The sequence below is a fragment of the Streptomyces sp. NPDC059452 genome (genome assembly GCF_042750035.1).
Lineage (GTDB): Bacteria > Actinomycetota > Actinomycetes > Streptomycetales > Streptomycetaceae > Streptomyces.
Window position 1 is genome coordinate 56582 of record NZ_JBHYVE010000023.1, and the last position, 83883, is coordinate 140464.

An 83883-nucleotide genomic window follows, 5' to 3' on the forward strand; every position below is an offset into this window, starting at 1 on the left:
TAACCCCTCTTCAAATTTGGTGTGGTGGGCTCGTTTATTTTTATACCACACAGCTGGGGGCCCCGCCCCGCAACGCGGGGGGGGGGCGGTTCCGTCATGACGGAACCGCCCCGCATCACCGGCCCGGCCGGGCGCCACGGCGGGAGGGCCGCTCGGCCTCCGTGGCGCCGCCCCGGTGCGTCCGGGTCAGTTCTCCAGTACGACGCTGAGCACGCTGACGCAGCTGCCCGGCGCCACGACCTTGTCGACGGACGTCTCCTGGAGGTCCAGCACGGAGTGCGCCTCGACCTCGGCGGTCCCGTCCTCGTTGGTGTCGTCGGCCGCGGGCTTCGTGTTCTCGGACATGGTGGTCTCCGTCCACTCGTCACTGCTGGGCCCGGAATCCGGGGGGTGTGTACCTCGGTGCCCGGTGCGGCGGCGGGCCGGTGCCTGCCGTTGCCGAGAAAGTTAGGAGGGCGGGCCTGGGAGACGCTTCGGCAGCGGTATGGCGGCGGTATCGGCCCAGCTCGACGGCCCCGGCACCCGCCTCCGGAGACCGTACGGCGTCCCCCGGCTTCCCCCGGCCCTCCCCTGACCTGCGCCCATACCGCGGCTGAAGCGATACCGGACCGCTGGTGAACCGGTGCGGCCCAGCCTGGGCGGGCGCCCACAGCCCCCGAAGGAGGCGGCCCGTATGGAACTCGCCGAACTCGTCGGACTACGGCCCTTCCCGGCCGCCGGTCTGCTGCTCGGCCTCACCCGCCGCTGCCCCCTGCGCTGCGGGCACTGCTCCACCGGGTCGGACCTGACCGTGCGGGAGGAGCCGGACGCCGCTCAACTGCTGCGGTTCGTCGGCTCGTTCACCCGGGAGAACCGCCCGGACGTCGTCATGCTGACCGGCGGGGAGCCGCTGCTGCTGCCCACGCTCGCCGGTGAGCTGAGCTTCCTGGCCCGCCGCGCCGGATCGCGTACGGCGGTGGTGAGCGGGATGTTCTTCGCCCGCTCGAAGGAGATCCCGCCCCCGGTCCTGCGGGCGATCGCCCAGGTCGACCACTTCTCCGCCAGCCTGGACGTCCACCACGAGCGGGAGGTGGCGCGCGCCGAGGTGTTCCGCGCGCTGCACCGCATCCGGGACACGGGCGTCAGCGTCAGCTTCCACCTCACCGGGACCGGGGCGGCGGACCCGTATCTGGCCGACATCACCCGGGCGATCGAGAAGGAGTTCGGCGGCCGGGTGCCGTCCCTGGTCAACGAGGTGCGGCCGTTCGGCCGGGCCGCCTCCTGGGCCCGGCCCGCCCGCACCGGCCCCGATCCGTCGGTGGCGGCGCCCTGCTCGATGGCCGCCTGGCCGGTGGTCGCCTTCGACGGCACGGTGCTGGCCTGCTGCAACCAGGACACCGTCGACCGGCGGCCCGCCCCCGCCCATCTGAACCTCGGCCACATCGGCTCCGACGACTGGGAGACCGTACGCCGACGGGCCCTGGAATCCCCGGTGTTGCGGATGATCCGTACGGTTGGTCCCGCCCATCTGGCCGCCCGCTCCGGTGCCGCGCCCCGGCCGGGCTCCTACTGCGACGGCTGCCGGGCGCTGGACGGCGACGAGGCGGTGGCGGCCGGGGCCCGCGCGGTGGCGGCCGGCCCGGCGGGGGCGCTGCTCGACCTGGCCGCCGCCCGGCGCGGTGCGCAGGACGGGCCGGAGGGGGTCGTCCGGCGGCACGGCTGCTCGGCGTACGCGTCGCTGGTGAGCGCCCGGGGGTCACGGTGAAGGCCCCGGATGCGAGCGCCGGGGTCTCGGCGCGTCTGCGCACCAAACTCCTGCTCCTGGAACCGGAGTTACGGGGCGTGACCGCCCATATGTGGCGCTCCGAAAGGCTGTTGCCGCGCTACCGGACGTACCTGTGCACCATGCACGCCGTGATCCGCGCCTCCGTGCCGCTGATGGAGCTGGCCCTGCGGTGTACGGCGGCCAGGCGCGGCGATCCGCTGTCGGAGCCGCTGGCCGCGTACCTGACGGAGCACATCGAGGAGGAGGCCGGGCACGACGCCTGGCTGCTGGAGGACCTGCGCGCGGCGGGCGCGGTGCCCGAGGACGCGCTCTCCACGCTGCCGCCGCCGGACGTGGCCGCCCTCGTCGGCCCCCAGTACTACTGGATCGAGCACCACCACCCGGTGACCCTGCTCGGCTACATCGCCGTACTGGAGGGCTATGCGCCCGCCCCCGGCCTCACCGACCGTATCGCCGGGCTGACCGGCCTCCCCGCCGCCGCCCTGCGGACCGTACGGGAGCACGCGGCACTGGACACCGGCCATGTGGACGAGCTGTACGCGCTGCTCGACCGGCTGCCGCTGACCCGGGAGCAGGAGGCGGCCGTCGCGGTCAGCGCGCTGCACTCCCTCGACGCGCTCACTCGGCTGTTCGTCCGGCTCGGGCGCTCCGCACCGGCACCGCCGCTGCGGGGAGCCGGACCCACCCCATCGACAGGACCCATTCCACTGATCGGAGTCACCTGATGACCGGACCACCGTCGGCCTCATCCGAACAGCCCGAAAAGCCTTCCACGGAAGCCGCGTTGTACGAGGCGGGTCTGCCCGTGGACCTCCTCACCGAGGAACAGCGCCTGGTACTGAGCGAGCTGACACCGCAGGAACTCACCCTGCTGCTCGACATCAAGAGCCGCCTGGACGCGGTGGGTCCCGAGGTCCAGGCCCACGGCGAGATCGCGGGCGGCGCGCTGTTCTAGGAGCCAGGAGCCTTCCCGGGTTCCCTGGCCCCCCGGGCTCCCTGGGCTCCCCGGGTTCCCTGGGCCCCCGGGCTCCCCGGGAGCGGGGGCGTCCGCGCCAGGACGGGGGTCCGGCGCGGGCGCCACCCTTCCATTCGCGACAAGTCGGACCAGGAGAGTCGGACCGAGAGAGTTGAGGACCCGCCCATGACCTGCCCCTCGTGCCGACAGGACCTCCCCTCCACGGCCCGGTTCTGCTCGTCCTGCGGGACGCCGTGCGCAGGTCCGGCAGCGGCGGCGGCGAACGCGCCCGTCGCACCGCCACCTCCCCCCGAGGACGAACGCAAGCCGGTGACCGTGCTGTTCTGCGATCTCGTGGGCTCCACGGCCCTGTCGGGCGTGCTGGACCCGGAGACCCTGCGCACGGTGACCCTGCGCTACTTCGAGGCGATGAGCGCGCAGATCGTGGCGCGCGGCGGCACCCCGGAGAAGTTCATCGGGGACGCGGTCATGGCGGTGTTCGGCGTACCGGTGGTCCGTGAGGACGACGCCCGCCGGGCCCTGGCGGCGGCGCTCGGGATGCGCCGGGCGCTGGATGCCCTCAACGAGGAGCTGTACGCCTCGCTCGGCATCCGGCTGACCACCCGCGTCGGGGTCAACACCGGTCAGGTGGTGGCCGGTTCGGACGCGACCGCCCGGCAGGCCCTGGTCTCCGGGGAGGTCGTCAACATCGCCGCCCGGCTGGAGCAGAACGCGGGCCCCGGCGAGATCCTCATCGGCCCGCAGACCCTCCTCGCCGCGGGCCCCACCGTGACGGCCGAGCCCACCGGGCCCCTCCAGCTCAAGGGCAAGCGCGAGAGCGTGGCGGCCTACCGGCTGCTGGCCCTCGGGGCGGACGACCCCGAGCTGCTGCGCCGCTTCGACGCACCCTTTGTCGGCCGTTCCGCCGAACTGCACGCTCTGGGCGGCGCGTTGGAGGATGCCGTACGAGGTGAACGCCCGGTCCTCCTGCGGGTGACCGGTGAGGCGGGCATCGGAAAGACCCGGCTGGTACGGGAGTGGCTGACGCTCCGGAGCCGCTCGGGCTCCCTCACGTACGGGGCGGGCCGCTGCCGCACCTACGGAGACCACGGCACCCTCGCCCCTCTCGCCGACGCCGTACGCTCCCTGCTCCCCCACCACACCCACGCCCCCGTGGATGCGGCGACCGACGACGCCCTGGCCCTGCTCTCCGGGGGCCTCCTGCGGGACGGCACACCCAACGCGCCCTTCGAGGACATGTGCGCCGCGCTGACCGTGGTCCTGAAGCGGGCTGCGGCGTCCGGGGCCCGGCCGGTGGTGCTGGTGCTCGACGACTGGCATGCGGCGGCGCCCCTGCTCGTCCGGACGGTGGACCGGCTCACGGGTGCGACCGGGCCGGGCCGCGTCCTGGTGATCTGCGCGGGCCGCCCGGAAGGACCGGCCACGTACAGGAATGCCGCGCACAGGAATGCCGCGTACCGGAATGCCGCGTACCGGAATCAGGAAGAGCACCTCCAGCTCACCGGCCTCCCCCGCCCGGAGGCCGCCCGACTCGCCGCCGGGCTCGCGCGGCTCGACGGCCGTCCCGCCCCCGCCGACGACGGGCTCCTGGCCCGCTCCGAGGGCAATCCGCTCTATCTGGAGCAGTTACTGGTCGGCGACGGGACCGGCACCGGCACCTCAGGCCCGGAAGGGGAGCTGCCGCCCACGCTCCAGGCCCTGTTGGGCGCCCGCATCGGCGCGCTGGCCCGGGCGGAGCGCGGGGTGGTGGACCTGGCCGCCGTGATCGGGCGGGAGTTCGGCGCGGCGGAGCTGCTGCGGCTGGAGGTCTCCGTACGGACGGCGGAGCAGCCCGGGGCGGAGGCCGCCGGGGCCGACGGCTACGGGTCCCGGGACCGGCGCCGCGTGGACGATGCCCTCGCCGCGCTGGCCCGGCGGCGGCTGGTGGAGCCCGCGCCCTCCGGGGCCGGGGACCCGTCGGCGTACCGGTTCAGCAGTGGGCTGGTGCACGAGGTCGCCTACGCCTCGCTCTCCAAGCGGGCCAAGGCGGAGCGCCACGCGTGGGCGGCCGAGCTGCCGAGCGTGCTGCGGACCGGGGACGGGGCCGTCGGGGGCCACCTGGAACGGGCCTACCGCTACCGCGCCGAGCTGGGGCTGCTGGACGACCGGGCCCGGCTGCTGCGGGACCGCGCCGCCGCCGCGCTGGGCCGGGCCGGGGCGCAGGCCGCCGCCCGCTCCGACCTGCACTGGGCGCACGGGCTCCTGGAGCGGGCGGTGGAGCTGCGGCCGGACGCGGCGGGGGCTGTGCTCGGTCTCGGTGAGGTACGGGTGGCGCTCGGGCGGTTCGAGGAGGGCGCCGAACTGCTCCGTACCGTACGGGACTTGACCACCGCCCCCGTGGAGTCCGCGCACGCCCGGCTGGCGCTGGCGGTGCTGGACCCGACGGCGAGCCCCGGTCCCGCCGCCACCGCCCGCTCGGTGCTGCCGGTCTTCGAGGCGGCCGGGGACTCGGTCGGCCGCGCCCGGGCCCACCTCCGCCTCGCCCAGCAGCTCCAGCGCTCGGGCCGCCACGAGGAGGCGGAGCGCGACCACGCGCGGGCCCTGGAACACGCGGTGGCGGCCGGGGCGGAGCCCGAGCGGGCCGGGGCCCTGGGCGCGATCGGGATCTCCCTCTGGCGCGGGCCCGTCCCCGTACCGGAGGCGGTGGAGCGCTGCCGTGCCCTGCTCGCGGACCACGGGTCCGGGCGGCCGACGGTCCGGGTCACCCTCAACTGCCCGCTGGCCGTGCTGTACGCGCTCCAGGACCGGCCCGGCGAGGCGTACGCGTGCCTGGCCGAGGCGGAACAGCTGGCGGGGAAGCTGGGGTTCGCGGAGGCGGAGGTGTTCCTGCCGGTGTTCCGGGCGACCGTGGAGGCGCTGCTCGGCCGGGAGGCGGCGGCCCTGGCCCTGCTGGAGCGGGCGGACACGGCGGCCCGGCGCACGGGGGCGGCGGGGATGCGGACGGCCGTGGCGCTGGACGCGGCCCGGCTGGAGCTGGACGCGGGGAGCGAGAAAGGACCGACGGACAGCGAGGAGCGGGCGGCGAGGTGGCTGGCGGGCATCGGCGACGCGTCGGGGCTGAGCCGCGCGGACGCCGTGGACCTGGAGGGGCTGCGCGCCCGGCTGGCGGTCCGGGACCGGCCGGAGGAGGCCGTCCACCACGCCGAACGGGCCGTACGCGCCTCCCTGCTCACCGATTCACCGCTGGTGCGGGCCTCCGCCGAGCTGGACCGGGCCCGCACGCTCGCCGCGCTGGGCCACCGGACGGCCGCCGAGGCCGCCGCCCGGAGCGCCGGGGACCACTTCGCGGGGAAGGGGCATCTGCCGGGGGCCCGCCGCGTGGCCGCCTTCCTGTCAGCACGCACCGCAGCCATGGTCACGACCAGGGAAGGGAGCTGACCGATGGGCGCCACGGGAGAAGCCACGGCGGTCGGAACGAGGACCGGGGGGCCGGGGCAGGGTCTGACCTGGAGCCTGCGCGGGCGCGGCCCCGAGGACGTTCCCGTACTGGGTGATCCGGGACCGCCGGGCGGACAGCCGACAGGCCCCGCCACCGGGCGCGGCGTACGCGTCTGCGTGGTGGATTCGGGGGTGGAACGCGACCATCCGCTGGTCGGCGAACCGGCCGGTTCCTGGGTGGTCGTCAAGGACGGCGAGAGCGGGGAGATCACGGTCGAGCCGACGACGACCGGCGACACCTGCGGCCATGGCACCGCGTGCGCGGGCATCATCCGCCGGACCGCGCCGGAGTGCGAGATCCACAGCGTACGGGTGCTGGGCGAGCGGTTCTCCGGCACGGGGGACATCCTGATGGCGGGGCTGCGCTGGGCGGTCGAGCAGCGCTTCGACGTGGTGAACCTGAGCCTGTCGACCACCCGCACCCGCTTCGCGCAGGAGCTGCACTCCCTCGCGGACAGCGCCTACTTCGCCCGTACGGTGATCGTCGCCTCGGCCCACAACACCCCCGTGGAGAGCTTCCCTTGGCGGTTCGCCTCCGTCATCTCGGTCGGCAGCCACCAGGAGGACGACCCCGGCCTCCACCTCTACAACCCAAAGCCGCCCGTCGAGTTCTTCGGGCCGGGCCAGAACGTCTCCGTACCGTGGCTGGGCGGCCGGACGATCCGCACCACCGGGAACAGCTTCGCCACGCCGTACGTCGCCGGGCTCTGCGCGCGCATCCTGTCGGCGCATCCCCGGATGACGGCCTTCCAGCTCAAGAACGCCCTCTATCTGTCGGCGGCCAACGTGCGGCACACCCCGGGCCCTTCAACAGCCCCAGAAGACACAGGAGATGACCGCGATGACTCCGAGAACTGAATCCGCCCCCCGGTCCGCGTCTTCCGACGCGCCCCGCGACGAGCTGCTCCAGTCGGTCGTCGACGTGGCCCGGGCCATCTTCGGGGCGGCGGCCAGCTCGGTCCTCCTGCTCGACGAGGAGGCGGACGAGCTGGTCTTCCAGGCAGTCTCCGGGGAAGGGCAGGAGTTCCTGGTGGGCCGCCGGTTCCCCGCCGGGCGCGGGATCGCCGGGTGGGTGGCGACCTCGGGCGAACCGATGGTCGTGGACGACCTGACCGCCGCCCCCTCCTTCGACCGTTCGCTGGCGGAGTCCACCGCGTACGTCCCGGACTCCCTGATGGCGGCCCCGCTGATCAGCGACTCCCGCGTTCTGGGCGTACTGGAGGTGCTGGACGCCTCGCCGCAGGCCCGCTCCAGCGTGCGGGAACTGGACCTGCTGGCCATGTTCGCCCGGCAGGCGGCCGCCGCCCTGCGGGTGATCACCCCGGAGCCGGTGCCGGAGCCGGAGCCGGTGGCGGTGGCCGCCCCGGAGCTCGCGGCGGGTGGCCCGGCACTGGTGGGGGCACGGCGGGAGGACGCGCTGCGGCTGCTCGGTAGCCTGGAGCAGGTGCTGCGGGGCACCGCATAGCGGGCCGGGCTACGGGCAGGAGCCGGGGAAGGCGCCGGACCTGCTCCCGCGCGGTGACGAAGGGAAGGACACGCACGTGAAGCTCGCTTTCTCCACGCTCGGGGTACCGGGGATGCCGGTGGCCGAGGTCGTCCGGCTCGCGGCGGAGCACGGTTACCGGGGCGTGGAGCTCCGCGCCCACCCCGACGAACCCGTGCACCTGGGGCTCTCGTCGCTCGAACGGGCCGATGTGGTCGAGGAGTTCAAGGCGGCCGGGGTGGAGATCCTGACCGTGGCCGGGTATGTGCAGGTGGCCTCCGAGGGGGACGACGAGGCGGTGTCGGCGGAGCTGGCCGAGCTGGTGAAGCTCGCCCGGGACCTGGGCGCCCGGTACGTCCGCGTCTTCCCCGGCGGCGGCGACCAGGACCCGGCGGACGCCGACGCGACGGCCGCCCGACGGCTGGGGGCCGCCGCCCCGGGCGCCGCCGACATGGGCGTGAGCATCCTGCTGGAGACCCATGACACACACCGCGCGGGCGCCGATGTGGCCCGGATCGTGGGGACGGTCGGCCACCCCCGGATCGGGGCCGTCTGGGACGTCCTGCACACCTGGCTGGCCGGTGAGGAGCCGGTCGCGAGCCATGCGGTGCTCGCCCCGCACCTCGGCTACGTACAGGTGAAGGACGTGGCCTCGGCGGACGACCTCACTCCGCTGCCCCTGGGGGTTGGGGTGCTGCCGCTGGCGGACTGCCTGGACGGGCTGGATCCGGACGCGTGGGTCTGCTGGGAGTACGAGAAGCGCTGGTACCCGGAGGCGGTGGAGCTCCCGGGCCTGCTGAGCGCGGGCCGGGAGCACCTGCTGCGGCTGGGGGCGCCCAAGGGGTAGGGGCGGGGGGCGCGGCGGGCCCGTCCGTCGTCCGAACGGGCCCGCGTGCTCGAGCGTTCACGCGGGCTCGTATGTGCCCAGGCCGGACGGCAGCGGCGTCGAGTGGACCGTACGCAGGATGTGGCCGGTGGGGCCCAGGCCATCCAGAACCCGCGCCACGTCCCGGCCGTCGCTGCACCTGCCGTCCCCGCCCCGGTCGCCGTGTCCGTCCTGCTGCCCGTCCCGCCCGTCCCGCGCACCCGCTGTCGCCGTCGCCGTCGCCGTGTGCAGGACGGTGATCGTCGCCCCGTCGACGTCCTCGGGCCGGAGCCGGTCCAGGCTCGTGACCTCGCGGACCCGGACGCCCGACCGGGCGGCCCCGGCGAGCGCGGTGCGGACCAGCGGGCTGTCGCCGCTGCCGGTGACGAGGAGCGCGTCGGACTGGCCGAGGACCGAGTCGACCGCCGTGGCCAGGTCGTCCGTCGTGTAGCACCACTCCCAGGGGTGCTGCCCGCGCAGGCGGGGGAAGCGGCGGCGGAGCGCCCGGAGGATTCCGGCCGCCTCGGAGACCACGGCCCCGGGCGCGAGCACGAACGCGAAGCGCTCCGGGTCCGCGACGGTGAGCGCTTCGGCCTGGGCGAGGGTCGCCGCCCGCTTCACCGTTCCGGCGGGCACCTTGCGCGGCCAGCCGTCGCCGGTCCCGGCCGCCGGTGCGCCGACCACGACGACCTCGTCCCCCCGGCCCACGGACCGGTGCAGCGAACGCTCGGCGGAGGCGGCGGACGGGCAGGCGGACCCTGCGGGACACCCGCAGGCCAGCCAGGCACCACCACCCGGGCCGCCCGGACGGCCTTGCCCACCCGGCCAGCCAAGCCCGTCCTGCACGCCCGCCCCGCCCGGACCGCCCGGACCGCCCGGACCGCCCGGACCGACCGGACCGACCTGCCCACCCGGCCCGCCTGAGCCTCGTGGCCCTTGTGGTGGCACGGAGGCAGGGGACGCGGAGGGGTGAGGTACGGAGGCGTGGGGTGCCGGGGTCGCGGCCCGAGCCCCCTCCTCCGGTGCCCCGGACGGAGCCGCCTCCTCGCTGACGTACAGCACCCGCCGTGTCCTCAACACCGCCTGCCAGGAAGCGATCTGCCGGTGGGCGAAGGCGACCGCCGCCCCGTCCTCGCTGCGGGCCGCGAGTGCGATGCCCCGGTGTCCGCCCTCCGGCCGCTCGTAGGAGACCGCGACGACGGTCGTCGGCGCCGGACCCCGGTCGTCGCCGTTCACGGCCGCCTCCTCCCACGGCCGGGCGTCGACGGTGTACCCGGCCTGCCGGGCGTGGGCGGAGAGCAACGGGTGGGCCGGACAGTCCATATGGCCGCGTACGGGGTGCCACCACGCCGTGGCAATCGCGAGCACGCCGGGGGCGACGGGGAGCGCGGTGGTGAGGAACACGTCGGAGCGCTTGCTGCGGTTCATTCGTTCCTGCCGGTGGTCGGTGACGCCCGGAACGATCTCCGGGCAGCGACCTACAACCGGTGGGGCCTCCCGGTTCTTCCGGCCACGGCCGGTCCTCACTCCTCCGGCCCAATGCCAACGAGCCGGGAGCCGGTCCGGGCGGCCTGTCCAGGGGTCGGAAGCCGGTCCGGGCGGGCCGTCAGGGGGCCGGGGCCGGTGCAGCGGTCCGTCAGGGGGCCGGGCCGCGCGGTGCGGGCCGTCGGCCGCCGCGCGTCCCGCGCGCGGCGGACACCTCCCGCACCCGGCCGAGCAGCGCGGCCACGGCCGGGGTTCCGCTGTACGGGCGGACCTTGGCCGTCAGCAGGCGCACCCGGTCGTCCGCGCGGGCGCTGCTGATGTGCGGGTAGACGTCAAGGAACGTGTGCCAGGTGCGGCACGCCTGTTCCAGATGGCCCACGGCCAGCTGCATCTCTGCCAGCTCGGCGAGGGACAGGGCCCGGGAACGGCGCTCGTCGGCCGGACGGTGCCGCAGGGAGAGGGCGAGCTCCCGGGCCGCGGTGTGCTGGTCGCCGAGGCTCGTCGCGACGGTCGCGCGCTGGAGGGCGAGGGAGCCGGGGTGGAAGGCGCCCACAGGGGTGTCACCGTGCGGCGACCGGTCCAGGCAGCGGTCGGCCGCCGCGAGGTGGCGGACGTACCGGGAATCGCCGCTGCCGGCCAGGGCGACGGCCAACTGACCGTGCAGGAAAGCCTGTTTGTGCGGGGGCGCGTGGCGCAGAGCGGCTTCGGCCGCTCGTTCGGCGAGTTGCCGGGCCTCGGCGAAGTGGCCCAACGCGTGTGCCTGCACGCTCAGTCCGCGCAGCGCGAGGCCGTATCCGACCCGGTCGCCCGCCTCCCGGGCGAGGTCGGCACTCGTGAGGTAGAGGCGCTGCGCGGCTGCCTGGCGGTTCATGTCGAAGTGGGTGAAAGCGCAGAGGTAGGTGAGCCGGGAGGCCACCGCGAAGAGTTCGCGCCGCACGGCCGGGCTCATGTCGCAGGTGAGCCAGGGGAGGACCGTCTCGAAGAGGTAGAGCCGCAGGGGCTCGTACACCGGCCCGGCCCCGAGGACCGCGTCCCCCCGGGAGAAGAAGGCCAGCAGTTCGTTCGCGGACTCCACATGCCCCCGGTCCACCCGCCCGGGGGGAGCCGGTGACGGCCCTTCGAACCCCGGGGCCCCGGACGGCTCCTGTTCCGGCCCCCTGGGCCGTCGCCCCTCGCCCGCCACGTCCGGTGGCGCTTCCGGGGTGCCCGAGGGGGCGTGCGGCGGCGGTTCCTGGCTGTCCGACGCCCTGTGCGGTGTGCTCCGGGCGCCGGACGGCCGGGGCGCGGCGTCCTGGTCGTCCCGGTGGCCCTGGTCGTCCCGGTGGCCTTGGTCGCCCTGGTCGCCCCTGCCGCCCTGGTGGCCCCGGTCGTCCCTGCCGTCCCTGCCGTCCCTGCCGTCCCCGGCCGGATAGGCCAGTGCGGCCAGCGAGTAGGCGCCGGACAGGGCGGCCCGGTGCCGCCCCGCGGTGCGCAGGGCTTCGTCGAGGCGTTCGACGGCGCTCCCCGCGCCCGGCTCCGCAGGGCCTCGAAGCACCCCTTCGGCTCCCTCCAGTCCGGTGTCCGCGACCCGGACCGTTCGGCCCAGACGGCGGGAGAGCGCTTCGGCGACAAGGGCCGGGACGGGGCGGCGGGGGCGGCTGCCCGCCAGCCAGTGCGCCACCGACGTGCGGTCGTAGGACAGGGGCGTGCCCTGCTCGGCACCGAGCGCGTTGACCTCACGGGCCAGCCTCGCGCCGCTCCATCCCGCCTCGAACAGCAGGAAGCGCAGGGCCTGGTTCGGCGTACGGGGTGCGCGCTCACGGCTCATGTGTCTCCCTCTCCACAACCGGGCTCCGGGTCCCTTCCGGCCACGGGCCCCTCCGGTGCCCCACCGCCTCGCTCCGGCCTCCCCCGCACCGCCGCGGCACCTCCCGGTTCAACATGCTTGCGTGTTCAACATGTCTGGAACCTGCCTGGTGGCGGTATCGGCCCCTCTCTCGCACAGACTTCAAGCAAGAGAGTGAAGGCCCTCCCCGGGCCCGCACAGTGCGCACCACGTAGCGCGTCGCCCTCACCGACTGCGCCCGTGCGCCCCCCTCACGGCAACAACCGCGTTGAGCGCGCCCCTTCCTCCATCCCACCAGCACATCTGCCCCCACCGACCGGAGAAGCACCATGCATGACGGCCCTCCCCCACCACCCCGGACCCCCGGCACCCCCGTCCCCGGCCGCCCCACCCACTGGCGACGGCCCGTCCACCTCTTCCCCGGCCAGGGCGACTTCTCCGTCAGCACCCTGGTCGGCTCGGCCCACACCACACCCGGTCTGCGCACGGCCCTCCGCGAGGTCTTCGAGCAGGTCGACACCGTGGCCGCCGAACGCGGACTGCCGGAGCTCGGCCCGCGCCTGCTGGGGACCGACCCGCCCAGCGGGCGGGCCCTGGCGCACGCGACCACCGGGACCGCCCAACTCGCCCTGTTCGGGGCGTCCGTGGCCATCCATCGGGCCCTCGAAGAGGCGTACGGCATACCGTCGGCGGCCGTCGGGGTGAGCTTCGGCGAGATCGCCGCGCTCACGGCCGCCGGAGTGTTCACCGTGGCGGACGGCGCCCGCGCGGCGCACGATCTCGCCATCGCCCTCACCTTCTGCCCCGGCGGGCTGACCGCGCTCGCCTGCTCGGAGCGGTCCGCGCAGACCCTGCTGGAGGAGGCGGGGGCCGCGGAAGCCGTGGTGGCCGTGGTCAACGACGAGCGGTCGGTGGTGGTCGCCGGTCCGGTGGCCACGCTGGCCCTGGTCGAGAAGGCGGCGGCGGACCGGCGCGTGACCGCGGTACGGCTGCGGCTGCCGTTCTCCTCGCACCATCCGGCGCTGGGCCACGCGGCCTGGGAGTTCGCCGCCGCCGTACGGGTCTATCCACGCGCCGCCGCCCGCTTCCCGGTCCACTCCGCCGTGGCGGGCCGCCGGTACGGGCCCGCCGACGACCTGGCCGCGCGCCTCGCCGACTGCCTGGTACGGCCGGCGGCGGTGCCTCCCGTGCTCCACCAGGTGCTCGGGTACCGGCCCGGGGTCTTCTTCGAAGCGGGTACCGGCAGCGCGCTGGCGTCCAGCGCCCGCAGCGCGCTCGCCGCGAACCTCGATCCGGCGCCGCCCGTGCACGCCCCGCTCGCGGAACCCGACTTCCCGTGGTGAGCCTCCCCCTCCCGGGCCACCCGACACCTTACGGAGAAGCCATGGCACTCCCCCTCTCCCTTCCCGAAAGCGCCCGCGACGAGATACACCGGCTCCTCCACGGCTCCTGCGATCCGTCCGCCCTCTCCGCCCTCGCCACCCTGCGCAAGGCTCTCGCCGACGGCTCCGGACCGGAGGCGGGGCCCGCAGCGGGGCCGCGTGAACCCGTCCACGGTCCCGGCCAGGGTCCGGTCCTGCTGCGCCGCCTGCGCGCGATGGCCGAGGCGCTGCCGCCCGGCGCCGGGCTCCTCGACGACCCGGCCAGGCTCGCCGCCGTCCACGCCTGTGCCGCCGTCGCCGACCCGTCGCTCTGTCTGGCGGGGCTGGTCCACCACCTGCTCTGCCTGGGCTCCCTCACCGAACTCTCCGACGATCCGGAGGGCCTGGAACCCCGGCTGTCGGCGCTGCGGGAAGGGCGGGCCAAGGGGGTCTACCTGATCACCGAGGCGGGCCAGGCCAACAGCCACCTCGCCACCGGGACCCGCGCCGAACTCGACCCGGACAACGGCTCGTTCGTGCTGCACACGCCCGAACCCCGGGCCGCCAAGTTCGGGAGCGCCGGTACGTGGGGCGTGGCGCAGACGGGCGTGGTCCTGGCCCGGCTCTTCGCCGGGGGCGCCGACTGCGGGGTCTTCGCGTTCATGGTGGACCTCACCGACGAGCAAGGCCCTCTCCCCGGCGTCGAGTTGTCCTCACCGGTCGCTCTGGACGCCCTGCCGCTCGACTACGTGCACGTACGGTTCCACCACGTACGGGTGCCGTTCGCGCACTGGCTCTCGGACGGGGCCCGGATCGACCGCGACGGTACGGTTCACGATCCCGCCGGATCGCCGGAACAGCGCCTCCAGCGCACCCTGCGGGTGGGGCAGGGGCTGTGGGCGGCGATGCCCGCGGTCGCCGCCGCCACCTCCCGCCGCTCGGCCGTTCAGGCCGTCAACTACGCCCGGCAGCGCCGCACTCAGAGCCGGATCGCCCCCGGCGTTCCCCTGCTCTCGTACCGGAGCCAGCAGACCGTGGCCCTCGGCGCCCTGGCCGACGCCTTCGCCCTGACCTGCGCCGCCGACGGAGCCCTGGCCGTACGGACGGAGGCCGCGCCGGACGCGCAGGGCAAGGAGGCGATGGGGTTCACCCCGTGGGCCGCTGTCAGCCTGCCGCTCGCCGCCTACAAGGCCGTGACCGTACGGACCGCCGCCCGCCTCACCGCCGAGTGCCAGCACCGGTGCGGCTTCTCCGGCCATCTGACCGTGAACCGCCTCGCCGCCTACCGGGGCTTCCACCACGCCTTCGACACGGCGGGCGGCGACAGCCAGCTGATCTTCTACGACATAGGCCGCTCCCTCGCGGAGCAGGAGGAGCAGGAGGAGAAGCAGGAACAGAAGCAGGAACAGAAGCCGGAGCGGATACCGGACCCCGCCACCTCCCCGCACTGGTGGCCCGCCACCCTCCGTCGCCACCAGCACGATCTCGTACGGGAGTTGAGGCGGCGCGGCGCCACGGACGCGACCCGCGACCCCTTCGAGCGGTGGAACCCGCTGCTGGAGCAGGCCGGTCTCCTGGGCGAGGCTCACGCGACGCTGCTGATGGCCGACGACGTCACCCGGGTACTGGGACGGCTCCGCGACGACGACCTCGTACGGGCCCTGACGCCCCTGGCCGCACTGCACGGCGTCCTCGCCGCCCGCCGCTGGGCCGGTTCGCTGCTCACCCTCGGGACGCTGGACCCGGTGGACATGGCGGCGCTGTCCGGGGTCACCGACCGGCTGTGCGACACGGTGATGGATCAACTGCCGCTTCTGACAGCGGTGTTCGGAGGCCTCGACGAATCGGACTCCGCCCCGCTGGCCGCCCCCGACGTCAACGCCGCCATGGCCGCCACCCTCACCTGGACGCGCGGGGCCACCTCATGACCGCCGATATGACCGCCGATACGGCCGCCGCCACCCGCCGCGTCGGCGTCCTCGGCCTGGGCACCCACCTCCCGCCCGGCACCCGCAGCAACGAAGAGGTGGCCCGGGACGCCGGAGTGACCGCCCAGTGGATCGGGGAACGTACCGGCGTCCTCACCCGCCATGTGGCCGGACCCGACGAGGCGGCCTCCGACCTGGCCGCCCACGCGGTCCGTTCGGCGGTCGAGGCGGCGGGGATCGGCATCGCGGACGTCGGGCTGCTGGTCTGCGCGACCTCCACCCCCGACGAACTCGGCCCCTCCACCGCCTGCCGTGTCCAGGCCCTCGTGGGCGCCCACCGGGCCGTCGCCCTGGACGTCGGCGCGGCCTGCTCCGGCTGGCTGTTCGCGGCCAAGGTGGCGTACGACTGGCTGCGCGGCGCCGGAGCGGACGGCTACGCGGTGGTGGTCGGGGTGGAGGCGTACTCCAAGTTCCTGGACCGCGGCGACCGGGGCACCTCGGTCCTCTTCGCCGACGGGGCGGCCGCCGCCGTGCTGGGACCGGTGGACGAACCGTACGGGTTCGCGGACTTCCGGCTCGGCTCCGACGGGACGCAGGCCGGACTCGTCCTGATCCCCGGCGGCGGCAGCAGGCTGCCCGCCGCCCCGGCCACGCTCGCCGCCGGGAGCCACCACATCCACATGGACGGGCGGAGCGTCAGCCGGTTCATCGTGGACGTGCTGCCCCGGCTGATCACCGAGGCCCTGGACCGCGCCGGGCTCGGCGTACAGGACATCGCCTGCTTCGTCTGCCATCAGCCCAACCCCGTACTGCTGCGACGCCTCGGCGGCGAACTGGGCATCCCGCCGGACCGCCTGGTCGTCGTCGGTGACCAGGTCGGCAACATCGGGGCCGCCAGCGCCGCCTACGCGCTCGCCGCCGCCGCTGCCCGCCATGGCCTGCGCCCCGGGGACCGGGTGCTGATCACCGTGTTCGGCGCCGGAATGACCTGGGGCAGCGCGCTCCTCACCTGGAGCGGGGCCCGCGCGCTGATGCCCGTACCCGCCTCCGTACCGCATCCCCCTGTACCGAACGTGTCAGAAAGGAACCTGCCATGAACGCTGTGGACCTCTTCCGCCTGGACGGTGCCCGCGCCCTGGTGACCGGTGCGTCGCGGGGCATCGGCCGCGCCGTCGCGGAAGGACTCGCCGACGCCGGGTGCGACCTGGCCCTGACCGCCCGGACCCTGCCCGCACTCGACGCCACCGTACGGGCGGTGGAGGAGCGGGGGCGCAAGGCCGTGGCGCTCGACGGGGACCTCGCCGAGCCGGGTGTGGCGGCGGGCCTGGCCGACCGGGCCGCCGCCGCGCTCGGCGGGCTCGACGTCGTCGTGCACAACGCGGGCACCCTGCCCACCGCCGAGGACGGCAGCCCGCTGCTGATACCGCTCCAGCAGGCCGAGCAGCGGGACTGGGAGGCCGTCATCTCCATCAACCTCAACGCCACGGCCGCCGTCTGCCGCGCCTCCCACCCGTACCTGGTGGAGTCCGGGCGGGCCAGTCTCGTCCTGATGTCGTCGATCGCCGGGATCGTCGGCACGCCGATGATGGAGGCGTACGCGGCCACGAAGGCGGCCCAGTTGTCGTTGGCACGGAGTCTCGCGGTCGGCTGGGCCCGGCAGGGCGTCCGGGTCAACGCGCTCTGCCCGGGGTGGACACGTACGGACATGACCGCGTTCGCCCGTGAGGCCGACGCCCTGTCGGACTGGCTCACCAGCCATGTGCCGATGGGGCGTTGGGCCACGACGGACGAGGTGGTCGGCGCGACCCTGTTCCTCGCCTCGCCCGCCTCCTCGTTCGTGACCGGTCATGCGCTGGTCGTCGACGGGGGGTTGGCGGTTCCGGACGGCGGGCTGGCCGGTCACCCGAAACCGCCCTCGCCCTTCGCGGCGGCCTGAGCATGCGGACGGAGAACCCCACCGCCGTCATCGTGGGCATCGGCTCCTGTCTCCCGCCCCGCGTGGTCGACAACGACGCCGTCATCGCGCGCGGCGCCCTGCTGACCGACGCGGGCTGGATCCGGGACCGCACCGGCATCGAGCGCCGCCGCCACGCCTCCCCCGGCACGAGCACCGGGGACCTGGCCGTCGGCGCGGGCCGGGCGGCGCTCGCCTCCGCCGGGGGCGCCCGCCCGGACCTGGTGCTGCTGGCCACCTCCACCCCCGACCACCCGTGCCCGGCGACCGCCCCGGAGGTCGCGTACCGGCTCGGCCTCGGGACGGTCGCCGCGTTCGACGTCTCGGCGGTCTGCTCGGGGTTCCTGTACGCGCTGGCCGTCGCGGCCGGACTGGTGCGCGGCGGTGTCTGCGCCACGCCCTTGGTGATCGCGGCGGAGACCTACACCGCCATCGTCGATCCCACCGACCGGACCACCGCCCCGATCTTCGGTGACGGGGCCGGGGCGGTGCTCCTGCGGCCCGGGGTACGGGACGAGCCCGGGGCCGTCCTCACCACGGACCTCGGCTCGGACGGCAGCGGCCGGGCGGCCATCACCGTGCCCGGCGGCGGGGCCCGCCACCCGCTCCACCTGCCGCCGCCCACCCCGGACGCGCACTACTTCCACATGGAGGGCCGTGCCGTCTACGCCCACGCCGTACGCCGTATGACGCACTCCTCCGAGGCCGTGCTGCGGCGGACCGGCTGGACGGCCGACTCCGTACGGGCGTTCATCGGCCACCAGGCCAACCAGCGCATCCTCGACTCCGTCGGCGACCGGCTGGGCATCGCGCCCGCCCACCGGTACGGCAACATCCGCGAGCTCGGCAACACCGCCGCCGCCTCCGTCCCCCTCGTCCTGGCCGAACCGTCCGTGCACCGGGCGGTGGAGCCGGGCGGGCGCACCCTGCTCACCGCGTTCGGCGGCGGCTTCACCTGGGCGTCCGCCGCCCTGAACTGGCCGAACGTCAGGCCGCTGGCCGAGCCGCCGGACGCCGTCCCCACCTCTCGTACGACGACGACCACCACCCCTTCGCCCTCTGTGAGGAGCCCCCGATGGAACACGTCTACAGCCACCTCGTGACCCTGCTCGGCGACAAGTTCGAGGTCGCCGCCGATCAGATCCGCCCGGACGCCACCCTCGGCGACCTGGACCTGGACTCCCTCGCCGTGGTGGAGCTCTACGTCACCCTCCAGGAGGAGTGGGAGGTCCCGCTCGACGACTCCGAGGCCACCGCCGAACTGACGGTGGCGGAGGTGGCCCGCTCGGTCGCGGCCCTGCTCGCCCCGGAGAAGGCGGGCGGCACACCGTGACCATCGGCATCGCCGTCACCGGCATCGGCCTCGTCACCCCCGGCGGCACCGGCACCGAGCCCACCTGGGACGCGGTGTGCGCCGGGCGGGCGACCGCGCGCACCGACCCCGTACTGGCGGAGGCGGGCGCGCCCGTGCGCCTCGCCTGCCGGGTGCCGCCGCAGGAGCGGGTACGGGGCCGGCTCTGGCGGTTCGACCCCGCCACCCGGTTCCTCCTGACCGCTGCCCGCGAGGCCCTCGCATCGGCCCGGCTGGATCCGGCGCGCTGGGATGCGGGGCGGGTCGCGGTGGTCGTGGGCACGGCGGCGGGCGGGATCTCCACCCTGGAGGCGCAACACCGCAAGCTGCTCGCCTCCGGCCCCGGCGCGCTCTCCCCGCTGACGCTCCCCGCGTTCCTCCCGAACATGGCCGCCGGTCAGCTCGCCCTCGAACTCGGCGCCACGGGGCCCTCGTTGCAGACCTCGACCGCCTGCGCCTCGGGGGCTACGGCGATCATCACGGCCGCGCTGCTGCTGCGGGCGGGGGCGTGCGACATCGCCGTGGCAGGCGGTACGGATGCCATGGTCACGCCCCTGTGCGCCTCGGCGTTCGCCAAGATGGGCGCGCTGTCCCGGCGGGAGGGTGACCCCGGCTCCGCCTCGCGTCCGTTCGACCGGGACCGCGACGGTTTCGTGCTGGGCGAGGGGTGCGGGGTGCTCGTCCTGGAACGTACGGTCCACGCCGCCGCCCGCACGGTCCGGCCCCTGGCGCTGCTCGCCGGGTACGGCGCGACCGGCGACGCCCACCACCCCACCGCCCCGCACCCCGAAGGCGCCGGGCTGCGGGCGGCGACCCGGGAGGCGCTGGCCCTGGCCGGCCACTCCCCGGGCGAGGTCGACCACATCAACGCCCACGGCACGAGCACCGCGCTCAACGACGCGGTGGAGGCCACGGCGATCCGCGAGCTGTACGGGTCCGGGAACCGCCCCTCCGTCACCTCGGCCAAGGGCGTCCTGGGACACACCATGGGCGCGGCCGGGGCGATCGAGGCGGCCCTGACCGTGCTCAGCATCGCCCGCTCGACCGCTCCCCCCACCGCCAACTTCACGGCCCCGGACGCCACCACGGCGGGCATCGACCTCGTCCGTACGGCCGCCCGGCCCCAGCGCATCGGCCTCGCCCTCAGCCATTCGCTCGGCTTCGGCGGGCACAACACGGTCCTGGCGTTCACGGCCGCCTGAGCCTTTTCGGCGCTCCCAGAGGGCGGGAGAGGAGCGGCCACTCCTTCGCGCGCGTGTCGCTCCCGCTCCTCTCCCGCCCCCTTGACCGAAAGTTACTTTCCCTATATCCGTATCATCTTGGAAGTTTCTTTCACCCCCGGGAAGGAGCTCACGTGCCCCACCGCACCTCACGACGCACCCTCCTCACCGCCACCGCAGCCGCCACGGTCGCAGCGGCCACCGGCACCGCATCCGCGCACCCCCTGTCCGGCCACCCCCACGACACCGCCTCCACCGACCGAGGGCTGCGGCGGATCATCGCCGGGATGAGCCTGGAGGAGAAGGTCGGCCAGCTCTTCGTGATGCGGGTGTACGGGCACTCCGCCACCGACCCGGACCAGGCCGACATCGACGCGAACCTCCGCGAGATCGGGGTCCGTACCGCAGCCGAGCTGGTCTCCACGTACCACGTCGGCGGGATCATCTACTTCACCTGGGCGCACAACACCCGCGACCCGCACCAGATCGCCGCCCTCTCCAACGGCATCCAGCACGCCGCGCTCACCGCCCGCTCCGGCGTACCGGTGATCGTCTCCACCGACCAGGAACACGGCATCGTCTGCCGGGTCGGGAAGCCCGCCACGCTGCTGCCGGGCGCGATGGCCCTCGGCGCGGGCGGCTCGCGCTCCGACACCCGGCGGGCGGCCTGGATCGCGGGCACCGAGCTGGCCGCGCTCGGCATCAGCCAGAACTACGCACCCGACGCCGACGTCAACGTCAACCCGGCCAACCCCGTCATCGGCGTCCGCTCCTTCGGCTCCGACCCCGAGGCGGTGGCCGAGCTGGTCGCGGCGCAGGTGAAGGGGTACCAGGGCGCCGGGATCGCGGCCACCGCCAAGCACTTCCCCGGCCACGGCGACACCAGCGTCGACAGCCACACCGGACTGCCCGTCATCGAGCACACCCGGCAGGAGTGGGAGGAGCTGGACGCGCCGCCGTTCCGGGCCGCGATCCGGGCCCGTATCGACTCCATCATGACCGCGCACATCGTCGTCCCGGCGCTCGACCCGTCCGAGGACCCGGCCACGCTCTCCCGGCCGATCCTCACCGGCATCCTCCGCGAGGAGCTGGGGTACGACGGGGTGGTGGTCACGGACTCGCTCGGCATGGAGGGCGTACGGACGAAGTACGGCGACGACCGCGTCCCGGTCCTGGCGCTGCTGGCGGGCGTGGACCAGCTGCTCAACCCGCCGAACCTGTCGGTCGCGTGGAACGCGGTACTGGAGGCGGTCAGGGAGGGCGAGATCAGCGAGGCAAGAGTCGATGAATCGATCCTGCGGATTCTCCGGCTCAAGTCGAAGCTGGGGCTCTTCCGCGACCCGTTCGTCAGCGGCCGGGGCGTCGACCGCACGGTCGGCATCCGCGAGCACCTCGCCGACGCCGACCGGATCGCCGAGCGCACGACGACCCTGCTCGCCGACCCCGGCGCCCTGCTCCCGCTCTCGCGCCGCACCCACCGCCGGCTGCTGGTGGTGGGTGCCGACCCGGCGTCCCCGTCCGGCACGACGGGCCCGCCGACCACCACCCTGACCGGGGCCTTCACCGAACTGGGCTTCTCCGCAACGGCGTTGTCCACCGGTACGGCTCCGAACCAGGCAAAGATCGCCGAAGCCGTCGCCGCCGCACAGGGCAGGGACGCGGTGGTCGTGGCCACGTACAACATCACCGCGAGCAGTACCCAACTCGCCCTTGTCGACGCCCTCGTGGCGACCGGTGTCCCGGTGGTCGCCGTCGCGATCCGCAACCCGTACGACGCCGCCCACCTCGTCGGACGTGGAGTGGCCGCGGTCCTGGCGTCCTACTCCTGGACGGACGTCGAACTCCGCGCCGCCGCCCGGGTGATCGCGGGCCGCGCCGGTCCGGAGGGCAGGCTCCCGGTCCCGGTGCAGCGGGCGGACGACCCGGCACAGGTGCTGTACCCGGTGGGCCACGGACTGTCGTACTAGCCCTACGCACCCCGTACGGCCACGGCACCCCGCCGCCGACGCAAAGAGCTCCCCGCGTACCCCGTACACCCGGCGTGGCCCCGCTCCGGCGGACCGCGCCGGGTGTACGTCTGGACGGACGCATCGGGGGTTGACCATGGACGAATCGGACGCATACGCCGACACCTGCGCGTCCCCGGGGCCGGTACGCCCGGCCCTTCTCCCGGGAACAACCGCGCTGTTCCTGATCCTCCTGCTACTGCCCCTGCTCCTGACCGGCTGCCGGCTTCCGCAGGGCAGCGCCACCGACGACCGGGGCCCGGTCCCTGCCTCCCCGGGCCCCTCCCCGTACGGGGTGGTGTTCCTCGGCCCCGCCGACTGCAGTTCGCGCGGGCCCGAGATCCGGGAGGTCTCCTGCCGCAGCGAGAAGGCCCAGGCCACGGTCCTCGCCCGGCACCTGGGCGCCGCCGCGTCGGGCCCGCTCTGCCCGCCCGCCACCGACTTCGTGCTGCACATCTCCGAGACGGGCGAGGGCGCCCGCTCCCGCCTCACCAGCGGCTACGCCTGCATGCGCAATCTGGAGCCGCCGCATCCGGGCGACCCGGGGCAGGGCGGTGGTCCGCTGACCGTCGTCGGGGACTGCGTCACGGCCTCCCGCGCGGGCGAGGTGAAGGAGACCGCGTGCGACGGCTCGGGTGAGCAGCCCCCGCGGTACCGGGTCGCGTCGGCGGTGCAGCGGCGGGAGGAGTGCCCGGAGACGACGCACCTGTTCGTCTCGCTGCGGGGGGACGCGCCCGTGGGCTGCGCCCGCCGGCTCCCGGTTGCTGCGGAGACGACGGCGGGCGCGGCCCGCCCGTAGAGCCCTCCACGGGAGGGGCTACGGGCGAGGGGCTACGGGCGCAGAACCTCCTCGCCGCGCTCGATCTCCCCGTTGCGCTGGTCGAGGCGCGTGTCGAACTTCGCCAGCGGCTTCGCCTTCGCCGGGTCCGCCTGGACAGCTGCCGGGGCGACACCCGCCCAGCGCTGGATGGCGGCGGTGGCCTTCGCCTTCTCGGCGTCGACGAGACCGGAGACCCGGGCGCCGTGGTTGCCGCCCGGCACGGTGAAGATGTGGCTGTCCCTGGCCCCGCGCCCGAGGCGGAAGGGCTCCGCACCCCACGGGTCGTTCTCCCCGTAGACGTACATCATCTGCCGGGCGTTGTTCTTGACCCAGCTGTCCACGTCCCGCATCGCGCCCCGGTCGAACTTCATGGGGATGGAGCGGGGCACGAAGTTGCGCGGGGGCTGGTAGCCGTAGCGGCTCAGGCTGCCGAGCCAGGGCTGCTTGATGTCCGGCGATCCGAGCTGGGTGCCCGCCTGGTAGTAGTACGGGGTGTACGGCTCCAGGCCCTGGTCCGTGTAGAAGGAGAAGCCGGAGACCCCGTCGACGGAGTTCCAGATCTCCTCGTCGGTGGCGTTCCGGGCGTCGGCCGGGATCTGGCCGCAGTCGCTGAGGTGGGAGTACTGCCAGAACGCCCAGACGTAGTCCATGACGGTGGCCTCGTAGGACCGGTCGAGGGAACCGGTGGTGTTGAAGGTCCAGCCGCCCGCCGTGGCCTCCTCCTTGTACTTCTTCTGGAGCGGGGCCCGGCGGATCAGCGCCTCGCGCTGCACCCCCTGGAGCCGGTCGCGGCACTCCTTGGTTCCGACGTTCCGGAAGAACCGGTCGTAGGCGGAGTCCTCCTTGTCCACGACGTCGTTGGGCGCGACGTACGCGACGATGCCGTCCATGTCCTTCGGGTAGAACCGCTCGAAGTACGTGGCGGTCATGCCGCCCTTGGAGCCGCCGGTGGCCAGCCACTTCTTCGGGTAGATCTTCTTGAGCGCCGTGAACACCCGGTGCTGGTCGCTCGCCGCCTGCCAGATGTCGAGCTTGGACCAGTCGGCGGGCGCCGGGCGGGACGGGGTGAAGAAACGGTACTCCAGGGAGACCTGGTTCCCGTCGACGATCTGCGTCGGCTCGCTGCGGCTCGGGTTGGTGGAGACGTGGTAGCCGCTGGTGGCGAACACCGTCGGCCGGGAGGTGTCCTTGTGCAGCACGGTGATCCGCTGCTGGAACGTTCCCTTGGACGGACGCCGGTGGTCGACCGGCTGGGTGTAGCCGAGGACGAAGTAGCGGTAGCCGGCGTAGGGCTTCTCCTCTATCAGGCTCATCCCCGGGATCGCCAGGATGCGATCCTTGATGTCCTTGCCGCTCGCCTGGCCGCTGATGGCGGCGGCGCTGCCGCTGCTCTTCGCGTCCGGTTCCGCGGCGGTGGCCGCACCGGCCGTGGCTCCCGCCGCCCCCACTGTGCCGATGAGCACCGCGAGCGACAGAGCACCTGTGAGCACCTTGCGCATACACCCTCCCCTTGGTTCACAACAGTCGCCGTGAACTTAGCGAGGGCAACGCACTCCACGCCAGACCCAGTTGGGCGTGTCCTGATTCCTGACGCCTTCCGGCCGCTCCTTACCGGCCGCCGCTCAGCACAGGATCCAGCCGGTGGCGGCCGACTTCCCGGCGACCGATCCGGTGGCCCGGACGCAGCGGTTGAGGGCGTTCACCGTCACCGGACCCGCCATCTTGGTGTACGAGCCGCTGTCGCTGACCACGCGTCCACCGCGCGCCTGGAGCGTGACGCTCATCGCGCGCCGCTTGCCCGGTTTCTTGGCGACGGTGACGGCACAGGCGTGGGTGCGGCTCTTGTAGACCCGCAGCTCCCCCGTGGAGAACGTGACGGTCTTCGCCGGCCGGCCGGAGCAGACGGAGGCGGCACCGGCCGTGGCCGGGGCGCCGAGGACGAGACCGAGACCGGCCACCAGCGGCAGGACGAGCAGACGCGCCACGACGGACCGCACCGCTGCGGTCCCGTCAGCCCTGCCAGGTCTCTTCTGCCCCTGCGGTATCCGGAATCCCGCCGCCCTGTCGAACATCCTTGCCCCCACCTGACGTCTGTACGCACCTGTGCGTCCCTGGCTACGACGCAGCAGACCCCCAGGAGGTTGCATGAGCGGGTCTGGGGGGGGGTGGTTCACACACCCGCTGGTTCGTCCTCCCCTATGCCCTCCCCTATGAACGTGCGCCACAGCCGGGCGTACTTCCCGTCCAGGGCCAGCAACTCGTCGTGCGTACCGTCCTCGACCACCCGCCCCTGGTCCATCACCACGACCCGGTCGGCGCGGGCGGCGGTGGTCAGGCGGTGGGCCACCACCAGCGTGGTGCGCCGCCCGGCGAGCCGGTCGGTGGCCCGGTTGACCAGGGCCTCCGTGGCGAGGTCCAGGGCGGCGGTGGCCTCGTCCAGGAGCAGGATGTCCGGGTCGACGAGCTCGGCGCGGGCGAGCGCGATGAGCTGGCGCTGCCCGGCGGAGAGGTTGCGGCCGCGCTCGGCGACCTCGTGGAGGTAGCCGTCCTCCAGGGTGGCGATCATCTCGTGCGCGCCGACCGCGCGGGCGGCGGCCTCCACCCGGGCGTCGGTGGCGTCGGGCAGCCCGTAGGCGATGGCGTCACGGACCGTACCGGCGAAGAGGTACGCCTCCTGGGGGACGACGCCGAGGCGGTGGCGGTAGGCGGTCATGTCGAGCCGCCGCAGGTCCGTGCCGTCGGCGGTGACGCGCCCGCTGGTGGGGTCGTAGAACCGGGCGACGAGCTTGACCAGGGTGGACTTGCCCGCGCCCGTCTCGCCGACGAAGGCGACGGTCTGCCCGGCCGGGATGCGCAGGTCGACGCCGGTCAGGGCCTCTTCCTCGTCCCCGTAGGCGAAGGCGACGTCCTCGAAGGCGATCTCGCCGCGCAGGGAGAGCACGTCCAGCGGTTCGTCGGGGTCGGCGGTGGAGGTGGGTTCGCGCAGCAGCTCCTGGATGCGGCCGAGGGAGACGGTGGCCTGCTGGTAGCCGTCGAAGACCTGGGAGAGCTGCTGGACGGGGGCGAAGAACAGCTCGATGTAGAGGAGGTAGGCGACCAGGGCGCCGGTGGTCAGCGTGCCGTTGTCGATCCGGCCCGCGCCGACGATGATCACGGCGGCCGCGGCGACGGAGGCCAGGAGCTGGACGAACGGGAAGTAGACCGAGATCAGCCACTGGCCGCGGACCCGGGCCCGGCGGTACTGGTCGCTGCGCTCGGCGTAACGGGCGGCGCCGTCGTGCTCCCGGCCGAAGGCCTGGACGATACGGAGACCGGAGACGGACTCCTGGAGGTCGGCGTTGACCCCGCTGATGCGCTCACGGGCCAGTTCGTACGCCTTGACGCTGCTGCGGCGGAAGAAGAAGGTCCCGACGATCAGCACGGGCAGGGTCGCGAAGACGACCAGGGCGAGCTGGATGTCCAGGACGAGCAGGGCGACCATGATGCCGAAGAAGGTGACGACGGAGACGAAGGCGGTGACCAGGCCGGTCTGGAGGAACGTGGAGAGCGCGTCCACGTCCGTCGTCATCCGGGTCATGATCCGGCCGGTCAGCTCGCGCTCGTAGTAGTCGAGGCCGAGCCGCTGGAGCTGGGCGAAGATCTTGAGGCGGAGCGAGTAGAGGACCCGCTCGCCGGTCCGGCCGGTCATCCGGATCTCGCCGGTCTGGGCCACCCACTGCACGAGCACGACGGCCAGGGCGATCGCGGAGGCCGCCCACACCGCCCCGATCGACACCTGCGTGACGCCCTCGTCGATGCCGTACCGGATCAGGACCGGCAGCAGCAGGCCCATCCCGGCGTCGACGGCGACCAGCCCGAGGGCCAGGAGCAGGGCTCCGCCGAAGCCGCGCAGCAGCCGTCGCAGCCCGTACGACTCCTCGGACCGCACGGCACGCGCCTCGTCGACCCGCGGGGTGTCCGTGGCGGGCGGCAGGGCCTCGACCTGGGCGAGCAGCTCGGGGGTGGCGGGCATCCCGGCGACGGAGGCGTCCCGGTCCTCCTCCTTGCGGATCCACAGCTCGGGCGTGACCCCGCGCTCGGCGTCGAACTCGGCGTCCAGCTCCTTCTGGAGGGCGCGGCCGTCGTCGGGGTCCGCCTCGGCGCGCGGCGGCCGGTGACCCGGGGACGTACCGCCGAGCTCGTCCGGGTCGGTGAGCAGGCGGCGGTAGAGCGGGGAGGTGCGCTCCAGCTCCTCGTGGGTGCCGATCGCGGCGAGCTTCCCGCCCTCCAGGACGGCGATGCGGTCGGCGAGCTGGAGGGTGGAGCGGCGGTGGGCGATGAGGAGGGTGGTCCGGCCCTCCATGACCTGGCGCAGCGCCTCGTGGATCTCGTGCTCGACGCGGGCGTCGACGGCGGAGGTGGCGTCGTCCAGGAGGAGGAGGCGGGGGTCGGTGAGGATGGCGCGGGCGAGGGCGACGCGCTGGCGCTGGCCGCCGGAGAGGGTGAGGCCGTGCTCGCCGACGGTGGTGTCGTACCCGTCGGGCAGCTCGGAGATGAACCCGTGGGCCTGGGCGGCGCGGGCGGCCTGCTCGATCTGCTCCTGGGTGGCGTCGGGGAAGCCGTAGGCGATGTTGGAGCGGACGGTGTCGGAGAAGAGGAAGCTGTCCTCCGGTACGAGCCCGATGGCGGAGCGCAGGGAGGCCTGGGTGAGCTCGCGGACGTCGTGGCCGCCGATCAGGACGGCGCCGTGGGAGACGTCGTAGAAGCGGGGCAGGAGGAGCGAGACGGTGGACTTGCCGCTGCCGGAGGCGCCGACGATCGCGACGGTCTCACCGGGTTCGACGGTGAGCGAGAACCCGTCGAGCACGGGCCGGTCGGAGGCTCCGCTTCCAGGGTCCGTGTCTGTGGCGGAGTCGGAGCGAAGCGGCGCGTAACCGAACCGTACGTCGTCGAACTCGATCCCGGCCGGGGCGTCGGGGGGCAGCTCCTTCGTACCGTCCCGCATCGACGGCTCGGTGTCGATGAGCTCCAGGACGCGTTCCACACCTGCGCGGGCCTGCTGGCCGACGGTGAGGACCATGGCGAGCATCCGGACCGGGCCGACGAGCTGGGCGAGGTAGGTGGAGAAGGCGACGAACGTGCCGAGGGTGATCTCGCCCCGGGTGGCCAGCCAGCCGCCGAGGGCGAGCATGGCGACCTGGCCGAGCGCGGGCACGGCCTGGAGGGCGGGGGTGTAGCGGGAGTTCAGCCGGATGGTGCGCAGCCGCCCGGCGAAGAGCCGTCGGCTGACCTCGCGGAGCTTGCCGGTCTCCTGGTCCTCCTGCCCGAACCCCTTGACGACCCGGACCCCGGAGACGGCCCCGTCGACGACCCCGGCGACGGCGGCGGCCTGGCCCTGGGCGTACCAGGTGGCGGGGAAGAGGCGGGCCTTGGAACGGCGGGCGATGAGCCAGAGCGCGGGGGCGACGGCGAGGGCCACGAGGGTGAGCGGCAGGGAGAGCCACGCCATGATCACCAGGGACATGAGGAAGAGCAGGATGTTCCCGATGGTCATCGGGAGCATGAACAGCAGCCCCTGGATGAGCTGGAGGTCGCTGGTGGCCCGGCCGACGACCTGCCCGGTGGAGAGCTCGTCCTGCCGCTTGCCGTCGAGCCGGGTGATCGTCGTGTACATGTCCGTACGCAGGTCGTGCTGGACATCCAGGGCGAGCCGGCCGCCGTAGTAGCGGCGGATGTAGGTGGCGATGTAGACGAGGACGGCGGCGCCGACGAGGAGGCCGGTCCAGACGGCGAGCGAGCGGGTGCGGTCGGTGACGACGTCGTCGATGATCACCTTGGTGATCAGCGGGACGAGGGCCATGACGGCCATCCCGGCGAGCGAGGACCCGAGCGCGAGCAGGACGTTGCGCCGGTACCGCCACGCGTACCCGGTCAGCCGCCGGCCCCACCCCTGTCGCTCCGCGCCCGTCACGCGTTACCTCCCGTTCCGCTGATCCAGCTGTTCCGCCTGATCTTCCGGAAGGCACCAACACCGTAAGGAGCGGATTTCATCCCTCCGCAACAAATGGGGGCGCGGGAAGGGGGCACGGCAACCCGCCATGCCGGGACAGCCCCGGACGATCACGTTCGGCCGAGAGCTACCGAAAGACGGCGTCCAAGCTCTCGACCGCCGTGATGCCCGCGACGGCAGGTACTCCGTCGAGGGCGTTCCTGCACAGCCAGACCGCCGCCAAGCCGGCTCGTTGCGCGCCGAGAGCGTCGTTCTCCAGGCTGTCGCCGATGTGCACCGTACGGTCCGGTGGCGTGCCGAGCCGGCCACAGGCCAGGGCGAAGGATTCCGGTGAGGGTTTAGCCAGGCCTGACTCGGACGAGACGGTGATCGCGTCAAGCCACGGCTCCAGGCCCAACTGGGCGATTCGGCGCCGCTGCTGGACCCCGTCCGAGTTGGACAGGATTCCGATCCGGTATCCAGCGGCGCGCACCCGCCGAAGGAAGGGAAGAACGTCGGGATAGAGCCGAAGACGGGATTCCACGGCCTGTTTGCGTCGCGCATCGAGCTCGTCGAGATCGGCGGTGCCAGGAACAGGACGGCCCAGCAGGGTGAGCATGTCGGCGAGCCGGTTCCGCTCCAGCGCCCGATAGCTCAGTTCTCCGGAGGTGAAATGCGGATACCAATGGTCGGTCAGTGCCATCCACGTCTCGAAATGGCCTTCCGGGCCCAGCACTTCGGCCAGCGCCGCAGGACTCGCCCTGCTGAAGTCGACGAGAGTGTCGTCCATGTCCAGCAGAACCCCGGCAGGTCCGGCGGTTCGATCGGGCAACCGGACGTCGGGCAACCCCTCGGGCAACGAGTCCTCGGCCTCATCCGATGTGAGGAGATCGGGGCGCACCGGGCGGAGAACAGCGTACGGGCGTGCGGCGATGCCCGCGGTCCGTCCGGCGTCGGTCACGCCGCCGGACGGAGAGAACGGGCCGACAGGGCACCCGCCGGCCGCCGTGTACCGCAACGCTCGGCACGGTCGCGACAGCCCGGCGGCGGCCCACGCGTTCACTGAGCGGCCGCCTCCATCCGCAGCATGGCGCGCAGTTCGTTGAAGCGGGCGTCGAGACCCGCGGGGTCGTCAGCGGTGAAGATCACGTGCCCGTGCGCCTGCCCGACATGCGAGGACTCCTCGATGGTGTCGCCCACAGCCTTGTACACCTTCACCTCCACGACGCCCTCCATCGCGCGGGCCTCCTCGACACCGTGGATGGCGGTGATCACACCGGCCTGCTCGGCGGAGAAGCCGAAGAAGCCGGTCGGACGCGCGGCACCGGTCCCCTTCAGGTCGGGCTCACGGTTCAGCGCGACGTCCAGAATGACGTCCACCATATCGACGCCGGTGCTGGTGAGCACCGAGGTGTAGACCTGGAGCCCGCCGAGCCGGGCAGCGGTCTCGAGTATGACCGGCTCACCGTTCGCAGGGATACGGAACTCGGTGTGCGTGACACCGGTGCGGATGCCCAGTGCTTCGTGCGCATGGCCTGTCAGCTCCACGATGCGGGCCTGGACCTCGGGGGAGAGCTGGGAGGGCGTACGGAAGAAGACCTCCTGGAAGTAGGGGCCCTCCATCGGCAGCGGCTTGTCATGGATCGCCACGACCTGAGTCTCTCCGTCGCGTACGACGGACTCGACACTGACCTCACTGCCCTCTACGTAGCCTTCCAGCAGCAGCGCCGCGCCGTACTTGGCACGGTCCGCCTGGTGCAGCGGGTCATAGTCGAAGCCGTCCCAGGCCCCGCCGCGGATCATGTCGAAGTGCTCATCGAGTTCGGCCCTGCTGTCGACGCGGCGCACGAACATACTGCCGCCGCCGATGAGTGGCTTCATCACGAGCGGATAGCCGATGCCCTCCCCCAGTTCGCGGGCCTCGTCGAGGGTGTGTGCGAGGCCGAACCCCGGTCCGGGGACGGAGCCGTGCCGGGCGAACTCGGTACGCATCTCGAACTTGTTGCGGGCGATATGCGCGGTCCGTTCGGAGATGAACGGCAGATCGAGCGCGGCGGCGACCGCCGCGGCGGCAGGCACGCTGTGCTCGACGAAGGAGACGACTGCCTCTACGGGCTCGCTCTCCGATGCTGCCAGCTCCCGGGCCGCGGCCACCGTCTCCGCGATGCTGCTGGTGTCCGCGTCCACCACGCGGTCCACGAACTCCGGCTCCCACGTCGGGCCGTTGACGATCAGCAACAGCCGCTCACCGTACTGCCGGGCACGGGCGAAGTGCGGCTTACGGTTGGGAGTGCTGGTGTGCAGGATCAGGACACTCATGGTGCTTCGGTTCCTTCTTCGGAGAGTGAGCGGGAGAGCAGGGACGGCTCGGTGTGCGGGACGGGCACAGCAGGACATCAGCACGCCGCGGGCCCGCGCGGCGCACCCGGGACATCTTGCCGGACAGCGGTGTCCGCCATCCGGCGACGGCGATCCCCTACAGCAGCGTGCGCAGGTGGGCGACCGGTCGGCCGCCACCCCACAGCTGCGGTGAGAGAAGCTCCTCGACGGTGGCCCTGGCCGCTTCGGGCACCACCAGCCCACCGAACTCGGTGAACGCGCGCAGCGCCACGGGCATCGAGGCGCGGCTCGCGCCGTCATCGATCTTCACCGCCACCGCCCCGGCTCCCGGCGAGGCCAGCAGGTGCAAGCCCTCGGCCCCCAGTTTCACCAGCAGGCCCGGGACAGCCGTCATCGCCCGGGTGTCCAGCTGGTCGGTGCCCTCGACCAACTGCGGGTGGGCACGCATCGCGTCGGCGACCTGCCGCTCATGGGTGCCCTCGGGCGCCTCGACCAGTCGGGTCATCGCGCGCGCCAGACCAGTCAGACTCACGGCGAAGATCGGTACTCCGCATCCGTCGACACCGGTCGCGGTGACCGGGTCACCGGACAGTTCCTCGACCACGGACGCGGCCAGCTTCTGCAGCGGGTGATCGAGCTCCCGATAGGTCTCGGTGTCCCAGCCGTTGGCCCCACATGCCGCAAGCATCGCCGCGTGCTTGCCCGAACAGGCCATGTACACCTGCCGCGCCTCGGCTCCGGCGGCGATCAGCGCCCGGTGGGCGGCTGGGTCGACGGGGAAGTCCGCCGGGCACTGGAGCGCGTCCTCGCCGAGCCCGGCGCCCGACAGGATCTCCTTGACCTTCGCCACATGCATCGGCTCGCCCCGGTGGCTTGCCGCGGCGACCGCGAGTTCGGCGGCGCTGCGGGGCAGCCATCCCGCGCGCAGCATCGCGACAGCGAGAACCGGCTTGACGGCCGACCGCGGGAAGACCGGAGCGGCCACATCACCGACCGACTTGACCAGTGCGCCCGAGGAGTCGACCACCGCGACAGAGCCGCGGTGGAAACTTTCGACGAAACCGGAGCGGACGAGCTCGGCGACGTTCTCACCGCCGCGGTATTCGGCTACGGAGGTGCTTCCGCTCATCCGCGGAACTCCTTGTCGATCAGCGTGATGGGTTCACGGAAAACAAATGAATCTTGCATATCAGTCACCGGACGCGGAAACGGAGGGTCTGATTGATGGTCTGCTGCTTCTCAAGAATGTCTTCACGGGAGTCCCCCGTGAAGATCACGTGTCCGTGCGCCTGCCAGACCCGCGGCGGCACATCGACCTGCTCGCCGAGCCGGCGGTAGATCATGACCTCCGAGACGCTGTCGTCGGCTTCCAGCGCCTCGACTCCGTCAACAGCGACGAGTTCACCCGGCTTCTCCGCGAAATGCAGCGAGAAGCCGACGTGCTGGAAGTTCTCGCTGTTCACGACCACATCCGCATCCGAGCCCAGCGACACCTTGGTCAGAACCTCGACCATGTCGACGCCGGTCGACAGCAGCACACTCTGGTAGATCGGGCCGCCACCCAGACGAGCGCCGGTCTCCAGAATGTAGGGCTCGCCTTCCGGCGAGACCCGGAACTCGGTGTGCGTAGCGCCTTGAGTGATGCCGAGCCCCTCATGGGCCAGCGTCGTGAACTTCTTCACCTTCTCCAGCGTCTCGCCCGTCAGCACGGTCGGAGTCGCGTAGAACGTCTCCTCGAAGAAGGGACCGTCCATCGGCGTCGGCTTGTCGTGAACGGCGACAATGGTCGTCTCGCCGTTCTGCACATAGCTTTCGACGCTGATCTCATCACCGGTGAGGAACCCTTCGAGCAGAATCCCTTCTGAGTACTGAGACTTCAGGAAAAACAGCGGGTCGTAGTCGAACCCGGCCCAAGCGCCCTGCCGGATCTCCTCGAAATGCTCGGCCAGCTCCTCCGGGCTGTCGACTCGGCGGACGAACATGCTGCCGCCCCCGATGATCGGCTTCATGACCAGGGGGTACTTGATGGACTTGGCGGCCTCCTGCGCCTCCTCGACCGAGGTCGCGAGCGCGAAGCGCGGCTGCGAGATACCCACTGCCGCAAAGGCGTTGCGCATGCTCAGCTTGTCACGGCTCGTCGCGGCCGTCTCGGGAGAGATGTACGGAAGGCCGAGTTCTGCCGCGACCGCGGCCGCGGCCGGCACGCTGTGCTCCACGAACGCGATCACGCCCGCTATGGGCTCGGGTTCTTCCTTCGCGATCTCGACACACCGGGCGACGGTGGCCTCCAGGTCACCGGTGGGAGCGGCGTAGACCGCGTCGACGTACTCGTGTTCCCAGCTGGGCTGCTCCACCACGACGATCGCCCGATGGCCCAGCGCGTGAGCGGTCTCCGCAGCTTTGGCAAGGTGCTTGCGGCGGCTTGCGTTGCGGGTGTGCAGGATCATCAGAGTCATTTTCAGTGCACCTTTCGGATTGCGATGGCCATGTCCGGTGAGACTTCGTCCACCGAGGTGTCGAGCACGAGGACAGCCGGTCCCTGCCGGGAGAAGAAGGACGCGATCTCCGCCGCGTCGCGGTCCGGGGCGTCGCAAGCCATCACCGGCAGTCCGATCGCCGCGCAGATGGTGGGCCAGTCGATACGCTGGAATTCACCGCTGACGGCGGCGGCACCGTGACGGTGGATGGCGTGCTGGTCGATGAGATTGAGCCGTCCGTTGTCGAGGACGGTGATCTTCACGTTGAGACCGAGGCGCGCAATGGTCTCCAACTCGCCGATGGACATGGTGAGTCCGCCGTCGCCGACCAGGGTCCACACCGTCGCGTCGGGACGTGCGACGGCCGCGCCGATGGACGCGGGGATCGCGTAGCCAAGGCTTCCGGTCCCGCGCGGGGTGATGAGCCGCTGCGGTGGCTTGAGGCGCAGGAGCGCGCCGAACCAGCCGCTGGCAACGCTGGCCTCGCCGACGCAGACGTCCCGGTCGGACAGCTCCGCGTTGACCGTCGCCACCAGGGAAGCGGTCCCGGCCTTCGACCAGTCGCCGACCGCGGCGGTCGATGGGCGGGGGCCGCTGTAGGACCACTCCCCCAGCTCATCGGTGAGCAGTTTGAGGCCCTCGGCGACACCCTCACGCAGCAGGCAGCCGCGCGCGGGGTCGGGATCCTCGATCGCCGGGTCGTCGTCTATCCGGACGAGAAACTGGTCGGGCGACGGCCACGCATACTGATTGGTCGACTTGTCGCCCATCTTGGAGCCCGCGTAGAAAACGACCTCGCAGCCGCTGATATACGCGTTGGCCGGCGTGTCCCCCTTCGCCCCGACCACTCGCGGAAGGTCGCTGCCCACCTCGGAGAGGACGCCTTTGCCATTGAGTGTGGTGAACACCGGGATGCCGAACCGGTCAGCGAATTCCTGGAGGGCCTCGGCGGCGCCGGCCGTGTGGCAGCCACCACCGGCGATCAGGGCGACACCCGCTCCCCTCCTGACCTCTTCGACGGCACGCGCGACCGCGCCGTCCGCCGTGGAGGGCGCACCCGAGGGGACGGTCGCACCGCCCGGGGCGGACGGTGCGTCCAGCAGCGCCGGCTCCGCCTCCGCCTCCAGCACATCGGGGGCGATCTCGACGACGACCGGGCCGCGGCGTGGCCGCTCCGCGAGGGCGAGCGCGGCGTCGATGACGCTCAGCGCGCCCCGCTGCTCACGGACCACGTAGACGTGCTTGGCGACACTCGCGAAGAGCTGCTCGTGCTCGACCTGTCCTGTTGCCCATGGCCGCAGGGTGCTCTTGCTGGGCCCTGAGGTGATCAGCACCAGCGGCGTGCCGCTGTTGTACGCCTCCAGGAGAGCCGGGGTGGCGTAGGGAGAACCGATTCCTCCGGGGGCGTCGCACACCGCGACGCCCCCGGTCACCCGGGCGTACGCCTCGGCCGCGTATGCCGCTCCCCGCGGGCAGCGGCCGACGACGTGAGTGAGCTCGGTGGTCCGCTGGAAGGCTGCGTACAGCGAGAGTGAGGTCTCGCCGGGATACCCGAAGACCTGGGAGACACCGCGTTCGGCCAGCCTGCGGGCGATCTCGTCCGCGACCGTGATCATGAGGCCACGGCCAGGATGTTCGTCGCCGTGGGCAGCATGGGCCTCTCCGCACCGGTGAGAATGATGAGCAGGTCGCTGTCCTTTTCGAGGGAGCCCTTCTGTGCCATCCCCATCGCGCCCGCGAGGCACGCGGCGGCCGCGTAGCAGGCGTCGAAGCCCAGTGACTTCAGCATCCCCTTGGCCATGTGCATGTCGTGCGTCTGGGCGGCCACCAGGGAACCGCCCGTGTTGTGGGCCATCGCGCGCAGGTACGGGTACGTGTTCGTCGGGTCTCCCCGCTGGATGGCATGGGCCAGTCCCTCGGGGTTCTCGACGATGTCCTCCTCCGAGATCTCGGTGCGGCCCGCGTTCCACGCGCTGACCATGGGGGCGCAACTGTCCTCCTGCACGCCGACGAAGGCCGGCATGCTGTCCAGGAGACCGAGACGGTTCATCTCCACCGCGCCCTTGTAACCACCGAGCAGGCCCATGCCGCTGCTGATGGCCTGGAAGACATGGGTCGGGGCCGACGGCATCTGCTGATAGGCCTCGATGTAGGACATCTTGAGGCCTTCGCGGCGGGCGTAGTTGAAGAAGCCGCCCTCCCAGAAGTACCCGTTGTCCTCGGCGAACTTCTGGGCGATCGCGCCCGCTCCGACGAAGGTGCCGGCAACAGCGTGCGTGCTGATCTGAGGGTGGTCCGCGTAGTTGAGGCGGTACGCGAACTGCTCGCCCACGAAGACGTGAAGCTTGAAGCCGCGGACGAGGCTCATCGAGTTCGCGTAGGCCATGGAGCTGTTTCCCGTCGAGGCCACGACGAACTCGCGGACGCCGAGGCCCTTGAAGCGGCTCAGGGTCGCCGACGCGATACGGTCCTTGGTCGAGCGCGTGGGGTTGCGCGTCTCGTCCTTGATGTAGACCGAGCGGACGCCGAGAAGGCGGGCCAGCGCGGGCACGTTGGTACAGGGGGTGTTTCCCTCGCCCAGCCAGGTGATGTGGTCCTCTTCGGCAATGGGCAGGACGCCCTGGTAACGCCGGAGTGGGTTGGGGTTCGAGTCGAGCGCACCGAGATCCACCCGGTCGAGCGGGTACAGGACGTCGATCGCACCCTTGCAGGAGGGGCACCGGTGCGTCTTGTCGTCCGTCGTGGTCTCGCAGACGAGGCAGATGCGGACAGGCTGGTCGGCCGGCATCCGGTTCGTATAGAGCTTCTCGTAGTCAAACATCAGGCCCCCCCGGGATACTTGTCTTCTCGCGGGCGCGTGGTGACGGCCGTTCCGGCCTTCAGTCCGAGTCCGTGGCCGTTCCGGAGGTCCGCGCTCTCCACGAGAATGTTGTAGTGGTTCGGCATATGGGTTTCGTCGAAGCCGCTGACTGTGCCGAGCGAGCCGCCCTCACCGACCAGGACGTCTCCTACCGCCAGGACCCCCGATGTCTCGAAAGTGGCGAATCCGTAGTACTCGACATAGTCAACGGGGTATCGAGGGCTGGGGCCCACGTTGATGAACTCGTGGACCTCACCCGCGCGAATACACCGGGTCTGCCAGGCCGACGGCTCGATGGCGCGGTCGCGCCGCGTGTGGTCCATGACTGCGGCCCAGCGCAGCCGCAACGGTTCTCTACTGGTAAACATCATTCCCTGTTTATCGAGAAGTTCTGCGGAAAATTCCGTGAGTGAGTGTCATCAGCGCGGATTCGTCGCGTACGGCAGGTCCCAAGCCGAGGAACCCTGGTGGAATCGCGGGCCGAAACGGCTCGCCCCGCTCAGCCGCCGGTACAGCGAGATCGGCACGAAAACCACGACGAACACCACGGATGCTGCGAAACGCATGGAGATCATTCCTTGTCAGTCGAGCGGGATCTCGTCGCGCCAGTCGACAGATTCGGCGAACGGCGGCTGATCGTCCTTGAGCAGTACGTGACTGCCGAGGACGAGCACGTCCATCCCTGTGCGCATGAAACAGCGGTAGGCGTCCTCGGGCGTATGCACGATGGGCTCGCCACGCACGTTGAACGACGTGTTCACCAGGACCGGGCAGCCGGTCGCCGCCTTGAAGGCGCTCAGGAGCCGGGCGTAAGGGGCGTTGTCGCGCTCGGCGACGGTCTGCACCCGTGCGGAGAGGTCCACATGGGTGATGGCAGGCAGCTCCGAACGAGCTTCGTTGATACTGCCCAAGCCGCGGCTCGGCCCACCGGGGGCCCGCGAGGCTTCGGTCTTGATCCGGTCCGCGACCTCGGCGACCACGAGCATGTACGGGCTGTCGCCGACCAGCCCGAAGTAGTCCTTGGCGTCCTCGGCGAGAACCGCCGGCGCGAACGGCCGGAACGACTCACGGAACTTGATCTTGAGGTTCATCCGCTTCTGCATGGACTGGTCACGCGGGTCGCCGATGATCGAGCGGGCGCCCAGGGCGCGGGGGCCGAACTCCATACGTCCCTGGAACCAGCCCACCACGGCCCCGTCGGCCAGCCGGCCGGCGACCTCGTCGTACAGCTTGTCCTGGGAGAGCGTGGTGAAGACGTAACCGTTCTCCCGCAAGAACCTCTCGACCTCGCCGTCGGAGAAGCTCGGCCCGAGCAGCGCGCCGGACATGCCGTCGCCACCGTCGGCCAAGTGCGGCCGGCCATACGCCGGAACCGAGTGGTCGAGCGCGGCGCCCAACGCACAGCCCGCGTCGCCGGCCGCCGGCTGGATCCACAGGTCGTCGACGATGCCGGAGCGACTCAGTACGCCATTGGCGACACAGTTCAGCGCGACGCCACCGGCCATGACCAGTGCGCGTTCGCCGGTCTGCTCGACCGCCGCCCGAGCCAGACCGAGCACGATCTCCTCGGTGACCACTTGCACAGAGGCCGCCAGGTCACAGTGGCGCTGCTCCAGTTCGCTCTCCCCGTCCCGGATCGGCGCGCCGAACAGATCCTCGAACGCCCGCCCGACCATGCGACGGCCCTGCTGGAACTCGAAGTACTTCATGTTCAGCGTGAACGAGCCATCGGGCCGGATGTTCACCAGCTCCCGGCGGATGACGTCCGCGTACCGCGGCTCGCCATAGGGCGCCAGACCCATCAGCTTGTACTCGCCGGAGTCGACCTTGAATCCGCAGTAGTAGGTGAACGCCGAGTAGAGCATTCCCACCGAGTGCGGATACGAGACGGAGTTGACCAGTTCCAGGGAGTTTCCCCGGCCGTGCCAGACCGTGGTTGTCTGCCATTCGCCGACGCCGTCGATCGTCAGCACCGCCGCGTTCTCGAACGGCGAGGGGAAGAACGCCGATGCGGCGTGCGAGCGGTGGTGCTGTGAGGCGACCGCTCGCGGGGCCTTCCCGCGCCCCATCGCCACGAGCTCGGCGTTCACACGCTTCAGGACGTCACGCTTCCAGCGCAGCCATTCCGGCAGGACGGACGAGAACGGCTGAAGGCCCCGCGGACCCGCACTGGCGAACGACGACAGCACTCGCCTGTACTTCAGGCGCGGATCCTCGTAGTAGACGACGGCGTCGAGTTCTGCCAGAGATATCCCCGCGTGGTCCAGGCAGTACCTGACCGCGTCCGTCGGGAACGCGGAATCGTGCCGGACCCTGCTGAACCTCTCCTGCTGCGCAGCGGCAACTACGACGCCGTCGCGGACCAACGCGGCCGCGCTGTCGTGATAGTAGGCAGAAATTCCCAGCGTATACCTGGACATCAGGACACCTCCACCGGTGCGTGGTGGAACAGCGATCCGCCCTGCGATCGAGATTTCCACGGAGTTTTTTGGAATCGATCGCCGATCCGGTCAGCGATGGTGGACGACGGCAGCGGGGCCAGCGACTCGTAGCCGATGCGGACCCGCTCCCATTCGGCGGCGAACTCCGCCGAGGTCGACATATTCGACACCGTGCGCAGGTGGGTGTCGATGGCATCGGCAGCCCAGGCCGAGTGGCCGGTGGACACATTGTCGATCGTGTTGTGCAGATCAACGAAGTGCGTGGAGAAGCCGTAGTGCTTCAGGAAGCGCCGAGCGGTGCGATAACTGCCGCCGACGCCGGAGAGCTCCATCGCCAGGTTCATTCCGAGGATCTCCGGCATGAAGGTCTGTGGCAGCTTGCCGAGGCACAGCCAGTAGACCGGTCGCTCCAGTGACTCCTCGCGGAACCGGGGGTCGTAGGCGAACTCCCGACTGCCGGTGGGCGCGAGCACGATGCCCATCTCCCGCAGCACGTCACGGTAGATCTTAGGATGGTTGAGCTCGATGTCACCGTTGCCCAGCTCGTCCCAGTACGTCTCGAACAGCGGAAATCCGTACCGGGTGGTGGCGAGCCTCGCGTCGGTGAAACCCTGCAGCCACGAACCGTCGATCAGCGTCAGCGGTGCCAGCTGCAAGGTCTCGTCGACGACCTGCTCACGGGTGGGCATGCTGCCGGACCTGCCGGTCTCGAACTCGACACCATGTTTGTCGTGCATGTCGAGCAGCCAGGGACGCAGTCCGGCGGACGTCCACTGCTCGGGCAGTGAACGGCCCGTGCGGCCCAGCGACCGTTTCGCCCGGGCCAGCCAGCGGTTCACGAACCGGAGGGCGAAATCACGGGTGCCAGGGGCCAATACGCGCCCCTGCAACACGAAATACGCCTCCCGGATGTCGGCCGGTACCACACCTTCCTCAGCCGTCCGGTCGAGGAGGCCGAGACTCGGCGCGACGGGAACCCGTGCGGCCGGCGGCGGGGGCTCGGTGTCGGTGTCGGCCAGCGAATCGATCCACTTCGAGATCACCTCGACATCGTCAGCCGAGAAGATACGGAACATCGGGCCCTTCGGGCCGATCAAGCCGTTGACCAACGAGCTGCGCTCGGCGTTGCCCGGCTTGACCATGCGGGTCGCGGCCAGCTCCTTCAGCAGCGGACCAGGGTCGGTCCTCGCCCGCTCCAGCAGCTCGGAGAGAGTCTCTCCACCGCCCATCCGAAAGTTCTGGTGGTAGACGGCCCCCTCCCGGGCCCGCTCGCGGATGAGCTGTTCCATCGCGCGCTGCGGGTGCAGCGCGGCTCGGGCCTCCTCCAGCAACAGCTCGTTCCACGACCGCAGGGCGTCGAGCATCCAGGCCGCGCCGAACGCGACCTGGCGGCGCGCGGCCGCGCCCGTCGCGCTGAACTTCTCGGCCAGGTCACGCGAGGTGTCCAGGGGCGAAACGATGTCGGTGGCCCCGGTGGACCGCGCCAAGTCCAGACGCGTCCACTCGGCCGGGGCGCCGTCACCCGCGCGGAGCGCCGCCCAGCAAGGAAGCACGCCGACGGAGCGCAACACCACATCGATGCCGACGATCAGAGGAGCGAACTCGTCGGCGCGCCTGCTGATCGCGAACAGCGCCGCGGGCAGCGCGAACATGTGGTCCCGAACTCTCCGCTCAGCAGCCAGTTCGTCGGCGTCCACAGCCAGTTCAGGACGGCCGTACCGCGCCGCAAGGATCTTGAACGCGTCATAGCGCGACGAGCGCGGCCCGCCAACGCCGATGTCGTCGGCGAACAGGGCCAGGACCCTCAGGTGGGCCTCGTCTTCGAAGACGCCAGGTGCACTCATGCCCTGCAGCCAGACCCCAAGCGTCGAGGCGAGGGGCCCGGACTGTCGGAGCAGCGCGTGAGCCAGGGCCTCCGATGACTTGCTCCGGTCGGCAGCGTCTGTCAACTCTCGGTAGACACTGCGCTGTTCGTACTGCCACGAAGAGGCTTCGTCGAGGGTGACGGACAGGTTCGGAGGATCGGCCTCGGGATCGACAGACGCGACCTCGGCCATGAACGTCTGGATTGCGGTGGTACCCAGGAATATCTCTGGATCGACACACCGACGATACGTCTCACGCCACATTGGATGCTTTCTTGCTGTGCTCGAACAGCGTCAGAACATTGGGCAGCATCAGAACATCGGGTAAATGGACGCGTCCGGCTTCTTGGGCTTCTTCCTACGGAAGATGCGAGCGATCAAGGATTTGATGAACGACATACAGGACTCCAGGTTAGATATTTTCCAGGATCTTTTCTGCAACAAAATCATGACCGTGGTCCGTCAGGTGGATCCGGTCGATGAACAGCCACTGATCCGGCTGGGCGGACTCGGCCAGGACGGGGCTGAAATTGACGAAATCGATGCCCATTTCCTTCGCACCCCGCTCCAGCATTGCCGCGTATTCGATATTCACCTCGCGGCTCAGGATGTCGCCGTACATTGCGGCGAAACCTCCGTGCTGTTCAAGCTCGTCGAAGATCATCTCTTCTTCCCGACTGCCCTTGTCACGCACCCAGCCCGACAGCGGCTGAAGCATGTAAGTGATCTTCGCGTCCCAGGTGGAGGCCAGAGCCTTCCAACCGCTCAGGTGCCGCAGCGTGAGGTCGGCGGCGTAGGCGATCTGCTCGTCGATACTGGGCGCGGCCGGCGCGGGCACTTCCTTTTCCCTGCGCAGCAGGCCGCGCATCGACGACTTCGCCTTGCCGTGTTGCGCGAAGATGTCCTGGTACGTCGTGTACTGGAAGAAGGTGCCGTGGTCCTCCTCCCGCATCTGCGGCATGCGGGCCAAGCTCAGGTTGTTGAACCCGGAGAACAGAACGATCTCATCCACCTTCGGCAGCATGTGGCGGTAGAGCGTGAGCAGAAGAAGTTCCTGGGTCGAGTTGAAGCTGCGACCGCCGAAGTTGAGCCAGGTGCCGGGCCTGGCATCGTGGGCGTTCAGTCGCGAGGGGAGCGTCCAGGCGTCGGAGCTTGCACCGATGCCGAAGACCGTGGAACTGCCGGCCAGGAGCCGTACCGAATCGGTGTCCCCAAGGTCGGCCACCGAACAGCTGCGGCCATTGTCCGTGGCGTATCGGAAACCGACCGAGTCCGTGTTCACCACTTCCGAACGGTACGACTGCGGGTGGAAGAAGAGGAGATGCGGAAGCCAGCGAATATCACCCTTGCTCGTAAACTTCTCCTCGTACCCCGCAAGATACGGCGCCAGCTCGTTCCTGATCTTCACTGATAACTCCTCAGACGATACACCCGAATCCTCATCAAGGACATTATTCGATCTCGATCCTGATGGAATTCACAAGCTTTTCGAATGTCTCAACAAGTCCGTTGTCGCTGTCAGCGGTAAAGATCACATGGCCGTGCGACTGCCAGACGTGCGGCGGGACATCGACAGATTCGCCCACCTTTCGGTAGAGCGAAATCTCATGTACGCAGGGGTTACGGCCAGCTTCTTCGACCCCTCTGATCTCGCTGATCCTTCCGGCCTTCTCTGCGAAGAACAAATAGAAGCCGGCAGGTGTGGGTGTAGGTTTGGGAAGGAGATCCGGTGTCCGGCCGGACGCCACATCGAGTACTGCCGCAACCATGTCAACGCCAGTGCTCAACAGAACCGACTGATAGACCGGACCACCGCCAAGTCGCGCCGCCGTCTCAAGGATCTTCGGCGTGCCATCGCTCTGGATCCGGAATTCCGTGTGCACGGCGCCGGTGTCAATGCCAACGGCCCGATGCGAGGCTGCCGTGAGCTCGACGATCCGCTCCTGCACCTCTGCCGACAGCCGACTGGGGGTCGCATAGTGGACATCGACGAAATAGGGGCCCTCCATGGGGACCGGCTTGTCATGGATAGCGACCACGTGGGCCCGGCCATCAACGACAATCGACTCGACGCTGACTTCCGCGCCCGATAGGTACTCTTCCAGCAGGATGGCCGAGTCATACGTTTCTGCCATCCAGGCGTACAGCGGGTTGTGCGCGATCCCGGACCAGGCGCCGCGCTGAACTACCGGAAAGTACTCGGTGAGTTCAGCCATGCTGTCCACTCGCCGGAAGTACCCGGTGTCGTTGTCGATGAGCGGCTTGAGTACCAGAGGGAATCCGATGCGGGCGGCCTGTGTCGCAGCCTCCTCAAGCGTCCGGGCAAGCCCGTAGACCGGCTGCGGCACATTCCCCGAGGTGAATGCCTCGCGCATGGCGTACTTGTCACGTATCTTGCGCGCCACCTGCTCGCTGACGAATCGAAGTCCCAAGTCGGCAGCGACCGCAGAGGCGGCGGGCACAGTGTGCCCGACGAACGCCACGACGGCCCGGATGGGTTCCGTCTCGGCCGCTGCCAGTGCGCGCGTCGCAGCGACTGTGGCCTCGACGTCCGAGGTGTCCACCGACACCAGGGCGTCGGCGAACTCCTTCTCCCAGGTCGGATCCTTCATGACGAGAAGAAGCCGGTCCCCGTTCCTCTTCGCGTACTCTGCGGCTTTTTCCAGGTGACTGCGCCGGCTGGCGTTGCCCTTGTGGAGCACGATGATGCTCATCGGGTCGTGTCTCCCCGGGTTCAGCTGCTGATGCCGTTGAAGAACTTCACTCCGCCGTAGACCGACTCGGCTCCCAGCTCTTCCTCGATCCGGATCAGCTGGTTGTACTTGGCCGTCCGGTCGGCCCGCGACAGCGAACCCGTCTTGATCTGGCCACAGTTGAGGGCCACTGCGAGATCGGCGATGGTCGTGTCCTCGGTCTCGCCCGAGCGGTGCGACATCACCGCGGAGTAGCCGGCCCGGAAAGCCGTATTCGTGGTGTCCAGCATTTCGGTCAGGGTGCCGATCTGATTGACCTTGACCAGAATCGAGTTCGCAATGCCTTGGTCTATGCCGTCCTGCAGCAGACGAACGTTGGTGCAGAAAACGTCGTCACCGACCAGCTGACAAGTGGAGCCGATGGCGTCGGTGAGGTACTTCCAGCCTTCGAAGTCGTCCTGGGCCATACCGTCCTCGATCGACACGATCGGGAATCGGGACGTCAGGTCGGCAAGGTAGTCGGCATGCTCTGTCACCGATCGGACTCGGTTCTCGCCCGCGTAGTGGTAGGCCCCATCGCGATAGAACTCCGAGGAGGCGGGGTCCAACAGCAGCGCCACGTCGCGGCCCGGCTGGAAACCGCTCTTCTCGATAGCCTTGACAATGAATTCGAGCGCCTCGTCCGCCGTGGCCAGGTCGGGCGCGAATCCACCCTCATCGCCGACGTTGGTGTTGTGCCCCGCGGCTCGGAGAAGGTCCCGCAGCGTGTGGAAGACTTCCGAGCCGATTCGGACGGCCTCGGCCATCGAGGCCGCACCCACCGGCGCGACCATGAACTCCTGGAAATCGAGTGCGTTGTCGGCGTGGGCGCCACCGTTGATGATGTTGATCATCGGGGTCGGGAGAACATGGGCGAAAGTGCCGCCAACATAGCGGTACAGGGGCATTTCTCGCGATGCGGCCGCGGCCTTGGCCACCGCGAGCGACACACCCAGCGTCGCGTTGGCCCCGAGACGTGCCTTGTTCTCGGTCCCGTCGAGCTCAATCATCAGCCGGTCGACGGTGGACTGTGCTTCAGCGGGAACTCCCCGTACCGCCTGCGCGATTTCCCCGTTCACTGCAGCGACTGCGCGAGTGACACCCTTTCCCCGGAAACGGGCGGGGTCGGAATCGCGGAGTTCGACCGCCTCCCGAGTACCGGTCGAAGCTCCGGAGGGCACCGCAGCCCTACCCAGAGAGCCGTCGGCGAGGCGAACGTCCACCTCTACCGTGGGATTGCCACGACTATCAACAATTTCACGTGCGAACACGCCGGCAATGTCAGACATTTCTCCCCTAAATATCGAACTTTGATGCCGGATGAGCCGCCCACAGCATTGCTGCCGCAACACACATGGAGGGGCCCTGGGTGCCGTCGCCCTGGTCGATTAGCGAAGGAACTCAGTCATCCACAGTCAACATTGAATGTGAATGCATTCCGACACCTCTGCGCATGCCACAGCAAAAGGAAGGTAGCCGAACGGGAGAAAAATTTCACCTTCCACACTGAAGGGAATCGCCCCAGCCTTCCCCATGTGATGGTTCTGACCGGCCGCGCAGCTGCAATATAACTACACCTCCCGAGTGAGGAGACAGCGACTTCCGATCTCCGACACTTCAAGGCGAACCCCTACGACCCGCTTCGCACGCCTCGCCACTAATGCGCCACCATGTCCATTTTCAGGCATGAAGAGCGGTAAGTTTCGTCCACGTGGCCACTGATCCCGGAGCTAGACAAAAAAGTATCCGTGCGGCATACCCCCGTCAATAGCTGAGGCAGCCACAGACAGGCAAAAGTGCAACTGGCACGCGGAACGTCAGGGTGCGAGTCCGCCCAGCGATTCCGAGGTGTGCGCAGAGCCGCCCATGCCGCGCCGACTGTCTCACGGCCTGGGCGCGCGTCCAAGGAGGAAGAGAGCGGCGGTCGGTGCCGCGTGCGGGCGCAGTGCGGCAGAAATACCCCCGTAGCAGAGCTACTTGGATTTCGCGCGCATGCCGGGCGTCGGGGCGCAAATGGTCCTGCACCACTGGTGCCGCGCCCTCTTGCGCACCCCGCCCCGCCATCACGTACCGTCGCGTTGCCCGACCCGCCCCATGGACGTACCGAGACCCTGGAACACGCCACGGAGGTTCTTCGCCATGAACAGCACCACGCCGTTCCTTCCTGGACGGCTCGAACTCGTAGGGGAGGGGCTCGTCCTGCGCGATTGGGCGGAGCGGGACCTGGCCACGATGCCGGGGCTCTTCGATCACCCGGATATCGCGTACTGGACACCGCTCGTCTCGCCCTTCGACGCGGCGGCTGCGCAGATACGCCTCGACCGGGCCCGGCAGTTGCGGGCCGAGAGGACGGCCGCCCTGCTCGCGATCACCGCGGACGGGGGGACTGCGCTCGGAGAGGCGACGTTGCAGAGGGCGCCAGGGGGAACGGAGATCGGCTACGCGGTCGGGCCGGCGCACCGGGGACAAGGGCTGGCCTCCCGTGCGGTACGGGTGATGGCCCGCTACGCGTTCGAGGAGCTGGGATCGGAGCAGGTGATTCTGAAGCTGGAGGCCGCGAATGCCCCGAGTGTGGCCGTGGCCGCCCGGGCGGGGTTCCGACGGCTCGATGTGGAGCCGGTCGAAGGGGAAGAGAAGGGGAGATCGTTCGTTTTTGAGACGTGGGGGCTGAACCCCTCTGTTTTCAGGGATGCATGAAAAATAGTCACAATCCGCTCATCCCCCATCAAGGGGCTGTCTCACGTGGCGTGAGAGCGGTGCGGCATGGTGTCGGCTTGTGGGAGCTGGTCGCTCCGTTGTTGCCGGAGTTCAAGTCCCGGCCGCAGGGCGGTGGTACGGCTCCGGTCGGCGAACTCGACCGGGCCTCGGCCGTCGCGGACCTCGCCCCCTCTGCCTCTCAGCCGCCCTGACCTGCTACAAAAGACGTGCAAGCATCACCATGTGAGACGACCTCCAGGAGTCCACCCTGCCAGGATCGCAGTGCGAGTCTCCTCTTCAAGTGCTTATAATTCGCTCGCCACACCTAAACCTCTGCCGCTGCCTCTTCAGTATGTCTCTCCGGCGCTGCCCTGTTGTTTCGCAGCGCCGCTATATCGGAATGTGGACACAGCCGCAAGAGCAACGTCGCTCTGCTGACCCCAGGATGCGGGCTGCTGAGCTGTGGACACTCCGCTCATGGTGTGCTGCGTAGCACCGCTCATCGAGCAGCATGGGGCGCAGTGTTGGGGCCTGCGGCCAGCAATGAGCATCGATGACATGCTCAAGAGGCTCGGTGAAATGAACTTCAGGGGACTATGAACCGCAACGCGAGTGAGAACTCGATGAAGACGGCCGAGAACAGTGGGGAACTCGGCGGTGACGATGCGGCAGCACCGCGACAGGCATACATGCCGGCTGCCCAGATGGTGCGTTTCGTCACGGGCCGCGGGATCGCTGCGCTCGGCGACCAGTTCCTCCTGTTTGCCATCCCCCTGCTTGCCTACAAGTTGACGGGCAGTGCGTCGCTGACCGGCCTGATCTTTCTTGTCGAATGGCTTCCCCGGGTGATTTTCCTACCCGTGGCCGGGGTACTCGCAAGCCGCATCCGTGGATACACCCTGTATGTCTACTCGGATTTCATCCGCTCCGGGCTGGCCATCGTCTCGTTCGCTCTGATGTATCTGGTACCCGCCGGGAATCTGATCACGCTGTGCGTGCTGGCTGCCGGCATGTCGCTGGGGGGTGCGCAGTCCCACATCGCCCTGGAGGCCACGCTTCCCCGGTTCGTCCCGATGAACCAGATGATCCGGGCACAGTCGATCATCCAGGGGACAGAGCAGAGCAGTTGGGTCGCCGGCCCCGCGCTGGCAGCTTTGCTCGCTTCGGCACTGCCGACCACCAGTCTGCTTGTGGTGATCGGGGCGGTATACGGGCTGACCACGCTCAACACCCTGTCCCTGCGCCGATGGCTGCGGACCGAGAAGCCTGCTGAGGGGGCGGAAGAGCTGCTCTCGATCCGCCTGGTGATCACCGGTATAGGTGAAGGTATATCGATCCTGCGTAAGCTGCCCGCGATCCTGGGTCTGGTCGGCCTCGCCATGACTGTCAATCTCATGGTCGGTGTCGGCATGGCCACAAGCGCAGCTACCACCACCGGCATTTTTCACAAGCCGGACACGTACTACGGGATCCTGAGCTCCGGAGTCGGAGTGGTCGGCATCCTGGCGTTCTTCATCGTCCCGAAGGTGGCGAAGCGGCTGAAACCTTTCGTCGCCCTGATGGCGTCTTATTCGCTCATCTGCCTGGGCGGCGTCGGCGTCGGATTGGCGAACACGTTCACGCAGTATGCGGTGAGCTATGCGATTCTGCTTGGAACCGTCGGATTCTTTAACGTCATCATGCGTACGGAACGAGTCAGAAGAATACCGAGCGAGCACTTCGCGAAAACGATTGGCATCATCGCACTGCTCAACCAGCTGTCCTTGCCTGCGGCCGGATTCGTGGTGGCCCTGTTCGCCGTTTCTTACAGCCCTCAACATGTCGTTCTGGGCGCCGTGATCGGTTCCGCCTGCGCCGCCGTTCTCTTCACTCCACTTATCGCCCATCTGAGGAATCCCCATGCGCCTTCTCATTCTCCATCGAGTCACGGATAAAATGATCCGCTACGCAAGCGGAATTGACCACGAAGCACACGATGTCACCTACGTCGGGCCTGCGGACCGGCTGGCGACCCTTCCGGCCGACCTCCGCTGCACGCGCATCGAGCGCCCCGGCACCGGCGACACCGCAACGGAGGTACTGGCAGCTGTCGCCGGGCTGCCTCCCTTCGATTCGGTGATCTCCCTCGCCGAGTTCGACCTGATCGCTGCCGCCCAGGTGCGGACCGCCCTCGGTGTGCCCGGTGACCACGAGGCAGACGTCCTGCCCTGGCGCGACAAGGTGGTCATGAAGTCCGCAGTTGCTGCGGCAGGTCTGCGAGTCCCCCGGTTTCTGTCCCTGTCCGAGGCACTCGATGCGGAGGACGACGAACTGCCCTGGGCTCATGAGACGGTGCTGAAGCCACTCGATGGTGCAGCGAGCCTCAACGTCCACGTCTACCCGACGCTGGCCGGTGCCCTGGCCGCGGTGCGGGAGGCCGGGCTCCCCGAAGGCACCGAGCAGAACGGCTTCGAGGTCGAGGAGTTCATCACCGGCCCCATCGTCCATGTAGACGGTCTGGTGGTCGACGGCAAGCTGGCGGTCGTCAAGGCCAGTCGCTACATCGGTACTTGCCTGGGGTACGCGGACGGAACACCGCTCGGCTCGGTGCAGATCGATCTGACCCCGGAACTGAACCAGTGGGCCACCGAGTGCCTCGCCGCCGTCGGCATCAGCACGAGCCTCTTTCACCTCGAAGGCATCGAAACGGCGGACGGGCCGGTGTTCCTTGAGGTCGGCGCCCGCTTCGGCGGCGCGGACGTAGTGGACACTTTCGAACTCGCCACCGGCGTACATCTGCCTTCCCGCTATCTGCAGTTGATCACCGACGGCCTGGATGTCGGCAGCTACACCTGGCCCGACGGCGACGAGCCCCACTACGGTTGGTTCATCTGGCCCGGCCATCGACTCGGCAGCGAGCTCTGCCGGATCGAGGGGGAGAGGGCATTCCGCGAGAGCCCGCTCGTTCACCGGTGGATCCAGCGATCCGAGAGCGATCCGGTCAAGACGACGCTCAGCTATGTGGACACCGATGTCCCTCTGGCCGGCATCGTCGGCCCCGCCGGCTCAGCCGAACTCGATCGTTTTCTCCGTGAGGCCTTCTCTTCCATACGTGTCGAACCCGCGACTCCCCCTGGTGGCGATGCCGACGAGAACCAAGCCTGAATCATTCATCATGGCAACCGGTCGGCATTGCGCCCGAGTTGTCGTTACCGGTGATCTCATCCTCGGCCACCGCGTCGTCACCTTCGACAACGCCTACGCCGCCCACCCCGAACGCTTCAGCCGCGAGCTCCGACCGCCTCAGATCGCCGAACAGACCATGGACCACCGATCGGGCCAGGCACACGGAACTCCCACCACAAGCCTCACAGGCAAGTAGACGCCTCATCGGGCTTGACACGTACCGCTTCCACCGCGCCTGACCAGAAAGTCAACAGTATGAGAGTCGCTGACGCATCCCCCCTGGACCTCGGAGAGCTGTCGCCGAACACGTGGGACGCTCTGGCCGCCGACCGGTTCTACTCCTCCAGCTCTTGGCTACGCCTGTGCGCGACGACTCCGGGCGCGACATCCACCGGTGTCGTCGTGGCCAAGGAGGACGACGCCCGCGTGCTGGCCGCCGCACCAGTGACCGTCGTCGAGGGACTGCCCTCGGCCTTCTACCGGTGGAATGAGTTGATGGCCGGGCATGGCCTGCCGCAACCACCGGCCACCGGCCTGATGATCGGCGCTGACCAGGGGTACCGGAGTGACTTCCTGTACGGGCCGGGGGTGGAGCGCGCCAGGGCCGCCGAGGCACTGACAGCCGAACTGACTGCCCGTCACCAGGCTCTGCCCGGGGCAGACCAGCGGGCTCTTGTCGGGATGTACCTGTCCACGGACACGGCGCGGGCGATTTCCGACAGCACCGACTGCCCGCCCCCGGTATTCCTGGAGACGGAAGGCTGGTGGGAGATTCCGGAGGGAGGGTGGGAGGAGTACCTGGAGAACCACAGCTACAAACGGCGGGTCTCCATACGCGCCGAGGTACGCCGCTTTGCCGAGGCCGGCTACACCGTGGAACATCTGCCGCTGGCCGAATGCTGCGAAACCATCGCCAGGCTTGCCGCCGTGACTCAGAGCAAGTACGGACACAGCGGCTCCGAGGAGAAGGAACTGGCCGCCTTCCAGCGCCACGCGGCCGTGATGGGGGACAACGCGAAAGTTGCCGTTTGCCGCTTGCCCACCGGCGAGGCCGTCGGCTTCTGTCTCTACTACGTGTGGGGAGACACGCTCTATCTGCGCGCTGCCGGATTCGACTACGAGCGCCTTGTCGGAGCAGCCGAATACTTCAACGTAGTGATCTACGGCCAGATCATGCGTGCGCCTGAGCTCGGAGTACGGAATCTGCACGCTGGGATCAAAGCGCCCGAGGCCAAGGCGTTGCGCGGAGCAGCACTGCGGCCCCTGTGGTTCGTGGATCTCTCCCCGCAGAGTGTGCTCCACGGCCACACCGCGGAGATCCGGGCACACAACGCTGCGGCTCTGGACCGCCTGACGGCCGACCGGCGGACTGCGTCACGAGTGAGTGATCATGAGTCATGGCTCGGGTTCTGCTGAGGGAGATCATGGTGGCCCCTGGCGGATAGTGCCGCCCTCTCCTCCGGCCGATCTGCGAGATCGAGGGCTCTTCCCGCTGCCCGGGCCGCCGAAGGAATCGCCGAAGCCCCCGAGGTGGAGCGGCGGCGCGAGGAGATCTCTCCCGCGTTCGGCCTCGGGCAGGCCGTGTACGACCGCCGGGTCGCACTCGGCCTCTCCCAGACTGAGCCGGCCCGGCGCACCGGTATGAAGCAGCCGCAGGTCTCGAAGCCGGACACGAGCGCGGACACGAGCACGAGCACGGAGAGGACGGCGGCCACGGGCTGAGGGGCCTATCCCCTCAGCCCGCCCCGCCCGGCCTACAGATGCGTCGGCTCGAACATCCGCAGCAGCGCCGGAAGCACGACGACCGAGGGCCCCGGGGCCGCCAGGGCCTTGCCGAGGTCCGCGGCGAGCGATTCCGGTGTCGTACGGACGGCCGGTACGCCGAAGGACTCGGCGAGGGCGACGAAGTCCGGGCGGGCCAGCTCGGTCCCCGCCGTCTCGCCGTAGGCGTCCGTCATGTACTCGCGCAGGATGCCGTACCCCCCGTCGTCCACGATCAGCCAGGTCAGCGGCGCGTCGTACTGCCGCGCGGTGGCCAGCTCCGCGATCGAGTACATCGCACCGCCGTCGCCGGAGACCGCGAGCACGGGGGTGGTCGGGTCGGCGGCGGCCGCGCCGATGGCCGCCGGGAAGGCGTAGCCGAGGCCGCCCGCGCCCTGGGCGGAGTGCATGGTGTTGGGGCGCCGGGCGTCAAAGGCGGACCAGGCCCAGTAGGCCAGGATCGTCATGTCCCAGAAGCTGGGCGATCCGTCGGGCAGCGCCTGCCGGACGGCGGCGAGCACCTGCTGCTCCAGGGCGAGGTCCTGCGCCTCGATCCGGACCCGTACCTTCTCCAGCACCGTACGTACGCGCTCCGCCGCCCCCGCGTCCTCGCGCCGCTCCACGGCATCCAGCAGATCGGCCAGCGCCTCGCGGGCGTCGGAGTGGATGCCGAGCGCGGGGTGGTTGGACTCCAGCTTCCCGGCGTCCGCCTCGATCTGGATCACCCGGCCGCGCGGGCGGAAGGTGTGGTAGTTCGAGGAGAGCTCACCGAGCCCCGAGCCGACGACGAGCAGGACGTCCGCGTCCTCCAGGAAGTCGGTGGTGTGCCGGTCCTCCAGCCAGGAGCGCAGCGAGAGCGGGTGCTCCCAGGGGAAGGCGCCCTTGCCGCCGAAGGTGGTGACGACCGGCGCGTCGATCCTCTCGGCCAGCGCCCGCAGCTTGCCGGACGCGTCGGAACGTACGACTCCGCCACCCGCGATGATCACCGGCCGCTCGGCGTTCGACAGCAGGTGGGCCGCGGCGATCGTCAGCTCGGGGCGCGGGTAGAGCTCGCGCGGGGTGGCGTCCATGGCGCTGACGACGGGAAGGGCCGTCCCGGCCGACAGAACGTCCTGCGGGATCTCCACCCAGACCGGCCCGTGCGGGGCGGTCAGCGCGGACTCCCAGGCGGCGGCGATCGCGGACGGGATCTGCGAGGCGGCCCGCACGGTGTGCACGGACTTCACGATGTCCCGGACGGACGCCTGCTGGTCGCGCAGCTCGTGCAGATAGCCGTGGCGCCCGCCGCCGAGCCCCGCCGTGGGCACCTGGCTGGAGATCGCGAGTACGGGGGCGGAGGCGGCGGCGGCCTCCTGGAGCGCGGCGAGCGAGGTGAGCGCGCCGGGCCCGGTGGAGAGGAGGAGCGGCGCCACCTCACCGGTGATCCGGCCGTACGCGTCGGCGGCGAACCCGGCGTTGTTCTCGACGCGGAGTCCGACGTACCGCAGCGAGGAGCGGCGCAGCGCGTCGAACATGCCGAGCGCGTGCTGTCCGGGCAGCCCGAAGACGGTGGTCGCGCCGAGCCCCTGGAGGGACTCGACGACGAGGTCACCGCCGGTACGGCCGGGCGGCGGGCTCAGTACGGCGGCGGCCTGAGCGGCACTGAGCTGCGGCCGGTCGTCGTGATCGTGGCTCACCGGGCGTCCTTGGCATCGGCCCCGTCCGCCTTCTCCGCCGCGATCTGGCGGGACATGATCGTCGTCAGCTCGTACGCGGTGTGGGAGGCGGCCACGGAGGTGATCTCGGCGTGGTCGTACGCGGGCGCCACCTCCACCAGGTCGGCGGAGACCAGGTGGCAGGAGGCCAGGCCGCGCAGGATCTCCAGCAGCTCGCGGGAGGTGAGGCCGCCGGCCTCGGGGGTGCCGGTGCCGGGGGCGTGCGCCGGGTCCAGGACGTCGATGTCGATGGAGATGTAGAGCGGCCGGTCCCCGATGCGCTGGCGCAGCTGGTCGGCGATCTCGTCGACACCGCGCCGCATGACGTCGGCGGAGGTGACGATGCCGAATCCCATCTTCTCGTCGTCGGTCAGGTCCTGCTTGCCGTAGAGCGGGCCGCGGGTGCCGACGTGGGAGAGGGCGGAGGTGTCGAGGATGCCCTCCTCGACGGCCCGGCGGAAGGGGGTGCCGTGGGTGTACTCGGCACCGAAGTAGGTGTCCCAGGTGTCCAGGTGCGCGTCGAAGTGGAGCAGGGCGACGGGCCCGTGCTTCTTGGCGACGGAGCGCAGGAGGGGCAGGGCGATGGTGTGGTCGCCGCCCAGCGTCATCAGGCGGGCACCCGTGCCCAGCAGGTCGTCGGCGGCGGCCTCGACGGTCTCGACGGCCTCGTTGATGTTGAACGGGTTGGCCGCGATGTCCCCGGCGTCCGCGACCTGCGCGAGGGCGAACGGGGAGGCGTCCTGGGCCGGGTTGTACGGGCGCAGCAGCCGGGAGGCCTCACGGATCGCGTTGCCGCCGAAGCGGGCGCCGGGCCGGTAGGAGACCCCGCTGTCGAAGGGCACACCGACGACGGCGACATCGGCCCGCCCGACCTCGTCGAGCCGGGGCAGCCGCGCGAACGTCGCGGGCCCGGCGTACCGCGGGACGCGGGAGGAGTCGACGGGGCCGCGCGGCGATTCGGTGCTGCTCATGGGGGTGTGCCTTTCCTTCGGTTCGTACGGGTTTCCGTTCCGTACGGTGTCCAGTGTGCGGGGTGCGGTGCACCGGCCGCCGGGATGCGGGTGCGAGGAAGACGGTAGGTGGCCCAGCGGCGGGGCAGAAGTGTACATTTCCTCCACCAGAGCCGCCCCGAATGGACGAATCATCCATGCCGCCCTCCGTGACCGCCCCGGGCCCGCCCACTCCCCCCGTCCCCCTCGCCGCCCTCCTCGCCCGCGAGGAGCTGGGCCTGCGCCGGATCGCGGGCCCGGAGGACGCCGAGCTGCTCTGGGTGCACACGTCGGAGATGGCCGACCCCTACCCGTACCTCCTCGGCGGCGAGCTGCTGCTCAGCGCCGGGGTGCTGCTGACGGACCCGGACCGCTACGTGGCGCGGCTGGTGGAGGCGGGGGCGGCGGCGCTGGGGTTCGGGGTGCGGCCGGTGCACGAGACGGTCCCGGAAGCCCTGATCGAGGCATGCGACCGCCACGGTCTGCCGCTGCTGGAGGTGCCGCCCGAGACCCCGTTCACGACGATCGCCCGGGCGGTGTGGCGGCTGATGGCCGAGGCCCGCCACCGCGAGCTGCGCCGGGTGACCCGGGCCCAGCAGGCCCTGGCCACGGCGGCGGCCCGCCCCGACCCCGTACCGGCGGTCCTGCACCAGCTGGCAACGCACCTGGGCGCCCGGGCGGTCCTGCTGACGGCGAGGGGCGAGGAGCTCCACGCGGCGGGCCGCCGCCCGCCCCCGGAGGTGACGGCAGCGCTGACACGGCTGGCCCGCGTGGTCACCCGGCAGCACCCCAACTCCCCCGCGTCGGCCACCGACACCCACACCGACACGTCCATGCCCACGCACACGCACACGCCCACTCATACGCCCACGCCCACGCACCTGTCGGCGTACGCGCTGGGCGGCGGCGAGGGCCTGGCACTGACTCTGGCGACCGGCCGACGGGAGGCGGGCGACCACACGGTGGCCGGGATCGCGGTGGTCCTGCTCTCCCTCCTGGCCGCCCCGCACCAGGGCACGGACGCGGCGGACCACTCGGCGGCCCTGGTACGACTGCTGCTCGGCGCCTCGCCCACCGAGGTGTCCCCACTCCTGGGCGGCGGCCCCGGCGCGACCCCCGGAACGAAGGACACCCCCTGGACCGTGGTGCACGCCCGCCGCACGGACGGCACGAGGGCGGACCCGCTCACGGCCGGGGCGCTCGGTGCATCGCTGGGCTCGACCCTGGTGGACGCGGGCCAGGACAGGAACGCGGTACGGATACTGCTCCCGACGGCCGCACACGAGGGAGCCGGGGAGGAACACGAGGGGGCCAGGGAGGAACACGAGAGAGCCGGGCAGAAGCACGAGGGGGCCGAGGAGGAACACGAGGCCGCCCCCGGAGTGCCCCCCGCCCTGACCCCACAACCAGGCTGGACGCTCGGCGCCTCCTCCCCCACCCCCCTCTCCGCCCTGGCCGCCGCCGACCTCCGGGCAGCCCGCGCCCTGGCCCACGCGGAGGCGACCCGGACCCCCCTGACGGTGGACGCCCCCGTCACGGGCCTGGCCGCCCTGATCCCACCCGACCAGGCCGCCGCCCACGCCCGCACCCTCCTCGCCCCGCTCACCCCACCCCTCGCCGACACCCTGCGCTGCTGGCTCTCCCTGCACGGCAGTTGGGACCGCACGGCGGTGGCCCTCTCCGTCCACCGCAACACGGTCCGCCAACGCATCGGGCGGTGCGCGGAGTTGCTGGGCAGGGACCTGGACGACATGGACGTACGGGCGGAGTTGTGGTTCGCACTGCGACGCGAATAGACGGCCCGGCGGGACGGGCAGGGCCCTGAGCGGGCGGTGGTACGGGCAGAGCCCTGAGGTGTACGGCCCGCTCGGCCATGCCTTATGTTGCGGTGGCAAAGGGGGATCGCATGGCACGGGATTACGACAGCCAGCTGCTGGAGTCGGTGGGGGTGCGCCGGCGCAGGATGCGGGACGCCCTGCTGTTCGGCACGGAACGCGCACGGCGGACGGCGGACGAGCGGCTGGGCAAGGTATTCGCGGGGATCGCCATCACGGCCGTGCTGTGCGCGGGGTGCGTGGGCTGGTCCTTCCTCCAGCACACCCTGGACAAGCAGAAGGCCGAGCAGCAGAAACAACAACAGCAGCGGCAGGCGCAGCAGTACGGGCAGCCGGAGCATTAGCGGTGGGCACCCGCACCGCATTCCCTATCAGGAATGGGGAAGCGCGCACAGTGCCGGATCGGTCAATCGGCCCGAAATTCCGAGAAGTCGCGATGATAGGTTTCCGCAAGTGGCGAGCACAGCAATGACTTCCCGGACGGAACTGAGCCGGGTGACCCTGGTCGGTGAGCGGCGCCGGGCCGACATCGTGCTGCCGTCCGACACACCCATCGGCCAACTCCTGCCCGACATCCTGCAGTTGCTGGACGACCGCGCTGCCTCACGGCCGTTGACCAGGCAGCTGCTCACCTCGGACGGTTCGGCGCTGTCGCACGACAGCACCCTCGCCTCGGCCGGCATCAGCGACGGCGCCGTACTCCGGCTGGTGCGGACCCATGCCGCCCCGCCCGCCCCGGTGGTCCACGACGTCACGGACCAGGTCGCCGACGACCTCGACCTCCAGGCCTGGCGCTGGCGTCCGGCCGTACGGCGGGGCGTCGCCGGCGCGGCCACCGTGGTCTTCGCCGTGACCGCCGCGCTGCTCGCCCGCCGGCAGATCCCCCTCACCGCCCTCGCCGGTGCCCTGGCGGCGGTGACGCCGGCGCTCATGGTGGCCGGTGCGCTCGGGGCGCGGCTCGGGCGGGGGAACCGCGGTCTGGCGACCGCGCTCCTGCTCACCTCCGGCGCGCTCGGCGCTCTCACCGCCTGGACCGCGGCCGATGCGTACGGCTGGCCGGGGCCGGCCCGGTTCGCCGCCGTGGCGGGATCGGTCGCCCTGTGTCTGGCCCTGCTCGGTGTGTTCTCCCCGCTGGGCCGAGGCGGCCTGATCGGCGCCGGGGCCACGGCCGCCCTGACCCTGTTGTGGGAGGCCGTCGCCGCCGTCACATCGGATCCGGCCCGGCTCGGCGCCGTGATGGGAGTGGTCTCCGTGATCCTCCTCGGGATGCTGCCCCGGCTCGCCCTGATGGCGTCGGGGCTCACGGCGCTCGACGACCGGCGCTCGGGCGGGACATCGGTCAGCCGCCACGACGTGGGCAACGCCCTGGCCGCCACACACCGTGGACTGGCCCTCGCGTCCCTCGCCACCGCCGTGTCGGCGGCCGCAGCGGGCTGGCTCCTCACCCTGGCCCCGGGGCCGACCGTGTGGACCGTGCTTCTGCCGTCGCTCATCGTGGTGGTGCTGCTCTCCAGGGCCCGGGCGTTCCCGCTGGTGGCCGAGGTGGTGGCGCTGTTCGCCGCCGCCGCGGTCCTCGCCGTACGGCTCGTGATGCTCTGGATGGAGCACGCCGGGGGCGCCGGACCTCTGGCGGTCCTGTGCGCGACCGCGCTGCTGCCCCTGCTCGCCCTGGCTGTGGAGCCGCCGGAGCATGTACGGGTCCGGCTGCGGCGGACGGCCGACCTGGTCGAGTCCATCGGCATGGTGGGGCTCTTCCCGCTCGCCATCGGTGTGTTCGGCATCTACGGACAGCTGCTCGACAAGTTCTGACGTCTCGGACACCACCTGCGCGGGCGCTCCGGGCGGGGCACCACAGCGGAGAAGAAGGGCAGACATGCCGAACGCGGAGAACTGGCAGGGTGATGTGCTGCGCGATCTGAGAGGTGCGGCTTCACCGGCTGCCCCGGTTCCACCAGTACGGCCGGTTCCACCGGCTTCACCAGGGGCCTCCCCGCAGGGTGCTGCGGCCCCCGCCGGGCAGACCCCCGCAGCCCCCACCCCCGTACCGGCAGAGGTCCCGGCACAAGCACAGGCGCAGGCCCCGGCGCAAGCGCAAGCACAGCCACAGGTCCCGGGACAGCCACAGCCACAGCCACAGCCACAGCCACAGCCAGCGCAACCGCCACAGGCCCGGACGCCTCCCCCCGGGCCGCCGCACGCCCAGGCCCAGCCACCGGCACCCCACCCGCACTCTCCCGCCCCGGCCCGCGCCGCGTACGGGGCAGCCACCCGCGCCCCCTCGGCCCCCGGTTCGCGGGCCGTCGTGGACCGTGAGCTGGCGGGTGCCGCGCGGCGGCCGCGGCGGGGTGAGCCGGTCGTGGTCCGAGCCGCCCGCGCCGTACGCCGGATCGTTTCCTCATCGGCCGCGCGTGAGGTCGCCGAGCTCACCCGCACCGCCGAGACCCTTCAGCAGCCCGTGACGACCGGACGGCAGATCGCCGTCACCTCCATCCGGGGCGGCGCGGGCAAGACCACCGTGGCGGCCCTGCTCGGTACCACCTACGCGCACTACCGCCCGGATCCGGTACTCCTCGTGGAGGCCGACCCGGCCCTCGGCTCGCTGCCGTTGCGGCTGGGGGCCGAGAGCCTGCGCTGGACCACGGCCGACCTTGCGGACATCGTGCAGCCTCAGATGTCCCTGCTCGACGTGACCGGCTATCTCGTCCAGCTCCCCGACAACGCCTGGCTGCTGCCCGGGAGCCAGGGGCAGATCGGGGCGATGCTGGACACGTCGACGTACGAACGGGTGATGGTGGCACTGCGCCGCTACTTCGGGGTGACGGTCGTCGACTGCGAGACGCTGCCCGCCGAGGTCGCCCGGGTCGCGCTCTCCGCCTCCCAGGCCCGTGTGCTGACCGCCCCCGCGACCCTGGACGGCATCACGAGCACGTACGCCGTGCTGCAGTGGATGCAGGGGCTCCCCCGCCACATGATCGACGGAACCGTCGTCGCGCTCACCGCTCTGGCCGCCCGCCCCGGGATCGATGTCGAGGCGGCGGCCGAGAAGCTCCGGTCCACCGGCGTCGGCGTCCATGTACTGCCCTACGACCGGCACTTGGCGGCCGGTGGCACGCTGCGCACCGAGCTGCTCGCCCGGCCGACGCACCTGGCCGCCACCCGGCTGGCCGCCGAGGTCTTCCAGCTCTCCCAGAAGCGCCGGTGACCCCGATGCCCCTCCCGTCGACGCCGACCGAGGCGCACACACTGCCCCCGAGCATGCCGCGCACGCTCATACCGACCCCGGCGCGCACGCTCATACCAACCCTGCCGCGCACGTTCATACCGACCCTGGCGCACCCGTTGACACCGGCCCCGACCCACGCGCCGATACCGGCCGTGGCCCACTCGCCGACCGCCACCGCCGGACGAAGCCGATGAGTACCCGACTGATCCACCGCCCCGCCCGGACCACCCGCCCGTCGGCCGCGCCCGCGCCCCGCACCATCGAGGCCCCGCCCAACCTCCCCGAGGGGAAGGCGGGGAACGTCGCCATGTCCCTGCTGCCGGTCGCCGGGGTCATGTCGTCCGTCGTGATGATGACGGTCGTCCGCAACAGCCAGTTCGCCGCACTGGGCGCGATCATCCTGGTCGTCACCATCGTCGGGTCCGTCGTTCTGCTCTTCTCGCAGCGCGGCAAGGCCCAGCGCACCCGCCGCACCCAGCGCGAGGCCTACCTCGCCTATGTGGAGGACCTGCGCGAGGAGTTGTCGGCCGAGGAGCGCGAGCGGCGGGAGCGGGCGGATGTGCTGAACCCGGCTCCGTACGCCCTGTACGACATCGTGCGCGATCCGGCCCGCCTCTGGGAGCGGCGCAGGGTCGACGAGGACTTCCTGCGCGTACGGGTCGGCACCGGCGAGATGCCCGTACGGGATCTGCGGATCGCCGAACCGGGCTCGACGGTCCTCACGCCCCCCGACCTCTTCATGCTCAACGAGGCGTCGGCGCTCACGAACCGGTTCCGCAACGGCACCGAACTCCCGCTCACGGTCCCGCTCGACCGGGTCGGCAACGTCAGCGTGATCGGCCCCCGCGAGGACTGTCTGCGGGTCGCCCGTGCCCTGCTCGTCCAGACCGCCGCCCTGCACGCCCCCGATGACGTCGGCATCGCCGTCGCGGCGCCCGGCGAACGGGTGGCGGACTGGGAGTGGGCCAAGTGGCTGCCGCACCTGCTCGACACCGAGCAGTTCGACGGCCCGGTCGCCGCCCGCCGTATCGCGCCCTCCGCGCCCCAGCTGGCCCGCCGGCTCGGGAACGAGCTGCGCCGCCGCGCCTCGTACGCGGCCGAGGTCCGCCGGGGTCTGGCCGGCCGGGACGCGCTGTCCATGAACTCCCGGCTGCTGGTGGTCACCGACGGGCACGGCGAGGACGCCGTCGAACTGCCGCGCCCCGACGACGCGGTGGGCCTGCGCGAGATGGGTGTGACCGTGCTGCATCTGCTGGAGCGGCGGGTGCAGGAGCCCGGACACGTCAGCGTACGCATCACCGTCGACGGGACCGAGGTGACGATCGAGGATCTGCGGGAACAGGAACCCGTCGAGGCCCACGGCACGGTGGACGAGGTCGGCCTCCCGTTCGCCGAGGGCCTGTCCCGGATGCTCGCACCGCTGCGGCTGTCGGCCGAGTCCCTGGTGGACGCGCCGCTGGCCGGGCCCGTGGAGTTCGCCGCGATGCTCGGCATCGACGATGTGGCCCAGCTCGACCTGGACCGGCTGTGGGCGCCGCGCGGGGAACGCGCCTTCCTGCGCGTCCCGATCGGGATCAGCGACTCCCACGAGCCGGTGCTGCTCGACCTCAAGGAGTCCTCGGAGCTGGGGATGGGCCCGCACGGCCTCTGCGTCGGCGCGACCGGCTCCGGAAAATCGGAGCTGCTGCGGACCCTGGTCCTCGCCCTGGTGGCCCTGCACCCGCCGGAGGATCTGGCACTCGTGCTGGTCGACTACAAGGGCGGGGCGACCTTCGCACCTTTCGCGGACCTGCCGCATGTCGCGGGTGTCATCACCAACCTGGAGAACCAGGCGGGTCTCGTCGAGCGGGTCCACGCCTCGCTCGCCGGTGAGGTCAAACGCCGCCAGCAAGCGCTGAAGGACGCGGGCAACGTCGCCGACATCGGGGACTACGCGGCGCTGCGCGCCGAGAAGCGGCCGGACCTGGACCCGCTGCCGCATCTGTTCGTCGTGATCGACGAGTTCGGCGAACTCCTCACCGCCAAGCCCGACTTCATCGACCTCTTCCTCTCCATCGGCCGGATCGGGCGCTCCATCGGCGTCCATCTGCTGCTCTCCAGCCAGCGCATCGAGGGCGGCAAGCTCAAGGGCCTGGACACCTACCTCTCCTACCGGCTCGGCCTGCGGACCTTCTCCGCCGACGAGTCGCGCACGGTCCTGGACACGACGGACGCGTTCCACCTGCCGCCACTGCCGGGATTCGGCTACCTCAAGGTCGACACCAGCCACTACGCCCGCTTCAAGGCCGGTTACGTGTCCGGGGGTTACCGCGGCCCCGTGCGGCGCACCGACGAGGAGGAGACCGGGCCGCTGGCACTGCCGTACGAGGCGTACAACACCCTGGCCGGGCCGGACGGCACGCAACAGGACCAGGAGCCGACCGCCCGCCGCCGCGAGACGGGGCCAACGGAACTCGGCGTCATGGTAGAGCAGTTGAGCAGGGCCGATGCTTCCCCGGTACGCAGCATCTGGCTGCCCCCGCTGCCCGCCGCCATCGCCCTGGACACGGTCGCGGGGCCCCTGGACGTCGGCCCGCGGGGGATGCGGCTGGCCGGTGCGCGGCCGGGCGGCGGCGATCCGGTGAGCACCGGCAGACCGGTGAAGCCCGGCGGAGGCGTCGGCGGCGGGCGGCAGGGCCCTCTCCTGGTGCCGCTCGGCCTGCTGGACGACCCGGCCAAGCAGTGGCAGGGCCAGTGGTTCCTGGACCTCACGGTGGCCGGCGGCCACGCGGCCGTGATCGGCGGCCCGCAGTCCGGCAAGACGACGCTCCTGCGCACCCTCGTCCTCTCCCTCGCCCTGACCCACACCCCGCAGGAGGTCGGCGTCTACGGGCTCGACCTGGTCGGCGGCGGCCTCCAGGCGCTGGCGGGCCTGCCGCACGTAGGAGGCATCGCGGGCCGCGCCGACCGGGAGCGGGCGGCGCGCACCGTCGAGGAAGTACGCACGATGCTGGCACTGCGCGAGGATCTCTTCCGCGAACACGGCATCGACTCGGTCGAGCAGTTGCGCACCCGGCACGCGGCGGGTCGGCTGCCCGAGCTGGCGTCCGCCGAGATCCTGCTCGTCATCGACGGGTTCGGGGCGCTCCGCGACGACTTCGACGAGCTCGACGACGCGGTGGCGGACATCCTGAAGCGTGGTGGCGGTTACGGGATCCATGTCGTGGCGGGCATGCTGCGCTGGAACGACGTACGCATCGCCATCCAGTCCAACTTCGGCACCCGCGTCGAGCTGCGCCTCAACGATCCCGGCGAGTCGAGCATCGACCGCAAGCTTGCGGAGACCCTGTCGCCCGACGAGCCCGGCCGGGTCCTGACCGACGGAAAGCTCTTCGCCCAGGTGGCACTCCCCCGTACGGACGGCGTCGCCGACACGGCGGACCTGGGGCCGGTCCTGGAGCGCGGCGCCCGGACGGTCCGCGCCACATGGAACGGTGAAGTGGCGCAGCCGGTAAGGGTGTTGCCACACCTCCTGGAGCCGCATCTGCTGCCGGGCCCGGCCGCCGAGCCCCGGCAGGTCCCCATCGGCCTCGACCAGTCGGCTCTCGCCCCGGTGCTGCTCGACCTGTTCCGGCACGACCAGCACCTGCTGGTGCTGGGGGACAGCGAGTGCGGCAAGACGAACCTGCTGAGGACGGTCGCGCACGGCCTCATCGACCGCTACGGCGAGGACGAGCTGGTCTTCGCGGTGATGGATCCGCGGCGCTCCCTGCGGGGTGCGGTGCCGGAGGAGTTCAACGGGGGCTACGCGTACAACTCCAAGCTGTGCGCGGGCCTTTCCGCCGGGATCGCCACCGAACTGGATAAGCGGCTGCCGGACGAGAACGCGCGCCTGGAGGACCTGGAGCCGGGCAGCTGGGGCAACGGCCCGCGCATCGTGGTCCTGGTCGACGACTACGACGTCCTCACGACCGCCGGCCAGTCGCCGCTGGCCCCCTTCCTCCCGTACATCCCCTCGGCGGTCGACATCGGCCTCCACTTCGTCCTGACGCGCCGGGTCGCCGGTGCCTCGCGCGGGATGTACGAGCCGCTGGTGCAGGGCCTGCGGGAGTCGGGGTCCTCGGCTCTGGTGATGGCGGGCGACCGCAGCGAGGGCCAGCTGTTCCCCGGCGTGTACGCCTCCCAACAGGCGCCGGGGCGCGGCATGTTCATCCGCAGGGGCCAGCCGAACCGGCTGATCCAGACGGTGTACGCGCCGACGTGACGTACACCGCCGCCGACCCCATGACCGTCCACCACCGAACCCGAACGACGAAGGACCGGACGACCACCTCATGACCAAGGACGTCATAGCTCTCACTCCTCGGATGCCCGACCCGTGGGCCGTACTGGCGGGCCTGCTCTCCGGCGGCCCGGACAAGCTGGTGGGCACGCGCGGGGAGGGCTCGGTGATCCAGCTCTGCGACCCCGAGGGCCGGCCGCTCGTCTCCGTGGAGGCGCCGCTGCTGGTCTCCGTCGAGGGCGAGGCCGAGCGGTTGCTGGGGACCACGGCGCCCCCGGTCCCGTACTGGTGGACGGAGGCGCGCGCCACCACGGGCGTCGCGGAGGCGGAACGGCTCGCGGGCACGTTCGCGACCCGGCTCGCCTCGCTGGTGGGCGGCTCCGCCTGGCCACGGGACGCGGTCGGCTCGCTCGCCGTGGTGAAGACCGAGGGCGTGAGCGTCACGCCGGAGCCCGCCGCCGCGCAGCCCGCGATCGACGTCCTCACCGAGCGGGTCGCGGTCGTCATCCAGGACCGCCCTGTGGTGGCGATGACGGCGTGGCTGTCCGACGCCTTCCGGGCGGCAGCCGAGGCGGGCCTCGGACTCCAGATCGTCAGCCCGGCGGGCACCACGCTCTCCCCCGCCGTACGGGACACGTTGGGCGGCTGGCCCTCGCGCTGGATCGTGCAGGACGAGCGGGACGGCTACTACGACGGCCTGACCGGTGCCGTACTACGCTGGCAGGACGGCATGTTCGCCCCGCTCGCCTCCGCCGACGCGACGGAGGACGACCGGCGCACCCCGGTGGCGGCCACTTTCCAGGAGGTCCACGACACCGGTGAACGCCAACTCGCCCTGACCTTCCGCATGGTGCACCCGGCGGACGAGCGGCTGGTGCTGGGCGGCGGCCTGGAGACGGTGTGGCGGGAGCTGACGGGCGAACCGCCGGCCGGCTGGGGCACATCGGAACCGGCGACCCTGCCGTGGTCGCCGCGCCGACTGACCGACGTGGCGTACGAACGGGCGCCGAAACCGACCTGGTTCGTCGTGGTCGGCCACCGGAACCGGCCAGCCATCGCCACCGTACGGATCACGCGTACGGAGGCGGGGGTGGAGGAGCACGTCACGCTCGCGTTCGGCTACGGCAGCGCATCCGGCTCCGGCTCCGGCTCCGGCTCCGGCGAGGAACTCCCTTTGGACGCCCTGCCCGCAGCCGCCGAGGCGCTCGCCACCCGCCACCACCTGCAGTCGATGCTCGTACAGGTTCGCAAAGCACGACGCGATGTTGCCGTGCCGCCGCGCTTCGAGGGTCCTGGGGTCCCGCTGGCCTTCGTGCTGGGCGCGGAGGAGGTCCGTACATTGCCGGCAGACCGGGCCCGCCGCACACCGCTGGCCGAGCAGCCGGTGGCACTCGGCCCGAGGGCCCGGCCCGCGCTGTACTACTCGCTGCCCGGGGACCCTTCGGACCTGTCGGGATGGCAGGAGTACGAGCGGCTGGTGCGCCACCTCAAGGGTGCGTGAGACACAGGACCCGATGTCATGGGTTGGTCACAACGCCACTCTGGCTGATTGCAGATTGCAGTCGTGACGCAAGGATTGATAGACATGAATCCGAACACTCATGCGTTCATTCGAGGTGTTGGGGGAAGACGATGAAGTTCGACATGGGGACCTCGGTCCTTTCGACGTTGATCTCGCATTCGCAGGGCGCGAGTACGGACCTGGGGACGCTGATCCGCCAGCTCATCGCGGCGGCCGAGCCCCTGGAGGGCAAGTTCAACGGAGCGGGGAAGGTCGCCTTCGACGACTTCAAGAACCGGTCCGACGAGATCACCACCGCGCTCAACGCCTCGCTGTCCGGGATCCTGGGCGGCCAGTCCGGGATGGACGCGGCGTTCGGTTCGGGTGACCAGGAGCAGGGCGAGAACGCCAAGACGCAGATGGCGTCGGCCAATTTCGACGCGGCGCGCTTCGGCGGTCGTTGAGCCTGCCTGCGCACTGGGTCTTCGGGTATTTCGGGGTTTCGGTTTTCACAACGGGGAGTGATGGTTGATGGCGGGCAGCACGGACCGGCGTTCGTACGACACGGGCGCCTCGACAGAGGTCCAGGGCAACATCCAGCTGGTGATCGCCCAGCTGGAGCAGGTGATCACGGCGCGGGACACCCAGGTGAAGGCGGCGATGAACGACTTCGCGGCCGACGGTGTGGCGGATGAGTACCACGGTAAGGAACTGCGGTGGAACGCGACCTCGCAGGAGGTCAAGAACATCATCCATCTGCTGCGTACGACGCTGGAGAAGAACGACGGGACCGCGTCGCAGACGCTGGCGCGCGCGAAGGCCGCGGTCGACGGCATCGGTTGACCCAGGGACCGGTGTGAGCCGGTGACGGGTTGTCCGGGGTCTGTTCCAAGGAGCCAGGGAGTACGGGGGTGGGGCGTCGGTGTCGGCGTGGGATATCAAGCCGCAGGGTGTGCAGGGTCAGTTGAAGGTCGTCGGTGGGCATGCCGGTGATCTGGAGAAAGCGCTCAGTGCGTTCATGACGGACCTCTCGGAGGCGGCGCAGGCGGCGGGGACGGCGGTGCCGGGTACGGCGGCGAGTGCGCCGCTGCATGGTCCGGTGGCGCCGGGGCAGGCGCCGTTGTCGCAAGCGGCGATGGGTCCGGTGGCGGCTGCTCTGGGGCAGTACGCGCAGGCGCGGCAGGCCCAGTTGAAGTCGATGGCGGAGCGGATCCAGGCGGCCGTACTCGGGGCGGCGACGGCGACCAACGAGTACGTCGAGGGTGACCTGGAGACGGCCAAGCAGGCGCAGAACGCGGCGAAGTCGGTCCGTCTGGACGTTCTCAAGGACATGGGGGCCGTCAAGTGAGCGAGGATCAGCCGGTCACCCTGGAGGGCATACCGGTCTTCACCGGGAACCTTGCGCTGCTCGACACCAAGGTGACCGAGCTGGCCAAGGACGGGGCGAAGATCTCCTCGGCCGCGGCCGACATCCACAGCAGCTTCGGTGGCTTGCAGGCCTTCTACAAGGCGCCCGAGGCCGACCAGCTGTTCGCGACGACGAAGCCGGTCGCCGACCGCGGGGCCTCGCTCAAGTCGGACCTGGCCACCATCACCAGCGCGCTGAGCACCTACTCGGACGACGCCCACCCCCTGGTGGAGAAGCTGAAGCGGCTCAAGCGGGACGCGGGCGCCTTCCTCGTCAAGGTGAACGCGGACGACAAGTGGCGCGAGGACGGCGACCTGGTCGAGGAGAACAACAACCGCCGCGCCGAGATCGCCGAGGCCTGGGCTGCGTTCCAGGCGGTCGAACGCGCCTGCCACAACAAGATCATCGCCTTGGTGCCGGGCGGCACGCAGCTCAAGGTGGACGACGGTTCCGGCGGCAAGGGCATGTACGGCTACGACGTCGAGGCCCTGAAGCACGCCAAGGGCCTGCCCTGGGGCGACCCGGTAAAGGAGTCGACGCCCTGGTACCACATCCACGAACACCTCTGGGACTTCGGCAAAGGCGTCGTCGTCGACGGCGTGTGGGGCACGATCAAGGGCCTGGGCACCCTGGTCGGCACCGACGGCTGGGAGTCCATGAAGCAGGCATGGACGGGCCTGGCCCAGCTGGCCACGGGCATCGTCATCTCCGCCACCCCGCTGGCAGCCGCGTTCTGGCTGGCACCGGAGGACAAGCTCCCCTCCTGGCTGCGGGACTCGCGCACCGCGATGAAGGAGACCGGCAAGGCACTGCTGGCCTGGGACCAGTGGAGCGAGAACCCCTCACGCGCGGCGGGCGCGGTCACGTTCAACGTGGTGACCACCGTCTTCACCGGCGGCGCAGGCGGTGCTGTCGCGGGCGGCGGCAAGGCGGCGCTCTCGGCGAAGGCCCTGTCGTTCGCGGGCAAGGCGGGCCGGGCCATCGACCCGATGACGTACCTCTTCAAGGGCGCGGGCGCGGGCCTGACGAAGATCAGCGACGTGATGGCCGGCCTCAAGGGCATGGGCAACCTCGAGATCCCCGCCCTCCCCCCGGGAACGATCACGCTCCCGGACGGTGGCTTCAAGCTGGCCGACGGCACCCTGCACCTGCCCGAGGGCGCGGCGATTCCGGACGGCGCGTTCGAGGTCCCGAAGGGCGCGGTCAAGCTCCCCGACGACATGGACATCCCCGCCGGAGCCGTCGACCTCGGCGACGGCGTGGTCCGCCTCCCCGACGGCATGACCCCGCCCGCGGGCTCCCTGCCGATCCCGGAGGGCGCTCTGAAAGTCCCGGAGGGCACCACTGCTCTGCCGGGGAACACGGTCAGGCTGACCGACATGAGCGGCAAGGTGGTCCACATCGACGTCGAGGGAAACCTCCTCAAGGAGGACGGCGCCCTCAGGCAACACCACTCCGCCGCCCCCGGAGGCAACCCGGCCGACGGCGCCCCCATCAGAACCGACGCCGACACTCCGCTGCCCCGCACCCCCGCCGAGGAATCGGCCCTGGTCGGTGCCGAAACTGGCCGTGGTTCCAGCGGTTCCATGGGCAATCACCTGCCCGACAAGGCTTTTGGTGACGGAACTCCATCCGCTTCCCGCGGAAACGCTGACGAGGGTGCGCCGAACAACGGCTTGGACGACGGGTCAGCCAGCGCGCACAAGAGTGACATGGCATCCCACGACACCTCGTCTCCTGACGCACCGACGGGCAGCCACGATGACGGCGTACCGACCGATCACGGTGGTGGGACCGACATCTCGCACAACCTGCAACCGGATACCGTCTCCCACCTCGATGCAGCCGACATGGGAACCCGGCGCGACTTCGAAGCGCGAACCTCTCCCGAGTCGACAATCCCCCGCCCGCCCAAGGAACCTGGCGATCTGGTTCTGAGCACTGGTGATCCGGTGTACTTCCGCGAGGGCAGGACAGCTATCGGATACGACAGAAATACACTTGTAAACTTTGAACTCGTTCGCCCTCTGGATGGATATCATGACGTCGTTGTGCACGGGAACGCCCAGGGGTTCTTTGAACCTGGCCGAGTGAACGAGGCAGGGGTAGGATTCTCCGCTGGTGACACCCACCCGACCCACATCGCCGAAGCAATCCGAGCCAACCCGAGCTATGACGGCGGCCCTGTGCGGCTCGTTTCTTGCCACACCGGGACGGCCGCAAAGGGCGCTTCGGACAATCCGGCAGCACAGGCGATCGCCAACGAGTTGGGCGTCCCCGTCATGGCTCCCACAAACAAGGTTGGCGTCAGTTCAAGGCTTGGCCCCGAACAGACGCCCGTTATATTTGACGGTGGATACTGGCGAACATTTCTACCATGGGTGCAATGAAAAGGGGACCACAGCATGAAGATTGCAGGATTTTTCCAGGAGCTTTGGCCGGAATCTTTCGGAGAACCTGTCGGCAGCGTACGTGAATACGTCGGCACAACCCCCTACCCAGACGACAAGGAAGTCACCGCATACCTCCTCGCGGGCCACGAACTGTTCAGCGTGATGGGGTCTTCCGCCGATGTAATGGGGTCAGAAAAAACCATTCTCGGCGGAGATTCCATCTTCAGCGACGGCGAATGGATCTGGCGAGGTGACCTCTGGTTTTATTTGCACACCTATCACGTGAGGCTACCAGCCGAGTTTCTCGCGCATGCAAGGAATAATAACTATTTGGTGCCCGCCGAGGATGAGGCTGAACTCACCACACTGGCCATGTCCATCCAAAAGAAGCTGTAACACTTCCTGCCGAATATCGTACGCCTTGGAGCTCGTAACACGATCATGAGTGGACCTTCGTGAGGCGTCGGTAGCAGATGAGGGAGATGAAGGCGTCGTGGAGTTCGGTGCGTCGTTCCCATCGGACGGCGAGGCGTTTGAAGTGATGGAGCAGGGCGAAGGTCTGCTTCCGCGCAGCGCGTCCCGGTTCGGATGGGGTGCTCACGATCACGCTGGGCGAGGGCGCACCCAGCGAACCTGAAGCGGAAGGGCTCAGTGGCGTCCGGAGCGAAGGCCAGGAAGGCTGACGCCCATGGTTTCAGTGGTGCAGAACATGGCGATCGACTGTGCGGATGCCTATGAACTGGCACGCTTCTGGAGTGAGGTGACAGGGCGTCCGATAGATCCGGACGCCGGCCCCGGCGATCGGGAGACTCAGGTGCTGCCGGCGGAGGGGCCGGTGCTGTACTTCAATCAGGTGCCCGAGGCCAAGACCGTCAAGAATCGGATGCATCTCTGTCTGCGCCCTGAGGCCTCGCGCGAGCAGGAAGTGGAGCGGCTCCTGAGTCTCGGCGCCACCTTGGCCGCCGATCACCGCGATTCCGGTGGTTCGGGCCGGGCAGTCCTCGCTGATCCCGAAGGCAACGAGTTCTGCGTTCTGCGCAGTGAGTCCGACCGGGCCGCCATGAGTCCCTGACGCCGACGCACCCCCGCAGCCTCACATCCGGGATCTCAGCACCTCGACCTCACAGCCCGGTGCGAACGGGTCGAAGCCGTGGTCGATCAGCCAGCGGACTGTCAGCAGGCTTCGCAACGACCACCACGCGCGGATCACTTCGAGGTCGGCGTCGTCGCCATAGCCAGCGAGGACGTCGTCCAGGTGCTCCTCGTGTCCGAGCGTGAAGGTGGCCAGGTCGTACAGGGCATCGCCCTGGCCCGCCTCGGACCAGTCGATGATGCCCGTGACCTCGTCGCCGTCGACGAAGACGTGGGCGATCTGCAGGTCGCCGTGTGTGAACGCCGGGGTCCACGGCCGGAGCGCGGCCTCGGCGGCCCGGCGGTTACGGGTGACCAGGTCGGCGGGCAGGAGGCCGCGCGTCACCAACAACTGGCATTCGCCGTCGAGTTCCGCCGCCAGCGCGGCGATGCTCCGGCCTGCCCGGCCGGGCCGGGGTGGCAGTGGCGCGTCGTGCAGCTTCCGGATGGCGGCGCCCGCCGCGGCCCAGGCCGCCGACGACCCGGTCGACGGCCCGCCGAGGCTCCCGAGCGTCGTCCCCGGGAGCGCGGCGATCGCGAGCACGGGCGGCTTGCGCCACAGGATCTCCGGGGTCGGGACCGGCGCGAGGGACATCGCCTCGACCTCGGCGTCGATGCGTGCCTCGTCGGCGTCCACCTTCAGGAACACGTCGCCGACGCGCAGGGTCGCGCGCTCGGAATGGGCGACGACGACTTCGACCTCATCCGTGTCCATGGTCGGCCAGTATCCCGGGAGTGATCGACTGCGTCACCAGCTTTATCGCGTGCGTGCTTGCGTGCGGGCGTGCTTGCGCGGCTCTGAGTGCGTCCCGCTGGCCGGCGGCCTCGCGCGACGACACCTACCTCTGGCCAGGCAAGCCCCCCCCCCTTCTCTCAGGACTCCTCGACGCCCCCGGCCAGGAGCGGTTCGAGTTGGGCGCCCCACTCCGGGTACAGAGCGGTCTTCTTCTCGTGCAACGCCATGATCTTGGCGCCCAGTTCCGGATCCATGTCGTCCGAGGCGTCCGGGCCGATCGCGATCCTCGCCAGGTGCGGCAGGATCTCGTGGTCCCCCTCCAGGTGGACCGGGTCGTGCATGTACCGCTCCACGGCATCCAGGTCCTCGAACGCCACGCAGTAGGCGTGCGAGAAGTCGTTGCCGGGGCCGAGCAGGCTCTGGCCGACCGTGGCGAAGGAGACGGACTCCACCGAGGCCGTACGCCGCATCAGGCCGAGCACATGGGCCTTCTGCTCCTCCGTCGTCCCGTCCTTGAAGTCGAACCGCTGCATGTGGACGATCATCGCTCGCACCCTCCCGCTTATTGAACTTATTGGTTCAGAAAAGCTGCCCTTCGATCTCGTCTAGACTGAACCCATGAGTTCAGTCGAGTCAAGAGGTCCCCGAGGCGCAGACAGTCGAGGCACGGACAGCCCGCGCGTGAACAAGCGCAAGGCGATCCTGGACGCCGCGTTCACCGTCTTCGCGCGGCGCGGCTACGCGCAGGCGGGCGTCCAGGAGATCGCGGATGAGGCGGGGGTCGCCAAGCCGACCGTCTACAACCACCTCACCGACAAGGAGACGCTCTTCCGGTACGCCGTCGAAGCCTCGGCCGACGTCCTGCTGGCCGAACTCCTCGCCGCTGTCGAGCACTTGCGCGACCGGGCCGACGACCAGGACCCCCGCGCGGCCCTGACGGAACTGGCCGTCCGGCTGGCCCGCATCTGCTGCGGTGAACGGGCAAGCGCCCTACGCCGGTTGACCTACGCGGAGGCCTCGCACTTCACCGACCTCGCCGACGGCGTACAGGAGCGCACCGCACGCCGCCCCCTCGCCGCGCTCGCCGACCGCCTGGCCCGGCTCTCCCTGTCCGGCCAACTGCGCCCGTGCGACCCGGAACAGGCCGCCGGGCACTTCCTCGCCCTGCTCACCGGCCCGCTGGAGCTCCAGTCCCGGCGGGGCACACGCCCCGTCCCGGACGCCGGACTGCGCGCCACGGCGGAGGCAGCCGTGGACGTCTTCCTCCGCGCGTACGCCTACGGGGGCGAGCCGTAGGCGTACAGCGACGGGACGTACAGGGGCGGAGAGGCCAGCCGTACGGGGACGGAATGTACGCGTGCCGGGGAAGGCACCCCGTACGGAACGTCAGCGCATCTGGCCCCCGGGGCTCAGCCCAGCAGCCCCCCGAACCGCACCGCCGAAGGCTTCACTCCGAGGCTGGACTCGCCGAAGGAGACGCTGCCCTTCGCGACCGGCCCCGAGCGGCTGCCCTTGAACAGCCACACCGCGCCCTTGTTGCCGTTCTCGCCGGGTGCGGCCACGGCGAGCGTGGCCCGTACGCCCTTGGCGGGGGCCACGATGTGGACCTCGCCGCCGAAGCGGTCGCCCTTCTCGTTGACGCCGGGGACGTGCTTCGTGCCCTGGCCGATCACCTTCGTGCCCGCGCCCGTGATGCCCGAGGCGCGGCCCTTGAAGACCAGCACCCCGCCCGCGTCCTTGACCTTGCCGACGTCCTCGCCCGGCAGGCCCACCACGACCTCGCCGTACCCGTCGCCGTCCAGGTCCGCGACCGCCGCGCTCGCGCCCATCTCGTCGCCCACCTCGTCGGCTCCGGGCACCCCGGCGGTCCGCTGGGTGATCCACTTCGGCTTCAGCTTGGTGTTCTGGCCCTTGGGGCCGCCGTAGACCACCGCCACCGCGCCGCCCTTGCTCGGGAAGTCCAGGTCGCTGTCCAGGCCGGTGGGCTGCCGGGTGTAGACCAGGTCCGGGTAGGCGTCCCCGTTGACCGAACCGACCGTCACCGTCGAGTGGTTGAGGTACGTCCCCGGCGCCGTCACGAAGGGCGTGTACCGGAAGCCCGTACCGGTCGACAGGTACAGCGAGGTCGAGTCGCAGTCCGGCTCGTCGTCGCAACCGCTGTTGACGAGCAGGTCGTCCTTGCCGTCGTTGTTCATGTCCACGACCTGAAGCCGCTGGTACACGGTGACGCTCCCGGAGGTGAGAGCCGTACGCGTACGGCCCACCGAGCCGTCCGCGCCGATGCCCTCGTCGATCACGACCGTCTCGCCCCACGGGCCGATTCCGGCCACGTCGGTGCGGCCGTCGCCGTCGAAGTCGCCCACCGCGCTCCCCCGGCCCTGGAACTCGACGGACCGGGTCCCCAGCCCCTTCGCCCCGCCGAACAGGATGATCTGCGGACCCTTGGCGGGCGAGACCAGCAGGTCGGTGTAGCCGTCGCGGTCGATGTCGGCGGTCGTCCCCGCCCCGAACCGGGCGTTGGCCGTGGCCGCTCCGGGCACCCCGGGCGAGTTCTGGTTGATCACCTTGTGGCGGGCCGGGCTGATGCCCTTCGCGTTGCCCGGGTACACCACGAGATACCCGGCCTTCTTGACGCCGGACACCGTCCCCTCGGGCACCGAGGCCACCATGTCCTCGTACCCGTCCCCGTTGAAGTCGACATGCTGACGCGGCACCGGCGCGGGCCCGGCCGCCACGGCCGTACCGGCGAAGGTGAGCGGTGTGGCCGCGGCGGTGGCGGCGAGCGCGACGACGATGGCGGAAGTGGTACGGAAGCGATATGCGGGCAAGGTCCATCCCCCTGGGGCGTACGAACAGTCGGTCAGCGGCGGGCCCCTCCCGGACGCACCCGGCCTCGGCCCCGACCGTGGCCGGTCGGAGCGCAGTCGGAGCGGTCGAGTGGCTGGATATCGAGCCCGCGCATCAAGAAAGACTCGCTGCACGGCGAATGGTTGTACGAGGTCGGGAGCAGCACCCCGTCCTGGCCGGGCTTGATCGTGGAGAGCTGTACGAGCAGCAGGATCAGCCGGTACGCCTCGGCGAAGTCGGCGGCCGTGAAGGTGACCGTACGGCCGCCCCCGGCCCGTGCGACGCCCGGCACCAGGGTCGCCAGATCGACCGTCGACGGGCTGGAGAGGTCGACTTCGACGTCGAGCGGCGATCCGGTGGGGGGAAGGAGGACCAGCGGAGCGACCTCCGCCCGCCGCCCGACGGCCTCGGCAGCCGCCCGGCGCAGTCGGTCCCGGGCCTCCTCGGGGTGCAGGGTGACCGCGGCGGCCATGCCGAGGGACTGCTTGACCGGGACGGTGATCGCGGAAGGCACCAGGTCGGACAGCTCGGCGCAGGCCGCGTCATCGCCGCCCAGCAGCACCACCGGTACGCCGAAGTACCCCGCCATCGCCGCGTTCAGCCCGACCTCGCCCAGCGACCGCCCGGCCACCCGTACGTCGAGGTCGACAGAGATCAGCAGCTTCATGACACGGGACCTACGGGGAGACGGCAGGACGGGGATGGGTGTGGCCGACAATAGATCCATCCACAGATCCGTAGAGACACAGCGCCGTACGACCTGCCCTCCCCTGAGAGCCGAACAGCACAACCACCCACCCCCCGAACGAAGTTGGGCAGCCCCACGACATGACCGGCTGGATGCGTGCCGCGCCCCGCTGGGCCGTGGCCCTGGTGTGCGTGATCGCTGCCGTCCTGGTCCTCGTCGGCGGTGTCGCGCATCTCGCCGACCTCGTACGCCATGGCCTGCGCCCGTACGCCTGGGCACCGGCCTGGCTCAACCTGTACTGGACCGCCCTCACCGTCCTCGACCCGCTCGCCGCCCTCCTCCTGCTGCGCGGAATGCGCCGGGGCCTCGACCTCGCGTGCGCGATCCTGCTGACCGATCTCGCCGCCAACTGGTATGCGGTGTACGGCATCCAGCACAGCGGCCTCGCCGCCGAACCCGGCCTGCAACGGCTCACGGCGTTCGCGCTGCTCGTGCTCGTGGCAGCGCCCTTTCTGCGCAAGCACCTCCCGTACGGCGGCAGCGGGGGCCTCGGGGGCCGCAGAGCCCTCGGGGGCCGACCCGGCCAAGAGCCCTGAGGACCCTGTGGCAGGCTGCGCCGCATGGAGTGGACCTTCAAACTGCACGCGGGCCTCGCGGCCGCACTCGGCGCCGTACTGCTGGTACTGGCCGCGCTCACCTGGCTGCCCGGCACCCTGCCGCTGCCCGAGGCCGGGTGGCCGGTGATCGCCCTCGGCGCGCTGGTGGCCCTGATCGTCCTGCCCGCCCTGGCCCGCATCGCCCTGACACGCGCGGACCGGAGCACGGCGTGGCAGGCCTTCCGGTGTCTGCCCGGCAGGGCCCAGGCGGGACTGGCGGCACTCGGCCTGGCGTGCGCGGTGCTGGTGATCTGCACCATCGGCGGGGACCAAGGCATGTCGTCCCCGGAGGCGAAGGACGGCCGGTACTACGCCTTCCAGGCAGCGGGATACCAGCGCGGCACGGTGGAGGTCTCGCGGAGCCAGTACGAAGCCGTCCTGGAGGACAGCCAGCGCCTCATGCTCACGGTCCCCGGCTTCTTGCTCACCGTTGCCGCCTACACCGTCCTGGCGGCCGGGGAGCTGCGCCGCGCGGACCGCACCTCAGCGCCATAGGCGGCCGAGCGTCCTACGCTCCTCCCGTTCGGGTTCAGCCCGGATGGACCGGATGGAGGGGCCCTCCCCAACCGCGTACGACCGACTGACGGCACCGCCCGGGCTCGTCTCCCGCACTGGTGAACAGTGCCGTCAGCAGGGACACACCGTGAGCGAGCGCCTGACGCGGCAGAGGGCCGGTGGCGACGAGTGAGGCGAGGCCGTGGCCGATGACCCAGCTCTGGGTGGCCAGTTGCAGCGGGTCGACCGTGCCGTGGAAGCGGCCGCCCTCCTTGGCCCGGTCGACGGCACGGACGAGGTGGTGCAGGGTGTCGTCCGCAGCGCCGGTGTCTTCCAGTGCGAAGCCGTCATCGAACATGACGCGGTAGAGATCGGGGTTCTCCAGGGCGTTGGTCAGGTAGGCGTACCCCAGCGCGGTGAGGTCGCACACCGGGTCCGCGGACGTTTCGACGGCCTCCAGTTTGCCGGCCAGTCGCTTGAAGCCTTCTTGGCGCAACGCCGTCCACAGACCGTCCATGCCGCCGAAGTAGGTATAGACGGCCATCGTCGACACTCCGGCCTCAGCCACCAGGGCGCGCAGCGTGACCGGCTCCCTCGTCCGCAGCATCTGAGCGGCCCGGTCGAGCAACAGGGTGCGGACTGCCGGATCCTTCGTCCTTGCCATGGTCCCACAATACATAGCAGCGTTATGCTTTTATGTACGTGATCTCGTTGCTCCCGATGTCGAACGCCAGGCGCCAAGTCACCAAGTCGCCAAGTCGCCTGGGGAAAGAGGCCGTTCATGTCCGTGACGCTGTTCAATCCCGAGGGGCTGCCGAAGCCCGACGTCTACCGGCAGGTGTCGGTCGCCACCGGATCGAAGCTCGTGTTTCTCGCCGGGCAGGTCGCCCGCGACGCCGATGGGCAGCCGGTGGGCGAGGGTGACCTCGCCGCTCAGGTCGAACAGTGCTACCTCAACATCGCCACCGCTCTGGCCGGAGTCGGCGGCTCCTTCGGCGACGTGGCGAAGCTGACCGTCTACGTCGTCGACTGGAGCCCCGAGAAGATGCCGCTCCTGGGTGAGGGCGTGGGCCGGGCGGCAGCCAAGCTGGGCATCGACCCGGTCAAGCCGATCACTCTGCTGGGAGTCGCGGCACTGGGCGAACCCGATCTCCTGGTCGAGGTCGAAGCCACCGCGGTCATCGAATAGCCGTGTCGCCCCGCTGGAGGTGGTCGCCGGAGGGCCCCTACGCCGCTGTGATGAGAGCTCTCCGGTGATACTCCTCCCCCAGCGGGGCCGACCGTGCAGGCGGCAAGGCGCCTTCGGCCCAAAGCCCTTCGCCGAAGGCGGCGGCGAGGACGCGGTCTCGGCCCGCCCCTTCACGGCCTCCCCGTAGTGGAATCGACCTGCCCCCGCTGAAGGATCTCGGTGACGCTCAGAGTGGCCGGCACCGGGACGTTGAGTCGTCGGGCATGTCCGAACAGCGCCGATTCGGTCCCCATCGGATACCCGGAAGCCGGGTCGAACAGGACTGATTCCCGTTGGACGCTGCCCTCGTACGTCTCCTCCTCGGAGACCACGATGGCCTCTTGCCCCTGCCAGGTCGTCGTGGTCGCCACCTTCACGCCGTCGCCGTGTTCGGCAAGCACACGCAGCGCGGCCGCGCGCAGACGAGGATCGGCAGGTCCCGTGGTGGCGGCATGGACGATCATGTCGTGGACGCCATAAATCAGCATGCCGCTCTCCCAGTTCACCCGCTTCAGTTGGCGCATGAGCTCGTCGGGATCGGTGGAGAACGGTGCGATCGGGGCCCCATCGTCGTCGGGGACGGGAAACTCCCCAGGGCCGTAGGCGCGGTCCTCGACCCCGGTGCCCGCAACGAGTCCCGCCTCCTGGGCGTCCCGTTTCTGTGCAGGGTCGGGGTAGAGAGGTTCTCCGTACGCACTGCGCTCCCGGCCGGAGCGGTCTTCCCCGACCCAGGACTCGGTCACCGTCGGCACGGCGGCGTTCGCCACGCCACCAGGAACGTCACCTGCGGTGTTGAGCCACCACCCCCACGTCTTCGTGTACCGGTACGTCCCCTCCGCCGGTTCCGGCGCCAGCTTCTCGACGCGCGAGGCGAAGGCACGCAGGAACTCCCGCGATGTCTGCCCCTCAACGGGCTCCAGGGACAGTACGGGTGGCGTGTAGGCCACCGTCTGCACCCTGTCCGCGCCCGGTAGCACCCGTCCTCCGCCGACCACCGCCACCGCCACCGCAACGCCCGTAGCCACGGCACCGACCAGGACCCGCCGACGCCCCAGACGTACGACACGACCGGCGTCACCGGGGCGACGCCCCGCCTGCCGCAGTCCGGCCAGGTCACGCTCCGCGCGCGGCGGCAACTCCCGCTCCTGGGACGGGTATACGGCTGCTGGGTCATTGTCCGCCGTCAACAGTTCCCGCACGCGCCCTACGTCACGCCTCACGTTGTCGTCCTCTCACGTGGCACGGCCTGCCGCCCCTCGGCCGAAGCAGGGGCGCCCCCGTTCGCGATCTCCCGCTCCAACCGCCGCCGCGCCCTGTGCAACCGGACCAGGAACGCGGCCTTGCTGCACCCCAGCGCCTGGGCCGCCTCATGGGGTTCGAGCCCGTCCCACGAGACGAGCATCAGCACCTCACGGTCGCGATCCGGAATCCGCACCAGGACTCCGGCGGCCCCCAGCCGCCCCAGAACCTGGGTCTCGGCAGCGGGCTCGTCCACGGAAACGGAAGAAGGGTGCTCGTTCTGCAACCGCCCCACCAACCGTGCCGCCGTGCCCTGGCTCCGTCGCGAGTTGGCGGCAACGCGTCGCGCGATGCCGTACAGCCAGGGCAGCGGTGCTCCCCGCCTGGTCGGCCACCGTTCCCAGGCGATCGCGAAGACCTCGGAGGCCGCGTCGTCGACGAGGTGAGCGGCGAGCCTGCGCGTCAGGTACCGAACGACGAAGGGATACGAGGCCCGGTAGACCGCCTCGAACCGGCCCCACTCCTCGCTCGACTCTTCCTCTTCCTCGGCTTCCTCTTCCTCGGCTTCCTCTTCCTCTGCCTCGGCCCCGGCCTCCGACTCTGCCCCTGCCTCGCCCACGCGGCCCCCATCCGATGGTGTTTCCAGAACGGTTGTGTCGGCTACCGCCCCGCGATTACACCCGGTGCTACGAATTCTCGCGCTCGCGCAGTCGGTCAGCGTCAGGGTCAAGGTCAGGCTGCGGCTTGTGCGGGGTGGGCTCGGCAGTCGCGGCAGTGGCCGGGCGTGAGGGACCGGAAGGCACGTTCGCAGCCGTCGCAGGTCTGGAACGGAGTGACGGGTGCGCGGCGGCGGGCGGGTGGCGCGAGGTCCTGGGTGCTGGGGAGGGGTGGGGGCAGCAGGACGGTGAGCCGGTGCTTGACGAATTGCGCGGGGTATTTGACGGGTTGGGGCAGTTCGCTGGTGAGGGTGTGGCGGATGGTGTCGGGATGCGCGTCACGTTCGAGCCAGGCCGCGACTCCCGGGACCAGTTCCCGGACTTGATCCTCGGAGAGCGTGAACTGCGGTACGTGGTCACGGAGTTCGCTGAGAACTGCGGTGGCGATGCGGGCCAGTTCCGGGGTGAGCTCGCGGGGCTGAGGAAGCGGCCGACGCGGGGGCTTGGGCGCGGTGGGGTGCGGTACGCGCGGCACGAAGGCGGGCGCGGGCTGGGGGTGAGGGTGAGGCGGCTGCGAAGGCGCCGGGAGCGGTACGGGCTGGGGCGCGGGCGCAGGGGGCGCGACCGGCGCCGGGGCTGACCTCGGGGGTGCTGGGTGAGGCGTCTCTCGTACGGGGGCGGGGTGCGGCGTCTCCCGTACGGGAATGGCGTCGGGTGTCTCCGGTACGGGAACGGCAGCAGGTGCCTCTGGAGCCGGGGCCGGTGACGGGACCGGTGACGGTGGCAGGGGCAGTCGTACCGGCGGCGGCGGTGGCGGTGGCGGCAGATGCGGGGGTGCCACCGCTTGGAGCTGCAACAGGGCCGAGGGCTGGTTGCAGAACACCGTGACGGTGGTGATCTGGCCGTTCGGCTGGCGCCTGCGGGCGCGTTGCAGGTAGCCGTGGGCCTCCAGTTCGCGCAGGGCGGCGGCGATGACCTGTTCGCCTTCGCGGTAGCAGGCGGCCAGGGCCTTGATGCCGATCTCGGTGCCCTGGGGCAGGGACTGGATGCGTACGGCGAAGCCGACGGCGACGGTGCTCAGGGCGGGGTCCTGGGAGAGCTCGTTGCCGACGACGACGAAGCGGCGGGTGTACGGGATCACGATGTGGATCACGCCGGAGGTGGGGAGAGGCCCGGGAAGCTCTGCCAGGGCGCGCATGAGGGCAGTATTCTGCGGTGTATCCATCGGGAAGGGTTCTGCTTCCTTGGTGGTCAGGCCCTCGATCGGGATTGCAGTCCCGGCCGGGGGCCGACGTATGTCTGATGTCTGGTGGCGTGAGCATATGCCTGCCAACCGGTACGAAATCCAGCCCAGTTGGTGAATCTCACCCGTGTGGGTGACGGACCCCCGGGGGTTGTCAGGTGGGTGCCGGGCTGGGTCGGGTGGGGTTGGTTCTTTCTCTTGGTTCTTAAGTAGTTGATGTCCCGGGTCACCGCGTCGCGGCCGAGCACGATCCGGTAGGTCGTACCGGATCGCGGTTCCTCACGACCCGGTGGAGATCGTCACCGTACGAGGTCGAATTCGGCCGGGCCGGACTGAGTACGAACGCTCACGCCCGCCACCGGTCCCGCCCCTACCGTGGGCCCATGAACTGGGGCCGGGGCGAACGAAAGGACTCCGCACGATGAGTATCGGCATCAACGCGTACCAGCACTGGCAGGCCAAGGCGGTCCGTCGGCCCGACGACGTGACGACAGCGACCCCGCTGAACTGGCAGACCGAGAAGTACGGCGAGGCCGAGCGGCGTCTGACCCTTCGGCACCTGCCGTCTGCGACCCGCCCCACCGAGCGTGCCATCGCCGCCGACGCCCTCGCGAAGCTGGCGTTGGGCGAGTCCATCCGCCGCACGGTTCTGCGGTACCGCGCCGGAGCCGTGCACGCCGCCCTGGAGCTGGGAGCCACCTGGGCCGAGGTGGCCGCCGCGCTGGACAGCACCACGGACGAGGCCCGCGCCGCGCTCCGGTCGTACGCGGAGGAGCAGCGGCAGCGCTACGAGGACGACCGGATGGCCGGCCAGAACCCCACGGGCTTCTCCCCCGAGCAGCACCGCTCCGCCCTCGCCCTCGCCGAACTGGCCGATGACGTGCGTACGTCGCGGCCGTCAGGGCAGCAGCCGGACGAGCCCGGGGCCTGAGGGGTGTTCGTCCCCGGAGTCATCGGGGATGCCGAGCCTGAGCCCCCGGCTCCGGGCGACCCGGTGCACGTCACGCAGCGAGTGGACCAGGGCCGCGCTGACGTGGCGGAGCTGGGGCTCGGTGGCCTGCGCGTCGGCCAGCATGTCATCGGCGTGGTCGAGGAGTTCCAGGGCCATGCCGAGCTGAAGGGCCTCCACCTTGTCGGCCGCCCGGGAGACCCGGCCCGTGCCCTTGCCCACGACGTAGCAGGGCCTGCCGCCCAGGCCCGTCCAGGGAAGCAGTCGGGCGTTGTTCTGCGCATTTTCGATCACGGGTAAGTCAACTCCGTACCAGTGGGGGTGAATTCTTCGCTGAGTAGCGATCCACTCACAGAGTGAGACCGGCACGGCTAGGCTCGCCAGAGGATTCGGAGTGACATCGCGCCTGTCGCACGGGAGTTGGCTGTGAGTAATACCTATGGCAAATGGTTGAAGGCCGCGCGTGAGGCTGCCGGGCTGACCCAGCAGCAGCTTGCGGATATGGCCCTCATGACCCGATCGCACATCTCGCATATCGAAGGCGGCCGCCGAGTGCCGAGCGAAGAGGACGCCCGACGGCTCGACATGGCGCTGGGCACAGGCAATGTGCTCACGAGCTTCCGGCCCGGAGCGGAAGACGATGTCCTCGCGGACTACTTCTCGCCGGTAAAACTCCTGGAGCAGCAAGCAACGGCGATCCGTGAATACGCGCCCTCCCTGGTTCCGGGCATTCTTCAGACCGAGGCGTACGCGCGTGCCGTCCTCGGCAGGTCGTTCCCATCCATGAGCTCGGCCGAACGTGACAGGACCGTTGTCGCACGACTGGAGCGTGCGGCAATCCTCAAGAATCAGTCCTCACCCTCAGTTTGGGCAGTACTCGACGAGGCAGTGCTGCGACGGCCGGTCGGCGGGCCGGAGGCCATGGCCGAGCAGATCGACCACATCGTCGCTCTGACCGAGTCCGAGCGCATCCGCACGCATGTAATCCCGCTGGGGCTCGGATATCACCCACTGCTGGACGGCATGCTGACGCTGATGTGGTTCGAAGATCAGCCACCGGTCGCCTACAGCGAAGGACTCCGGATGGGGCGGTTGCACGATTCGCCGTCCGTGGTCGAGGCGTTCCAAGCCGACTACACTCTGGCCATGAGCGACGCACTGCCGCTGAAGGAGTCTGTGGCAGCGCTGAAGGCGACGTCGAAGGGCTACAGAGAACATGGCTAGCGTGACCACCCCCATGACGTCGCCCCTCAGCGGCTGGCGCAAGTCGTCCTACAGCAATGGCGACAGCGGCAGTTGCCTGGAAGTGCAGGACCACCACCCCACCGCCGTCCCCGTCCGCGACTCCAAAGTCCCCAGCGGCCCGACGCTCCTCATCCCCGCCGCCGGATGGTCCACCTTCATCATCGCCGTACGGGACGGGTCCCTGTCGGGTTAGTGGTCTGAGTCAGAGATTCGTCGGCAGTCGCCTCGGCGGCGGGGACCCGCGCACGTGGCCCGACCAGGCGCGGCTATATCTTCCACGGAACCGTCACGCTCGCTGCGATCCGGCTCTGGCCCCGCCCGTGATCTCTGCCCCTGGCCCCCGCCCCTGACCTCCGCCGGATCTACCGGATCTAGTAGCCGGTCGTGCCGTCGAGCAGCTCGCGCAGGATGTCCAGGTGGCCGTTGTGGCGGGCCGTCTCCTCGATGAGGTGGTGCAGGATCCAGCGCAGGTCGACGTGGAGGCCGTTGCGGATGGTTCCCTCGGCCCGCTTGTCCAGGTCGTTCCCGGCGACCAGTTCGCGGTAGCGGGCGCTCTGTTCGGCGTACTCGTCGAGCAGCTGCGTGAGCGGGAAGTCGATGGCGATCCGCATTTCGCGGTCGGGGTCCTCGTCCGTCATGGGGGCCCGGTCCTCCTCGCCGAGGAAGACCACCTGGAACCAGTAGTACTCGACCCAGCGGAGGTGGTTGATCAGTCCGCTCACGGTCATCAGCGGTGAGCCCGGCAGGAGCGCCTTGCGGGCGTTCTCCGCGGAGATGCCTTCGCACTTGGCGCGGGCGGTTCCCCGTGCGAAGTCGAGGAACGTGGTGAGCTGGGTGCGTTCGTCCCAAGCGGGGGGCGTGTCGTTGATTCTGGTCATCGCGCGAAGCATCCCCGATCGCCCCGACCGATGTCGAGGCGTTTCACGGGGCCCAGCCTGCTCCACCCGCCGCCGACGACACCGCCGCCGCCGCCGCACAAGCTCACCCCCGCCCGGCTCGAAGAGGGGGCGCCCCGTCCGCTGTCGGAGGCGGTGGGCGAGCAGGGCTTCACGATCACTGGGCAGGAGCTCCACAGCTCCACCCCGGCCGTCATCAGTTCCAGTACCGCACGTTGCTCCACGGGCGTCCACGTCGCGCAGTCGCCCTCGAAGAGCTTCTCGTAAGCGCTGTTGTGCGCCGCGCCCTGCTGGGGCAGGCGGTGCGCCTCGCCGAGTCCTCGGGCCAGATCCTCGAAGAAGTTCCACGCCTCCAGCACCGGCCCCGAGGGGAGGCGTCGGCGCGCAGGGGCCTTCAGCCAATGCTCGACACGGGCGAGCTCCAGGGTGCCGGCCCCGGAAGTAGCCGGCCTGAGTCCCCGTCGGCTCGCATACACCCGTGCCTGCCGGACCGTCGTGAACACCGGCACCTGAAGGCGATCAGCCGCTGGCAGGGCCAGCACCTGATCATGTTCGTCGCCCTCGCCGCCGATCCACAGGACGACCGCGCCGCGTCCCAGCCCGCGCACCCGATAGGCATAGAGGCTCCCGCGCCCACCGCGACACACGGCCGCAAACGCATCTGCCATTTCGATCTCCGCCACGCTCTCACCCTGGCACGAACCGGGGGCTCGGAAGGACCGGAGAGTCCCGCTGTCCGCCCCGGCCATCGATCCAACGAGCCAACGAGCCAACGAGCCGAGTGGAGCCAGCTAGTGCCGCATCAAGCAACGGTCGCTTGCCTGGCTCAGCGCTGGACGGCCTGTCTCCTCGATACGGCCGGGCTGCGAGCGAGACAGTTGGGAAACTTTGGTTCCCATCTGCCGATTCGACAACTACAGTTGCCGCATGATGGTCTCTGAGATCCCCCCGGAAGAACAGGCAGAACTCGACAAGGCGCTGTACGACGCCTTGAATCCGCTGGCCTCGGCGATTCGCTCCCGACAGACCGGGCTGCCCGAGGAGCGTATGTGGGAAGCGGATCCCATTGACGTAGCACTGTCCGTCCTGGCCGCTTGGAAGGTGATGGATGCCGAGGTCAGGCGGTTGACCGCGCACGCGGCAGCAACCGCTGGTTCCTATGGCGCCAGTTACGAGCAGATGGGGGCTGTCTGGGGCATCACCCGGCAGGGTGCCCGTAAGAAATGGCCCGACGCCGTCAGCCGCCCAGCGCCCGCGACAGCGGGCAGGAGCACGCTCGCGCTCTTCGGGGGGACTGCCGAACTGACGCAGGCACCTTCCGGTGACTGGAGTTGGACAGGCGTGGGCGCTGACGGAGCATCCGTCGCGGTCACCGAGGGGGCCCGCTACGCGACCGCGGAAGAAGCAGCAGCCCACGCGGGCGCTTTTCTCAAAGAACACGCCGTCGACCGTTCCTAACGTCAGGCAACGGCCGCCCTGTTCACGGCCTCGGCGCCCCTGCGGATGATCCGCAGCAGCCGCCTGCCCTCGTCGTCACCGATCTCCCCGACCCGCAGGTACTCAGCCACGTGACCATTCCGACCGTCCGCTGCCACCCCGCACAGCAAGCCGTCCCCGTCATCACAGGGGGCGAAATCATCACAGGGGGCGAACGTTGCTTGATGCGGCAAGTCCGCCTCCGTACACGGACAAGCGCCTGAAGTGGGCGTACGGGCAGCGGGCGGGGCGGAACGCGATGATCCGCGTTC

Annotated in this window: 72 protein-coding genes and 1 pseudogene; 40 read left to right on the top strand and 33 right to left on the bottom strand. The window is 70.5% G+C overall.

The genetic code is table 11. The features are described 5' to 3' along the window. Window positions 1–186: 186 nt before the first annotated feature. Complete coding sequence (locus tag ACFW9Z_RS26995) at window positions 187–345, bottom strand: hypothetical protein (RefSeq protein WP_167405168.1); 159 nt, start codon at window positions 343–345, stop codon at window positions 187–189. Between the two features lie 328 nt (window positions 346–673). On the opposite strand from ACFW9Z_RS26995, the gene ACFW9Z_RS27000 reads away from it, so the two are divergent. From ACFW9Z_RS27000 to ACFW9Z_RS27030, 7 genes are all read left to right on the top strand, one after another. Then, the gene (locus tag ACFW9Z_RS27000) at window positions 674–1744 is read left to right on the top strand and encodes a radical SAM protein (protein ID WP_384645155.1); all 1071 of its coding nucleotides are present in this window, start codon (window positions 674–676) and stop codon (window positions 1742–1744) included. Beyond that, window positions 1741–2490: an iron-containing redox enzyme family protein gene (locus ACFW9Z_RS27005; protein ID WP_384645156.1), complete on the top strand. Its 750-nt coding sequence runs from the start codon at window positions 1741–1743 to the stop codon at window positions 2488–2490. The genes ACFW9Z_RS27000 and ACFW9Z_RS27005 overlap by 4 nt, the downstream gene beginning before the upstream one ends. Then, window positions 2490–2720 (top strand): aroma-sacti cluster domain-containing protein, encoded by a 231-nt coding sequence (locus ACFW9Z_RS27010; protein ID WP_384645157.1) that lies wholly within the window; start codon window positions 2490–2492, stop codon window positions 2718–2720. Before ACFW9Z_RS27005 ends, ACFW9Z_RS27010 begins: the two co-directional genes overlap by 1 nt. A 186-nt stretch (window positions 2721–2906) precedes the next feature. Continuing rightward, window positions 2907–6158: an adenylate/guanylate cyclase domain-containing protein gene (locus ACFW9Z_RS27015; RefSeq protein WP_384645158.1), complete on the top strand. Its 3252-nt coding sequence runs from the start codon at window positions 2907–2909 to the stop codon at window positions 6156–6158. Between the two features lie 3 nt (window positions 6159–6161). Continuing rightward, complete coding sequence (locus ACFW9Z_RS27020; protein WP_384645159.1) at window positions 6162–7076, top strand: S8 family serine peptidase; 915 nt, start codon at window positions 6162–6164, stop codon at window positions 7074–7076. After that, the gene (locus ACFW9Z_RS27025) at window positions 7060–7683 is read left to right on the top strand and encodes a GAF domain-containing protein (RefSeq protein ID WP_384645160.1); all 624 of its coding nucleotides are present in this window, start codon (window positions 7060–7062) and stop codon (window positions 7681–7683) included. Before ACFW9Z_RS27020 ends, ACFW9Z_RS27025 begins: the two co-directional genes overlap by 17 nt. Before the next feature lie 76 nt (window positions 7684–7759). Further along, a complete protein-coding gene (locus tag ACFW9Z_RS27030; RefSeq protein ID WP_384645161.1) occupies window positions 7760–8548 on the top strand; it encodes a sugar phosphate isomerase/epimerase family protein in 789 nt (262 codons plus the stop codon). 57 nt (window positions 8549–8605) lie between these two features. Here the strand turns inward: ACFW9Z_RS27030 and ACFW9Z_RS27035 are convergent, their stop codons facing one another. Continuing rightward, window positions 8606–9994, bottom strand: coding sequence for a 4-hydroxy-3-methylbut-2-enyl diphosphate reductase (locus tag ACFW9Z_RS27035; protein ID WP_384645162.1), 1389 nt, complete (start codon window positions 9992–9994; stop codon window positions 8606–8608). Between the two features lie 208 nt (window positions 9995–10202). Then, complete coding sequence (locus ACFW9Z_RS27040) at window positions 10203–11858, bottom strand: hypothetical protein (RefSeq protein ID WP_384645163.1); 1656 nt, start codon at window positions 11856–11858, stop codon at window positions 10203–10205. Between the two features lie 347 nt (window positions 11859–12205). Here ACFW9Z_RS27040 and ACFW9Z_RS27045 point away from each other — a divergent pair, with 347 nt between their 5' ends. From ACFW9Z_RS27045 to ACFW9Z_RS27085, 9 genes are all read left to right on the top strand, one after another. Then, window positions 12206–13219: an acyltransferase domain-containing protein gene (locus tag ACFW9Z_RS27045; protein ID WP_384645164.1), complete on the top strand. Its 1014-nt coding sequence runs from the start codon at window positions 12206–12208 to the stop codon at window positions 13217–13219. A gap of 41 nt (window positions 13220–13260) precedes the next feature. Next, on the top strand, window positions 13261–15165 hold the full coding sequence (locus ACFW9Z_RS27050; protein ID WP_384645165.1) for an acyl-CoA dehydrogenase: 1905 nt from the start codon (window positions 13261–13263) through the stop codon (window positions 15163–15165). Next, a complete protein-coding gene (locus ACFW9Z_RS27055) occupies window positions 15162–16262 on the top strand; it encodes a 3-oxoacyl-ACP synthase III family protein (RefSeq protein WP_384645166.1) in 1101 nt (366 codons plus the stop codon). Before ACFW9Z_RS27050 ends, ACFW9Z_RS27055 begins: the two co-directional genes overlap by 4 nt. Next, on the top strand, window positions 16259–17101 hold the full coding sequence (locus ACFW9Z_RS27060) for an SDR family NAD(P)-dependent oxidoreductase (protein WP_384645167.1): 843 nt from the start codon (window positions 16259–16261) through the stop codon (window positions 17099–17101). Before ACFW9Z_RS27055 ends, ACFW9Z_RS27060 begins: the two co-directional genes overlap by 4 nt. Window positions 17102–17103: 2 nt before the next feature. Further along, on the top strand, window positions 17104–18222 hold the full coding sequence (locus tag ACFW9Z_RS27065; protein WP_384645168.1) for a beta-ketoacyl-ACP synthase III: 1119 nt from the start codon (window positions 17104–17106) through the stop codon (window positions 18220–18222). After that, complete coding sequence (locus ACFW9Z_RS27070; RefSeq protein ID WP_384645169.1) at window positions 18195–18452, top strand: acyl carrier protein; 258 nt, start codon at window positions 18195–18197, stop codon at window positions 18450–18452. Before ACFW9Z_RS27065 ends, ACFW9Z_RS27070 begins: the two co-directional genes overlap by 28 nt. Beyond that, on the top strand, window positions 18449–19672 hold the full coding sequence (locus ACFW9Z_RS27075) for a beta-ketoacyl-[acyl-carrier-protein] synthase family protein (protein ID WP_384645170.1): 1224 nt from the start codon (window positions 18449–18451) through the stop codon (window positions 19670–19672). The genes ACFW9Z_RS27070 and ACFW9Z_RS27075 overlap by 4 nt, the downstream gene beginning before the upstream one ends. A 152-nt stretch (window positions 19673–19824) precedes the next feature. Next, on the top strand, window positions 19825–21657 hold the full coding sequence (locus ACFW9Z_RS27080; RefSeq protein ID WP_384645171.1) for a glycoside hydrolase family 3 protein: 1833 nt from the start codon (window positions 19825–19827) through the stop codon (window positions 21655–21657). Window positions 21658–21793: 136 nt separating this feature from the next. Continuing rightward, window positions 21794–22495, top strand: a complete 702-nt coding sequence (locus tag ACFW9Z_RS27085) for a hypothetical protein (RefSeq protein WP_384645172.1) — start codon at window positions 21794–21796, stop codon at window positions 22493–22495. 32 nt (window positions 22496–22527) lie between these two features. Here ACFW9Z_RS27085 and ACFW9Z_RS27090 read toward each other — a convergent pair whose 3' ends face one another. From ACFW9Z_RS27090 to eno, 16 genes are all read right to left on the bottom strand, one after another. Continuing rightward, the gene (locus ACFW9Z_RS27090; protein ID WP_384645173.1) at window positions 22528–24015 is read right to left on the bottom strand and encodes a S28 family serine protease; all 1488 of its coding nucleotides are present in this window, start codon (window positions 24013–24015) and stop codon (window positions 22528–22530) included. 123 nt (window positions 24016–24138) lie between these two features. Beyond that, on the bottom strand, window positions 24139–24588 hold the full coding sequence (locus ACFW9Z_RS27095) for a hypothetical protein (RefSeq protein ID WP_384645174.1): 450 nt from the start codon (window positions 24586–24588) through the stop codon (window positions 24139–24141). Window positions 24589–24686: 98 nt separating this feature from the next. Beyond that, the gene (locus tag ACFW9Z_RS27100) at window positions 24687–28466 is read right to left on the bottom strand and encodes an ABC transporter ATP-binding protein (protein WP_384645175.1); all 3780 of its coding nucleotides are present in this window, start codon (window positions 28464–28466) and stop codon (window positions 24687–24689) included. Between the two features lie 166 nt (window positions 28467–28632). Further along, the gene (locus ACFW9Z_RS27105; protein WP_384645176.1) at window positions 28633–29445 is read right to left on the bottom strand and encodes an HAD family hydrolase; all 813 of its coding nucleotides are present in this window, start codon (window positions 29443–29445) and stop codon (window positions 28633–28635) included. Window positions 29446–29543: 98 nt separating this feature from the next. After that, complete coding sequence (locus tag ACFW9Z_RS27110) at window positions 29544–30803, bottom strand: ATP-grasp domain-containing protein (RefSeq protein ID WP_384645177.1); 1260 nt, start codon at window positions 30801–30803, stop codon at window positions 29544–29546. Between the two features lie 157 nt (window positions 30804–30960). Next, entirely contained in the window at window positions 30961–31953 is a 993-nt protein-coding gene (locus ACFW9Z_RS27115) for an asparaginase (protein WP_384645178.1), read from the bottom strand. A 64-nt stretch (window positions 31954–32017) separates the two neighbouring features. Then, on the bottom strand, window positions 32018–33271 hold the full coding sequence (locus ACFW9Z_RS27120; protein WP_384645179.1) for an ATP-grasp domain-containing protein: 1254 nt from the start codon (window positions 33269–33271) through the stop codon (window positions 32018–32020). Between the two features lie 11 nt (window positions 33272–33282). Further along, the gene (locus ACFW9Z_RS27125; protein WP_384645180.1) at window positions 33283–34917 is read right to left on the bottom strand and encodes a thiamine pyrophosphate-binding protein; all 1635 of its coding nucleotides are present in this window, start codon (window positions 34915–34917) and stop codon (window positions 33283–33285) included. Further along, window positions 34914–36122, bottom strand: a complete 1209-nt coding sequence (locus ACFW9Z_RS27130; RefSeq protein WP_384645181.1) for a pyridoxal-phosphate dependent enzyme — start codon at window positions 36120–36122, stop codon at window positions 34914–34916. Before ACFW9Z_RS27130 ends, ACFW9Z_RS27125 begins: the two co-directional genes overlap by 4 nt. Then, entirely contained in the window at window positions 36122–36532 is a 411-nt protein-coding gene (locus ACFW9Z_RS27135) for a DUF6917 domain-containing protein (protein ID WP_384645182.1), read from the bottom strand. Before ACFW9Z_RS27135 ends, ACFW9Z_RS27130 begins: the two co-directional genes overlap by 1 nt. Before the next feature lie 48 nt (window positions 36533–36580). Then, complete coding sequence (locus ACFW9Z_RS27140; RefSeq protein ID WP_384645183.1) at window positions 36581–36727, bottom strand: hypothetical protein; 147 nt, start codon at window positions 36725–36727, stop codon at window positions 36581–36583. A gap of 15 nt (window positions 36728–36742) precedes the next feature. Then, the gene (locus tag ACFW9Z_RS27145; protein WP_384645226.1) at window positions 36743–38581 is read right to left on the bottom strand and encodes a carbamoyltransferase; all 1839 of its coding nucleotides are present in this window, start codon (window positions 38579–38581) and stop codon (window positions 36743–36745) included. After that, on the bottom strand, window positions 38581–40659 hold the full coding sequence (locus ACFW9Z_RS27150; protein WP_384645184.1) for an iron-containing redox enzyme family protein: 2079 nt from the start codon (window positions 40657–40659) through the stop codon (window positions 38581–38583). The genes ACFW9Z_RS27145 and ACFW9Z_RS27150 overlap by 1 nt, the downstream gene beginning before the upstream one ends. Window positions 40660–40879: 220 nt before the next feature. Beyond that, window positions 40880–41875, bottom strand: coding sequence for an SGNH/GDSL hydrolase family protein (locus ACFW9Z_RS27155; RefSeq protein WP_384645185.1), 996 nt, complete (start codon window positions 41873–41875; stop codon window positions 40880–40882). Window positions 41876–41918: 43 nt separating this feature from the next. Beyond that, window positions 41919–43181: an ATP-grasp domain-containing protein gene (locus tag ACFW9Z_RS27160; protein WP_384645186.1), complete on the bottom strand. Its 1263-nt coding sequence runs from the start codon at window positions 43179–43181 to the stop codon at window positions 41919–41921. 20 nt (window positions 43182–43201) lie between these two features. Further along, window positions 43202–44488 (bottom strand): phosphopyruvate hydratase, encoded by a 1287-nt coding sequence (gene eno, locus ACFW9Z_RS27165; protein WP_384645187.1) that lies wholly within the window; start codon window positions 44486–44488, stop codon window positions 43202–43204. A gap of 850 nt (window positions 44489–45338) precedes the next feature. On the opposite strand from eno, the gene ACFW9Z_RS27170 reads away from it, so the two are divergent. The 3 genes from ACFW9Z_RS27170 to ACFW9Z_RS27180 all read left to right on the top strand — a co-directional run bounded on the left by ACFW9Z_RS27170 (window position 45339) and on the right by ACFW9Z_RS27180 (window position 49040). Next, a complete protein-coding gene (locus ACFW9Z_RS27170; protein ID WP_384645188.1) occupies window positions 45339–45896 on the top strand; it encodes a GNAT family N-acetyltransferase in 558 nt (185 codons plus the stop codon). 596 nt (window positions 45897–46492) lie between these two features. After that, the gene (locus tag ACFW9Z_RS27175; protein WP_384645189.1) at window positions 46493–47830 is read left to right on the top strand and encodes an MFS transporter; all 1338 of its coding nucleotides are present in this window, start codon (window positions 46493–46495) and stop codon (window positions 47828–47830) included. Beyond that, window positions 47796–49040 (top strand): acetyl-CoA carboxylase biotin carboxylase subunit family protein, encoded by a 1245-nt coding sequence (locus ACFW9Z_RS27180; protein WP_384645190.1) that lies wholly within the window; start codon window positions 47796–47798, stop codon window positions 49038–49040. Before ACFW9Z_RS27175 ends, ACFW9Z_RS27180 begins: the two co-directional genes overlap by 35 nt. A gap of 1 nt (window position 49041) precedes the next feature. On the opposite strand, the gene ACFW9Z_RS27185 is transcribed toward ACFW9Z_RS27180, so the two are convergent. Beyond that, the gene (locus ACFW9Z_RS27185; protein ID WP_384645191.1) at window positions 49042–49224 is read right to left on the bottom strand and encodes a hypothetical protein; all 183 of its coding nucleotides are present in this window, start codon (window positions 49222–49224) and stop codon (window positions 49042–49044) included. A 92-nt stretch (window positions 49225–49316) separates the two neighbouring features. On the opposite strand from ACFW9Z_RS27185, the gene ACFW9Z_RS27190 reads away from it, so the two are divergent. Further along, window positions 49317–50477, top strand: coding sequence for a GNAT family N-acetyltransferase (locus ACFW9Z_RS27190; RefSeq protein WP_384645192.1), 1161 nt, complete (start codon window positions 49317–49319; stop codon window positions 50475–50477). Window positions 50478–50815: 338 nt separating this feature from the next. Here the strand turns inward: ACFW9Z_RS27190 and ACFW9Z_RS27195 are convergent, their stop codons facing one another. Both ACFW9Z_RS27195 and speB read right to left on the bottom strand, forming a co-directional pair. Further along, on the bottom strand, window positions 50816–52498 hold the full coding sequence (locus ACFW9Z_RS27195) for a thiamine pyrophosphate-binding protein (RefSeq protein WP_384645193.1): 1683 nt from the start codon (window positions 52496–52498) through the stop codon (window positions 50816–50818). Continuing rightward, window positions 52495–53487: an agmatinase gene (gene speB / locus ACFW9Z_RS27200; protein ID WP_384645194.1), complete on the bottom strand. Its 993-nt coding sequence runs from the start codon at window positions 53485–53487 to the stop codon at window positions 52495–52497. The genes ACFW9Z_RS27195 and speB overlap by 4 nt, the downstream gene beginning before the upstream one ends. A gap of 161 nt (window positions 53488–53648) precedes the next feature. Between speB and ACFW9Z_RS27205 the strand changes: the two genes are divergently transcribed. From ACFW9Z_RS27205 to ACFW9Z_RS27260, 12 genes are all read left to right on the top strand, one after another. Beyond that, window positions 53649–55301: a PucR family transcriptional regulator gene (locus ACFW9Z_RS27205; protein ID WP_384645195.1), complete on the top strand. Its 1653-nt coding sequence runs from the start codon at window positions 53649–53651 to the stop codon at window positions 55299–55301. 110 nt (window positions 55302–55411) lie between these two features. Further along, complete coding sequence (locus ACFW9Z_RS27210) at window positions 55412–55684, top strand: hypothetical protein (RefSeq protein ID WP_384645196.1); 273 nt, start codon at window positions 55412–55414, stop codon at window positions 55682–55684. Window positions 55685–55808: 124 nt separating this feature from the next. Next, entirely contained in the window at window positions 55809–57149 is a 1341-nt protein-coding gene (gene eccD, locus ACFW9Z_RS27215; protein ID WP_384645227.1) for a type VII secretion integral membrane protein EccD, read from the top strand. 64 nt (window positions 57150–57213) lie between these two features. After that, window positions 57214–58542, top strand: a complete 1329-nt coding sequence (locus tag ACFW9Z_RS27220; protein WP_384645197.1) for a MinD/ParA family protein — start codon at window positions 57214–57216, stop codon at window positions 58540–58542. 211 nt (window positions 58543–58753) lie between these two features. Further along, window positions 58754–62806, top strand: coding sequence for a type VII secretion protein EccCa (gene eccCa / locus ACFW9Z_RS27225; RefSeq protein ID WP_384645198.1), 4053 nt, complete (start codon window positions 58754–58756; stop codon window positions 62804–62806). A gap of 70 nt (window positions 62807–62876) precedes the next feature. Further along, window positions 62877–64325, top strand: a complete 1449-nt coding sequence (locus ACFW9Z_RS27230) for a DUF6177 family protein (protein ID WP_384645199.1) — start codon at window positions 62877–62879, stop codon at window positions 64323–64325. Between the two features lie 131 nt (window positions 64326–64456). Next, window positions 64457–64789, top strand: coding sequence for a hypothetical protein (locus ACFW9Z_RS27235; protein ID WP_384645200.1), 333 nt, complete (start codon window positions 64457–64459; stop codon window positions 64787–64789). A 67-nt stretch (window positions 64790–64856) separates the two neighbouring features. Further along, window positions 64857–65168, top strand: coding sequence for a pore-forming ESAT-6 family protein (locus ACFW9Z_RS27240; RefSeq protein WP_384645201.1), 312 nt, complete (start codon window positions 64857–64859; stop codon window positions 65166–65168). A 79-nt stretch (window positions 65169–65247) separates the two neighbouring features. Next, window positions 65248–65673 (top strand): DUF6507 family protein, encoded by a 426-nt coding sequence (locus tag ACFW9Z_RS27245; RefSeq protein ID WP_384645202.1) that lies wholly within the window; start codon window positions 65248–65250, stop codon window positions 65671–65673. Further along, the gene (locus ACFW9Z_RS27250) at window positions 65670–68123 is read left to right on the top strand and encodes a hypothetical protein (RefSeq protein ID WP_384645203.1); all 2454 of its coding nucleotides are present in this window, start codon (window positions 65670–65672) and stop codon (window positions 68121–68123) included. The genes ACFW9Z_RS27245 and ACFW9Z_RS27250 overlap by 4 nt, the downstream gene beginning before the upstream one ends. A 15-nt stretch (window positions 68124–68138) precedes the next feature. Then, window positions 68139–68522 carry a hypothetical protein gene (locus ACFW9Z_RS27255; protein ID WP_384645204.1) on the top strand — a complete coding sequence of 128 codons (384 nt, stop codon included), beginning with the start codon at window positions 68139–68141 and terminating at the stop codon, window positions 68520–68522. Window positions 68523–68814: 292 nt separating this feature from the next. Beyond that, a complete protein-coding gene (locus tag ACFW9Z_RS27260) occupies window positions 68815–69198 on the top strand; it encodes a VOC family protein (RefSeq protein ID WP_384645205.1) in 384 nt (127 codons plus the stop codon). 21 nt (window positions 69199–69219) lie between these two features. Here ACFW9Z_RS27260 and ACFW9Z_RS27265 read toward each other — a convergent pair whose 3' ends face one another. Both ACFW9Z_RS27265 and ACFW9Z_RS27270 read right to left on the bottom strand, forming a co-directional pair. Beyond that, window positions 69220–69972 carry a phosphotransferase family protein gene (locus ACFW9Z_RS27265; protein ID WP_384645206.1) on the bottom strand — a complete coding sequence of 251 codons (753 nt, stop codon included), beginning with the start codon at window positions 69970–69972 and terminating at the stop codon, window positions 69220–69222. A 158-nt stretch (window positions 69973–70130) separates the two neighbouring features. Next, a complete protein-coding gene (locus ACFW9Z_RS27270; protein ID WP_384645207.1) occupies window positions 70131–70538 on the bottom strand; it encodes a Dabb family protein in 408 nt (135 codons plus the stop codon). 73 nt (window positions 70539–70611) lie between these two features. On the opposite strand from ACFW9Z_RS27270, the gene ACFW9Z_RS27275 reads away from it, so the two are divergent. Continuing rightward, window positions 70612–71289, top strand: coding sequence for a TetR/AcrR family transcriptional regulator (locus ACFW9Z_RS27275; RefSeq protein WP_384645208.1), 678 nt, complete (start codon window positions 70612–70614; stop codon window positions 71287–71289). 113 nt (window positions 71290–71402) lie between these two features. On the opposite strand, the gene ACFW9Z_RS27280 is transcribed toward ACFW9Z_RS27275, so the two are convergent. Both ACFW9Z_RS27280 and ACFW9Z_RS27285 read right to left on the bottom strand, forming a co-directional pair. Next, on the bottom strand, window positions 71403–72821 hold the full coding sequence (locus tag ACFW9Z_RS27280; protein ID WP_384645209.1) for an FG-GAP and VCBS repeat-containing protein: 1419 nt from the start codon (window positions 72819–72821) through the stop codon (window positions 71403–71405). A gap of 197 nt (window positions 72822–73018) precedes the next feature. Further along, window positions 73019–73483: pseudogene (locus ACFW9Z_RS27285) on the bottom strand (M55 family metallopeptidase); the annotation flags it as partial. A gap of 185 nt (window positions 73484–73668) precedes the next feature. On the opposite strand from ACFW9Z_RS27285, the gene ACFW9Z_RS27290 reads away from it, so the two are divergent. Next, window positions 73669–74124 carry a hypothetical protein gene (locus ACFW9Z_RS27290; RefSeq protein WP_384645210.1) on the top strand — a complete coding sequence of 152 codons (456 nt, stop codon included), beginning with the start codon at window positions 73669–73671 and terminating at the stop codon, window positions 74122–74124. 24 nt (window positions 74125–74148) lie between these two features. Next, window positions 74149–74679, top strand: a complete 531-nt coding sequence (locus tag ACFW9Z_RS27295; RefSeq protein WP_384645211.1) for a hypothetical protein — start codon at window positions 74149–74151, stop codon at window positions 74677–74679. A gap of 34 nt (window positions 74680–74713) precedes the next feature. Here ACFW9Z_RS27295 and ACFW9Z_RS27300 read toward each other — a convergent pair whose 3' ends face one another. Next, window positions 74714–75343: a TetR/AcrR family transcriptional regulator gene (locus ACFW9Z_RS27300; RefSeq protein WP_384645212.1), complete on the bottom strand. Its 630-nt coding sequence runs from the start codon at window positions 75341–75343 to the stop codon at window positions 74714–74716. A 117-nt stretch (window positions 75344–75460) separates the two neighbouring features. Between ACFW9Z_RS27300 and ACFW9Z_RS27305 the strand changes: the two genes are divergently transcribed. Continuing rightward, a complete protein-coding gene (locus ACFW9Z_RS27305) occupies window positions 75461–75868 on the top strand; it encodes a RidA family protein (protein WP_384645213.1) in 408 nt (135 codons plus the stop codon). A 170-nt stretch (window positions 75869–76038) separates the two neighbouring features. On the opposite strand, the gene ACFW9Z_RS27310 is transcribed toward ACFW9Z_RS27305, so the two are convergent. The 3 genes from ACFW9Z_RS27310 to ACFW9Z_RS27320 form a co-directional block, all read right to left on the bottom strand. Further along, window positions 76039–77127 carry a hypothetical protein gene (locus ACFW9Z_RS27310; protein ID WP_384645214.1) on the bottom strand — a complete coding sequence of 363 codons (1089 nt, stop codon included), beginning with the start codon at window positions 77125–77127 and terminating at the stop codon, window positions 76039–76041. Beyond that, window positions 77124–77765, bottom strand: a complete 642-nt coding sequence (locus tag ACFW9Z_RS27315) for an RNA polymerase sigma factor (protein ID WP_384645215.1) — start codon at window positions 77763–77765, stop codon at window positions 77124–77126. The genes ACFW9Z_RS27310 and ACFW9Z_RS27315 overlap by 4 nt, the downstream gene beginning before the upstream one ends. Before the next feature lie 113 nt (window positions 77766–77878). Continuing rightward, entirely contained in the window at window positions 77879–79027 is a 1149-nt protein-coding gene (locus ACFW9Z_RS27320; protein ID WP_384645216.1) for a hypothetical protein, read from the bottom strand. A 439-nt stretch (window positions 79028–79466) separates the two neighbouring features. On the opposite strand from ACFW9Z_RS27320, the gene ACFW9Z_RS27325 reads away from it, so the two are divergent. Further along, complete coding sequence (locus ACFW9Z_RS27325; RefSeq protein ID WP_384645217.1) at window positions 79467–79976, top strand: hypothetical protein; 510 nt, start codon at window positions 79467–79469, stop codon at window positions 79974–79976. On the opposite strand, the gene ACFW9Z_RS27330 is transcribed toward ACFW9Z_RS27325, so the two are convergent. Beyond that, entirely contained in the window at window positions 79944–80288 is a 345-nt protein-coding gene (locus ACFW9Z_RS27330; RefSeq protein WP_384645218.1) for a hypothetical protein, read from the bottom strand. The genes ACFW9Z_RS27325 and ACFW9Z_RS27330 overlap by 33 nt on opposite strands. Window positions 80289–80420: 132 nt before the next feature. Here ACFW9Z_RS27330 and ACFW9Z_RS27335 point away from each other — a divergent pair, with 132 nt between their 5' ends. Both ACFW9Z_RS27335 and ACFW9Z_RS27340 read left to right on the top strand, forming a co-directional pair. Continuing rightward, window positions 80421–81218: a Scr1 family TA system antitoxin-like transcriptional regulator gene (locus ACFW9Z_RS27335; RefSeq protein WP_384645219.1), complete on the top strand. Its 798-nt coding sequence runs from the start codon at window positions 80421–80423 to the stop codon at window positions 81216–81218. Continuing rightward, window positions 81211–81432: a DUF397 domain-containing protein gene (locus tag ACFW9Z_RS27340; protein WP_384645220.1), complete on the top strand. Its 222-nt coding sequence runs from the start codon at window positions 81211–81213 to the stop codon at window positions 81430–81432. Before ACFW9Z_RS27335 ends, ACFW9Z_RS27340 begins: the two co-directional genes overlap by 8 nt. A 178-nt stretch (window positions 81433–81610) precedes the next feature. Here the strand turns inward: ACFW9Z_RS27340 and ACFW9Z_RS27345 are convergent, their stop codons facing one another. Then, window positions 81611–82117 carry a DinB family protein gene (locus ACFW9Z_RS27345; protein ID WP_384645221.1) on the bottom strand — a complete coding sequence of 169 codons (507 nt, stop codon included), beginning with the start codon at window positions 82115–82117 and terminating at the stop codon, window positions 81611–81613. Beyond that, window positions 82114–82818, bottom strand: a complete 705-nt coding sequence (locus ACFW9Z_RS27350; protein WP_384645222.1) for a hypothetical protein — start codon at window positions 82816–82818, stop codon at window positions 82114–82116. The genes ACFW9Z_RS27345 and ACFW9Z_RS27350 overlap by 4 nt, the downstream gene beginning before the upstream one ends. Before the next feature lie 244 nt (window positions 82819–83062). On the opposite strand from ACFW9Z_RS27350, the gene ACFW9Z_RS27355 reads away from it, so the two are divergent. Then, entirely contained in the window at window positions 83063–83593 is a 531-nt protein-coding gene (locus ACFW9Z_RS27355) for a hypothetical protein (protein ID WP_384645223.1), read from the top strand. Window positions 83594–83883 lie beyond the last annotated feature (290 nt).

What these genes read in the sequence shown, in the direction of transcription:
- ACFW9Z_RS27320 (WP_384645216.1), bottom strand. Translation starts at nt 79,027, where the DNA reads ATGGATACACCGCAGAATACTGCCCTCATGCGCGCCCTGGCAGAGCTT.
- ACFW9Z_RS27295 (WP_384645211.1), top strand. Translation starts at nt 74,149, where the DNA reads ATGGAGTGGACCTTCAAACTGCACGCGGGCCTCGCGGCCGCACTCGGC.
- ACFW9Z_RS26995 (WP_167405168.1), bottom strand. Translation starts at nt 345, where the DNA reads ATGTCCGAGAACACGAAGCCCGCGGCCGACGACACCAACGAGGACGGG.
- ACFW9Z_RS27055 (WP_384645166.1), top strand. Translation starts at nt 15,162, where the DNA reads ATGACCGCCGATATGACCGCCGATACGGCCGCCGCCACCCGCCGCGTC.
- ACFW9Z_RS27290 (WP_384645210.1), top strand. Translation starts at nt 73,669, where the DNA reads ATGACCGGCTGGATGCGTGCCGCGCCCCGCTGGGCCGTGGCCCTGGTG.
- ACFW9Z_RS27145 (WP_384645226.1), bottom strand. Translation starts at nt 38,581, where the DNA reads ATGTCCAGGTATACGCTGGGAATTTCTGCCTACTATCACGACAGCGCG.
- ACFW9Z_RS27260 (WP_384645205.1), top strand. Translation starts at nt 68,815, where the DNA reads ATGGTTTCAGTGGTGCAGAACATGGCGATCGACTGTGCGGATGCCTAT.
- ACFW9Z_RS27045 (WP_384645164.1), top strand. Translation starts at nt 12,206, where the DNA reads ATGCATGACGGCCCTCCCCCACCACCCCGGACCCCCGGCACCCCCGTC.
- ACFW9Z_RS27180 (WP_384645190.1), top strand. Translation starts at nt 47,796, where the DNA reads ATGCGCCTTCTCATTCTCCATCGAGTCACGGATAAAATGATCCGCTAC.
- ACFW9Z_RS27235 (WP_384645200.1), top strand. Translation starts at nt 64,457, where the DNA reads ATGAAGTTCGACATGGGGACCTCGGTCCTTTCGACGTTGATCTCGCAT.
- speB (WP_384645194.1), bottom strand. Translation starts at nt 53,487, where the DNA reads ATGAGCAGCACCGAATCGCCGCGCGGCCCCGTCGACTCCTCCCGCGTC.
- ACFW9Z_RS27135 (WP_384645182.1), bottom strand. Translation starts at nt 36,532, where the DNA reads ATGATGTTTACCAGTAGAGAACCGTTGCGGCTGCGCTGGGCCGCAGTC.
- ACFW9Z_RS27115 (WP_384645178.1), bottom strand. Translation starts at nt 31,953, where the DNA reads ATGAGCGGAAGCACCTCCGTAGCCGAATACCGCGGCGGTGAGAACGTC.
- ACFW9Z_RS27065 (WP_384645168.1), top strand. Translation starts at nt 17,104, where the DNA reads ATGCGGACGGAGAACCCCACCGCCGTCATCGTGGGCATCGGCTCCTGT.
- ACFW9Z_RS27060 (WP_384645167.1), top strand. Translation starts at nt 16,259, where the DNA reads ATGAACGCTGTGGACCTCTTCCGCCTGGACGGTGCCCGCGCCCTGGTG.
- ACFW9Z_RS27240 (WP_384645201.1), top strand. Translation starts at nt 64,857, where the DNA reads ATGGCGGGCAGCACGGACCGGCGTTCGTACGACACGGGCGCCTCGACA.
- ACFW9Z_RS27190 (WP_384645192.1), top strand. Translation starts at nt 49,317, where the DNA reads ATGAGAGTCGCTGACGCATCCCCCCTGGACCTCGGAGAGCTGTCGCCG.
- ACFW9Z_RS27010 (WP_384645157.1), top strand. Translation starts at nt 2,490, where the DNA reads ATGACCGGACCACCGTCGGCCTCATCCGAACAGCCCGAAAAGCCTTCC.
- ACFW9Z_RS27070 (WP_384645169.1), top strand. Translation starts at nt 18,195, where the DNA reads ATGGAACACGTCTACAGCCACCTCGTGACCCTGCTCGGCGACAAGTTC.
- ACFW9Z_RS27150 (WP_384645184.1), bottom strand. Translation starts at nt 40,659, where the DNA reads ATGGCCGAGGTCGCGTCTGTCGATCCCGAGGCCGATCCTCCGAACCTG.
- ACFW9Z_RS27095 (WP_384645174.1), bottom strand. Translation starts at nt 24,588, where the DNA reads ATGTTCGACAGGGCGGCGGGATTCCGGATACCGCAGGGGCAGAAGAGA.
- ACFW9Z_RS27325 (WP_384645217.1), top strand. Translation starts at nt 79,467, where the DNA reads ATGAGTATCGGCATCAACGCGTACCAGCACTGGCAGGCCAAGGCGGTC.
- ACFW9Z_RS27130 (WP_384645181.1), bottom strand. Translation starts at nt 36,122, where the DNA reads ATGTTTGACTACGAGAAGCTCTATACGAACCGGATGCCGGCCGACCAG.
- ACFW9Z_RS27300 (WP_384645212.1), bottom strand. Translation starts at nt 75,343, where the DNA reads ATGGCAAGGACGAAGGATCCGGCAGTCCGCACCCTGTTGCTCGACCGG.
- ACFW9Z_RS27205 (WP_384645195.1), top strand. Translation starts at nt 53,649, where the DNA reads ATGGACGAATCATCCATGCCGCCCTCCGTGACCGCCCCGGGCCCGCCC.
- eccD (WP_384645227.1), top strand. Translation starts at nt 55,809, where the DNA reads ATGACTTCCCGGACGGAACTGAGCCGGGTGACCCTGGTCGGTGAGCGG.
- ACFW9Z_RS27090 (WP_384645173.1), bottom strand. Translation starts at nt 24,015, where the DNA reads ATGCGCAAGGTGCTCACAGGTGCTCTGTCGCTCGCGGTGCTCATCGGC.
- ACFW9Z_RS27110 (WP_384645177.1), bottom strand. Translation starts at nt 30,803, where the DNA reads ATGAGTGTCCTGATCCTGCACACCAGCACTCCCAACCGTAAGCCGCAC.
- ACFW9Z_RS27125 (WP_384645180.1), bottom strand. Translation starts at nt 34,917, where the DNA reads ATGATCACGGTCGCGGACGAGATCGCCCGCAGGCTGGCCGAACGCGGT.
- ACFW9Z_RS27040 (WP_384645163.1), bottom strand. Translation starts at nt 11,858, where the DNA reads ATGAGCCGTGAGCGCGCACCCCGTACGCCGAACCAGGCCCTGCGCTTC.
- ACFW9Z_RS27035 (WP_384645162.1), bottom strand. Translation starts at nt 9,994, where the DNA reads ATGAACCGCAGCAAGCGCTCCGACGTGTTCCTCACCACCGCGCTCCCC.
- eno (WP_384645187.1), bottom strand. Translation starts at nt 44,488, where the DNA reads ATGTCTGACATTGCCGGCGTGTTCGCACGTGAAATTGTTGATAGTCGT.
- ACFW9Z_RS27255 (WP_384645204.1), top strand. Translation starts at nt 68,139, where the DNA reads ATGAAGATTGCAGGATTTTTCCAGGAGCTTTGGCCGGAATCTTTCGGA.
- ACFW9Z_RS27275 (WP_384645208.1), top strand. Translation starts at nt 70,612, where the DNA reads ATGAGTTCAGTCGAGTCAAGAGGTCCCCGAGGCGCAGACAGTCGAGGC.
- ACFW9Z_RS27025 (WP_384645160.1), top strand. Translation starts at nt 7,060, where the DNA reads ATGACTCCGAGAACTGAATCCGCCCCCCGGTCCGCGTCTTCCGACGCG.
- ACFW9Z_RS27355 (WP_384645223.1), top strand. Translation starts at nt 83,063, where the DNA reads ATGATGGTCTCTGAGATCCCCCCGGAAGAACAGGCAGAACTCGACAAG.
- ACFW9Z_RS27230 (WP_384645199.1), top strand. Translation starts at nt 62,877, where the DNA reads ATGACCAAGGACGTCATAGCTCTCACTCCTCGGATGCCCGACCCGTGG.
- ACFW9Z_RS27270 (WP_384645207.1), bottom strand. Translation starts at nt 70,538, where the DNA reads ATGATCGTCCACATGCAGCGGTTCGACTTCAAGGACGGGACGACGGAG.
- ACFW9Z_RS27175 (WP_384645189.1), top strand. Translation starts at nt 46,493, where the DNA reads ATGAACCGCAACGCGAGTGAGAACTCGATGAAGACGGCCGAGAACAGT.
- eccCa (WP_384645198.1), top strand. Translation starts at nt 58,754, where the DNA reads ATGAGTACCCGACTGATCCACCGCCCCGCCCGGACCACCCGCCCGTCG.
- ACFW9Z_RS27305 (WP_384645213.1), top strand. Translation starts at nt 75,461, where the DNA reads ATGTCCGTGACGCTGTTCAATCCCGAGGGGCTGCCGAAGCCCGACGTC.
- ACFW9Z_RS27000 (WP_384645155.1), top strand. Translation starts at nt 674, where the DNA reads ATGGAACTCGCCGAACTCGTCGGACTACGGCCCTTCCCGGCCGCCGGT.
- ACFW9Z_RS27085 (WP_384645172.1), top strand. Translation starts at nt 21,794, where the DNA reads ATGGACGAATCGGACGCATACGCCGACACCTGCGCGTCCCCGGGGCCG.
- ACFW9Z_RS27015 (WP_384645158.1), top strand. Translation starts at nt 2,907, where the DNA reads ATGACCTGCCCCTCGTGCCGACAGGACCTCCCCTCCACGGCCCGGTTC.
- ACFW9Z_RS27140 (WP_384645183.1), bottom strand. Translation starts at nt 36,727, where the DNA reads ATGCGTTTCGCAGCATCCGTGGTGTTCGTCGTGGTTTTCGTGCCGATC.
- ACFW9Z_RS27220 (WP_384645197.1), top strand. Translation starts at nt 57,214, where the DNA reads ATGCCGAACGCGGAGAACTGGCAGGGTGATGTGCTGCGCGATCTGAGA.
- ACFW9Z_RS27170 (WP_384645188.1), top strand. Translation starts at nt 45,339, where the DNA reads ATGAACAGCACCACGCCGTTCCTTCCTGGACGGCTCGAACTCGTAGGG.
- ACFW9Z_RS27345 (WP_384645221.1), bottom strand. Translation starts at nt 82,117, where the DNA reads ATGACCAGAATCAACGACACGCCCCCCGCTTGGGACGAACGCACCCAG.
- ACFW9Z_RS27340 (WP_384645220.1), top strand. Translation starts at nt 81,211, where the DNA reads ATGGCTAGCGTGACCACCCCCATGACGTCGCCCCTCAGCGGCTGGCGC.
- ACFW9Z_RS27120 (WP_384645179.1), bottom strand. Translation starts at nt 33,271, where the DNA reads ATGATCCTGCACACCCGCAACGCAAGCCGCCGCAAGCACCTTGCCAAA.
- ACFW9Z_RS27210 (WP_384645196.1), top strand. Translation starts at nt 55,412, where the DNA reads ATGGCACGGGATTACGACAGCCAGCTGCTGGAGTCGGTGGGGGTGCGC.
- ACFW9Z_RS27160 (WP_384645186.1), bottom strand. Translation starts at nt 43,181, where the DNA reads ATGAGCATCATCGTGCTCCACAAGGGCAACGCCAGCCGGCGCAGTCAC.
- ACFW9Z_RS27050 (WP_384645165.1), top strand. Translation starts at nt 13,261, where the DNA reads ATGGCACTCCCCCTCTCCCTTCCCGAAAGCGCCCGCGACGAGATACAC.
- ACFW9Z_RS27020 (WP_384645159.1), top strand. Translation starts at nt 6,162, where the DNA reads ATGGGCGCCACGGGAGAAGCCACGGCGGTCGGAACGAGGACCGGGGGG.
- ACFW9Z_RS27265 (WP_384645206.1), bottom strand. Translation starts at nt 69,972, where the DNA reads ATGGACACGGATGAGGTCGAAGTCGTCGTCGCCCATTCCGAGCGCGCG.